Origin of the sequence: Bordetella sp. H567 (assembly GCF_001704295.1) — a bacterium.
Taxonomy (GTDB): Bacteria; Pseudomonadota; Gammaproteobacteria; order Burkholderiales; family Burkholderiaceae_B; genus Bordetella_C.
On the sequence record NZ_CP012334.1, the window covers coordinates 5,307,532 to 5,422,874 of the forward strand.

General features: G+C 67.5%; 94 protein-coding genes (2 of these 94 only partly in view). 56 read left to right on the plus strand and 38 right to left on the minus strand.

The genetic code is table 11. From position 1 onward, the window contains the following. Positions 1-1,035, plus strand: partial view of a CaiB/BaiF CoA transferase family protein gene (locus AKI39_RS23775; RefSeq protein WP_066641559.1) — the 3' portion only. It extends 249 nt beyond the left edge of the window; only the last 1,035 of its 1,284 coding nucleotides appear in the window; the start codon falls outside the window, past its left edge; the stop codon is at positions 1,033-1,035. 12 nt (positions 1,036-1,047) lie between these two features. Next, positions 1,048-2,001: a hydroxymethylglutaryl-CoA lyase gene (locus AKI39_RS23780; protein WP_066641561.1), complete on the plus strand. Its 954-nt coding sequence runs from the start codon at positions 1,048-1,050 to the stop codon at positions 1,999-2,001. Positions 2,002-2,030: 29 nt separating this feature from the next. Here AKI39_RS23780 and AKI39_RS23785 read toward each other — a convergent pair whose 3' ends face one another. Then, positions 2,031-2,819, minus strand: coding sequence for a GntR family transcriptional regulator (locus AKI39_RS23785; protein WP_066641563.1), 789 nt, complete (start codon positions 2,817-2,819; stop codon positions 2,031-2,033). 182 nt (positions 2,820-3,001) lie between these two features. Between AKI39_RS23785 and AKI39_RS23790 the strand changes: the two genes are divergently transcribed. From AKI39_RS23790 to AKI39_RS23830, 9 genes are all read left to right on the plus strand, one after another. Then, the gene (locus tag AKI39_RS23790; protein ID WP_066641564.1) at positions 3,002-3,877 is read left to right on the plus strand and encodes an HpcH/HpaI aldolase/citrate lyase family protein; all 876 of its coding nucleotides are present in this window, start codon (positions 3,002-3,004) and stop codon (positions 3,875-3,877) included. Between the two features lie 38 nt (positions 3,878-3,915). Then, positions 3,916-5,130, plus strand: coding sequence for a CaiB/BaiF CoA transferase family protein (locus AKI39_RS23795; RefSeq protein ID WP_066641566.1), 1,215 nt, complete (start codon positions 3,916-3,918; stop codon positions 5,128-5,130). A 102-nt stretch (positions 5,131-5,232) separates the two neighbouring features. Next, positions 5,233-6,096, plus strand: a complete 864-nt coding sequence (locus AKI39_RS23800; RefSeq protein ID WP_066641567.1) for a branched-chain amino acid ABC transporter permease — start codon at positions 5,233-5,235, stop codon at positions 6,094-6,096. Next, positions 6,093-7,109 carry a branched-chain amino acid ABC transporter permease gene (locus AKI39_RS23805; RefSeq protein ID WP_066641568.1) on the plus strand — a complete coding sequence of 339 codons (1,017 nt, stop codon included), beginning with the start codon at positions 6,093-6,095 and terminating at the stop codon, positions 7,107-7,109. Before AKI39_RS23800 ends, AKI39_RS23805 begins: the two co-directional genes overlap by 4 nt. A 28-nt stretch (positions 7,110-7,137) precedes the next feature. Next, the gene (locus AKI39_RS23810; protein WP_066641575.1) at positions 7,138-7,845 is read left to right on the plus strand and encodes an ABC transporter ATP-binding protein; all 708 of its coding nucleotides are present in this window, start codon (positions 7,138-7,140) and stop codon (positions 7,843-7,845) included. 81 nt (positions 7,846-7,926) lie between these two features. Beyond that, a complete protein-coding gene (locus AKI39_RS23815) occupies positions 7,927-9,168 on the plus strand; it encodes an amino acid ABC transporter substrate-binding protein (RefSeq protein ID WP_066641577.1) in 1,242 nt (413 codons plus the stop codon). Positions 9,169-9,204: 36 nt separating this feature from the next. After that, positions 9,205-9,993 carry an ABC transporter ATP-binding protein gene (locus AKI39_RS23820; RefSeq protein WP_066641579.1) on the plus strand — a complete coding sequence of 263 codons (789 nt, stop codon included), beginning with the start codon at positions 9,205-9,207 and terminating at the stop codon, positions 9,991-9,993. Further along, positions 9,986-11,107, plus strand: a complete 1,122-nt coding sequence (locus AKI39_RS23825; RefSeq protein WP_066641581.1) for an HpcH/HpaI aldolase/citrate lyase family protein — start codon at positions 9,986-9,988, stop codon at positions 11,105-11,107. Before AKI39_RS23820 ends, AKI39_RS23825 begins: the two co-directional genes overlap by 8 nt. Next, on the plus strand, positions 11,104-12,111 hold the full coding sequence (locus AKI39_RS23830; RefSeq protein ID WP_066641583.1) for an HpcH/HpaI aldolase/citrate lyase family protein: 1,008 nt from the start codon (positions 11,104-11,106) through the stop codon (positions 12,109-12,111). Before AKI39_RS23825 ends, AKI39_RS23830 begins: the two co-directional genes overlap by 4 nt. A 72-nt stretch (positions 12,112-12,183) precedes the next feature. On the opposite strand, the gene AKI39_RS23835 is transcribed toward AKI39_RS23830, so the two are convergent. The 6 genes from AKI39_RS23835 to AKI39_RS23860 form a co-directional block, all read right to left on the minus strand. Further along, positions 12,184-17,394 (minus strand): autotransporter outer membrane beta-barrel domain-containing protein, encoded by a 5,211-nt coding sequence (locus tag AKI39_RS23835; protein ID WP_066641585.1) that lies wholly within the window; start codon positions 17,392-17,394, stop codon positions 12,184-12,186. A 448-nt stretch (positions 17,395-17,842) separates the two neighbouring features. Next, the gene (locus AKI39_RS23840) at positions 17,843-18,841 is read right to left on the minus strand and encodes a hypothetical protein (protein ID WP_066641589.1); all 999 of its coding nucleotides are present in this window, start codon (positions 18,839-18,841) and stop codon (positions 17,843-17,845) included. Beyond that, the gene (locus AKI39_RS23845; RefSeq protein WP_145925367.1) at positions 18,838-20,052 is read right to left on the minus strand and encodes a hypothetical protein; all 1,215 of its coding nucleotides are present in this window, start codon (positions 20,050-20,052) and stop codon (positions 18,838-18,840) included. Before AKI39_RS23845 ends, AKI39_RS23840 begins: the two co-directional genes overlap by 4 nt. A 166-nt stretch (positions 20,053-20,218) precedes the next feature. Beyond that, positions 20,219-22,045 (minus strand): GMC family oxidoreductase, encoded by a 1,827-nt coding sequence (locus AKI39_RS23850; protein WP_235610704.1) that lies wholly within the window; start codon positions 22,043-22,045, stop codon positions 20,219-20,221. A 77-nt stretch (positions 22,046-22,122) separates the two neighbouring features. Then, entirely contained in the window at positions 22,123-23,052 is a 930-nt protein-coding gene (gene dapA, locus AKI39_RS23855; protein ID WP_066641592.1) for a 4-hydroxy-tetrahydrodipicolinate synthase, read from the minus strand. A 283-nt stretch (positions 23,053-23,335) separates the two neighbouring features. Beyond that, positions 23,336-23,824, minus strand: a complete 489-nt coding sequence (locus AKI39_RS23860) for a GAF domain-containing protein (protein WP_066641593.1) — start codon at positions 23,822-23,824, stop codon at positions 23,336-23,338. A 281-nt stretch (positions 23,825-24,105) separates the two neighbouring features. Here AKI39_RS23860 and AKI39_RS23865 point away from each other — a divergent pair, with 281 nt between their 5' ends. Together AKI39_RS23865 and ubiA are read left to right on the plus strand one after the other, a co-directional pair. Next, on the plus strand, positions 24,106-25,311 hold the full coding sequence (locus AKI39_RS23865; protein WP_066641594.1) for an aminotransferase-like domain-containing protein: 1,206 nt from the start codon (positions 24,106-24,108) through the stop codon (positions 25,309-25,311). Between the two features lie 10 nt (positions 25,312-25,321). Next, positions 25,322-26,251, plus strand: coding sequence for a 4-hydroxybenzoate octaprenyltransferase (ubiA, locus tag AKI39_RS23870; protein WP_066641595.1), 930 nt, complete (start codon positions 25,322-25,324; stop codon positions 26,249-26,251). A gap of 11 nt (positions 26,252-26,262) precedes the next feature. Here the strand turns inward: ubiA and AKI39_RS23875 are convergent, their stop codons facing one another. After that, positions 26,263-27,672 (minus strand): DUF1254 domain-containing protein, encoded by a 1,410-nt coding sequence (locus AKI39_RS23875; RefSeq protein WP_066641597.1) that lies wholly within the window; start codon positions 27,670-27,672, stop codon positions 26,263-26,265. Positions 27,673-28,039: 367 nt separating this feature from the next. Between AKI39_RS23875 and AKI39_RS23880 the strand changes: the two genes are divergently transcribed. The 7 genes from AKI39_RS23880 (at position 28,040) to panB (ending at position 36,645) form a co-directional block, all read left to right on the plus strand. Further along, positions 28,040-29,215 (plus strand): acyl-CoA dehydrogenase family protein, encoded by a 1,176-nt coding sequence (locus tag AKI39_RS23880; RefSeq protein WP_145925368.1) that lies wholly within the window; start codon positions 28,040-28,042, stop codon positions 29,213-29,215. A 116-nt stretch (positions 29,216-29,331) separates the two neighbouring features. Continuing rightward, positions 29,332-30,360 (plus strand): Bug family tripartite tricarboxylate transporter substrate binding protein, encoded by a 1,029-nt coding sequence (locus tag AKI39_RS23885; protein WP_083229033.1) that lies wholly within the window; start codon positions 29,332-29,334, stop codon positions 30,358-30,360. Between the two features lie 3 nt (positions 30,361-30,363). Then, the gene (locus AKI39_RS23890; RefSeq protein WP_066641599.1) at positions 30,364-31,527 is read left to right on the plus strand and encodes an ATP-grasp domain-containing protein; all 1,164 of its coding nucleotides are present in this window, start codon (positions 30,364-30,366) and stop codon (positions 31,525-31,527) included. After that, positions 31,524-32,420: a succinate--CoA ligase subunit alpha gene (locus tag AKI39_RS23895; RefSeq protein WP_066641601.1), complete on the plus strand. Its 897-nt coding sequence runs from the start codon at positions 31,524-31,526 to the stop codon at positions 32,418-32,420. The genes AKI39_RS23890 and AKI39_RS23895 overlap by 4 nt, the downstream gene beginning before the upstream one ends. 496 nt (positions 32,421-32,916) lie before the next feature. After that, positions 32,917-34,167 (plus strand): IS256 family transposase, encoded by a 1,251-nt coding sequence (locus AKI39_RS23900; RefSeq protein ID WP_066631610.1) that lies wholly within the window; start codon positions 32,917-32,919, stop codon positions 34,165-34,167. Between the two features lie 617 nt (positions 34,168-34,784). Next, a complete protein-coding gene (gene gcvA, locus AKI39_RS23905; protein ID WP_158515210.1) occupies positions 34,785-35,699 on the plus strand; it encodes a transcriptional regulator GcvA in 915 nt (304 codons plus the stop codon). A 103-nt stretch (positions 35,700-35,802) separates the two neighbouring features. Continuing rightward, positions 35,803-36,645 (plus strand): 3-methyl-2-oxobutanoate hydroxymethyltransferase, encoded by an 843-nt coding sequence (panB, locus tag AKI39_RS23910; protein ID WP_066641603.1) that lies wholly within the window; start codon positions 35,803-35,805, stop codon positions 36,643-36,645. Positions 36,646-36,907: 262 nt separating this feature from the next. On the opposite strand, the gene AKI39_RS23920 is transcribed toward panB, so the two are convergent. From AKI39_RS23920 to AKI39_RS23955, 8 genes are all read right to left on the minus strand, one after another. Continuing rightward, positions 36,908-37,687, minus strand: a complete 780-nt coding sequence (locus tag AKI39_RS23920; protein WP_066641616.1) for an SDR family NAD(P)-dependent oxidoreductase — start codon at positions 37,685-37,687, stop codon at positions 36,908-36,910. Between the two features lie 242 nt (positions 37,688-37,929). Further along, entirely contained in the window at positions 37,930-39,003 is a 1,074-nt protein-coding gene (locus AKI39_RS23925) for an ABC transporter substrate-binding protein (RefSeq protein ID WP_066641618.1), read from the minus strand. Next, complete coding sequence (locus tag AKI39_RS23930; protein WP_066643691.1) at positions 39,000-40,172, minus strand: NAD(P)/FAD-dependent oxidoreductase; 1,173 nt, start codon at positions 40,170-40,172, stop codon at positions 39,000-39,002. The genes AKI39_RS23925 and AKI39_RS23930 overlap by 4 nt, the downstream gene beginning before the upstream one ends. Next, positions 40,169-41,620, minus strand: coding sequence for an FAD/NAD(P)-dependent oxidoreductase (locus tag AKI39_RS23935; protein WP_066641620.1), 1,452 nt, complete (start codon positions 41,618-41,620; stop codon positions 40,169-40,171). Before AKI39_RS23935 ends, AKI39_RS23930 begins: the two co-directional genes overlap by 4 nt. A 38-nt stretch (positions 41,621-41,658) precedes the next feature. Further along, positions 41,659-41,976 carry a (2Fe-2S)-binding protein gene (locus AKI39_RS23940; RefSeq protein ID WP_066641622.1) on the minus strand — a complete coding sequence of 106 codons (318 nt, stop codon included), beginning with the start codon at positions 41,974-41,976 and terminating at the stop codon, positions 41,659-41,661. Continuing rightward, positions 41,973-42,767: an ABC transporter permease gene (locus AKI39_RS23945; protein WP_066641624.1), complete on the minus strand. Its 795-nt coding sequence runs from the start codon at positions 42,765-42,767 to the stop codon at positions 41,973-41,975. The genes AKI39_RS23940 and AKI39_RS23945 overlap by 4 nt, the downstream gene beginning before the upstream one ends. Positions 42,768-42,865: 98 nt before the next feature. Next, the gene (locus AKI39_RS23950; RefSeq protein WP_066641626.1) at positions 42,866-43,774 is read right to left on the minus strand and encodes an ABC transporter permease; all 909 of its coding nucleotides are present in this window, start codon (positions 43,772-43,774) and stop codon (positions 42,866-42,868) included. After that, entirely contained in the window at positions 43,771-44,835 is a 1,065-nt protein-coding gene (locus AKI39_RS23955) for an ABC transporter ATP-binding protein (protein WP_066643692.1), read from the minus strand. Before AKI39_RS23955 ends, AKI39_RS23950 begins: the two co-directional genes overlap by 4 nt. Before the next feature lie 201 nt (positions 44,836-45,036). Here AKI39_RS23955 and AKI39_RS23960 point away from each other — a divergent pair, with 201 nt between their 5' ends. Next, positions 45,037-45,882 (plus strand): IclR family transcriptional regulator, encoded by an 846-nt coding sequence (locus tag AKI39_RS23960; protein WP_066641628.1) that lies wholly within the window; start codon positions 45,037-45,039, stop codon positions 45,880-45,882. A gap of 404 nt (positions 45,883-46,286) precedes the next feature. On the opposite strand, the gene AKI39_RS23965 is transcribed toward AKI39_RS23960, so the two are convergent. Both AKI39_RS23965 and AKI39_RS23970 read right to left on the minus strand, forming a co-directional pair. Further along, complete coding sequence (locus AKI39_RS23965) at positions 46,287-47,537, minus strand: IS256 family transposase (protein WP_066631610.1); 1,251 nt, start codon at positions 47,535-47,537, stop codon at positions 46,287-46,289. Positions 47,538-48,604: 1,067 nt separating this feature from the next. Further along, positions 48,605-49,474, minus strand: coding sequence for a LysR substrate-binding domain-containing protein (locus tag AKI39_RS23970; RefSeq protein WP_066641629.1), 870 nt, complete (start codon positions 49,472-49,474; stop codon positions 48,605-48,607). Between the two features lie 143 nt (positions 49,475-49,617). Here AKI39_RS23970 and AKI39_RS23975 point away from each other — a divergent pair, with 143 nt between their 5' ends. The 4 genes from AKI39_RS23975 (at position 49,618) to AKI39_RS23990 (ending at position 54,251) form a co-directional block, all read left to right on the plus strand. Then, positions 49,618-50,619 (plus strand): Bug family tripartite tricarboxylate transporter substrate binding protein, encoded by a 1,002-nt coding sequence (locus tag AKI39_RS23975; RefSeq protein ID WP_066641631.1) that lies wholly within the window; start codon positions 49,618-49,620, stop codon positions 50,617-50,619. Then, positions 50,616-52,082 (plus strand): MmgE/PrpD family protein, encoded by a 1,467-nt coding sequence (locus AKI39_RS23980; protein WP_066641633.1) that lies wholly within the window; start codon positions 50,616-50,618, stop codon positions 52,080-52,082. Before AKI39_RS23975 ends, AKI39_RS23980 begins: the two co-directional genes overlap by 4 nt. Before the next feature lie 229 nt (positions 52,083-52,311). Further along, positions 52,312-53,286: a Bug family tripartite tricarboxylate transporter substrate binding protein gene (locus AKI39_RS23985; protein WP_066641634.1), complete on the plus strand. Its 975-nt coding sequence runs from the start codon at positions 52,312-52,314 to the stop codon at positions 53,284-53,286. 53 nt (positions 53,287-53,339) lie between these two features. Beyond that, the gene (locus AKI39_RS23990; protein ID WP_066641635.1) at positions 53,340-54,251 is read left to right on the plus strand and encodes an NAD(P)-dependent oxidoreductase; all 912 of its coding nucleotides are present in this window, start codon (positions 53,340-53,342) and stop codon (positions 54,249-54,251) included. A gap of 186 nt (positions 54,252-54,437) precedes the next feature. Here the strand turns inward: AKI39_RS23990 and AKI39_RS23995 are convergent, their stop codons facing one another. The 3 genes from AKI39_RS23995 to AKI39_RS24005 all read right to left on the minus strand — a co-directional run bounded on the left by AKI39_RS23995 (position 54,438) and on the right by AKI39_RS24005 (position 56,299). Continuing rightward, positions 54,438-55,379, minus strand: a complete 942-nt coding sequence (locus AKI39_RS23995; protein WP_066641638.1) for a LysR family transcriptional regulator — start codon at positions 55,377-55,379, stop codon at positions 54,438-54,440. A 45-nt stretch (positions 55,380-55,424) separates the two neighbouring features. After that, entirely contained in the window at positions 55,425-55,820 is a 396-nt protein-coding gene (locus tag AKI39_RS24000; protein WP_066641640.1) for a cupin domain-containing protein, read from the minus strand. Between the two features lie 83 nt (positions 55,821-55,903). Then, on the minus strand, positions 55,904-56,299 hold the full coding sequence (locus tag AKI39_RS24005; protein WP_066641642.1) for a carboxymuconolactone decarboxylase family protein: 396 nt from the start codon (positions 56,297-56,299) through the stop codon (positions 55,904-55,906). A gap of 258 nt (positions 56,300-56,557) precedes the next feature. Here AKI39_RS24005 and AKI39_RS24010 point away from each other — a divergent pair, with 258 nt between their 5' ends. From AKI39_RS24010 to AKI39_RS24055, 9 genes are all read left to right on the plus strand, one after another. Beyond that, positions 56,558-57,640 carry a Bug family tripartite tricarboxylate transporter substrate binding protein gene (locus AKI39_RS24010; RefSeq protein ID WP_235610705.1) on the plus strand — a complete coding sequence of 361 codons (1,083 nt, stop codon included), beginning with the start codon at positions 56,558-56,560 and terminating at the stop codon, positions 57,638-57,640. A gap of 75 nt (positions 57,641-57,715) precedes the next feature. Further along, the gene (locus AKI39_RS24015; RefSeq protein WP_066641644.1) at positions 57,716-59,194 is read left to right on the plus strand and encodes an aldehyde dehydrogenase; all 1,479 of its coding nucleotides are present in this window, start codon (positions 57,716-57,718) and stop codon (positions 59,192-59,194) included. A 114-nt stretch (positions 59,195-59,308) separates the two neighbouring features. Continuing rightward, entirely contained in the window at positions 59,309-60,031 is a 723-nt protein-coding gene (locus tag AKI39_RS24020; protein WP_066641645.1) for a GntR family transcriptional regulator, read from the plus strand. 902 nt (positions 60,032-60,933) lie between these two features. Next, positions 60,934-61,677: an SDR family NAD(P)-dependent oxidoreductase gene (locus tag AKI39_RS24025; protein ID WP_066641646.1), complete on the plus strand. Its 744-nt coding sequence runs from the start codon at positions 60,934-60,936 to the stop codon at positions 61,675-61,677. A gap of 117 nt (positions 61,678-61,794) precedes the next feature. Further along, entirely contained in the window at positions 61,795-62,757 is a 963-nt protein-coding gene (locus AKI39_RS24030) for a branched-chain amino acid ABC transporter permease (protein ID WP_201258532.1), read from the plus strand. Beyond that, complete coding sequence (locus AKI39_RS26140; RefSeq protein WP_235610706.1) at positions 62,754-64,805, plus strand: branched-chain amino acid ABC transporter ATP-binding protein/permease; 2,052 nt, start codon at positions 62,754-62,756, stop codon at positions 64,803-64,805. The genes AKI39_RS24030 and AKI39_RS26140 overlap by 4 nt, the downstream gene beginning before the upstream one ends. Continuing rightward, positions 64,798-65,505: an ABC transporter ATP-binding protein gene (locus AKI39_RS24045; RefSeq protein WP_066641650.1), complete on the plus strand. Its 708-nt coding sequence runs from the start codon at positions 64,798-64,800 to the stop codon at positions 65,503-65,505. The genes AKI39_RS26140 and AKI39_RS24045 overlap by 8 nt, the downstream gene beginning before the upstream one ends. A 95-nt stretch (positions 65,506-65,600) precedes the next feature. Then, complete coding sequence (locus AKI39_RS24050; protein WP_066641652.1) at positions 65,601-66,839, plus strand: ABC transporter substrate-binding protein; 1,239 nt, start codon at positions 65,601-65,603, stop codon at positions 66,837-66,839. A gap of 516 nt (positions 66,840-67,355) precedes the next feature. Next, positions 67,356-68,849: a glucosyltransferase domain-containing protein gene (locus AKI39_RS24055; RefSeq protein WP_066641654.1), complete on the plus strand. Its 1,494-nt coding sequence runs from the start codon at positions 67,356-67,358 to the stop codon at positions 68,847-68,849. Between the two features lie 38 nt (positions 68,850-68,887). Here the strand turns inward: AKI39_RS24055 and AKI39_RS24060 are convergent, their stop codons facing one another. The 8 genes from AKI39_RS24060 to AKI39_RS24095 all read right to left on the minus strand — a co-directional run bounded on the left by AKI39_RS24060 (position 68,888) and on the right by AKI39_RS24095 (position 79,327). Next, entirely contained in the window at positions 68,888-69,634 is a 747-nt protein-coding gene (locus AKI39_RS24060) for a MetQ/NlpA family ABC transporter substrate-binding protein (protein ID WP_145925463.1), read from the minus strand. A gap of 159 nt (positions 69,635-69,793) precedes the next feature. Beyond that, positions 69,794-70,468: a methionine ABC transporter permease gene (locus AKI39_RS24065; protein ID WP_066641660.1), complete on the minus strand. Its 675-nt coding sequence runs from the start codon at positions 70,466-70,468 to the stop codon at positions 69,794-69,796. Continuing rightward, entirely contained in the window at positions 70,465-71,484 is a 1,020-nt protein-coding gene (locus AKI39_RS24070; protein ID WP_066641661.1) for a methionine ABC transporter ATP-binding protein, read from the minus strand. The genes AKI39_RS24065 and AKI39_RS24070 overlap by 4 nt, the downstream gene beginning before the upstream one ends. A gap of 70 nt (positions 71,485-71,554) precedes the next feature. Further along, entirely contained in the window at positions 71,555-73,024 is a 1,470-nt protein-coding gene (locus tag AKI39_RS24075; RefSeq protein ID WP_066641663.1) for an NAD-dependent succinate-semialdehyde dehydrogenase, read from the minus strand. 65 nt (positions 73,025-73,089) lie between these two features. After that, positions 73,090-74,325, minus strand: a complete 1,236-nt coding sequence (locus AKI39_RS24080; protein ID WP_066641665.1) for an MFS transporter — start codon at positions 74,323-74,325, stop codon at positions 73,090-73,092. Between the two features lie 4 nt (positions 74,326-74,329). After that, on the minus strand, positions 74,330-74,833 hold the full coding sequence (locus AKI39_RS24085) for a flavin reductase (RefSeq protein WP_066641667.1): 504 nt from the start codon (positions 74,831-74,833) through the stop codon (positions 74,330-74,332). A gap of 97 nt (positions 74,834-74,930) precedes the next feature. Then, positions 74,931-76,298 carry an LLM class flavin-dependent oxidoreductase gene (locus AKI39_RS24090; RefSeq protein ID WP_066641672.1) on the minus strand — a complete coding sequence of 456 codons (1,368 nt, stop codon included), beginning with the start codon at positions 76,296-76,298 and terminating at the stop codon, positions 74,931-74,933. 233 nt (positions 76,299-76,531) lie between these two features. After that, on the minus strand, positions 76,532-79,327 hold the full coding sequence (locus tag AKI39_RS24095) for an autotransporter family protein (RefSeq protein ID WP_066641674.1): 2,796 nt from the start codon (positions 79,325-79,327) through the stop codon (positions 76,532-76,534). Positions 79,328-79,915: 588 nt separating this feature from the next. On the opposite strand from AKI39_RS24095, the gene AKI39_RS24100 reads away from it, so the two are divergent. The 3 genes from AKI39_RS24100 to AKI39_RS24110 all read left to right on the plus strand — a co-directional run bounded on the left by AKI39_RS24100 (position 79,916) and on the right by AKI39_RS24110 (position 82,768). Continuing rightward, complete coding sequence (locus AKI39_RS24100) at positions 79,916-81,073, plus strand: ATPase (protein WP_066641676.1); 1,158 nt, start codon at positions 79,916-79,918, stop codon at positions 81,071-81,073. A 121-nt stretch (positions 81,074-81,194) separates the two neighbouring features. Then, positions 81,195-81,761 carry a helix-turn-helix domain-containing protein gene (locus AKI39_RS24105; RefSeq protein WP_066641681.1) on the plus strand — a complete coding sequence of 189 codons (567 nt, stop codon included), beginning with the start codon at positions 81,195-81,197 and terminating at the stop codon, positions 81,759-81,761. 164 nt (positions 81,762-81,925) lie between these two features. Next, positions 81,926-82,768 carry a MurR/RpiR family transcriptional regulator gene (locus AKI39_RS24110; protein ID WP_235610708.1) on the plus strand — a complete coding sequence of 281 codons (843 nt, stop codon included), beginning with the start codon at positions 81,926-81,928 and terminating at the stop codon, positions 82,766-82,768. Between the two features lie 32 nt (positions 82,769-82,800). On the opposite strand, the gene AKI39_RS24115 is transcribed toward AKI39_RS24110, so the two are convergent. After that, positions 82,801-83,655 (minus strand): HAD-IIA family hydrolase, encoded by an 855-nt coding sequence (locus tag AKI39_RS24115; protein WP_066641687.1) that lies wholly within the window; start codon positions 83,653-83,655, stop codon positions 82,801-82,803. Between the two features lie 228 nt (positions 83,656-83,883). On the opposite strand from AKI39_RS24115, the gene AKI39_RS24120 reads away from it, so the two are divergent. Beyond that, positions 83,884-86,049, plus strand: a complete 2,166-nt coding sequence (locus AKI39_RS24120; protein ID WP_066641689.1) for a phosphocholine-specific phospholipase C — start codon at positions 83,884-83,886, stop codon at positions 86,047-86,049. 229 nt (positions 86,050-86,278) lie between these two features. Here AKI39_RS24120 and AKI39_RS24125 read toward each other — a convergent pair whose 3' ends face one another. Next, positions 86,279-86,743 carry a general secretion pathway protein GspB gene (locus AKI39_RS24125; RefSeq protein WP_235610709.1) on the minus strand — a complete coding sequence of 155 codons (465 nt, stop codon included), beginning with the start codon at positions 86,741-86,743 and terminating at the stop codon, positions 86,279-86,281. 131 nt (positions 86,744-86,874) lie between these two features. Between AKI39_RS24125 and gspG the strand changes: the two genes are divergently transcribed. The 12 genes from gspG (at position 86,875) to AKI39_RS24185 (ending at position 98,300) form a co-directional block, all read left to right on the plus strand. Then, the gene (gene gspG / locus AKI39_RS24130) at positions 86,875-87,330 is read left to right on the plus strand and encodes a type II secretion system major pseudopilin GspG (RefSeq protein WP_083229166.1); all 456 of its coding nucleotides are present in this window, start codon (positions 86,875-86,877) and stop codon (positions 87,328-87,330) included. Beyond that, the gene (gene gspH / locus AKI39_RS24135) at positions 87,299-87,835 is read left to right on the plus strand and encodes a type II secretion system minor pseudopilin GspH (protein WP_158515211.1); all 537 of its coding nucleotides are present in this window, start codon (positions 87,299-87,301) and stop codon (positions 87,833-87,835) included. The genes gspG and gspH overlap by 32 nt, the downstream gene beginning before the upstream one ends. Then, positions 87,832-88,206 carry a type II secretion system minor pseudopilin GspI gene (gene gspI, locus AKI39_RS24140; RefSeq protein WP_066641697.1) on the plus strand — a complete coding sequence of 125 codons (375 nt, stop codon included), beginning with the start codon at positions 87,832-87,834 and terminating at the stop codon, positions 88,204-88,206. Before gspH ends, gspI begins: the two co-directional genes overlap by 4 nt. A 25-nt stretch (positions 88,207-88,231) precedes the next feature. Beyond that, positions 88,232-88,900 carry a PulJ/GspJ family protein gene (locus AKI39_RS24145; protein ID WP_158515212.1) on the plus strand — a complete coding sequence of 223 codons (669 nt, stop codon included), beginning with the start codon at positions 88,232-88,234 and terminating at the stop codon, positions 88,898-88,900. Further along, positions 88,897-89,871 (plus strand): type II secretion system minor pseudopilin GspK, encoded by a 975-nt coding sequence (gene gspK, locus AKI39_RS24150; RefSeq protein WP_076879745.1) that lies wholly within the window; start codon positions 88,897-88,899, stop codon positions 89,869-89,871. The genes AKI39_RS24145 and gspK overlap by 4 nt, the downstream gene beginning before the upstream one ends. Next, positions 89,868-90,917, plus strand: coding sequence for a GspL/Epsl periplasmic domain-containing protein (locus AKI39_RS24155; protein WP_066641701.1), 1,050 nt, complete (start codon positions 89,868-89,870; stop codon positions 90,915-90,917). Before gspK ends, AKI39_RS24155 begins: the two co-directional genes overlap by 4 nt. Further along, positions 90,914-91,516: a type II secretion system protein GspM gene (gspM, locus tag AKI39_RS24160; RefSeq protein WP_083229039.1), complete on the plus strand. Its 603-nt coding sequence runs from the start codon at positions 90,914-90,916 to the stop codon at positions 91,514-91,516. The genes AKI39_RS24155 and gspM overlap by 4 nt, the downstream gene beginning before the upstream one ends. Further along, entirely contained in the window at positions 91,513-92,262 is a 750-nt protein-coding gene (gspN, locus tag AKI39_RS24165; protein ID WP_066641707.1) for a type II secretion system protein N, read from the plus strand. The genes gspM and gspN overlap by 4 nt, the downstream gene beginning before the upstream one ends. A gap of 18 nt (positions 92,263-92,280) precedes the next feature. After that, positions 92,281-95,103, plus strand: coding sequence for a type II secretion system secretin GspD (gene gspD / locus AKI39_RS24170; protein ID WP_083229040.1), 2,823 nt, complete (start codon positions 92,281-92,283; stop codon positions 95,101-95,103). Positions 95,104-95,122: 19 nt separating this feature from the next. Next, a complete protein-coding gene (gene gspE / locus AKI39_RS24175) occupies positions 95,123-96,547 on the plus strand; it encodes a type II secretion system ATPase GspE (protein WP_066641708.1) in 1,425 nt (474 codons plus the stop codon). A gap of 87 nt (positions 96,548-96,634) precedes the next feature. Continuing rightward, positions 96,635-97,846 carry a type II secretion system inner membrane protein GspF gene (gene gspF / locus AKI39_RS24180; RefSeq protein WP_066641709.1) on the plus strand — a complete coding sequence of 404 codons (1,212 nt, stop codon included), beginning with the start codon at positions 96,635-96,637 and terminating at the stop codon, positions 97,844-97,846. Positions 97,847-97,967: 121 nt separating this feature from the next. Beyond that, positions 97,968-98,300, plus strand: a complete 333-nt coding sequence (locus tag AKI39_RS24185) for a four-helix bundle copper-binding protein (protein WP_066641710.1) — start codon at positions 97,968-97,970, stop codon at positions 98,298-98,300. Here AKI39_RS24185 and AKI39_RS24190 read toward each other — a convergent pair. After that, positions 98,297-99,070: an AraC family transcriptional regulator gene (locus AKI39_RS24190; protein WP_066641711.1), complete on the minus strand. Its 774-nt coding sequence runs from the start codon at positions 99,068-99,070 to the stop codon at positions 98,297-98,299. The genes AKI39_RS24185 and AKI39_RS24190 overlap by 4 nt on opposite strands. Before the next feature lie 92 nt (positions 99,071-99,162). Here AKI39_RS24190 and AKI39_RS24195 point away from each other — a divergent pair, with 92 nt between their 5' ends. Both AKI39_RS24195 and AKI39_RS24200 read left to right on the plus strand, forming a co-directional pair. After that, positions 99,163-100,344 (plus strand): MFS transporter, encoded by a 1,182-nt coding sequence (locus tag AKI39_RS24195; RefSeq protein WP_066641712.1) that lies wholly within the window; start codon positions 99,163-99,165, stop codon positions 100,342-100,344. Positions 100,345-100,403: 59 nt separating this feature from the next. Beyond that, positions 100,404-101,669, plus strand: coding sequence for a hypothetical protein (locus AKI39_RS24200; protein WP_145925369.1), 1,266 nt, complete (start codon positions 100,404-100,406; stop codon positions 101,667-101,669). Here AKI39_RS24200 and AKI39_RS24205 read toward each other — a convergent pair. Beyond that, positions 101,622-102,293, minus strand: a complete 672-nt coding sequence (locus tag AKI39_RS24205) for a YrbL family protein (RefSeq protein ID WP_145925370.1) — start codon at positions 102,291-102,293, stop codon at positions 101,622-101,624. The two genes, AKI39_RS24200 and AKI39_RS24205, sit on opposite strands and share 48 nt — an antisense overlap. 289 nt (positions 102,294-102,582) lie before the next feature. On the opposite strand from AKI39_RS24205, the gene AKI39_RS24210 reads away from it, so the two are divergent. Further along, positions 102,583-103,005, plus strand: coding sequence for a GFA family protein (locus AKI39_RS24210; RefSeq protein WP_066641716.1), 423 nt, complete (start codon positions 102,583-102,585; stop codon positions 103,003-103,005). A gap of 86 nt (positions 103,006-103,091) precedes the next feature. Here the strand turns inward: AKI39_RS24210 and dbpA are convergent, their stop codons facing one another. From dbpA to AKI39_RS24230, 4 genes are all read right to left on the minus strand, one after another. Further along, positions 103,092-104,480: an ATP-dependent RNA helicase DbpA gene (gene dbpA / locus AKI39_RS24215; protein WP_066641719.1), complete on the minus strand. Its 1,389-nt coding sequence runs from the start codon at positions 104,478-104,480 to the stop codon at positions 103,092-103,094. Positions 104,481-104,620: 140 nt separating this feature from the next. After that, entirely contained in the window at positions 104,621-106,534 is a 1,914-nt protein-coding gene (locus AKI39_RS24220; RefSeq protein WP_201258533.1) for a B12-binding domain-containing radical SAM protein, read from the minus strand. A 406-nt stretch (positions 106,535-106,940) separates the two neighbouring features. Next, positions 106,941-107,459, minus strand: a complete 519-nt coding sequence (ssb, locus tag AKI39_RS24225) for a single-stranded DNA-binding protein (protein ID WP_066641722.1) — start codon at positions 107,457-107,459, stop codon at positions 106,941-106,943. 322 nt (positions 107,460-107,781) lie between these two features. Continuing rightward, a complete protein-coding gene (locus AKI39_RS24230; protein ID WP_066641724.1) occupies positions 107,782-108,966 on the minus strand; it encodes an MFS transporter in 1,185 nt (394 codons plus the stop codon). A 109-nt stretch (positions 108,967-109,075) separates the two neighbouring features. Here AKI39_RS24230 and uvrA point away from each other — a divergent pair, with 109 nt between their 5' ends. The 3 genes from uvrA to AKI39_RS24245 all read left to right on the plus strand — a co-directional run bounded on the left by uvrA (position 109,076) and on the right by AKI39_RS24245 (position 114,425). Then, complete coding sequence (gene uvrA, locus AKI39_RS24235) at positions 109,076-111,973, plus strand: excinuclease ABC subunit UvrA (RefSeq protein ID WP_066641725.1); 2,898 nt, start codon at positions 109,076-109,078, stop codon at positions 111,971-111,973. 157 nt (positions 111,974-112,130) lie between these two features. After that, positions 112,131-112,796 (plus strand): glutathione S-transferase family protein, encoded by a 666-nt coding sequence (locus AKI39_RS24240; RefSeq protein ID WP_066641726.1) that lies wholly within the window; start codon positions 112,131-112,133, stop codon positions 112,794-112,796. Positions 112,797-112,943: 147 nt separating this feature from the next. Next, on the plus strand, positions 112,944-114,425 hold the full coding sequence (locus tag AKI39_RS24245; protein ID WP_066641727.1) for a DHA2 family efflux MFS transporter permease subunit: 1,482 nt from the start codon (positions 112,944-112,946) through the stop codon (positions 114,423-114,425). Between the two features lie 82 nt (positions 114,426-114,507). Here AKI39_RS24245 and AKI39_RS24250 read toward each other — a convergent pair whose 3' ends face one another. After that, positions 114,508-115,343 carry the 3' portion of a deoxyguanosinetriphosphate triphosphohydrolase gene (locus AKI39_RS24250; protein ID WP_066641728.1) on the minus strand. Its footprint extends 298 nt past the window's final position, so the window shows 836 of its 1,134 coding nt (coding positions 299-1,134); its start codon lies off the right edge, out of view; it ends in the stop codon at positions 114,508-114,510.

Sequence of the window (115,343 nt, forward strand, 5' to 3'; positions counted from 1 at the left end):
GGCGTGGACGCGGTGAAGCGGCTGGCGGCCGATGTGGACATCGTCATCGAGAACTACCGCACCGGGACGCTGGAGAAATGGGGCCTGGGCTACGACACGCTGAAGGAAATCAATCCCGGCCTGATCATGCTGCGCATCACGGGCTTCGGGCAGACCGGGCCTTATCGCGACCGGCCCGGCTTCGGCACGCTGGCCGAGGCCTATGCCGGCTACGCGCAGATCAGCGGCCATCCCGATGGCCCGCCCCTATTGCCGGGGTTCGGGCTGGCGGATTCGACCACCGGCTTGATGGCGGCCTTCCTGGCCATGGTGGCCCTGGCGGAAAAGCGCCGCAGCGGACGCGGCCAGTACGTGGACCTGGCGATCTACGAAACGCTGCTGACGCTCATCGGGCCGCACGTCATCAATTTCGACCAGCTGGGCATCGTGCAGCGGCGCGAAGGCAGCCGCCTGCCCTTCACGGCGCCGCGCAATACCTATCGCACGCGCGACGATAAATGGGTGACGGTGGGCGGCAGCGCGCAGTCGGCCTTCATCAACATTTGCGATACGCTGGGGGTGCCGGAACTGGTCCATGACCCGCGCTTTGCCGATAACCGCCAGCGGCTGCGCCATGTGCAGGCGCTGGACGAGGCGCTGCAGGCGGCGATCGCCCGCTTCGACCTGGACGACCTGCTCGCGCGGTCGGCCGAGCGGCGCTGCACCATGTCGCCGGTGAATGACGTCGCGCAGATCTTCGCCGACCCGCATATCCGCGAACGCGGCAATATCCGCGCCGTGTACGACGATGAACTGGGCTGCGAACTGCGCATGCAGGACGTGGTGGGCAAGCTGTCGGCATCGCCCGGCGCGATCCGCCATGCCGGGCCGCGCCTGGGGCAGCACAACCGGGAGATCCTGGTGGAACGCCTGGGCTATGGCGAAGAGGAGCTCGCGCGGGCGGGCATCCTGCTGGAGGATAGTGATGGCTCGACCGGTGCGGCCGGCATGGCCGATGCGGATCGCGCGGACACGCCCGCCGGCCCGCGGACGTGAGCGGAGGCGGCGATGCGGCTACCGGAACAGATCGATATCGTGGAAGTCGGCCCGCGCGACGGCCTGCAGAGCTTGCGCAAATGGGTGCCGACGGAAGACAAGGTGCGCATGGTGGACCGCCTGTCGCAAGCGGGCTTTCCCGTGATCGAGGTAACAGGCTTCGTTCATCCGCGCGTGATCCCCAACCTGCGGGACGCGGAGGCCGTGTGCGAGCGCATCGCGCGGCGCCCCGGCGTGGTCTACCGGGGACTGGCGCCGAACGCACGCGGGGCGGAGCGGGCGGCGGCGGCGCGTGTGGACGAGGTGGTCGGGCTGACCATCGCCAGCGCGGCCTACCTGAAGAAAAATCAGAACATGACGCCGGAACAGGCCAGCACGCAGGCGACCGAGGCCTTCCGCATCGCCGACGCGAAGGGCCTGCGCTACGTCCTGGCCATCGGCATGGCCCTCTGGTGTCCCTATGAAGGCGTGATTCCGCAGGAGCGCGTGACGGCGATGGTGGGCCGGTTTCGCGACGCGGGCATCCGCCGCATGTACCTGGCCGGCTCCGTCGGCCTGGAAGACCCCCGGCATGTGAACGAGCTTTTCACGCGCCTGCACGACCGCTATCCCGACCTGGAACTGGGATTCCACGTGCACAACCTGGGCGGCATGGCCACGGCCAATATGCTGGCGGCCCTGGACGCCGGCGCGGCATGGCTGGAAGGCGCGATCTGCGGCATCGGCGGCGGCATCGCCATGCCCGAGACCCTGGGCGCGGTGGGGAACTTCCCGAGCGAGGACATGGCGCGCATGATGGCGCTGATGGGCCTGGATACCGGCCTGGACCCGGAAGCCGTGCTGGAGGCGGCGCAGGACATCGCCCGGCTGCTGGAGATACCGCCGCGCAGCCATTCCATGCACGCCAGCACGCGCGAGGCGGTCATGCGGTGGGGACGCGAGCACCCTCACGAGCATCCCGAATGAACGTGCGCGGGCTGGCGGCGCGTGGCGATTCACTCCTCCGCGCTGTGCGCGCGGAACCGCGTGCTCTGGGTATAGCGGCCGCTGGGATAATGGCCGATGCCGACTTCGACGATGACGCCCTGCTTGTCCAGGTAGGACCGCGAGATGCGCAGGGCGGCCTGGCCGGCCTCGGCCCTCAGGGCGTGCGCCATTTCCGGCGTCAATTGCGCGGCGGTGATTTCCTGCAGGACTTCCACGATGCGCACGCCGTACCGTTCCTCCACCAGCGAATAGATGGGACGCTTGATGACGCGCGCCCGCCCGATGGCGCCCGCATACTCGGGACGCAGATAGGCTTGCAGATAGCACAGCGGCGTGGCGCCGCCGGGCACCTTGCGCACGATGTTGGTTTCCGACCAGGCCTGGCCCGGCGCGCAGTGCAGCAGTTCCGCGAAGCCGGCGTCGGCGACGATTTCGCGGCGCGACTTGACGTGCATTTCGGTGGCATCGACGAACTGCAGCAGGTCGGAGATATTGTGGATACCGCTGAAGAAACGCGGCGATTCCGGCCGCGCGCGCACCTTGGTGCCGATACCGGGCCGCGACCACAGCAGCCCGTCTTCCTTGAGCTCGCGCAGCGCCTGCCTCACGGTATGGCGGCTGACGCCGTAGCGCTGCGCCAGTTCGCCCTCGGTGGGCAAGGTGCTGCCGATCGCATAGCGGCCGCCATGGATGTCGCTCGCCAGCGTCTTGGCCAGGGCGACATACAGCGGATTGCGACCGCCGGCGAGCGCGCCGGTGTAGGGAAAGGCATCCGCGGAAGAAGGTGTGGAGTGCATCGGATCGGCAAAAAGGTGGATGGTAAACGCCCCGTGTTGACAGGCGCCAGACCGGCTCGTATTGTACGTACAAACGCACATTAACGACAAACGATGCGGCACAGGATGGAGACGCGGATACCGGCCTTGCACCTGCACCCGGACTCCGTTGCGGTTCCCCGCCCGCACCGAAGGGAATTTGCATGACGGTATTCAGATCGTTCCTGTTCGCGCCCGCCAACCATCCGCGCCGGGTGGAAAAGGCCCTCACGCTGGCGGCCGATGCGGTCATCCTGGACCTGGAAGACGCCTGCGCGATCTCGGAAAAAGTGGCCAGCCGGGCCAAGGTCGGCGAAGCCATGGCGCGGCCGCGCCGCTGCCTGGGATACGTGCGCGTCAATCCGCTTTCCACCGAATTCGCGTATGGCGACCTGACCGAGACCGTGCGGCCCGGCCTGGATGGCGTGGTGCTGCCCAAGGTGGAATCGCCCAGCGACCTGCACACCGCGGATTGGCTGATCCGCCAGATGGAGCGTGAACACGGCATGCCGGACGGCAGCGTCGATCTCATTCCCATCATCGAGACCGCGCGCGGCCTGGCCGCCCTGCCGCGCATCCTGGCGGCCTCGCCGCGGGTCAAGCGCGCGGCCTTCGGCGCGGGCGATTTCACGCTGGACCTGGACCTGACGTGGACGCGCGACGAGGAAGAACTGAACGCCTATCGCGCGCAGGTGGTGCTGCATTCGCGCGCGGCAGGCATCGAAGCGCCCCTGGATACCGTGTGGGTGAACCTGCAAGACCCGGACGGCTGCGCGGCCTCGGCGCGCAAGGCGCGCGAGCTGGGTTTCCAAGGAAAGCTGTGCATCCACCCCGACCAGGTCCCGGTCGTGAACGACGCCTTCTCGCCCACCGCGGCGCAGATCGCCCGCGCGCAGCGCGTGCTGGAGGCGTTCGCGCAGGCCGAAGCGCAGGGCTCTTCGGCGATACAGCTGGATGGGCAGTTCATCGACTACCCCATCGTCTACGCCGCGCAGCGCGTGATGGCATTGGCGGCAAAGACACAACCGGAACGACCATAACGCGGAGCGGATGCCCGCACATCAGGGAGGAGACACCCATGGACAACGCCGCGGCCGCCGTCCGGCCCCTCGATCACCTGAAGGTGATCGATGTATCGAGTTTTCTGGCCGGTCCCTTCTGCTCGACCCAATTGGCGGAATTCGGCGCGGACGTCATCAAGCTGGAATTGCCCGGCGTCGGCGACGCGCTGCGGCGCTTCGGCAGCATCACGCCCTGCGGGGATTCGTTGCCCTGGCTGTCCGAGTGCCGCAACAAGAAATCCGCCACGCTGGACTTGCGCAAGCCGGAAGGCGCCGAACTGCTGAAGGCACTGATCAAGGACGCCGACGTACTGGTGGAAAACTTCCAGCCCGGCACCCTGGAAAAATGGAACCTGGGGTGGGACGTACTGAAGGAAGTCAATCCACGCCTGATCATGGTGCGGATATCGGGCTACGGGCAGACCGGCCCCTACAGCGGACGGCCGGGCTTCGGCCGCATCGGCAATGCCTTCGGCGGGCTGTCCTTCCTGGCGGGCTACCCCGACCGGCCGCCCGTGACGCCCGGATCGGCCACGATCCCGGACTACATGGCCGGCCTGTACGGCGCGCTGGGCGTGCTGCTCGCGCTGCAATCGCTGGCCAAGACCGGCCGCGGCCAGGTGGTGGACATCGGGCTGTACGAGCCGATCTTCCGCATCCTGGACGAACTGGCGCCGGCCTACAAGATGAAGGGTTATGTGCGCCAGCGCATGGGGCCGGGCACGGTCAACGTGGTGCCGCACAGCCACTATCCCACCAAGGACGGCCGCTGGGTGGCGATCGCCTGCACCAGCGACAAGATCTTCGAACGCCTGGCCCAGGCCATGGGCGTGCCGGAATTCGGCGGGACCGGCAAGTGGGGGACCATCACGCAGCGCGAGGCCGAACGCGCGCAGGTGGACGACTACGTCGGCGCCTGGAGCGCGCAGTACACGCGCGACGAGGTGCTGCGGCGCTGCGAGGAACACCAGGTGCCCTGCGGTCCGGTCTACGCCATCGACGAAATCTTCGAGGACCCGCAGTACGCGGCGCGCGACAACATCGTCCACTTCAAGGACGAGCGCGTGGGCGAATACGCGGTACCCAATGTCGTGCCGCGGCTGACCGACACCCCGGGCGGCATCGACCGCCTGGGGCCTGCGCTAGGCGAGCATAACGACGAGGTGTACCGCAACCGGCTGGGCCTGTCGACCGAACGCATCGAAGCGCTGATGCGCGCCGGCGTGATCTGACGGTCCATCGATACGGACGGCGGGGCGCGCGGGGCGGCCCGCCGGCACCGGTCGACACCGAATAAGCGCCACGGCCAGCGGCGCAATGGAGGAGACGTCATCGTGCCTTTCATCGAATTGTTCGTGGCCGGCATCCTGCTGGGCGGGCTGTACGCCCTGATGGCCTGCGGCCTGAACCTGGTGTTCGGCGTCATGCGGGTCATCAATTTCGCCCATGGCGACCTGCTGGCGGTCGGCGCCTTGACCACGGTCTCGCTGGTGGCGGGCATGCACCTGCCCTACGCCGCCGCGCTGGTGCTGGTGCCGCTGCTGACGGCCGCGCTGGGGCTGGCCATGCAATGGATCGTGATCCGCCGCATCGCCGACGGCCCGATGATCATGTCGCTGCTGGCCACCTTCGCCCTGTCCACCATCATCGTCAACATCTCCATCCTGATCTGGGGCGGTGGCTATCGCGGCCTGCCGACGGTATTGGGCGGTTCGGTCCGCATCGCCGGCATGGACATCCCGCTTTCGCGGCTGGTGTCCTTCCTGGTGGCGATGGCCGCGACGCTGGGCGTATGGTGGTTCCTGCAGGCCACGCGCTATGGCAAGGCCATCCGTTCCGTATCGCAGGCGCCGGAACTGGCGGTGATATCGGGCATCTCCATCAACCAGGTGCGCAACGTGACCTTCGCCCTGGGCGCGGCCATGGCCGGCCTGGCGGGCGTGCTGCTGGCACCTACCTTTGCCTCCGATGCCCAGCTGGGCGCGCGCTTCGGCATCAAGGCCTTCGCCGTCATCATCGTCGGCGGCATGGGCAGCTACCCCGGAGCCATGCTGGCCGCGCTGATGATGGGCGTGCTGGAAGTCTTCGCGGGCTACCTGTACGGGCAGGTGCTGGGTGCGGCCACCGTGTTCCTGGCGATGCTGGTGGTGCTGATCTTCCGCCCGCGCGGCATCTTCGGCATGGGGGCGCGCGCATGAAATCCGCCCTGCTGCTTGCCGTCGTCCTGCTGGCGGCCGCGAGCGCGCCGTTCTACGCCGGCTCGTACGCCATGTCCTTCCTGGTGCAGACCTTCATCTTCATGGGTCTGGCGTATTCCTGGAACCTGATCGGCGGCTATGCCGGCTACACGCACTTCGGCCAGGTGACCTTCTTCGGCCTGGGCGCGTATGTCGGCGCCATCGCCATCGGCCACGACATCGCCTGGCCGTGGGCCACCCTGCTGGCGGCGCTGTTCGCATCGCTGTGCGCGGCGCTGCTGGGCGCCATCATGCTGCGCTTGAAGGGGCCGTTCTTCGCCATCGGCATGTTCGGCATCGCCCGCGTGTGCGAATCGCTGGCACTGGGGCTGGACAGCATCACGCAGGGCGGTACGGGGCTGTACATGACCGCCGTGGACCTGGACCTGGTGTACTACGCGGCGGGCGCCGTGCTGCTGATCCTGCTGGCCGCCACCTGGCGCCTGGACAACTCCCGGCTGGGCCTGCAGCTGCTGTCCATCCGCGAGGACGAAACCGCCGCGGCGGCCCTGGGCGTGCGCACCACGCGGCTGAAGGTCGGCACCTTTATCGCGTCGGCCTTCATGCCGGGCGCGCTGGGCAGCCTGTACGCCTGCTACCTGGGCTTCATCGACCCCACCACCGCCTTCGCCCCCATGACCGAACTGACGGTCATCGCCATGGTGCTGCTGGGCGGCATGGGTACCGTGCTGGGCCCGCTGGTCGGCGCGCTGGCACTGTCGGTGGTCAACGAGGTGCTGTGGGCGCGCCTGCCGGAGATCTACCTTTCCCTGGTGGGCGTCATCATCCTGATCGCGGTGCTGTTCATGCCGCGCGGCATCGTCAATTTCGCGCAGCGGCGTGCCTGGTCCTGGGTGCCCGCGGCCCGCGGCCACCTGCGCCGGCTGGCGGACCGGCGCGGCGCCGCCGCCAGCCGGCCGGCGCGCAAGGCCATCGTCGATCCGACGCGCATGCCGCGCAAGGGACTGGGCTAGGGCCTGTTAACGCTGGAAGGAGCCTCGCATGGCGCAGGAAGACATCCTGGTGGTGGAAGAGGTACGCAAGAGCTTCGGCGGCCGGGTGGCGCTGGACGGCGCCAGCCTGCGCATCGCGCGGGGCTCCATCACCGGCGTGATCGGCCCCAATGGGTCGGGCAAGTCCACGCTGTTCAATATCGTGGCCGGCACCCTGCCGCCGGACGCCGGACGCGTGCTGTTCGACGGCAAGGACCTGGCGCACACGTCACCCGCGGAGATATGCCGGCGCGGCCTGGGACGCACCTTCCAGATATCGCGGCTATTCGCGGAGCTGACGGTGCTGGAAAACCTGGTCGCGGTGGCGCACCGCCTGTCCGACGCGCAGGCCGTGCAGCGCGCGCTGGAATTGCTGGATTTCCTGGAGATCGGCGCGCTGCGCGACAAGTGGGGCGCCGAGCTTTCCTACGGCCAGCGCAAGCTGGTGGAAATCGCCCGCGCCCTGATGCTGGGGCCGCGCGTCATGCTGCTGGACGAACCCTTCGCCGGCATCAATCCGCGCCTGCAGAACCGCATCGTCGAACGCCTGCAGGTGCTGCGCGAGCAAGGCCTGACGGTGTTCTTCATCGACCACGAAATGCGCATCGTGCTGGAAATCTGCGACGACCTGTACGTACTGGCCGAAGGCCAGGTCATCGCGCACGGCGATGCTGCAGCCATACGCGCGGACGAACGCGTCAAGGAAGCGTATTTCTGACCGCGCCAGGGCCGGTACCACGGTCCACCCACGCCGCCGGCCCGCATGGGCGGGCTGCCCACCCACCGGAGGAGACACACGATGAAAAAGCAGCTGCTGGATAAATGCCTGGCCCCCGTGCTGCGCCGCCTGGTCGGCCGGCGCGCCGCCAGGGCCGCGGCCACGCTCGCCGTGGCCGCGGCTGCCGCCGGCCTGGCGGGCGGCGCCCTGGCCCAGGATGGCAAGCCGATACGCGTCGGCGTCGCCCTGTCGCAGTCGGGCAACCTGGCCGACAGCGCCAAGCACTATTGGGAAGGCGTGGCGCTGTGGCGCGACCTGGTCAATGCGCGCGGCGGGCTGCTCGGCCGCAAGGTGGAGCTGATCGTCTACGACGATCGCAGCGACCCCGCGACCGCGGCGCGCCTGTACGAAAAGCTGATCACCGACGACAACGTGGACCTGCTGTTCGGCCCATGGGGCTCGGCCTCCGCCGCCACGGCATCGGGGGTGGCCAACCGCCACAAGCGCATTTTCTTCAACTCCGGCGGCGCTTCGGAGCAGATACAGGAACGCGGCTACAAATACGTCTTCCAGACCGCCGCGCCCATCAGCGCCTACGTCGCCAGCGTCGGCCCGCTGGCCGAGCAGCACAACCTGAAGACGGTCGCCTTCTTCGGCCGTGATTATCCTGCCGCGCGCGACATGGAGAAATCCATCAAGGCCATCGCGGAAAAGCGCGAGCTGAAGGTCGTGGCCTCGGAATTCTTTCCCGCCGGCACCACGGACTTTTCGTCGATGATCGCGCAGGCGCGCCAGCTGCAGCCCGATATCTGGGTCTCGGTCGGCTATCCCAACGAAGCCATCGAAATGGTGCGCCAGTTCAAGGCCTCGAACTACCTGCCCAAGGTTTTCGTCCATAACGGCGTCTCCATCGACGATTTCCTGAAGGCCTCCGGCAAGGACGGCGATTACGCCTTCGGCATGTCCCTGTACGAGCCGTCGCTCAAGACCAAGGGCAACGAGGAATTCGTCAAGGCATACCAGCAAACCTACAAGGGCGATCCCGGCTATTACTCCGCGTTCTCCTATGCCGGCGCCACCGTCATGGAAGCCGCCGTCAAGGCCGCCGGATCGCTGGACCAGGAGAAGCTGCGCGACGTGCTCACCACCCTGGAAGTCGATACGGTCATGGGCCATCACAAGGTCGATCCGAAAACCGGCAAGCAGGTCGGCGTCACCGGGCTGCTGGTGCAGGTGCGCGACGGCAAGCGCGAGATCGTCATGCCGCTGGACGTGAAGACGGCCGACGCGGTCGTTCCCATGCCGCCTTGGAACAAGCGTTGATACGGACGGGGACGCAAGTCCCCTGGGGAGCATCGCATGAACGCGCAACCACCCGTCTTCCTGGAAATGCAGGGCGTCACCACGGGCTACGGCGACGTGCCCGTGGTGCGCAACGCCAACCTGCGCTTTCCGCGCGGCGGCATCACGGCCGTGATCGGATCCAACGGCGCCGGCAAATCCACCGCCATCAAGGCGGCGGCCGGCCTGCTGCCCGCATGGAAGGGCCGCGTGCTGATCGGCGACGCCGACGTCACCGCCGAGGCCCCGCACAAGCGCCTGTCGCGCGGCCTGGCCTTCGTTCCGCAGGGCCGCATCGTACTGCCCGACATGACGGTGCGCGAAAACCTGGACATCGGCGCCTACATCCTGGGCAAGGACCGCAAACGCATCGACCAGGCCCTGGAACGCGTCGTCGCCTCCTTTCCCATCATCGGCCAGCGCATGCGGCAACTGGCCGGGACCATGAGCGGCGGCGAACAGCAGATGCTGGCCATCGCACGCGCGCTGATGACCAGCCCCACCGCCATCATCCTGGACGAGCCCTCGCTGGGCCTCTCGCCCAAATTCGTCAATGCCGTCTTCGAAAAACTGGTCGAGCTGGCGGCGTCCGGGCTGACCATCATCATGGTCGAACAAAAAGCCTCGCGCGCCCTGCAGATCGCCGACAGCGGCTACGTCATGCATACCGGCCAGGTCGTTTATGCCGGCCCCGCGCGCGAGCTGCTGGACAATCCGAACGTGCAACGGCTGTTCCTGGGCGAGGTCCCGGAAGAAATCGACCGCCTGGTCGCGGCGGCCCACGACGCGGAGGCCCTGGATGCCTGATCCCCGCCTGCGGCGCACGATGCTCATGACGCCGGGCAACCGCGAAGACCGCCTGCGCAAGGCGGCGGCGTACGGGGCCGACGCCCTGGTCTACGACCTGGAGGACAGCGTACCGCCGGCGGAGAAAGCGCACGCGCGGCGATGCATGGCCGCCGTCCTGGGCGCGCCAGAGGCACCCCCTGCCGCCGGCCTCGATCCCGGACCACATGGTGTCCGCGGCGATCGCGAACCGCCTGCCGGCCGCGATCAGCGCGGACGACATCCCGACGGCCTCGAACGCTGCGTGCGCATCAACGCGCTGGATACGCCCTACGGCGCCGATGACCTGGCCGCCCTGCCCTTCGACCGGATCGATTCCGTCATGGTGCCCAAGGTCGAATCCGCCGACATGCTGCGCGAGGTCGACGCCCGCCTGTCCGCCCTGCACGCCGACCGCGGCCGCGACCGGCCCATCGAATTGATCGCGCTCATCGAAACCCCGCGCGGCGTGCTGCGCGCCCTGGACATCGCCGATGCCGTGCCGCGCACCACCGCGCTGTTTTTCGGTTCGGGCGACTACACCTCCGCCCTGGGGGCGGAGGTGACCGACGCCACGCTGCACTATCCGCGCTCGGTCATCGCGGCGGCCGCCGCCGCCGCGGGCATGCAGGCCATCGACGCCGCCTTCTTCGGCGACGTCAGGAACGCCCAGGCCACCCGCCAGGACGCGCTGGCCGCGCGCGCCATGGGCTACGCCGGCAAGGTCGTCTTCCACCCGAACCAGGTCGACGTCGTCAACGACGTCTTCTCGCCCTCGCCCGCTGAAATCGCGCGGGCCCAGCGCCTGATCGCGGCCTATGAGGCGCAACTGGCGCTCGGGCACGGCACCAGCGCCGTGGACGGCCTGTTCGTGGCCGTCGACCTGGTCGCCCCCGCGCGCCGCCTCTTGCGCCTGGCCGAAACCCTGCGACAGCGTGCCGGCGGCAGGCCGCCAGCTTCCACGGCAGATACCGCGGCATCCCAATCGACCGCTTCAACAGCGGCAGGCACTGCGCAGCCCCAGTCGATCGGTTCCACAACAGCAAGCAGCGCACAGCCCCCGTCAACCGCTCGCCATCCGGGATCTTCATCATGACCGCGCACCCCTACCGCCAAGCCGCCTCGCACACCCACCGGCCGGAACGCCTGCAGCGTTCCGAACTGGCGGTTCCCGCCACCAACCCGCGCTTCTTCGCCAAGGCCGCGGCCAGCGCCGCGGACGTCGTCTTCCTCGACCTGGAAGACGCGGTCGCGCCCGCCGCCAAGGACGCGGCCCGTGCACGCGCCGTGGCCGCGCTCAACGACATCGACTGGGGCAACAAAACGATGGCGGTGCGCGTGAACGGCCTGGACACCCCATGGGCGCACCGCGACATCCTGGATGTGGCCCGCCTGGCCCCCCGGCTGGACCTGATCCTGCTGCCCAAGGCCGGCGCCGCCTTCGACGTGCAGTTCGTCGACCAGCTGCTGACGCTGATCGAACGCGAAACCGGGCGTCCCAAGCGCATCGGCATCGAAGTCCTGATCGAAACCGCGCTGGGCGTGGCCAATGCCGAAGCCATCGCACAATCATCGCCACGATTGGAAGCCATGATCTTCGGCGTCGGCGACTACACGGTGGACATGCGAACCTACGACGAGGTATTCGGAACGCCCAGCGAGCGCTACGCCATCCTGACTAGCGCCGTCGGCGACGCGCCGCGCCAACGCCACTGGAACGACCAGTGGCACTTCGCCATGGCGCGCATCGCCAACGCCTGCCGCGCGCACGGCCTGCGCCCCATCGACGGCCCCTACACCGACTTTCGCGACATCGACGGCTACCGGGCCTCCACGGCCCGCGCCGCCGCGCTGGGATTCGAAGGCAAATGGGCCATCCATCCCACCCAGATCGATCTGGCGAACGTAGCCTTTTCACCCACGCAGGCCCAGCTGGACTGGGCGGCGCGTGTCACCCGGCTCATCGAAGAAACGAATCGTTCCGGCCAAGGCGCGGTGGGTGATGACGGCGTATTGGTGGACATGGCCCACCTGAAGCAGGCCGCGCACTTGCAACACCGCCACTCATTGATCGAGCGCATGGCGGTGCCGAAGGCCTGAGCCGGCAGCGACGCAACCGCTCATCTGTTCCACGATCACGGTGCTATGGCACACGCTGGCCGCCGAATTCCCCTACCAGCTATACCGATACCCGACCTGCCCGAACACGCCCCGCCGTTCCTCCCCGCCCAGGTTCTTCGCCAGCTTCACCGTCGCATACAGCTGCCCGCCCTTGCCCACGACCTCGCTGATCCCGAACCCCACCTCTCCCCACGTCCGACCAAAATCCGACCGCACCGACGTTCCCCCCACCGTCACCGCGCGCGGCGGCACGAAGTCATGCAGCACGTCGAAGGTCAGGTAAGGCGTGCCCGATCCCGCCCCATCCTCCGTCTTGAGGTTGGGCGCGAACAACCGGAACCCCAAGCGTCCGCGCAAGGCATTGCTGCTATTGCCCGACACCCGGGATACGCCATCATCGAAGCTGTCCAGGTTCAGGTACTGGTACACCAATTGCGCCTGCGGCTCGATCGCCAGCTTGGACATCAAGGAGAAGGGCTTGCCTACCTCCTGCGACAACGCGATCCCGAAACCGTCCTGCTTGCCGCTGTTGCCATACACATCGTCGTACTTGTTGCGATAGTGCGTGACCTGCGCCACCGAATCCCAATAGCTGCCGTCGCGCCAGTACTTCGTGTAATAGCCACCCAGGCTTTGCGCCTGTGTCGTCGCGCTGCCCGCCTTGTCCGACAGCGTCGGGTTCAGATCCCGCTTGCCGTCCTTGAAATCGGCGCTGGAGACGCCCAGCGTCGCCGTTACCCCCGCATGCGTGCTGCCGCCCTCGTCCGACTGCGACAGCGTCCAATCCTTGCCGAACTGCATGAAGAACGTGTGCTGGTCCACCGAGAAGCGGCTTCCCGAATCGGCGTTCAGGCCGTCCCCGCCGATGCGCCCCCAGAAGCCGTTCTTGTTGCCCTTCTGGTTCTGCTCGGTGGCATACACATCGCCCACGCGCTCATGCAGCCGACCCAGCATGGAAAACCCATAGTCCAGGTTCAGTGCCGGCATCAGCGCATAGCCCACCACCGCGGGGCGATAGGCCGCGGGACCCGCCGGCGCCGGATCGCCCGGCGAAGCCGGCCCGCCCAGCGACGAGCGCAGGAAGTAATCGTCCGCGCTCGTGCTGCCCCCCCGGTACAGCAGGTATTGATAGGCGCCCGCCTGCACCGGCGCAGCCAATTGGAACGCGCCCGGCGCGGTGGTCCCGCCGCCCGTCACGGCGACCAGACTGATCCCGTCGCCCGTGGTGCGCGCACCCTTCCCGCCGGTGTTGGCGATGCGCAGCCCCGTCGTCCCCGTCGCGCTGCCGCCGTTGATCACCAGGCGATCCGATGGCGCGCCATCGCCGGCCACATACGTATTCAGCGCGATGGTCCCGTTGGCGCCGGTGTAGCTGCTGGCGGTGATCGTCTTGTAGCTGGACGACTGCGTCGGATCCCCGGTCGGTGCCAGGTAGGTAATGGTGCCGGCGTTGGACAAGGCGGCCACCTCCGAACTGGCCGTGACGTTCCATGCGCTGCCGGCGTCGATGCTGACCGCAAGCGGATCGATGCGGCCGGTCAGGGTCGTCCCGTTGCGCAGGGCCACCGACCCGCTACTGGACGCATCCGCGATCAAGTCCCCGTTCAGGGTCACGCCTTGCGTGTCCAGGTTCACCACGCTGGCGTTCGTCAAGTTCAACAGCGTGCCGGATGCCGCCGTGATGACCGTACCCGCACGTACGCTGATGTTGGCCTTCGCGCCGTTCACCTCGATCGCATTGCCGGATGGCGCCGCCAGCGTCCCGCCGGTCACCGTGATCGTCGATACCTTGCCGGTGCCCGCGGTGTCCGTCACCGCGATGGCTGCCGTCCCCCCTTGCACGGTGCTGTTGTTCAGGGCGACCGCGCCGCCGGCGTTGGCCAGCACGCCTGGGCCGGCGGCGCTGTGCAGCAAGGTGCCGCTGACGGTGGCCGCGCCCGTCGGGCCTTCCACCTGCAAGGCCGGGGCGCTCGCGCCCGTGGTGGACACCGACCCGCCCATCAGCGCCGCCGTCGCCCCGCTATCCAGCATGACGCCCGGCGCGAGGTCGCCCGCGGTGACGATGGTCGCGTTCGACAGCTGCAAGGTGCCGACGCTGCTGACATGGATGCCGGCGGCCCCTGCGCCGCGGGTGTCGATGCGCCCGCCCGTGACCAGCACGTCGGCATTGGCCCCTGATGAACTGATGCCGGCGGATCCCGCACCGCTGGTCGCGATGTTCGTGTCCGTCAGCGCGATGACTCCATCGGGGGCCTGGTTGTCCAGCGCCATCCCCGTGCCGTTCACCACGATGCTGCCCGCCGTGCCCACCACGCTGCCGCCGGCGGCCGTCGCATCCAGCAGGATGCCGTCCGCGCTGCCCTGCGCCTGGATCAGCCCGGCGCCGGAGAATGCCACTGACGCACCCGTGCCGGTCAGGTGCACGGCGGCGTTGCCGTCGTCGGCACGGATCACGCCGTTGTTGACCAGGATCGCATTGGCGCCCTGCACCAGCGCCCCGTCGCCGTGCGCCACCTGTATCGTCGAATTGTTCCGCACGGTGCCTTGCGCGCCCACCACCACGCCGATGGACGACCTGCCGGCCAGTGTCACGGCGTTGTTGTTGACCAGCGTGCCCAGATTGCGGGCCACGAAGCCCGTCACGCCATCGGTGGAAGACTGTATCGCCGCATTGTTGTTCAGCGTCGTGGCGACCGCATCGCCCGTGGCCGCGCCCGTCAGGTCGTGGCCCTGACCGTCCACGATACCGGCCGTGGCACCGGCACTGGAGAGCATGATGCGCGTGCCGGCGTCGATGGTGCCCGTCGCCCCGCCTTCATTCACGATGGCCACCGCGCCGCCCGCCGATCCCGCGGCGCCGGTCACGCGCCACGTCGAGCTGTCGGTCGACAGCATGGTGCCCACGCCTGTCGCGACCACGCCGCGCGCATCGGTGCCCGAGACCGTCGTGTCGAAGGCACCGGCCACGGACGCGCCCGTGAAGCTGGCGCCATCGGCCACGCGGAACAAGGTGGCGTGCTCGGTATCCACCGTCATGGTGCTGGCCGACACGTTGATGGTGGACCCCGGACCCGCCGCGAAGAAGCCGATCTGGTCCGTGCCGCCCAGGAAGCGTGGCACCGACCCCGCCGCCACGTTGATCGTGCCGCCGTTCTGCGCGAAAACCCCGATGGCGCCCGTGCCGCCCAGGTTGACCGCGCCGCTGACGGACGCGACACCTTGCGCGCCGTCCACCCAGACGCCGAAATTGCGCGTGCCGCTGGCCGGATCGGCGTTGCCGTTGACGTTGATCGTGCCGGTCGATTCCGCGTTCGCCGCGATGCCCGGATCGGCGTTCACCATCAGACCGATGCCGTTCACGCCATTGACGTCGATGGTGCCGGCGTTGCGCACGATGGCGCCGGTGCCCGCCGCGCCGTTGTCGTCCGCCAGCATGCCGATGTTGGCCATGGGCACACCGCCGGCCGCGCCATTGATCGTGATCGTGCCATTGTTCTGCAACAGGGAATTCAAGGGTGCCGTCGAATACATCGCCACGGCGTTCTGCGCCTGCGACCCGATGACGATCTGGCCGTTGTTGACGGCCGTGTCGCCGGTGTCCAGGATGCGCACGCCATAGGTCGGTCCCGCGAATGCCACATCCGGCACGGCGTCGGTTGCCGCGTACTGCGCGGCGCGCCCGATATAGATCGTGCCGCCCGCGCCGTTCGTGAAGCTGCTGGCGCCGCTGACGTTCACGCCTACCACCTTGGCCGTGTAGCCCGGATTGACACCGACATTCACGATTCCGTTGTTGGTGCCCGCCGCGCCGTTCGCCAGGCCGATCCCGGTGGTGGTGTAGCCGTTGAAGCTCATCCCCGATACATTCACCACGCCGCTGTTCAGCACCGTGGTGCCGGGATCCGTCGCGATGATGCCCGAGCCGGTGTAATAGAACAGATCGTCCGTCGCCGTGTTCGCCTTGTCGCCGGCCAGGTAGCCTGCCGACACCACGCCATTGGCGGCGTTGACGAAATGCGCGCCGCTTTCCACCCGCGCGACCTGCTGGATGACATTGCCGGACAAAATGCCGTGGTTGGTCACGGTGGCCCCGTCAGTGGCCTTCACCGCGCCGGAAGCACGCACCATGTCCAACTGCGCGCCCGCCGCGATCGTCGCGCTGCCGCGCGCGCCGCCGGCCAGGATGGCGTACCGGTCGCCATTGGGCACGCGGGTCAGATCGCCGTCCGACGTGTTGGTCATGTACGTGACCGGCGTATCGACCGTGGTGAAGGCCTGCGCGAAAGCGGTGTCGTACGCCAGCTGCGATGTCAGAAGGCCATTCTTCAGCGCATCGACCAGCACGTTGTTATAGGCCGCCAGCTGCGCCGCGTTGGTCACCGTGTAGTCCACGCCGTTGAAGTGCACCGTGCCGGCGTAGGTCGTCACAGGCACGGTCACCGTCAGGCGGCCGTTGGCGTCCGGCGTAGGCAGCCCGGGATCGATGCCCATATCGATCTGGTTGCGCGAGCGCCAGACGATGCGGCTGTCGGCGTTGCCACTGCCATCCGCGGACGTCAGGTAGGTCTGCTTGGACACCATCAAGATGGAATTGGACGAGGGCGAGCCGGCCGGCGTGGCGCCAAGCTTGACGTTCAGGGTGCCGCCGGTGTTTTCCACCCGGCCCAGCGAGGCCCTGTAGTACATGTCGCCATTCACGTCCTCGAACTGGTTGACCGGCGTGGCCGCGTTCGACGGGCCCGCGAAGGACGCGGAATCGAAGGCATGGAAGACCACGTTGGTGCCGGTCGCCGGATTGCGCGCGCTGACGGCGACGGTCTGCGTACCGATGACCAGCGCACGGGAATCGAAGGTGCCGGACACCACGTTCACCGTATTCGCCGGCACGGTGGTGTTGCCGTTGTAGCCGGTGCCGACCACGGAGGTACCGTGCAAGGTCACGGTCTGCCCGTTGTTCACCACGGCCTCGCCCACGCCGCCGTTGCTGCCCGGCGGGTTGTAGTCCGCGATGGCGCACTGGCCGCCGACGGGCGCGGTTTGGTCCGCCGTGCCGGTCTTGCAGCTGGACGCCGATGCCGGCGCTGCGGCCAGCATGCCCGCCGCCATCAGCGACAGGACGGGCAATGCCGCACGCACGGATAGCGCACGGCGCGCCCGGCTGCAGGAAGTGGATGCCGATTTGCCGCGCCCACGCGCGACTTCCGACGTGACGATGTATTGCTGCCTGGCCGAGTTCCAGACTGTCTTGTGGAACAGATTCATGTTCGGGCCTGCCATTTCAGACGGTGGAGGACCTCCGCTTGGCGTAGTTCGGCGTGAGCGAAGGCGCTGGCCCATGATTCGGGTGAATCGTCTCGTAACCAATTGACGATTCGGTCTACGACGTACAGGCGTCGGCAAGGCGGCTGAGCACGCGCCGCATGAGCCGGGTTGTAGGCAGGGATGAAGGCCGCGCGGACGGCCTCTGGCGGCGGACGGCCGTAAGGCGGCCGCTTAAGCAAATGGTCAGGGCGAACGCCCTAGGACATACGCGAGCGAACATCCGTTCGCCCTACGCGAAGCGGCCGGTGGCGCGTGTGTGGCGCCGGCGTCGCGCCGCGTGCCGCGGCACGATACTCGCGCACCTCGGAGAAACCCGGCCGGTGCCGCGCGGAAGCCTGGCGCGGCGCCGGGTAGCGCGGGCGTGCTTAACGGCGCGGAGAAAAACGACTCAAGCCCGCAAGGCCGGGGTTTCCACCTTGTTCGGATCCGGCGCCGCCACCGACGTGAAAGCGAGCGTGTTGAACACCTTGGACAGCGCTTCTTCGACCTCGGTGGGGTGGTCTCGCAGCCGGTCTTCCAATGGCGACTGGAGAAGTTCGCGCAAGCCGTCGCTGGCGCTACGCCACGCCTGGATCCAGCCATCGCACTGCGCCGCCTCGGGCGTATCAGGCGGCGTCTGTGCACGGATGGCTTCCATGGCGTGAAGCCGGGCCCGCAACTGGTCGCGCGCACGGGATGCCGCCTGCCGCAGCCGGGAGAGTTCCTGGGCCTTGTGCGCTTCTTCCTGTAACTCCTCTTCGCTGATGTCGCCATCATTCACCTGTTCATACAGCGCGGCAGCCGTCAGCAAGCCCGCGCCGATGCGCATCGGCGTCTGGGCTTGCGGGCTGAAGACCGCATCCAGGCGCGTGATGGAAGTGGACGAACGTATCAGCCCATCGATCTGATCGACGCTTAGATCGCAGCGAATCATGCCCGGCAGCAAGGCAAGTACTTCCGCCGGAACATCCGGGTCGGTCAGCCACCGCTGCACCGCCTGTTTCATCGCTCCGTCCAACCAGGGGCGCAGATCCATCCCGGCATCCCAGCCCTGCCAAGCCTGCAAGCGCTCCGGATGGGCGGCATTGGCCTGTACGATCGCACGCGCGCTGGCTTCATCCAGGCCGTTGACAAGCAAGCGGCCTGCCGAATATTGCTGGTTGACCACCAGGCCAGCGGCGTCCCAGCTTTCCACACGCGCCTTGAAAGGCAGTGATGACCACAGCAGCGGACCGTCCGAGGGCGCCGACACCATCCATGCGTTCGCGAAGGGCGCCAACCGCGCCATCCGCACATATGACGCCATCCGGGCCTCGGCCTCGTCGCGCAGCGGATCCAGGCGACCCTTGGTTTCCTCAAGCACGGCGTCTACCCGTGACTTGAGCAGCGGATTGGTCAGTCTGGTCATTGTGTCGTTACGAAGGTCGCCCCGCGCCTGTTCACGGTGTGGTCGGGGTGTGGATTCGCGATCTTGTAGCGCTCCACCATACGGTCCGCCTCGGCTTCGATTTCAGACCAGGCGATCACATTCCCCACCGAAAGAAGCGCCGCGACGTGTGATACCGGTACACCCGCGTTCGCCAGCTTGACCAGTATCTCGGGATCGCGCACTTCCCTGGCATCGGGCACGGCCTGCGCGATCTCTTCACGCAACAGGTATTTCGCGACAAGGCTTCTCTCCTTGACCGGGGGTACGTTGCCATCGGCGCTTCCGGTGTCCAGGCCTACCCATTGCGCCAAACGGGCCGGGGTAAGCTTGCCGGCATCGACCAGCCTCAGGGTCAACGGAGAAAACGCCGCGGCGAAACCCTCCCCAGAGCCAAGCCGCCATCCCAGGTCCCTGTGAGTGGGACCATTCGACTCCCCGCGAGCGTAAGCCTGGTCCCGAAGCCCACGCAATCGATCGATGTCGGCGGTGCTGGTCGAGACCCAATCGCGAAACATGTCGAAGGGGATCAAATCGCCATCAAGCGCGCGCGCCAGGCCGGGCGGGATGGCGATTTCGTTCTCCATCAGGTCGCGTAGCGGCTTGAAGAAGCTTTCCGGCGTTTCCTCCGGGTGGTTGTTCAGATAGGCCTGCGCCACCTTGAGCAGGACCGCAGGCGGCTCACCACGGCTTGGTTGCCAAGCAAGCTTGATGGCACCGTCCTCGGACAGTTGGCCGATGACATGGTCTTGCCAGTGCTCCACCATGGAAGCGTCGGGCGCTCGTGGCGGCAGGGGCCAGACGTTGCACTTCAAGGCCTTCACGCCCATCGCGCCGACCAGGTCAGCCAGCAGATCGAAGGGCGGGTGAAAACCAGGTTTGGCGGGCGGCTCCCTGGTGTCCGGACGGGTGTCTTTCAGCAGCCCGGCCCAGCAAATGCCGATTTGTTCGCGCAGCGCGGCGTCGCCCTGTATGGTTGACTGGCGCAGTATGTTCGGTGCCAGGCCTTCGATCGCCACGCTTTGGGCCGCACCGAACGCGCTTGTCGTTGCCGCGTCGACATACTGGGCCGTGGACTCCAGCAGATCCTGGAGACGTTGTGCGTTCGCAGGATCGGCTTGGATGCCGTCGGGCAGTTGTGGAACCAAAGCATGTGCGGCGCCGGCAGCGGCGGAGGTGTTTGTCTCTAGCATCTCGGAACATGGAATGATTGGCGAAGCCCCCTGAGTACACGAGGCAACGATTACGTTCCGGGACAAAGGTCCGATCCGGATGCGCGGATCGATGGGCCGTGACAAGAAACCGCGCAAGACCGCGGAGCAGCGCAACGCCTTGTCGACCTAGCGCCGTGGCAAGACGCTATGCGGATGCGGCATCGGCGTGTTCGCCTATTGCTTCAGTGGCCAGGTCCCCGCGCCGAAACGCGCGACGATCCTCCAGTACCATCTGCGCGCCCTTCTCGGCGATCATGATCGTCGGCGAATTGGTGTTGCCGGAAGTAATGGTCGGCATGATGGATGCATCGATCACGCGCAAGCCTTCCACGCCATGCACGCGCAGGCGCGCGTCCACCACCGCCCCCGCGTCGGCGCCCATCCTGCACGTTCCGACGGGGTGGAAAATCGTCGTTCCGATATCTCCGGCCAGGCGCGCCAGGTCCTCGTCGCTTTCGAATTCCGGACCAGGACGGTATTCCCGCGGCTGGTATTCGGCAAGCGCGGGCTGCGAGACGATGCGCCGCGTCAGCCGCAGGCTTTGCACGGCCACGCGGCGATCTTCATCGGTGGACAGGTAATTGCACAGGATGTGGGGATGGTCGGCGGCATCCGGGCTGACGATACGAACATGGCCGCGACTGGTGGGCCGTAGATTGCACACCGAGGCCGTGAACGCCGGGAAGGCATGCAGCGGCTCGCCGAATTTCTCCAGCGACAAGGGCTGCACGTGGTATTCCACATTGGCGCGCGCGTGCTCCGGCCCGGAACGCGCGAAGGCGCCCAGCTGCGACGGCGCCATGGTCAGCGGCCCGCGCTTCATGAACAGGTACTGCAGGCCCATCATTCCCTTGCCCCACAAGGTGCCGGCGATGGCGTTCAGCGTCTTCGCGCCGGTCACTTTGTAGATCATGCGCAATTGCAGGTGATCCTGCAGATTGGCGCCGACACCGGGCAGATCATGCAGCACGGATACGCCGTGCGATTGCAGCCAGGGCCCCGGGCCGATGCCGGATACCTGCAGCAGCTGCGGCGAGCCGATGGCACCCGCGCATAGGATCACTTCCGCGCGCGCACGCGCCAGCTGTTCGCCGCCCGCTTCGCCGCGAAAACGCACACCCACGGCACGCCGGCCCTCGAAAGCCAGGCGGGTGACGTGCGCGCCCGTGACGATGCGCAGGTTGGGCCGCTTCAGGATGGGCTTGAGGAAAGCGCTGGCCGCGTTCCACCGGACGCCGCGCCGCTGATTCACGTCGAAGTAATCGCAGCCTTCGTTGTCGCCGCGATTGAAATCATCGATGGACGGAATGCCTGCCTGCGCCGCGGCGCGGCGGAAGGCATCGAGCAGGTCCCACGACAGGCGTTGGCGCTCGACCCGCCATTCACCGCCCTTGCCGTGATAGGGGCCGGCGTCGCCGTGGTAGTCCTCGGTCTGCTTGAACACCGGCAGCACGTCATCCCAGCTCCAGCCGGGATTGCCGGCCGCCGCCCAGCCGTCGTAGTCCTGGCGTTGGCCCCGCATATAGATCATCCCGTTGATGGATGAACTGCCGCCCAGCACCCGCCCACGCGGATAGCCCAGGTCGCGGCCGTTGAGGCCGGCATCCGGCTGGGTGCGGTAGCACCAATCGGTGCGCGGGTTGCCGATGCAGTACAGGTATCCCACGGGGATATGGATCCAGTGCCAGCTGTCCCGCCCGCCGGCTTCCAGCAGCAAGACGCGTGTCTGCGGATCGGCCGACAGGCGATTGGCAAGCAGGCAGCCGGCCGAGCCGGCGCCGACGATGATGTAGTCGAACGCCAGGCGCTCGGGCGAACCCGCGTCCGCGCCGGCGCCTGCCTGGCCGCCCGCTGTCTCGCCGCTTTCCCGGGTAGATGCGCCGCCTGCCGGACCGGCCGTCCGCGCGACCGGCTGCCCTATCGGCTGCCCCATCGGCCGCGCTATCGGTTGCCCGCCTCTCGCCACCTTCATCGCCTGTCTCCCATGCATCCGCTTATGTGCCGTGCCTTTGTGTGCGTGCTTGCCGGTGCGGATCATGTGGTTGTAGATCACTTGCATGCCGGCGGCAAGGCCGCGATGGCGGCCGCAAGCGCGGCGCGCAATTCCGGGCCGGCTGCGGTCATCGGCGCGCGCAGCATGTCCTCGCAATCGTGCAGCGCCGCCAGCACCGCCTTGACCGGTCCCGGATTCGGATGCGCGTACAGCAGGCGGATGACCGGCGCCAGGGCATGGAACAGCGCCCGCGCGCGATCCCAGCTGCCGGCCCGCGCGGCGTCGAACATCGCCACGTGCAGATCCGGGCGCACATGGGCGGACGCGACGATGGCGCCCGCGCCGCCCAGGCCGAGGGTGGCCAGGGCCTGCAAGTCCTCGCCCGCCATGACGGCCAGCCGGCCGTCGGCGATCAGCGCGATGGTCTTGTCCAATGCGCCGCCGCAGTCCTTGATCGCCACGATGTTCGGATGCGAGGCCAGCGCCAGCAGCGTGGACGTTTCCACCGTGGCGCCGGTCCGGTAGGGAATGTCGTACAGCACCAGCGGCACGCGCGAGGCGTCCGCCAGCGTCTCGAACCACAGGCGCAGGCCATCCTGCGCCGGCCGCACGTAAGCCGGCGCGCTGGCCAGCACGCCGGCCAGCGGCCGCTGGCCGAACTCGCGGAGGCGGTCGCGCGCCTGGCCCAGGTGATTGCTCGACAGGCCCATCGCCACCGGCAGGCCATCGGCCGCGGACAGGACGGTATCGAGCACCAGAAGCTGCTCGCCGGCATCCAGCGCGGCGGCTTCCCCGGTACTGCCGCAGGCCACCAGCCCGTGCACCCCGGCGTCGCGGTAGTGGCGCACCAGGCGCCGCAACGCGCCCGGGTCGACTTCGCCGTGGCGAAATGGCGTGACGAGCGGGACCCAGATGCCGCGGAACGCGGGTGCGCGCTGGGCCGCGCTGGGCGGGAGGGGCTGGGTGGCGAGGTTGGGCGTATCCATATCGACTCCTATGCAAGACCGATGGAGGTCCGCTAAAAGCGCGTCGGATACGTATGGAGAAGGACCGGATGAAGAAGGGGGCCCGCCCTGCCGCTGTTCCGTCGCTCTTCTGACGGAACAGCTGCTCCGGTCAGATGAGCGGCTGTTTTTTGGCTTTGACGATCCGCGCGCAGGCGTCCGCCATGCCGGCGGCATGGGCCTGGACAGCAAGGAAAGCGGCGGTCGTCATGGCCGTGATCATACCTGCACAGCGGGAACCCGAACATCCCATCGTCGCGCAGCCTTATGCCGGCAAGCTGGCCAGGAAGACCTCGCACAGCGCTTCCATGCCGGCGCGGTCGTCCTCGTCGAAGCGGCCGGGCAGCGGACTGTCGACGTCCCACACCCCGATCAATTCGCCGCCGCGCACCAGCGGCACCACGATTTCCGACCGCGAGGCGGCATCGCAGGCGATGTGGCCGGGAAATGCGTGTACGTCGGGCACCAGCTGCGTGCGCCGCTGGCTGGCCGCGGCCCCGCAGACCCCGCGATCCAGCGCGATGCGCACGCAGGCGGGCTTGCCCTGGAAAGGACCGACCACCAATTCAGTGCCATCGTAGAAATAGAAGCCGGCCCAATTGAGATCCGGCAGGGACTGGTAGACCAGCGCCGAAAAATTCGCCGCGTTGGCGATGCGATCGTGTTCGCCGGCCAGCAGGCCGCGCGCCTGTTCGATCAGTTCGGCATAGCGGCCGGCCTTGGTGGCGGCGGAGGAGGGAACAGCGGAAAACATGGCGTATGACTCCAGGCGGATGGCGCGCCGGCGCCGCCGGCGGTAATCATAAACGGGGGACGGTCCGCGACCGTCCTGTTTCCGGCGCGCAAGCCGGGCGGCCCCCAGGGCGTGCCGGCAAAAAGTGGGAGAATACCGCTTTGCCGTCCCTCGTTTGCCCCCGCACCTCCCCGTCACTGGTTTCCCGCCCTGGTTTGTTCACGGCCGCGAACCCCGGCACGGCGTTCCGGCGGCCGCGCAACGTGGCCCGTACCTACCCCGTTCTTTGAAGCCTACCCTCCATGGACAAGCCTTTCGAACCCGAATGCACTTTTTCTGAACGCGCCCTGCAGCTGACCAGCTCGGCCATCCGCGAGATCCTCAAGGTCACCGAGCGGCCGGACGTCATCTCCTTCGCGGGCGGCCTGCCGGCTCCCGGCGGTTTCCCGGTGGACGTCGTCCGCCAGGCGTTCGACAAGGTACTGGTTTCGAACGGCCGCGCCGCCCTGCAATACGGTCCGACCGAAGGCTACAGCCCGCTGCGTGCCTGGATCGCCGACGACCTGAACAGCAAGGGCGCCCGCGTCACGCCGGAACAGATCCTGATCGTCTCCGGCTCGCAACAGGCGCTGGACCTGCTGGGCAAGGTGCTCATCGACAAGGACAGCAAGGTCATGGTGGAAACGCCCAGCTACCTGGGCGCGCTGCAATCCTTCAGCCTGTACCAGCCGCGCTACGAATCCGTGGCATCCGACGAAGGCGGCCTGGTGCCGGAAGCCTTGACGCCGGCCACCGCGCAGGGCGCGCGCTTCCTGTACGCCCTGCCCAATTTCCAGAACCCCACCGGCCGTACGCTGGATCGCCAACGCCGCGAAGCGCTGGTGCAGCAGGCCGCCCGCTTGAACCTGCCCGTGGTGGAAGACGACCCCTACGGCGAACTGCGCTACGCCGGCGAGCCGCAGCCCAGCCTGCTCTCGCTGGGCACCGACGTCGGCGCGCACATCATCCGCATGGGTTCGTTTTCGAAGGTGCTGGCCCCGGGCCTGCGCCTGGGCTATATCGTCGCGTCGCGCAAACTGATCGACAAGATGGTGCAGGCCAAGCAGGCCACCGACCTGCACACGTCGACGCTGACGCAAATGGCCGTGTACGAAATCGTCAAGGATGGCTTCCTGGCCCAGCACCTGCCGACCGTGCGCGAGCTCTATCGCAAGCAATGCGGCTACATGCTGGACGCGCTGCAGCGGGAATTTCCCGCCGCCGCGACCTGGACGCGGCCCGAGGGCGGCATGTTCATCTGGGTCACGCTGCCGGAAGGCATCGATACCACGCAGTTGCTGCAACAGGCCATCGCCGAGAACGTCGCCTTCGTGCCGGGCCAGCCGTTCTACGCCAATGCGCCGGCGCCGCGCAACACGCTGCGGCTGAGCTTCGTGACCGTGCCGGAAGAGAAAATCCGCAGCGGCATGGCCACGCTGGGCCGTCTGATCAAGGCGCAACTGGGCTGAGGTCGTCCGCATGTCCACGCAGCAACCCAGCGGCCGCATCGACCTGAACGACATCGAGTTCGACGACTGGGTGGCCCGCTGGCTGCCGCGCTCCTGGGGGCCGTATGCGCGGCTGTGCCGGCTGGACCGCCCCATCGGCACGTGGCTGACGCTCCTGCCGGCAGTGGCCGCGCTGGCCCAGGCGGCCGGCGGCTGGCCCGCGCCCTGGCGGGTGCTGGTGTTTTCGCTGGGCGCGCTGTTGATGCGCGGCATCGGCTGCACCATCAACGACATCTTCGACCGCGACATCGACAAGCATGTCGAACGCACGCGCTACCGGCCGCTGACCAGCGGCCAGCTGACACTGCGGCAGGCGCTGTGGTTCCTGTTCGCGCAGTTGGCGGTATGTGCCTCGCTGCTGCTGCCCATCAACCCCATGAGCCGCTGGCTGGCGCTGGCCTTGCTACCCATCGTGGCCATCTATCCGCTGTGCAAGCGGGTGACCTACTGGCCGCAGGCGGTGCTGGGCGTGTGCTTCAACTGGGGCATGCTGATGGCCTGGTCGGACACGCGCAACGAAGTCCCGCTGGGCGCGGTCGCGGTCTACATCGGCACCATCCTGTGGCAGATTGGCTACGACACCATCTACGCCTATATCGACGTGCGCGACGACCGCAGGCTGGGCCTGCATTCCACCGCCCTGCGCTTCGGCGCCGCGGGCAAGAGCTGGATCGCCGGTTTCTATATCGCCACGCTGGCGCTGTGGGCATGGGGCGGCCATGCCGTCGGCCTGGGCTGGCCCTACGCCGTCGGCATGGTGTTGATCGGCGCGCACCTGGCCTGGCAGCTCGCCAAGCTGGACCTGGATCGTCCCGAGCTGGGCCTGGGATTGTTCCGCGCCAATCTGTGGGTAGGCGTGATGCTGGTGGCCGCGTCGGTGTTCGGCGGCCTGGCGGCCTGAATCATCACCCGCTATTGAATCCGCCGTATCGCCGGCGGCGTCCATAATCCTTCGGCGGCATCCTCGCGCGGCTGGTACAGGCGCAGCATCAGGGTGAAGCGCCCGCTTTGCGGCGCGGGCAGCCAATTCCGCACCTGTTCGCCCGCCGGCTGCGCATACTGCACATAGACGGTCCACGTGCCGTCCGCCGCGGGCGTCAGCGGGTGGCGGGTGCCCACGGCATACAGGTTGATCGGGTTGTCGAACAGCTCACGGCGGTCGTTGTACAGCGTCATCGACCACAGCGCATCGGCGGGCGGCAGCTGGCCGCGGTCGAAGCGCACCTCGTACCGGAAGCTGCCATCCAGCGGCCGGCCATCCGAATCGGCGGACGCGCGCAACACGATCTCGTCTTCCGGCAAGGGCGTGGCAATCTGCACCCGCGCAGTGCGGGCGCGCAAAGGGTAGTCCGTGCCGTAGCTGCCCAGCCGCCGCTGCGGCATGCGCCAGGCATCGCCACCCTGCGGCCGCGGCTGGATGGGGGACCGCACACTGGCCTGCCCGCGCAGCACGCCCGCCTCCACCGCCGCCCGTATGTCGGCGGGCAGGCGCGACAGCTCGAAGTGCTGACCCGGCGCCAGGCCCAGTCGCGCCATGCGCTGCAGCATGGGGCCGTCGCCGTCATGCGGCGGATAGCGGGCGGCCAGTTCGGCGAATGTAGAGAAAAATTCCTGCGGCTTCATTTCCGCAACCTGCTCGACGGCCGGGCGCCGCGACAGCGCCACGTCGAAATGGCCGTCCGCGGGCACCGTCTTCTTGCCCCAGCGCGACAGCGGCGTGGCCTCGACGGCCGTCTGGAATCCCTGCGCGGCGCTCAGGTCCGATATCCCCCGGTACGCCACCCGCAGCCGCAACAGGCCCGCGCTGGTCGGCGCGCGCAGCAGCTCGGCTGGCTTGGGCAGCTTGCCGTGCCAATCGGGCGCCACGATGGCATACACCCGCAGGCCGTCCTGCGCCGTGCGGCTGCCCGGCGCGGCGAAGACGTCCGACCACATATCGGCCAGCGTGAGCGAGTAATAGCGGCCCCGTGCATCGGGCACCTCGACCAGCAGCGGCTCCTTCGATACGTCGAACCACAAAAGCGACCATAGCGTATCGATGTCCGGATAGGGCAGGCCGTGCAGCAGAGGGTCCGCCGCGCGGCTCATGCGCGTGAAGCGGTTGAGCGGCGCGCCGCTGCCGAACGACGTATCGGGCGATTGCACATTCGTCTGCACGCGGCGCGCGACGTCCATCAGCACCAGCGGATAAGCGTAGACATAGGCATCGGCGGCGATGTCGCGGGCCTGGCCGGTATCGAGCGCCGACGCCGCCGTCGCGGGCATGGCCCAAGCGGCGACCAGACAGAGCGCGACCACGACAAGACGGCGACGCAACGGCATGCGGACTTGCCCCCCGGTGCCGCGCGGACATTCCGCGCGGTTCGGGAAAATTCTACTGGGCGAAAGTCTTACAACCCATCCCGGAAAGGATGCATAAAAGGATGACTCCGCCCGGACCAGAACGGGGCGTCACACCGCTTGCCCGCATCGCTTGCGGCGCGACCCGGCCCGCGCACATGCTCCCGAAGGCCTCGGCACCGGCAGGCTCGGTACGCAGGCGCCCCAGTGTGCCCGCGTGGCGGCGCCAGGCCCGCGGCACGCCGCGCCGCAGCACAACAAAACCTTGGGCTAGCCCTCACAAACCGTCCGTTGTGCGGCTCCCTGCCCCTCACTATGATGGCCTGCATCGTCCTTGCAGGAGCCCCGCATGATGGATCCCCAGACCGCCGCGCAGCATCGCCAGATGATCGATACCGTGCGTCAGCTCGCCCAAAGCGAATTCCGGCCGCGCGGCCTGCGCTACATGGACGGCACCTTTCCCTGGGAAAACATCCGGCAGCTCGCGGAGCTGGGCGTGCTGGGCATGTCCGTGCCGGAGGAATACGGCGGCCTGGGCTTGCCCATCTTCGACACCGCGCTGATCCTGGAAGAGATCGCCAAGGTTTGTTACGTGACGGCGATGGCGGTGCTGGGCGAGGCCGGCGTGCAGACGCGCGTCATCGCCAAGTACGCGCCGCCCGCGATCCGCGAACGCATCCTGCCCAAGGTCTGCACCGGCGAATGCATCCTGGCGGTATGCATGACCGAACCGCACGCCGGTACGGACGTCGCCAATTACCGCACCAACACGGTGGTCAAGGGCGAGCGCATCGTGGTCAACGGCACCAAGACCCTGATCAGCCGCGCGCGCGAAGCCGGCATGTTCGTGATCTTTACCCGCATCGACGGCATGCCGGGACGCGAGGGCATAGGCTGCGTGCTGCTGGACGGCGACACGCCGGGCCTGCAGGTGACCGGTACGTACCACACCATGGGCGGCGAAAACCTGCATGAAGTGCAGTTCAACGACTGCGAGGCGCCGCTGGAACACCTGGTCATCCGCAAGGACGGATTTCGCGAACTGCTGACGGCGTTCAACACCCAGCGCTGCCTGAATCCCAGCATTTCGCTGGGGCTGGCGGAGGGGGCATTCGATGAGGCGCTGTCCTACGTCAAGTCGCGGCAGATCTTCGGGCGCGAGCTCGGCGGCTTCCAGGGCATACGCTGGAAGCTGGCCGACATGTATCGGGATATCGAGGCCGCGCGCGGCCTGTTGTACCGCGCCTGCCTGTCGGCCGATCCATTTCCGGATCCCTTCCTGGCCGCGGTGGCGAAGATCACCACCAACGAAATGTCGCTGCGCGTGACCAGTGAAGCGATACAGGTGCATGGCGGCTACGGCTTCACCGACGAGTACCTGGTGTCGCGGCTGTATCGCGGCGCGCGCTACGGCACGCTGGGCGGTGGGGCCACGGAAACACTGAAGGACCTGATCGGCAGGAAGCTGATGGACCATGCCGGGGAGCCGGACGGGATCCTGGGCTTGACGGAGCTGTACGTTTAGACGCGTCGCGGCGAGGCGACATGCGCCGAGCGTGCACATCAGGCAGTACGACCGGCACGCAGATGGCCGGCTAGAAGAACGGTTCGCGATGCATTCCGTCAATATGGAGACAAGGCATGAGAAGAACCTTCCTGACATTCCTGCCTGGCCGGCGCGCCGCATTGGGAAAAGTGCTGCTGCACTTGCTGGGCGGCGCGCTGCTTGCCGCCGGCGCGCCAACGATGGCCCATGCCGCCTATCCCGACAAACCGATCAGGGTGATCGTCGGCTTTCCGCCCGGCGGCCCGAACGACCTGATCGCCCGCATGATTTCCAACAAGCTGGGCGAAAACCTGGGCCAGGCCGTGGTCGTGGAAAACCGGCCCGGCGCCAATGCGGAAGTCGCTGCCGCCTATGTCGCCAAGGCCACGCCCGATGGCTATACCGTGCTGTTCGGCTCCAGCGGCGCGCTGACCATCAGCCCGAACATGAAGGCCGACCTTCCCTACGATCCCGCCAAGGACTTCACCCCGCTGATCGCGGTGGCGGACAACCCGATGCTGCTGGTGGTGGCGGCCACCTCGCCCTACAAGACCACCGCCGACATCGTGAACGCCGCGCGGGCCAAGCCGGGCGGCCTGACCTATGCCTCCGCGGGCACCGGCAGCCCGACGCACCTGGCCGGCGCGCTGTTCGCGTCCATGGCGGGATTGAATATCCTGCACGTCCCCTACAAGGGCGGCGGCCCGGCGATGACGGACCTGATCGGCGGCCAGGTGCAGATGTACTTCGCCGGCATTCCCACCGCCCTGCCCCTGATCCACGGCGGCAAGCTGCGCCCGCTGGCGATCACGGGCCCCGCGTCATCGCCCGTGGCGCCCGGCATACCGCCAGTGGCCGACACGCCGGGCCTGAAAGGCTATGAGGCCTCCATCTGGTATGGCTTCCTGGCCCCCGCCGGCACACCGCCGGAGGTGGTGAAGATTTTCGACAACGCGGTCAGCAAGGTCCTGGCGGATCCGAAAGTCCAGCGGCAGTTCGCCAACGACGGATCGCAGATCACCGACGTGCGCGGCGAGCAGTTCGCCAACATGATGCGCGACGAGAAGGCGAAGTGGGGCGCGATCGTCAAGCAGATCGGCCTGGCCGCCAAACCGGGACAGTAAGCCATGCTATTGCTGGAACACGATGGCAAGCAGTTGCTGGCCGACCGCGGCATCGCCGTGGCGCCGGGTGTGTTGATCGAAGACCCCGCCGCCTGTGCCGCCGCGCAGCTGCCGCCGGGACCGTGGGTGGTGAAGGCGCAGGTGCCGGTGGGCGGCCGCGGCAAGGCCGGCGGCATCCGGATGGCGGATACGCGCGCGCAGGTGGAGGCGCACGCAGGCGCGCTGGCACATGCTTCGATCCGAGGACACGCGGTGCAAGGATGCCGCGTGGAACAACGCATCGCCGGGGGGCGCGAGGTTTACCTGAGCCTGATGGTGGACCCGGCAGGCGCGGGCGTGCGTGTACTGATGTCGGATTCCGGCGGCGTCGATATCGAGTCGCTCGCGGGCCAACCGGATGCCGTGCTTACCGCCGTGGCGGCACCCGAAGCCCGCGCCGTGGCGGAAGCCGCCCGCGCGCTTGCCGACAAAATCGGCGGCGTGAGCGGTGCCGCGCTGCGCGATGCGGCCCAGCCCTTGGCCGCCGCGTTCTTCGACATGGAGGCCTTGCTGCTGGAGATCAACCCCTTGTTCGTACGCGAGGACGGCACGTGGCTGGCAGGCGACGCCAAGATCATCCTGGACGACAACGCACTGGCCCGCCACGATAGCCTGGCCGCGCTGGTCCGCGCGCGTGCGCGCGCCTATCCCGAGACGGCCTTCAAGCTGGAGGAAGATTTCGACTACGTGGAACTGGATCCGCGCGGCGAGGTGGGATTGATCACCACGGGTGCGGGGCTGAGCATGATGCTGGTGGATCAGATGTCCGAGACAGGCCTGAGCGCCTTCAATTTCCTGGACATCCGCACCGGCCAGATGCGTGGTGATCCGCATCGCCTGCTGCGGGTGTTCGACGCGATGCGGCATGGCGCCGGGATCAAGGTGCTGCTGGTGAATATCTTCGCGGGCATCACGCACCTGGGCGAATTCGCGCGCTTGCTGACGCACGCCCTGGCGCAAACGCCGACGCTGAAAGGCTTGCCGGTGGTGGCGCGGCTGGTGGGCAATGGCCAGGAGGAAGCGCGCGCGATCCTGGAAAGCGCGGGGATGGCGATTTTCCTGGAAGAGGACCTGAAAGCGGCGTTGACGCGCACCGCGCAACTGGTGAAGGCGGCGAAGAACCCATGAATGTGCATCCACTCCTGGCGCTGGACGGCGATACGCCGGTACTCGTACAAGGCATCACCGGCCGCGCGGCGCGCAAGCATACCGGCATGATGCGCGCTTACGGCACGCGGATCGTGGCGGGGACCTCGGCGGGCAGGTCGGCGCCGCAGACGGATGTCGATGGCGTACCGGTGTATCCGGACTGCACGGCCGCGGTAAAGGCGACTGGCGCGACAACATCCATTGCGATGGTGCCGCCGCTGGCGGTCAAGGACGCCGTACGCGAAGCGCTGGACGCGGGCATCCGGCTGGTGGTGACCGTTGCGGAAGGCGTTCCGGTGCACGACGCGCTTCACGTCAAGCGCATGGTGGACGCGGCGGGCGCGTGCTGGGTGGGCGCATCGACGCCGGGCCTATGCCTGCCCGGACGCATCAAGCTAGGCTTCCTGCCGGATGTATCGCTGCGTCCGGGGCGGTTGGGTGTGATGTCCAAGAGTGGGACGCTGTCTTATGAAACCTGCTATCGGCTGGCGCGCCGGGGGGTGGGGCAGAGTGCCTGGATAGGGGTCGGCGGCGATCTCGTGAAGGGAACGCGTTTCGCGGACCTGCTGCCGTTCTTTGGGGCGCGTGACGATACGGATGCGGTCCTGGTGATCGGCGAGATCGGTGGGACGGAAGAAGAGGAACTTGCCAAGGCGATCGCGCTTACGGGGTTTGCGAAGCCGGTGTTTGCGTTATTGGCGGGGGCACAGGCGCGGGAAGGCGTGACCATGGGGCATGCGGGGGCCTTGGTACATGGAAACTCCGGGAGCTTGGGGAGTAAGCAGGCGGCTTTGCGAGGGGTGGGGGTTGGGGTGCATACGAGCATCGATGGGGTGGTGGGGGAGGTGGTTCGTTGTTGTTTTCGTGGGTGATTTGGTTTGCGGGGGGTGTTGGCGCGCGTGGGGTGGTGATGCCGTCGGGCGGTGAAGTGCTGATGCCGTCCGTCGGGGGTGAGGCCTGTCGAAGCCGGCCCGATCGTCCGGTCCGGCCCGCGGGGGCCGGACACCGCGTCGCTGTCCTCGTCCGCCGGGCGTTGGGGGGTGGGATTTTTCTTCATGGTGTCCGCGCCTCGGCTCCCTTCGGCACCCGCTCGCTCGGACTCAACGGGCCGGCTTCGACAGGCCTCACCCCCGACGGACTCCGTTGTGCCTTATTCACTGGCCGTTGGGACGGGCGGTGTGCTTGGCACTTCGTGGGTGTGTGCGTTTCGGCAATGGAAGATTTTGCGCTGCCCGCCGTTCATGGCCGCCCAGCGCGGCCATGAACGACTTACGCGCTTAGGTCATGCGGTGGTTGTCGCGTGCGCCGAGGGGAGTGTCATAAATTTTGTGTTTGAGGCCTAACATAGCTGCTCCAGAGGAGCACATTATGGCTACCAAGCAAAAGGCACCTCCGAGGGAATTGCCATCGATTCCTGCAAATCTGATGGATGAGTTCGTCAAAGGTCCGATGACGCCGGAGTCGGTGCAGGACCTTTCGATGGCGTTCAAGAAGGCCCTGATCGAACGGGCGCTGGGCGCGGAAATGGGCCAGCACCTGGGCTATGGCGCCGGCACGGACCCGCCCGAAGGCAGCACTAACCATCGCAACGGCACCAGTGGCAAGACGGTGATAACCGACGATGGGCCGCTACGCGTGGACATTCCCCGGGACCGGCAAGGCAGTTTTGCGCCGATCCTGATTCCCAAGCACAAGCGTCGATTTACGGGATTTGATGACAAGATCATCGCCATGTACGCCCGGGGGATGACGGTGCGCGAGATCCAAGGTTTTCTGCTTGAGCAGTACGGCACGGAAGTCTCGCCCGAGTTCATCAGTTCGGTGACCGACGCGGTTATGGAAGAGGTGATCGCCTGGCAGAACCGCCCTTTGGAGACCATGTATCCGGTGGTGTTCTTCGACGCGTTGCGGGTGAAGATCCGCGAAGATGGCGTGGTACGCAACAAGGCGGTGTACCTGGCGCTGGCGATCCTGCCGGACGGCACTCGTGACATCCTGGGCCTGTGGATCGAGCAGACCGAGGGATCGAAGTTCTGGATGAAGGTGTTCAACGAACTCAAGACTCGGGGCACGCTGGATATCCTGATCGCGGTCACCGACGGCTTAAAGGGAATGGAGCAGGCGCTGAACGCGGTATTTCCAAGCACCACACTGCAAACGTGCATCGTGCATCTGATGCGCAGTAGCGTCGAATATGCGAGCTGGAAGGAGCGCCGGATAGTGGCTGCGGCTCTCAGGCCGATCTACACCGCACCGACCGTGGAGGCTGCGCAAGCGGCGCTGGCAGTGTTCGAGCAAGGCAGTTGGGGCCAAAGATATCCGACCATCGCCCAGACCTGGCATCGCGCCTGGGACCGCGTGATCCCGTTCTTTACGTTTCCCCCGGCGATCCGAAAGATCATCTACACCACCAATGCCATCGAGAGCTTGAATGCGCAATTGCGCCGATCGGTAAAGACCCGTGGACACTTCCCCAGTGACGACGCCGCAACCAAGTTATTGTGGTTAGTCCTGCGCAATATCACGGGCACCTGGGGCTGCGCCACGCACGACTGGAGGTTGGCCATGAACCAGTTTGCCATCATCTATGCAGAACGCTTCACCGACCCATATCACTGAAGTAGCATGAACCTGGAGAGTCAGAAACACGACGACGTTCAAATGCCTCAAACACAAAAATCCTGACAGTCCCGCGCCGAGGGTGCCAATAAGCGGAATCCCCGCATGCCACAACCGCCCACAATATCCACGACACGTCGCGCCACAACGCCGGCTGCATACCGCAGCCGCGTAGGCGCTTCGGGGCCGCGCTGGGCGGTCCCGAAGCGACGGGCAATCCAAGATCTTCCATCGCCGAAACGCACAACCCCACGAAGTGCCAAGCACACAACCCGTTCCAGCGGCGGGTGAATAAGGCACAACGGAGTCCGTCGGGGGTGAGGCCTGTCGGGGCCGGCCCGTTGAGGGCGAACGAGCGGGTACCGAAGGGAGCCGAGGCGCGGACGCCATCAAGAAAAACACCGGCACCGAACGCCCGGCGGACGAGGTCAGCGATGTGGTGTCGGGCGCCCGCGCGCCCGACCGCCCGATCGGGCCGGCCCCGACAGGCCTCACCCCCGACGGACGGCACGAGCACGACACCCACCGCCAGCAAGCTCTCCGGACAACGCCGAATCCACCGCCAAGACGACCTCCAGGATCCCCAAGTCCCGACGATGCACCGCACCAATCCCCCTATGCGAAAATCCATCGTCATGCCACGCCGCATCCCTCCGCTGAATGCCCTGCGGGCGTTCGAGACCGCCGCCCGGCATCGCAGCCTGAGCAAGGCGGCCAGCGAGCTTGCGGTATCGCAAGCTGCCGTCAGCCGCCACGTCAAGTTCCTGGAGGAATACCTGGGCGTGCGGCTGTTCGACCGCCGCCCTTCTTCGTTGCAGCTCACCGCCACTGGCAAAGCCTATTCGCAGCGCCTGACGCGGGCCTTCAACGAGATCGCCTCCGCCACCGACCAGACGGTGGACGCCGCCGGCAAGCAGCGCCTTTCCCTGCGCGCGTATTCCACCTTCATGCTGCGATGGCTGCTGCCCCGCCTGCCGGACTTCCAGCTCAAGCATCCACGCATAGAACTGAACATCACGACGGCCATCGAAGCCCCGGATTTTTCCCGCGACGGTATCGACGTCGCCATCCGCTATGGCAAGGGCGCCTGGCCCGGGCTGTATGCGCAGAAACTGTTCAGCGATGCGCTGCGGCCTTTCTGTACGCCGGGCTACGTCCAGCGCATGGGCGGCATCACGCTGGACAAGCTGCGCGACTGCACGCTGCTGCATCACTCGCGGCGCACCGAAGACTGGCGTGACTGGCTGGACGCCGCTCGGTCACCGCCCCTGGAGCTGGACACCGGCATGTTCTTCGACGACCTGCTGCTGGTGCACGAGGCAGCGCTACGCGGGTTGGGTATCGGCATCACGCAAGAGAAATACATCGAAGCGGAGTTGGCCAACGGTACGCTGGTTTGCCCCTTCGATACCGTACTGTGCCGTGAAGTCGGCTACTACGCCGTTTGCCGTGCCGGGGCCAAGGACCAGCCCGGCATCGAGGAATTCCTGGGATGGCTGGCCGGCGTCTCCGGCCAGGCGCCGCCACCCTGACATCGTGGATGGCGCCCCGGAGGCCGCAGCCGATAGAATGCGCCTTATTGGTGCATCGGCGGGCGATGCGCCGTCCCGTGTTTTCATCACCACAGGCACGCCTATGTATCCCACCGTCGCCGGCGACGCGCAAGCGCCGCGCAAGCCCATCACCTTGGCCACGCTGACCGCCATGCACCAGCGCGGCGAGAAAATCGCCATGCTCACCTGCTATGACGCCAGCTTCGCCTCGCTGCTGGACCAGTGCGGCGTCGACATCCTGCTGATCGGGGATTCGCTGGGCAATGTCGTGCAGGGGCAATCGTCCACCCTGCCCGTCTCGCTTGAACACATGGTCTATCACACCGAATGCGTCGCGCGCGGCAACAAGACTGCGTGGGTGCTGGCCGATCTGCCTTGGGGCAGCTATCACGAATCGCCCGCGCAGGCCTATGCCAGCGCCGCGCGGCTGATGGCGGCCGGTGCGCAGATGGTCAAGGTGGAGGGCATGGACGGCAGGACGCCGTGGATGTCGGACATCGTCGCCTTCCTGACGGAACGCGGCATACCGGTATGTGCGCACATGGGCCTGACGCCGCAATTCGTGCATGCCCTGGGCGGCTATCGGGTGCAGGGCAAGGACGAGGCCGGCGCGGCGCACCTGAAGCAGCAGGCCCGCGTCATGCGCGACGCCGGCGCCAGCATGCTGCTGTACGAGATGGTGCCCGCCGCGCTGGCGGCCGAGATCACGGCGGATGTGAACATTCCCACCATCGGCATCGGCGCGGGCGCGGGATGTTCGGGACAGGTGCTGGTGCTGCACGACATGCTGAATGTATTCCCGGGCCGCAAGGCGCGTTTCGTGCGCAACTTCATGGAAGGCGCGAGCAGCATCCAGGAAGCCGTCCAGGCCTATGTCCGCGCGGTGAAGGACGGCAGTTTCCCGGCGCAGGAACATTCCTATTGAGCGACGGCGGCCCTGATCCGGGAGCCCGCGTGATGGCACGTTGCGAAAGCGCCGCGCCGGATGACCGGGTGGCGGATGGCTTCGCGTCTAAGGGCATCATGGCGCAAGGCCGCGTGCCGGAAGGCGCCGGCGTATCGCCCCGCGCCGGATCGCCCTGGGTTTCATCGCGCCACCGGCGCATATCGTCCGCAGGCCGGCGTGAGGGCGCGAAGACTTGACATCACACGGTGTAATTTCGCGCCAGCCGGCCGCCATCGATACATCACACCGTGTAGTTCAGCGCCAGCCGCCCGCCATCGATATACAGCGTTTCGCCCGTGATATAGCTGGACGCGTCGCTCAGCAGATAAGCGACGGCATCGGCGACTTCGGCGGGTTCGCCCAGGCGGCGCATCGGCGTGCGGCTCATCAAGCGGGCACGCGTGGTTTCGTCGGCCAGCACGGCCTTGCGCGCCAGTTCGGTGGCGATGGTACCTGGGCCCACCGCGTTGACGCGGATGCCGTGGTCGACCAGCGCCAGCGCCATGACGCGCGTCAATTGCGCCAGCCCACCCTTGCTGACGTTGTACGAAGCGATCGTGGGGATGGCCATGACGGCATTCACCGAGCTCATGTGCACGATGGCGCCGCCGCCCTGCTCCACCATGACGCGCGCTACCGCCTGGCCCACCAGGAAGGCGCCCTTCAGGTTGACGTTGAGCACCGCATCCCAATCGTCTTCCGTGATGTCCAGGAAGTTGGATGTACGAACGATGCCCGCGTTGCTGACGAGCTGGTCGATGCGTCCGTAGGCTTGCCGGGTCGCCGCCACGGCGGCTTGCACCGATGCCTTGCTGGCGACATCGCAATGGATATAAGTAACGCGTGCGCCGTCGCGTGACAGCGCGTCGGCCAGGGCCTGGCCCGGCGCGTCGGCAACGTCCCAGATGGCCACGGCGGCGCCGGATTGCGCCAGGCGGCGCACGCAGGCCTCGCCTATACCCTGCGAGCCGCCGGTCACCACCGCGACCTTGCCCTGGAAATCGAATACGGTATTGCTCATCGAGAGTCTCCTGTAGCGGCGCGCGGGCGCCGTTTCACTATCCTGCCATCATCGCGGTCGTGGCGGATCCGCGGCGTGCTGGCGTCCTGGTATCCCGCTATCCCGGTATCCCGGCGCCCCGGCACCCCGGCACCCCCGGCACCCCGACACCCCGACACCGCAGCACCGAGACATCCCGGCATCCCAGCAACCCAGCAACCCGGAGTCACGGCATCCCGGCGTCACCGCTTCATGGCCATGGGTCAACGCTCCACCGTGCGATTCCAGCGCGCGTTGAAGGCGGCGCGCGTGGCGTTGATGGCGTCCCAGTCCAGCACCTTGGCGGTTTCCATATAGGTCTGGAACTGCTTCAGCATATCCTGGTTCGCGGGATCGGCCTGCACCTTGCGGTTGGACGGGAAGTGTCCGCCGTATTTCAGCGCATTGGCCTGCGCCTGCGGCGACAGCAGGTACAGCGCCAGCTTCTGCGCCAGGTCCGGCTCGCTATTGTTCGCGATGACGCATTCGCCCACCATCAGGATGACGGAACCTTCCTTGGGCTGGACGTATTCCACCGGGATATCGCGCTTCTGCAGGCGCGCGATGGCGGTGGGCGTCAGCGGGAAAATCGCCGCCTCGTCGGATTGGATCATTTCCGCGAGCTTGGCGGAATTCGGGATGTACTCCAGCACGTTGGGGCCTATCGTGCTGCTCCATTTGGCGAAGCCGGGATCCGTGTGCTGGTCGTCGCCGCCTTCGATGCGGTTGAACATCAGGAAGGCATGCAGGCCGAACGTACTGTTCGAGGCGGACTGGAAAACCACCTTGCCCTTGTATTTGGGATCGGCCAGATCCATCCACGACGTGGGCGCGGCCCAGCCGTTCTTCTTGAACAGGCGCGTGTTGTAGCCCAGGCCCGTCATGCCCATGTCGATGCCGGCGGCCATGCCGTCCTTCATGACGGCCGTCGGATACAGGTCCTTCAGCACGGGATCGTCGCGCAGCTTTTCGCACAAGCCCATGGACGCCGCGCGCGCCATCACGCCGTCGTCCAGGAACATGACGTGCATCTGCGGGGAACCCTTGTAGGCCTGGGCCTTGGCCAGCACTTCGGTGGAGGTGCCGGGCACCACCACGATCTTGGCGTTGTTGGCCTTTTCGAAATCATGGAAGACGTACTGCGTGAACGCGCGTTCCATATCGCCGCCATTCATGCCCACGTACAGCGTTTTCTGCTGCGCCCAGGCGCTGGCGGGCAGGACCGACAAGGCGGCCAGCAGGGCGGCGCCGGCCAGCCACGGGGCGCGGGATTTGCGATCGGGATTCCGTTTGCTCATGTCGACTCCAGCGGGTGCCCATGGCCATGTTCCGTGTGGTCCGCGGCCGCATGAGCGTCGGCTGCGTAACGGTCGATGCGGAATGCATCAATGGGGATAGCGGTGCGGCCGGTGGCGGCCAGGTCGGCCAGGACCTCGCCCGCGGCGGGGCCGATCTGGAACCCCGCGCCGGAAAAACCGAAGGCATGGAACAGCCCGGGCGTGGTGCGGCTGGGGCCGAGCACCGGGTTGTGGTCCGGCATGCTGCCTTCCACGCCGGACCAGAAGCGGATGATGTGCGCGCCGCGCAGCGCGGGCAGCAGATCGGCCGCCTTCGCGACCAGCGTACCGATCTGCGCGCGGCCCGGCCGGGCGAAATCCGGGTGGACCGATACGCCGCGGCCGCCGCCGATGACGCAATTGCCGCGGTCCACCTGGCGCGCATAGACGCCGCCGCCCTGCACACCCAGACTGACGGTCATGAAGCGCGGCAGCGGTTCGGTCACCATCATGAGTGGATGGATGGAGGCTTCCGGCACGGGTTCGCCGAACGCGGCGGCGAAGCGGCCGGCCCAGGCGCCGGCGCAATTGAGCAGGATGCGGGATCGGACTTCCAGCATATCGGCGGCCCGCAGCACGAAGCGTTGGCCATCATGCGCGGCGCTGTCGATGCGGGTGTGCTCGTGCACGGCGGCGCCCGCGCGGCGCGCGGCCTGCGCGAATGCGGGCGACACCAGCCGCGGATTGGCGTGGCCGTCCTCTGGGCAGAAGGAGCCGCCGACCACGCTGCTGCCCAGCCAGCCGAAGCGGCGATCCAGCGCGGCGCGATCCAGCATCTGCAGCTGCATGCCGAAGCCGCGCGTGCCGGCGCGATAGCGTTCGAGTTCGGCCAGGTCGGCATCGGTATAGGCCAGCTTCAGGTGGCCGGAGCGCTGGTATTCACCGTCGATGCCGATCAGGCCGCGCAGATCGCCCCACAGGGCGTGCGCACGCTGCGTCAGCGGCATCTGGGCCAGGGGCCGGCCCTGGCGCCGCACGCCGCCATAGTTCACGCCGCTGGCCTTGGCGCCGCAGGCGGCGGCGTCCAGCAGCACCACCGGCACGCCGCGCCGCCGCAGGAACAGGGCGGCGCTGGCGCCGACGATGCCGCCGCCGATGATGGCGACCTCGGTTTCCAGGCGTTCCATCAGCGCCTGCCCGGCCCGGACATCCCCATCGCGCCCGCCACGCCGGCGGCTGGCAGCGCAGGCACGTCCGGGGCGTCCATGGAGAACAGCGAGATGGGTATGGGCTTGATGGGGGGCTGGGCACGCAGCCAACCCACCTGCGGCAGCGCCACGCCGCTGGCGCGCGCCAGCACTTCGGCGGCCGCCGCGCCGCACATGCGGCCCTGGCAGCGCCCCATGCCAACGCGGGTCAGCGACTTGCCACGGTTCAGTTCGCGCGCGCCGTCGATCTGCGCCGACGCGCGCAAGGCCCCCACCGTGATTTCCTCGCAGCGGCACAGGATGACGTCGTCGCCCAGCGACGCGGCCCAGTCCACCGGGAAGGGAAACGCCCGTTCCAGCGCATCGCGCACGCGCTCCTGCCGCGCCAGCTTGCGCTGCAGCGCCGCGGCGCGCGCGGTGTCGGTGCGCACGCCGGCGTCTTCCAGCAAGGCCAGCGCGGCGCGCTCGCCGGCCAGTTCCGCCGCGTCCGCGCCCGCGATGCCGGCACCGTCGCCGGCCAGGTACACGCCGGGTACCGATGCGCGGCCGGCGGCGTCGCGACGGGGCAGCCAAGCCCTATCACGTTCGTGATAATCGAAACGGCAACCGGCGACCGCGGCCAGCTGCGTTTCCGCGCGCAGCCCCAGGCCATAGGCGACGGCATCGCACGCAATGCGCAGGGACTTGCCGCCGCCGTCGCCGTGGGCCTGGCGGCACACGACGCCGGACACCTCTTCGTAGCCGATGACGTGATCGGGCCGCACATCGCTGTAGAGGGGAACGCCGTGCAGGCGCAGCCAGCCCAGGGTGTAGAGGCCCTTGGCCACGAGTCCCGGCGTGCGCATCATGCCGGGCAAGGCGGCCAGGCGGTCGGTGCTTGCCGACGTATCGAGCACCGCGGCCACCTCGGCACCAGCCTTGGCGTACTGGTAGGCCACCAGGTACAGCAGCGGGCCGGTGCCCATGAAGGCCACGCGCCGGCCGATGCCGCAGCCCTGGAACTTCAGGGCGACCTGCGCGCCGCCCAGCGTATAGACGCCCGGCAAGGTCCACCCGGGAAAGGGCAGCACGCGGTCCGTGGCGCCGGTGGCCAGGATCAGGTGCGTATAGTCCACCGTCTCGTTCCTGCCGTCGCGCAGCACGTCCAGCACGCCATCCTCGCAATTCCATACCAGCGCGCCGGGCCGGTAGTCGATCGCGGGTATCAGCGCCTGCATGGCGCCGTGCAGCCGCGCCGCCTTGCGGTGTTCGAAGCCGTAGAGCTCGCGTCCGGAACGCTGGAAGCCCGCCGGCGGCTGGCGGTAGATCTGGCCTCCCGCGCGCGGCGCTTCGTCCAGGACGATGGGCCGCAGGCCGGCGGCCACCAGGGCCTGCGCGGCGCGGATGCCGGCCGGCCCGGCGCCGACGATGACGGGGCGCGTGTCACGCATGGCGGACCTCCCGGGGGGCGAACGACAACGGGCGCGTGTCACGCATGGCGGTCCTCCTGGTGCGCGCCGGACACCAGGCGCATGCCGGGCTCGATGAAGGTGGAACAGGCGCGCAGGCGGGTGCCGTCTTCCAGCTGCATCCAGCAATCCTGGCAGGCGCCCATGAGGCAGAAGCCGGCGCGCGGTGCGCCACTGAATTCGGTTTCGCGCAGGCGGCCGGCCTGTGTCAGCACGGCGGTCAGCACCGTGTCGCCCGCCAGCGCGCACGCGGGCCGGCCGTCCAACACGAAATGCACGGGCGCCCGGTCTCGTTCGGAGAGCCGGGTCAGCAGCGATGGCGTCGCGGGCGCGTTCATCGCTGCCCCACCAGGACGCGGTCCAGGCCATACACGCGGTCCAGCAGCAGCATGGCGACGGTGGTCAGCGCGATCACGGTTGCCGAGACCGCAGCCATCATGGGGTCGATGGACTCGGTGGCGTACATGTACATGCGCACGGGCAGCGTCACCGTGGCAGGCGCGGTGATGAACACGGACATGGTGAGTTCGTCGAAGCTGTTGATGAAGGCCAGCAGCCAGCCGCCGAAGACGCCCGGCACGATCAACGGCAGCGTGACGCGGAAGAAAACCGTGGCGCGGTTGGCGCTGAGCGACAGCGCCGCGTGTTCGATGGACCGGTCGAAGCCCGTGAGCGAGCCCACCAGCAGGCGCAGCACGTAGGGCGTGACGATGACGACGTGGCTGGCCACCAGCCAGGCGAAGCTGCCGCTGCTGCCGATCAGCGCGAAAAAGCGCATTAGCGCCACGCCCAGCACCAGGTGCGGAATCATCAGCGGCGACAGCAGCAGGCCATTCAGCACGTCACGCCCGGGAAAGCGATAGCGCGTGATGGCACTGGCGGCCGGCACCGCCAGGCCCACCGCCAGCGTGGCCGACAGCGTGGCCAGTAGCAGGCTGTTGCGGAAGGACTGCATGAAGTCAGCGTGCGCGAAAAGCGCGCGGAACCAGCGCAGGGAAAAATCATGCGTGGGGATGCTCAGCGTGGACGCCGGCGTGAACGCGACCAGGCAGACGACGACGAGCGGCGCCAGCACGAACGCCACCACCAGGGCATTGAAGGCGAGCGCGATGGGGCCGTTCCTAAGCATGCCCGACTCCGGCCGGCGCGCAATCACGGCGCATTTGCACCGCGTCCGGCGTTGAGGTCCATTCTTTCGCGCACATGCTCATTCCCCTGTCGATCGCCTCAGCCCAGGCTGCGGCGATACGATCGCTCGATGACGCGGTTGTAGGCCATCATGATGATGACGTTGGCGGCCAGCAGCAGGATCGCCAGCGTGGCGCCCAGCGGCCAATTCAGCTCGGTCAGGAATTCGTCGTACACGATCGTGGCGACCATCTTCAGGCGGCGTCCGCCCAGCAGCGCCGGGATGGCGAAGGAGCTGGCGCTCAGGCCGAAGACGATCAGGCTGCCCGACAGCACGCCCGGCATGCATTGCGGCAGCACGACGCGCAGCAGGGTCTGCAGGCGCGATGCGTTCAGCGAATAGGCGGCGTGTTCGACGGACGGATCCAGTTTCTGCAGCGAGGTCCACACCGGGATGATCATGAAGGGCAGCATGATGTGCACCAGGCCGATCACGATGGCGGTGGGCGTGTACAGCAGGGATCCCCAGCCCAGTGCCTGGGCGGCCTGTCCCAGCAGCCCGGTGGGCCCCAGCAGCATGCTCCAGCCGAAGGCCCGCACCACCAGCGATATCAGCAGCGGCGACAGCACCGCCAGCAGGAACACCGACCGCCAGGGCGCGCGCATGCGGCTCAGGATATAGGCCTCGGGCACGCCCACGGCCACGCAGATCGCCGTCGTCAGCACGGATATCCATAGCGTGCGCCAGAAGATCCCCAGGAAATACGGGTCGCTCAGCACCGTGGCGTAGTGGTGCAGCGTCAGGCCGGACTGGATGCCGGTGTTGTAGTCGAAAGGCCGGAAGGTCAGGACGAAAGTCAGGCCCAGCGGCGTCAGCACCAGCGCCAGGAACAGCACGCCGATGGGGATGGCGCCCAGCATGGCTGGCAGGCCGTCCAGCCTGCGCCGCGGTGCCGGTGCAACGGCGCCGATCGCGCGCCCTCCGGGCGGCCGGGGAGCGGCGCTCATACCGAAGCCTCCACTCCCGGCAACACCCGCACGACGTCGGGCTGCCAGTCCACGCCGATGCGGTCGCCGTCGCCGTGCGGGGCGCGGCCGTCGTTGGGCGTGAGGACCGTCAGCACGCCCAGCGGCGTATCCAGTTCGTACATCCACTGGCTGCCCAGGAAGTAGCGCACGGTCACCGTGCCGGTCAGCCTGCCCTGCCCGGCGGCGACGGGGCGCAGCTTTTCGGGACGCAGGCAGAGGCGCACGGCTTCGCCCTGGCGCAGCCCCTGGCCGTCCACGTCCATACACAGTTCGCCGCTGCGCACCTCGGCGCGCGCGCCGGCGCGCGTCACGGTGCCGGCCAGGAAGTTGGTCTTGCCGACGAAGCGGGAGATGAATTCGCTGCCGGGATGCTCGTACATCCGGTAGGGCGGATCGACCTGCGTGGCGCGACCTTCCTGCATGACGACGACACGGTCGCTGATCGACAGCGCTTCGGCCTGGTCGTGCGTCACCATCAGCGTGGTGGTGCCGGTCTTGCGCTGGATGGCGCGCAGTTCGAACTGCATGTCCTCGCGCAGCTTGGCATCCAGATTGGAGAGCGGCTCGTCCAGCAGCAGCACCGGCGGGCGTATGACCAGTGCGCGCGCCAGCGCCACCCGCTGCCGCTGGCCGCCGGACAATTCGCGCGGATAGCGGTCGCCATGCTGGTCCAGTTTCACCAGGGCCAGCGCCTCGCGGGTACGTTCGCGGCGTTCCGACCGGCCCACTTTGCGCATCGCCAGGCCGAAGGCGACGTTGTCTTCCACCGTCAGGTGGGGAAAGAGCGCATAGGTCTGGAACACGATGCCCAGCCCGCGCGTGTTCGGGGCCACATGGGTGATGTCGCGGCCGTCCAGCACGACGCGGCCGCGCGTGACGTCGGCGAAGCCGGCGATCATCTGCAGCGTGGTGGTCTTGCCGCAGCCCGAGGGGCCCAGCAGGGAAACGAATTCGCCCTGCTCGACGGACAGGTCGAGATCCCGCACCACGTGCAGATCGCCGTAGTCCTTGGACAGTTTTTCCAGGCGAAGAAATGACATGACCAACCCTGCCGTCTCCATGGTGGGCGGCCGTCCGGCCTGGTCGACCCGCCCATTCAACGCAAGGGCAGTCTAGGAGGCCAATGGAATGCCGGTCAATGGGGTTTTTCCGTACAGCCGATTATTTCTTTATTTCTTTCCATAGAATAGAATTACAACGGGTTCACATGGCTAGATTTATCCGATCCAACGGAATCCAGAATGGCTACTTCCGAACCGCGGGAAAACGATTCGAACGCGCAGGGCGTGCTGCAGCGCGCCTTCACCGTGCTGCGGGCGCTGGCCGACGCCAAGGGCGAACCGCTGCGCCTGACCGAAATCGCCAAGCGCACCGGCCTGGCTCCGGCCACGGCGCACCGGGTGCTGCAGGCGCTGGTCCAGGAAGACGCGGTGGAACAGCCGCCCGGCAGCAAGGCCTATCAGCTCAGCGTGGCGCTTTACGCCCTGGGGTCGGCGGCCGGCAGCCACCGGTCCAATCTGCGGGAGATCTACCGGCCGTCCATGCTGCGGCTGTGCGGCATGCTCAGCGACACGATCTTCATCCTGGTGCGCCAGGGCTTCGACGCCATCTGCCTGGATCGCATCGACGGCCCCTTCCCGGTGCGCTCCCACACCGGCGACATCGGCGGCCGGGTACCCCTGGGCCTGGGCCAGGCGGGGCTGGTCCTGCTGGCAAGCCTGCCGCCCGCCGAGCGCGAGGAAGTCATCCGCTTCAACATCCCGCGTCTGCATCACCTGGGCTTCATCGACGAGATCTCGATGCGGGTAAGGATCAAGCAGTGCCTGGAATCCCGCTACGCCTATAGCGACGGGCCCGGTCTGTATCCCGGCATCGCGGGGTTGTCCGTTCCCATCGAGGATCGCAACGGCGACACGGTGGCGGCACTCAGCGTCGCGGCCCCCCAAGAACGCCTCAGTGGCGAACGGCTGCCGCTGATCGTGGAAATGCTGCACAAGGAGGCGCGCGCGATCGGCGCGCAGATCAATCCCTTCGATCCCGCCCTGCGCCGGCCCAGCCAGTTCCTGGGACGGGGCAATCGGGAATAGCGTCCATAACAACTTCAAGGTTGTTATGGGGAAATACAACCTTCGGGTAGTAGACGTCAAAAAGCTTGTGCAGCAGGCGAATGAGGCGGGTTGACGGCGGGTCTGCTGCTGCGTGATCGGGGCGGTTTGCTGGCGGTCGTTGGATTTCTATTGCCGTCCGTCGGGGGTGAGGCCTGTCAGGGCCGGCCCGATCGGGCGGTCCGGCCCGCGGGGGCCGGACACCGCTGCGCTCACCTCGTTCGGCGGCCGCTCCCTGTTTGGGTTCTTCTTGATGACGTCCGCGGCACGCCTGCCTTCGGTATCCGCTTGCTCGCCCTCAACGGGCCGGCCCGGGACTGTCAGGATTTTTGTGTTTGAGGCATTTGAACGTCGTCGTGTTTCTGACTCTCCAGGTTCATGCTACTTCAGTGATATGGGTCGGTGAAGCGTTCTGCATAGATGATGGCAAACTGGTTCATGGCCAACCTCCAGTCGTGCGTGGCGCAGCCCCAGGTGCCCGTGATATTGCGCAGGACTAACCACAATAACTTGGTTGCGGCGTCGTCACTGGGGAAGTGTCCACGGGTCTTTACCGATCGGCGCAATTGCGCATTCAAGCTCTCGATGGCATTGGTGGTGTAGATGATCTTTCGGATCGCCGGGGGAAACGTAAAGAACGGGATCACGCGGTCCCAGGCGCGATGCCAGGTCTGGGCGATGGTCGGATATCTTTGGCCCCAACTGCCTTGCTCGAACACTGCCAGCGCCGCTTGCGCAGCCTCCACGGTCGGTGCGGTGTAGATCGGCCTGAGAGCCGCAGCCACTATCCGGCGCTCCTTCCAGCTCGCATATTCGACGCTACTGCGCATCAGATGCACGATGCACGTTTGCAGTGTGGTGCTTGGAAATACCGCGTTCAGCGCCTGCTCCATCCCCTTTAAGCCGTCGGTGACCGCGATCAGGATATCCAGCGTGCCCCGAGTCTTGAGTTCGTTGAACACCTTCATCCAGAACTTCGATCCCTCGGTCTGCTCGATCCACAGGCCCAGGATGTCACGAGTGCCGTCCGGCAGGATCGCCAGCGCCAGGTACACCGCCTTGTTGCGTACCACGCCATCTTCGCGGATCTTCACCCGCAACGCGTCGAAGAACACCACCGGATACATGGTCTCCAAAGGGCGGTTCTGCCAGGCGATCACCTCTTCCATAACCGCGTCGGTCACCGAACTGATGAACTCGGGCGAGACTTCCGTGCCGTACTGCTCAAGCAGAAAACCTTGGATCTCGCGCACCGTCATCCCCCGGGCGTACATGGCGATGATCTTGTCATCAAATCCCGTAAATCGACGCTTGTGCTTGGGAATCAGGATCGGCGCAAAACTGCCTTGCCGGTCCCGGGGAATGTCCACGCGTAGCGGCCCATCGTCGGTTATCACCGTCTTGCCACTGGTGCCGTTGCGATGGTTAGTGCTGCCTTCGGGCGGGTCCGTGCCGGCGCCATAGCCCAGGTGCTGGCCCATTTCCGCGCCCAGCGCCCGTTCGATCAGGGCCTTCTTGAACGCCATCGAAAGGTCCTGCACCGACTCCGGCGTCATCGGACCTTTGACGAACTCATCCATCAGATTTGCAGGAATCGATGGCAATTCCCTCGGAGGTGCCTTTTGCTTGGTAGCCATAATGTGCTCCTCTGGAGCAGCTATGTTAGGCCTCAAACACAAAATTTATGACACTCCCGCCGGCCCCGACAGGCCTCACCCCCGACGGACTCCGGCGTCTATTAATCACGTCCGCTGGGACGGGCTGTGTTCTTGCGCTTCGTGGATCCTGGGTTTCGCCGATGGAAGGCTTCGCGGCGCCCGTCGTTCGCGGCCGCCCAGCGCGGCCACGAAGCGACCTACGTGGTGGCGTCATGCTGCGGTGGCTGGCATGCGGGCATCGCCGCGAATAAGTAGATGTCCGTGCGCATGCGTCGGCCGCGAAATTCGAGGGGAAATTCCAAGCCGCCAACAATCGGGCGGTGTACTAATTGGCGGCGCTACAGCCAGTGGAAATCCCTGGAGTTCGCATGCACCCAATGCATGCAGAAACCGCCAGCGTATTCGCGACCCGTCGCCGTATAGCAACCGTTGCATGCTTAAACCGCGTAGGCGCTTCGTGGCCGCGCTGGGCGGCTGCGAAGCGACGGGCATGGCGAGATCTTCCATCGGCAGCAGCGCCACGCATTAGCAAATCACGCGATCTGCGCAGGCATGAAGTTCCACTCATTCGAGCCGATCCCCGCACGCCAGCAACCGCCGCAAACCACTACCGCGTAGGTGATGCACGGCCGCGCAGGGCGGCCGTGCATCACGGGCAAGACCAAATCTTCCAACGGCGGAAGCATGACCCCACGAAGCGCAAGAACGCAGCCCGTGCCAGCGGACAGTGATTAAGGCACAACGGAGTCCGTCGGGGGTGATGCCTGTCGGGGCCGGCCCGTTGAGGGCGAGCAAGCGGATACCGAAGGAAGCCGAGGCGCGGACCCCATCAAGAAAAACACAACACCCCAACGCCCGGCGGACGAGGTGAGCGCAGCGGTGTCCGGCCCCCGCGGGCCGGACCGCCCGATCGGGCCGGCTCCGACAGGCATCACCCCCGACGGACGGCAATAGAAATCCAACCACCGCCAGCCACCGACCCAATCAGCACGAGCAAACTGACCACCCCCAGCCCCCCCCCCAACCCACCAGCAACCCAAAGGCATTCACGCCACCCCCCGCACCCACGCCGCGAACTCCCCGCAAGGCCGTATATCCAGCGTGCCCGGCGCGCTGACCAGGTAGTAGGACTCCCCACTGCGCAAAACCGCCTCCAGCGGATGCACCAGCACCTCACGCGCAACTTCCTCCCGCATATAAGCCTGCTGCGTCAACGCGATACCCGCCCCCTGCACCGCCGCCTGCAGGCACAGCGCCGCGTTCGCCAACGGCACCAGGCGCGCGCCCGCCGGCGACAAGCCCGCCTGCGCCAGCCAAGCCTCCCAACTGACGGGCGCAATCATCGAATGCAGCAGCTTGTGTTCAAGCACATCCCGCGGATGATGGATCGTCGCCGCCATCGACGGCACGCAGGCCAGCGCCAGCACATCGTCGAACAGCGGATCCGCGTGCAGCCCCGGCCACCGACCATGCCCACGCCGCACCACGAAATCCGCATCGCCCAGGCTCACGTCGTCCGCCCGCGTGACCGTGGCCACCTCCAGATCGATATCGCCATGCGCGGCGTAGAAACCGGCCAGGCGCGGCATCAGCCATTTGATCGCGAAGCTGGGAATCACCTTCAACCGCACCCGCCGCGTCCGTCCCAGCGACGTCGCCTCGTGCACCGCCTCCTCCACGCGATCGAACAATTCCGCCACGCGCGTTGCCAATTGCAGCCCGCTGGGCGTCAGTACCGCTTCGCGCCCTTCCTTGCGGCACAGCCGCGTATCGAGCGCCACCTCCAGCGCGCGGATCTGGTGGCTCACCGCGCCGGGCGTAACGTGCAGGCTGTGGGCCGCGCGCGCCACGCCGCCGGCGCGGTTGACCGCGTCCAGTACGCGCAGGGGCCCCAGGATATTGCGCAGCTTATGCATGATGCTTGAATGGTCCTCAACGGTCGCCAAAGAAATTCGCATGACGCCCGCGGGACCGCCTCCTATAGTCGTGGGCAGGAACAACAAGAATTCTCAACATACCGCGCCCGGCGGGGTATCGGGAACATCCAGGAGGAGACATCATGCGGATCGCCATCCTTCGCCGTGCCGCGGCGGCCATAGCGACAGCAGCGGCGCTGTCGCTGGCCGGCGCGCCGGCCCACGCGCGCGACGACTACCCGTCGCGGCCGCTGAAGATGATCGTGCCCTTTGCCGCGGGCAGCGCCGCCGACACGCTCTCGCGCGTCGTGGCCACGCAGCTCGCGGCGCAGCTCGGACAGGCCATCGTCGTGGAAAACAAGGCGGGCGCGGGCGGCACCATAGGAACCATGGACATCGCGCGCGCCGCCCCCGACGGCTACACCATCGGGCTGGCCGCGCAAGGCACCCTGATCACCAACCAGGCCCTGTACGACAAGCCCGGCTATGACTCCGTGAAGGATTTCACGCCGATCGCCGTCCTGGCCGATGTGGCCAATGTGCTCGTGGTCGCGCCCGATTCCCCCTACGCCTCCGTCGCGGCGCTGATGCAGGCCATCAAGGCACATCCCGCCAACAAGCTCAGCTTCTCGTCCAGCGGCGTGGGCACCAGCCACCATATCGCCGGCGTGGTGCTGGGCCAGTCCCTGGGCAAGCCCCTCATGCATGTGGCCTACACCGGCGCGCCGCAAGGCCTGGTCGCCGTCATGAGCAAGGAGGTCGACCTGGGCCTGTACAACATCCCCGCGGCCATCGGCCTGATCCGCGGCGGCAAGCTCAAGCCGCTGGCGGTCACCAGCCTGGGACGATCTCCGCTGATGCCCGACGTGCCCTCGCTGAGCGAGAGCGGGCTGAAGGACTACGAAGTCACGTTGTGGTTCGGCATCATCGCGCCCGCCGGCGTGGCGCCGGATCGCGTCGCGCGATTGCACAAGGAACTGGATGCCGTCATGCGGCAGCCGGCGCTGCGTGCCAAGCTGACCGAGCAGGGTTATGACGTGGCGGCAACGCCCCTGGCCCCGCCCGGCGACTTCTCGGCGCTGATCCGCCGCGACCTGGCGAAATGGCTGCCCGTCATGAAAACCCTGCGCGGGGGTGCGCAATGACGGCCCAGGCGCACAATGGCAACGCCCGCGCGGCCGGCCCGGATACCCCGCGGAACGACGTGGCGAACAAGGACGGCACCGGCCACCCTCCGGACAGCGACACACCGACCATCGCGAGCGTCCTTGCCGCGCACGCGGTACGGACACCGGTCTCCGATATCCCGCCCTTGGCGCTGGAACACGCCAAGATGAGCCTGGCCAGCACCATCGCCAGCGCGTCCATGGGCTATCGCATTCCCTCCGCGGAAATCGTGCGCCGGCTGGCACTCGAGGACGGCGGTGCGCCGCAGGCCACGCTGTGGTTCCATGGCGCGCCGCTGCCCGTCGCGCAAGCCGCGCGCGTCAATGCCGTCGCCAGCGATGCGGCCGCCTCCGACGACAGCGACCTGCGCAGCATCGCCCATATCGGGACCATCGTCGGCACGACGGCGCTCGCCGTCGCCGAATGGTTGAACCGCCCGGGCAGGGACCTGCTCGCCGCCATGGCGCTGGGCTATGAAGTCGCCGGACGCATCGACGAATCGCTCACGCCGGGCCGCATGCAGCGCGGCTTCCACGGCTCCGTCTCCACCGTGTTTGGCGCGGCGGTCGCGGGCGGCCGCCTGCTCGGCCTGGACGTCGCCGCGATGACCCACGCGATCGCGCTGGCCGCGACGTCCATCGGCGGGATGGCGGTGGCGGCCGATACCAGCTGCGCGCGGGAATACCACGCCGGCATGGCCGCGATGGCGGGCATCCAGGCCGCGCTGGCGGCGCGCGCCGGTTTCCAGGGCGACCCCGCCATCCTGGAAGCGCCGCGCGGCTTCCTGCATGCCATGGGCGGGCAGGCCATCGGCGATATCGTGCGCGGCCTGGGGGATTCCTGGGACATCGTGACCGACATGGCGATCAAGCTGATGCCGGGCGCCCATCCCTTTCACGCGGTGGCGGAGGCCGCCGCCACCGCGGCGCGCCAGCACGACGTCGATCCGGCGCGCATCGCACGCATCGTCGTATCGGCCGGCGTGCAGCACACCAGCTTCGGCGGGGCGCCGCATCCCCGCAATCTGGTGGAAGCGGCCCACAGCGTGGCGTACTTCGTGGCCGCCTCCGTCGTCGATCGCGGCTTCGGCTGGGACAACCTGCATCCGGACAAGATGCGCGATCCGCGCATCGCGGCGCTGCAGGACAAGGTGCGATACGCGAGCGAGCCGCCGCCCCTGCCGGACCGCTTCCCGCATCGCCACGGCGGCAGCGTGGCCATCCACATGGACGATGGCCGCATCCATGAAGCGAGCTGCCGCGCGCCCCGCGGCGCGGGATCGCGCGGCATCGCGTGGGCCGACGTGCAAGCCAAGTACCGCGAGCTGGCCCCGCGCGCCGGCCTGGATGCAGGCCAGGTCGCCGATACGTGGTCACTGATCCGCGATCTGGACCATCTGGACGATGTCGCGCAACTGGCGCGCGGCCTCATGCTGCGCTGATCGCGGCGTTATGCCGAAAACGCGCAGTCTGCTATGCCGGGGGCGTGGCGTGTCGCGCCCCGCGCCGTGACTAGTATGGCCTCACACGTGCACGGGTCCGCGACCGCGGCGAGAGGCGCGAAACGGTGGGCAGGTCTCGCTCGGCAAGGCGGGACAAGTCCAACGATAAGGGTGTGGGTCCCTGCCGGGGCTAGGGCAGGCACGCACCGATAACATCCAGGAGACAGACATGTTGCGATTCCTCATCGGCTGTGTCGCCGCCCTGATGCTGGCCGGCCCGGCCGCAGCCGCCGACACCTTTCCTTCCCGTCCCATCGTCATGCTGGTCGCGGTGGCGCCCGGCGGCACGCTGGATACGCTGGCGCGCCAGATCGCCAGCTCGCTGACCACCGAACTGGGCCAATCGGTGGTGGTGGAAAACACCACCGGCGCGGGCGGCCTGATCGGCTACCAGCGCCTGATGAAATCCGATGCCGACGGCTACACCCTGATGTTCAGCAATATGTCGCTGGCCATCATTCCCCTGCTCTATCCGACCGCCCACGTCGATCCGGTGCGCGACCTTTCGCCCATCGGCACGGTGGCGACGGTGCCCATGGTGCTGTCGGTCAGCAACAAGAGCGGTATCACCAGCCTGCCCGACATGCTCAAGCGCATGCGCGCCGAAGGCCCCAAGCTGAACTTCGGTTCCGGCGGTCCCGGCACCACGGCGCACCTGGCCGAGGGCCTGTTCCTGCACATCTCCAAAACGCAGGGCGAGCTGATCCAGTATCGCGGCTCGGGCCCGGCGATCGCCGACCTCATGGCGGGCACCATCGATGCCGTCATCGACCAGACCGTCACCATGATGCCGTTGCACAAGGACAAGCGCATACGGGCCATCGCGGTGTCCGCGCCGCAGCGCCTGCCGCAGATGCCGGACGTTCCCACCTTCGCGGAAGGCGGCCTGCCGGCGTTCAACCTGGCCATCTGGAATGGCGTGGTGGCGCCGCGCAACACCCCCAAGCCGGTCGTCGACAAGCTGGCCGCGGCGCTGTCCAAGGCCATCGACAGCCCGGAATTCAAGAACCGCATCGACCAGCTCGCGGCCGCCGTGCCCAGCCAGGCCGAACGCGGCCCCGCGCCGTTTTCCGCGCTGCTGGCCAAGGACACCCGGGAAGTGGCCTCGTTGGCCAAGCAGATCGGCCTGACGCCGCAGCAGTAGGCGCGCCGGCCGGCGCCCCGGATTTCCTACACGACGCCTTACGAGGAGAGAACATGCAATCGCAGACTTATGGATTCATCGGCCTGGGCAATATGGGCGGCCCCATGGCCGGACGGCTGCTGGACGCCGGCTACGGGCTGGCGGTGTACGACACCAGCGCGGCGGCGGTCCAGGCGCTGGCCGCCAAGGGCGCGGCCGCCTGCGACGGCGCGCGCCAGGTCGCGGACCAGGCCGAGACGATCTTCCTGAGCCTGCCGACGCCGGAGATCGTGCAGCGCGTGGCCACCGATCCCGATGGACTGATGGCGGGCGGCCGCGTCAAGCGCGTGGTGGACCTGTCCACCATCGGCCCGCGCGCCGCGCGCGACGTCAGCCGCGCGCTGGCGGCGCGCAACATCCTGTATGTCGATGCCCCCGTCAGCGGGGGCGTGGGCGGCGCGCGCGCCGGCACGCTGGCGGTCATGGCCGCCTGCCCGCAAGCGGACTATGACGCGCTGCTGCCGGTGCTCAAGCACTTCGGCCCGGTGTTCTACCTGGGCGGCGAAGCCGGCATGGGCCAGAGCATGAAGCTGGCCAACAACCTGATGTCCGCCGCCGCGGTGGCCATCACGTCCGAGGCCATGGCGATGGGCGTGAAGGCCGGGCTGGACCCCAAGACCATGCTGGACGTCATCAATTCCGGTTCCGGACGGAATACCGCCAGCCAGGACAAGTTCCCGCGCGCGGTACTGACCGGCACCTTCGACATCGGCTTCGCCGCGCGGCTGGCCTACAAGGACGTGCGGCTGTGCGTGGACGAGGCCGAAGCCATCGGCGTGCCCATGGTGGTGGGCGCGGCAGTGCGCGAGATGCTGGTCATGACGCACGCCATGTGCGGCGAGGACGCCGACTTCACCCACATCGCCAAGGTGGTGGAAACCTTTGCCGGCGTCGCCATCCGCCAGCGCGGCGGCGGCAAGGCTTGAACCGACGCGACGGCAGCGCCCGCGCCGCGGCATCGCGGGCGGACGGCGCCGTGGCGACGCCAGGTCCGGCAAGCGGACGTCGAGCGAACCGCACCGGGCAATGCCCATCGCGCGACAGCGACGTTGCCATCGCGCGGCGGCGATATCGCCGTCGGGTGATGGCAATATCGCCGCCGGGAACGCGGCTCAGGAAAACACCGCGGGATCGGGCGTCCAGTCGCCGCGGGCGATCATGTCCTGGATCTGCCGCCGCAATATCGTGCGCAGGATGCGCACGGCCTTGGTCGACGGCCGCTGCGTCGACGCCGCGATCAGCAGCGAGCGCCTGATGCCCGGCGGGCCGATGCGCCAGATGCGCATGCGCCCCTGCGCGATCCGCGGCGCCACGCAGGAATAGGACAACACCGCATAGCCCAACCCGCTCTCCACCAACTGCAGCATGGCGTGCATGGCGTCGACTTCCATTTCGACATTGGGCGCCAACCCCAGCGCCGCCAGCGCCTCGTCGACCAGCACGCGCACGCCGTGCGGACGGCCGGGCAGGATCATGGGCAGGCAGCTCAGGCGCGCCGCCTGCACCGGCCCCGCGCCGACGCCGGCCGGATCGCCGCGCGGCCCGAGCAGGAACAGTTCGTCGGTCAGCAGCGACTCCGCGCGCAAGGACGGGATGTTCAATCGCGGCGCGTCGTACAGGATGGAGATGTCGGTCAAGCCGTTGCTCAGCCACTCCAGGACGTGGCCGCTATAGCCTTCCATGAACTTCAGCGATACGCCCGGAACGGCGCGGCGGAAGGCCTGGATCAAGGGCACCGACAGCACGGCCGAAATCGAAGCCGGCATGCCGATCACCACCGGGCCGCCCGGCACGGCGCCGGAGGCGCGCACCGCGCTGACGGCGCTGTGCGTGCTTTCCACGATGCCGCGCGCATACTGCGCCAGCAGGGTGCCGGCCTCCGTCAGCAACACGCCGCGCCCCGTGCGATGAAACAGCGCCACGCCCAGTTCCTGTTCCAGCGCCTTGACGCGCCGGCTCAGGATGGGCTGGCTGATCGACAGGCGCATGGCCGCCCGCGAGTACGCGCCGGCATCGGCGATGCCGATGAACATTTCCAGCTGTCGAAGTTCCATCGCGCCGTCCGCCTTGATGAAGAAATGCCGGCAGCGACGGCGGCGTCAGGCCGCGGCGCGCTGCGTCGGATACTGCGCGTCGGTGACGGCCTCCTGCCAAGTGGCCTTGCCCATCGACGTCGCCATGTGGACCATGTACGTGTCCGAGGCCGCGCCGTGCCAGTGCCGCTCGTTCGGGCCTATCCACACGACATCGCCCTGGCGGATCAGCTGGGGCTCCTGGCCGTCCAGGCAGATCCAGCCCTGTCCCGACGTCACGTGCAGCACCTGCCCGTATTCGTGGGTATGCCAGTGGGTACGCGCGCCCGGAGAGAAGAACACATTGTTGATGCCGACGTTGTCCATCGTGGGCATGACGGGGTCCGCCCATACGACGCCGGTAAATGTCGCGCCGCGCTGTTCCGAAGGAACGCCGGACACCCTGCCGTGAAATACCTTCATTGCCTGCCTCCTGTGCATGGCCTGGTGAAACCGGGTGCCGCCGCGCGAAATCATCGCCGCGCGATGCGCCCGATGTGATGGTTCTAGCCTTTCGCGGCTTCGGCCTCATAGGCCGCGATGGCTTCGCTGGCCACTCGGAACGCGGCCAGCGCCAGCGGCACGCCGCAGTAGATGGCGGCCTGCAGCAGCACGGCGCGTATCTCCTCGCGGCTGCAGCCGTTGCGCAGCGCGCCCTTCACGTGCGAGGCCAGTTCGTGGTGCTGGCTCATCGCGGTCAGCATGCCCAGGTTGAGCAGGCTGCGGGTCTTGAAAGGCAGGGTCTCGTCACCCCAGATCTCGCCCCAGCAGTATTCCGTCACCAGCCTCTGCATCGGCCGGTTGAAATCGTCGGCGGCGTTCCAGGATTTTTCGACATGGGCCGCGCCCAGTACGTCCTTGCGGTTCTGGAATCCTTTCTGGAAGAGCTCGTCGTTTGCCATCGCTGGTTCCTTTTTCGGTCGGCGCGGCGCGCGCCCGCGGCAGCCGCATGCCTGGCGCGGCGGCGTGATGGCCACACGCGACAGGCACGATCATACAATCGTGCAATCATATAGTAAATGTCGAAATGCACGCCAGGCGGCACGCGCTGCCGCGATTCCGCGCTAGGGGTAATTACTAGCCGAGCGCTATCCATTCGATGATACAGTCATACAATCATAATAAGCTTCATGACACGCCGTCGCGCTGGCGAGTGGGGTATGACGCCAGACGATGCGGCCAATATTTCGAACCAGGAGGAGGAGCCCGAGGCCCGCCTGGCCATGGCCCGCAGCAGGCCATCGGCTGCAAGGCGCGCGCCCGCCGGCTGCGCGATCGTCATGAAAAAATCCGTCTCGATATTCGCCGCGCTGCTGTGCGGCCCGCTGTGCGCCACGCTGGCCATGGCCGACTATCCGGAACGTCCGGTGCGCATGGTCGTGCCCTTCGGCGCCGGCGGCGGCGTCGATGCGCTGGCGCGCCCGCTGGCCCGCGAACTCACCCAGATCCTGGGCCAGAGCGTGATCGTCGAAAACAAGCCCAGCACCAACGGCCAGATCGGCATGGCGGAAGTCGCCCGCGCCGCACCGGACGGCTATACCGTCGTCATGAGTTCCGCGGCCTATGCCATCACGCCGGCCTTCTACCATGACCTGCCGTACGACATCCGCAAGGACTACGCGCCGGTCACCATACTCGCCTCCAATCCGCTGGTGCTGGTGGCCTCCACCCACTTCAAGGCGTCCTCCGTGCAGGAAATGATCGCCATGGCGCGCGCCAAGGCCGGCGCTGTCAATTTCGCGGCACCCGGCAACAGCGGCATTCATTTCCTGGCGGGCGAGCTCATGGGAAGCGTGGCCGGCGTCAAATGGACCAGCGTGCCTTACAAGGGCGCCGGGCCGGCCTTCCCGGACCTGATCAGCGGCCAAGTCGATGTGATGTTTGACAATCCCGCGTCCTCGCTGCCCTTCGTGCAGTCCGGCCGGCTCAAGCTCATCGCCACCACGGGCCAGCAGCGGCTGGCCGCGGCGGGCAACGCCCCCACGGTCGCCGAATCGCTGCCCGGCTTCGACGCGGCCAACTGGTTCGTGCTGGCCGCGCCGGCGGGCACGCCACCGGACCGCATCCGGACCTTGTACGAAGCGAGCCAGCGGGCCATGCGGCAGCCGGCGCTTGTCGAATTCATGGACCGCAACGGCATCGCCGCCATCCTCAGCCCACCCGCCGAAGCCGCCCGCTATATCGAGGCCGAAGCCGGCAAATGGGGTGGCGTGGTGCGCGAGAACCGCCTGGCCGTCCAGTAACGCCGCGGCCCCGCGGCCCGCCGCGCAGCGCGCGGTTTTCCCAACTTTCCAGACATGACGCGACACGGAGCAACCATGCAGGATTTCCAGATGCTATGCGACGGCCGGTGGGTGAACGCGCACGACGGCCGATGGATCGACTCCTTCAATCCCTATACCGGCCTGGCCTGGGCCCGCGTGCCGCGCGCCAACGCCGAAGACGTGGACCGCGCCGTGCAGGCCGCCCGCCGCGCCTTCCTCGACCCAACCTGGCGTGATCTCACGCCGACGGCGCGCGGCGCCCTGCTGCGCCGCCTGGGCGACCTGGTCGCGCGCGACGCCGACGAACTGGCCGCCATCGAGACGCGCGACAACGGCAAGCTCATCTCCGAAATGCGCGGCCAGCTGCGCTACATGCCGCAGTGGTACTACTACTTCGGCGGCCTGGCCGACAAGATCGAGGGCCGCGTCATCCCCATCGACAAGCCGGACTGCTTCAACTTCACGCGCGACGAACCGCTGGGCGTCGTCGCCGCCATCACGCCCTGGAACTCGCCGCTCCTGCTGGCCACCTGGAAGCTCGCCCCCGCGCTGGCCGCGGGCAACACGGTGGTCTGGAAGCCTTCCGAACATTCCACCGTATCCGCGCTGGCCTTCGGCCGGCTTTTCGAGGAAGCCGGCTTTCCGCCCGGCGTCGTCAACATCGTCAGCGGCCTGGGCAGCGAAATCGGCGAGGCCCTGGTCACCCATCCCCACGTCGCCAAGGTCGCGTTCACCGGCGGCGACCAGACCGGCCAGCACGTCTACGAAATGGCCGCGCGCGGCATCAAGCCCGTCACACTGGAACTGGGCGGCAAGTCGGCCAACATCGTCTGCGCCGACGCCGACCTGGACAACGCCGTCAAGGGCACCGTATCCGGCATCTTCGCCGCCACCGGGCAGACCTGCATCGCCGGTTCCCGCGCCCTGGTTCATCGCGACGTCCACGATGCCTTCGTCGACAAGCTGGTGGCGTACGCGCGCACCGCGCGCATGGGCGACCCGGCCCAACCCGACACCCAGGTCGGCCCGGTTACCACCCAACAGCAATTGGCAAAAATCCTGGACTACATCGAAATCGCCCGGGCCGGCGGCGCCCGCTGCGTGCTGGGCGGCACCCCGGGCAGCCGCCCCGAATGCGGGCGCGGCTGGTTCGTCGAACCCACCATCTTCTGCGACGTCACGCCCGACATGCGCATCGCCCAGGAGGAAGTCTTCGGCCCGGTGCTGTGCGTCATTCCCTTCGACACCGACGATGAAGCGGTAAGCATCGCCAACGACACCCGCTACGGCCTGGCCGCCGGCCTGTGGACGCGCGACATGGGCCGGGCGTTGAATCTGTCGCGGCGGCTGGAGGCGGGCACCGTCTGGGTCAACACCTACCGCGCCACCAGCTACCTGTCGCCCTTCGGCGGCTACAAGCGCTCCGGCATCGGCCGCGAAAGCGGCCTGTCGGCCATCCGCGAATACCTGCAGGAGAAAAGCATTTGGATCAGCACGGGCGGCGACGTCCCCAATCCCTTCGTGATGCGTTAGGCATTCACGCAACACCATGCATAACGATATTGCGATCCGGCACCCAACGGCGTGGGAGCAGTTAAAATCCCCCCCATCGCCGGCATCCGGCCAGCCACTTTCCAGACCACACGCATGAACGCCGCTGCCGCGCCTCAAAGCGATTTCAAAGTACCGCGCGCCGCTTCCGTACTGCGGCACAGCGTGACCGAAAGCATACGCAACGCCATCCTGGTCGGCCGCTTCCGGCCGGGCGAACGGCTGCCCGAACGCGAACTCTGCGAAATGACCGGGGTCAGCCGCACCCTGGTGCGCGAAGCACTGCGCCAGCTGGAATCCGAAGGCCTCATCCACGTCATCCCGCATCGCGGCCCGGTGGTCGACCGCGTGTCCCCGGAGCAGGCCGAAGGCATCTACCAGGTGCGGGAAGAACTCGAAGGCCTGGCGTGCCAGCTCTTCGCCGAGCACGCCAGCGACGCCCAGCGCAAGGCGCTGCAGGACGCCTTCCAGGCCCTGAAGCGCGCGATGACGCACGGCACCGCGCTCGAACGCCTGACCGCCAAGAACTTCTTCTACCAACAACTCCTCGACGGCGCCGGCAACGAAGCCCTGACCACCACCCTGCGCCTGCTGAACTCGCGCGTCATGCTGCTGCGATCCACGTCCATGCAGGCGCCGGGCCGCTCCCGCAAGAGCGTCGCCGAGCTCGCCGACGTCATGGAAGCCGTGGCCGCCCGCGACGGCAAGGCCGCCCGCCGCGCCGGCAGCCTGCACGTACGCAACGCCGCCAAGGTAGCGATCGAAATCCTGCGCCAAAGCAACGAAGCCGCCGAAGAAGAATCCGCCGCCACCTCCTGACGGCCCCACCCGCATCCACGGCAAGGCACCGCCCGCCCCTGCCGGTCCGATCACGCACGCGACCGCGAATCGCGACACCTACGGCGACGGCGACAAGACAACGACCGTCACCGCGACCACGTAGGCGACTGCGACTGCGACCACGACCGTAAACGGCAACAGAACCACCAACGCAAGCAGCAAGCCCTAAACGCAAGCTGGGAGCCGAAAGCCTCAGCCGCAAATCGCAGCCGCAAGTCACACCCCCCAGCCCCAAACGCAAGCCCAAACGCCAGCCACAACCGCAAGCCACAAACACGTAGGCGCAGAGGGGCCGCGCTGGGCGGCCTCTCTGCGACGTGCACCGCAACATCTTCCATCGGCAAAACACCTCCGCCCACGAAGCGCCAAGCACCCCACCCGCCCCAGCGCCGGTGATTCAGGCACATCGCAGTCCGGCGGGGGCGATGCCTGCCGAGGCCGGCCCGTAGGAGCCGCGCGACGGAATCCGAAGGCAGGACGGCCGGGCAAAAAAGCCGCAAGAACCCCACCGATGTTCGGCCGCCGAACGAGGATGAGGACGCGGCAGTCCGCCGCGAAGGCGGCGGACCGGCTCCTCCGGGCCGGCCTCGGCAGGCATCGCCCCCGCCGGACGGCCATAGCACTCCATCGCCACGCCGCACAACACCCCCGCCAGACCGCGACAGCACCAAGCCGCAAGACATGACCCCGCCACACGGCAACACCACCCCATCGCGACGCCCTACGACCTCCCCCGCCAGACGACAACCGCCACCGAATCGCCGCCAACTCCAGACAAACCCCACCCCCCAATCCGTTGTGAATCCGAGAATGCAATAATACAATCATCCTCTAATACGATAACCATCCAACACCCACCCCAAAGAGACACGGAGCAGACAATGGCCAGACTTCAGGGCAAGGTTGCGATCGTCACAGGCGCCGCAGGGGGAATCGGAAGAGCCATCGCGCAAGCCTATGCGCGCGAAGGCGCCCGCGTCGGCATGCTGGACAACAACGCCGAGCTCCTCACCCGCGCCGCCGCCGAAACACCGGGCGCCGAAGCCCTGGTCTGCAACGTCGCCCACCGCGCCGCCGTCCTGGCTGCCATCGGGGGATACGCGGAACGCATGAAAGGCCTGGACATCCTCGTCAACAACGCGGCCTACTTCCACTACGCCCCCCTGACCGACATGCCCGAAGACATCGTCGACAGGATGATAGACGTCGGCCTGAAAGGCGCCCTCTGGAGCCTGCAGGCCGCCACCCCACATCTCATCGCCCGCGGCGGCGGCGCCGTCATCAACCTCTCTTCCGTCGCCGTCTCCTTCGCCATCAAGCACGCCGCGGTCTACAGCGCCATCAAGGGCGCCCTGGACACCCTCACGCGCCAGCAGGCGGTCGAACTGGGCGGCCACGGCATACGCGTCAACGCCCTCGCTCCCGGCCCTGTCATCACCCCGGGGGCCAGCTCGGTCATCGACGCGCAAGGCTGGGAAACGCGGCGCCAGAAAACGCCGCTCAAACGCCTGCCCACCGGCGAGGACATTGCCGCCGCCGCCGTCTTCCTGGCCTCCGACGAAAGCGCCACCGTCGCGGGCATCACCCTCAAAGTCGACGGCGCGCTCACCATAGGCGGGTATTGACGGCCAGGCGGCGTCCATCGCGCCGCGACCACCGGCCAGGGCACGACGAGGTTGCGGGACTTCGGCGCCACGGCAAGGAACGTGAAGACATAACAACGCGTTGCTCCAGGAGACGCGATGACGGAATTGCAGATACAGCTGGAGGCCTTCCTCCAGGCGCTCGCGGCCGGCGTGCTGGTGGGTGCCCTGTATGGCCTGATGTGCGTCGGCCTGGCCATGATCTTCGGGATCATGCGCGTCATCAACTTCGCCCAGGGCGACTTCATGATGCTGGGCATGTACGTCGCCTACTTCTTCTTCATCGCACTCGGCTCGCATGTGCTGGCCGGCTCCCCGCTGGGCGCCTATCTCTCCATCCTGCTCACCGTTCCCGTCATGTTCGCCGTCGGCTACCTGGCGCACCGGCTGCTGATCTCGCGCGTCACCGGCGGCAGGACTGCGGCACTGGAAGGCGAAGGGCACTACGCGCAGTTGATCCTCACGCTGGGCATCGCGCTGATCCTGCAGAACGGCGGCATGATGGTCTTCGGACCGCAGCTCGTCTCCATACGCACGTCGGTATCCAGCACCGCCTGGGAGATCGGCCCGCTGTGGGGCGACGTCGTCAGCATCTTCGTCAACAAGGGCCGCGGCATCGCCGCCCTCATTTCCGTGGCGACCATCCTGCTGCTGGTCGCCCTGGTCAATCGCACCCGCCTGGGCAAATCGCTGCGCGCCGCCGCCGACAACCCCGTTGCCGCTTCCTACATGGGCATCGACGTCAATCGCGCCTACCGCATCGCCTTCGCGCTGGGCACTTGCGTCACCGCCTTGTCCGGCGGCCTGCTGGCCACCAATTTTCCCTTCCATCCCTTCGTCGGCCTGGAGTTCGTCATCATCATGTATGCCGGCGTCGTGCTGGGCGGCATGGGCAGCATCTCCGGCGCCTTCTGGGGCGGCATGGTCATCGGCCTGGTCCAGCAACTGTCCGCGCTGGTCCTGCCCACGCAGCTGCAGAACGCCGCCATCTTCGTATTCTTCCTGCTGATCGTGACCCTGCGCCCGCAGGGCCTCTTCGGCCGCGTGGCGGAGCGGACATGAACCGGCGCCGCCATACGTGGATCTTGTGCGCCCTGGCCATCGCCTATCCCGCGATCGCCTTGATGGTCGACAACACCTACCACCAGCTGATCTTCACGCTGGTCCTGGTGTGGGCCTGCTTCGGCCTGTCGTGGAACATGCTCAGCGGCTATACCGGGCTGGTGTCCTTCGGCCACGCGGCATTCTTCGGGCTGGGCGCGTACGCGGCGGTACTGGGACAGATTTATCTGAACCTGACGCCATGGCTGATGATTCCCGTCTCGGCCATCATCGGGGCCGCCGCGGGCCTGCTTGTCGGGTTGCCCACCTTCCGCCTGCGCGGGCACTACTTCGCCCTGGCCATGCTCGCCTATCCGCTCGCCTTGCTCTACGTCTTCGAATGGCTGGGCTACCAGGAAGTCACCTTCCCGATGAAGCGCGAGAACGCCGCCGCCTACATGCAGTTTTCCAACCCCGGCATCTATACCGTGGTCGCGATGATCATGCTGGTGCTCTTCGTCGTCCTGACGCGGTATGTGGAACGCACCCGCTTCGGCATGGCGCTGATCGCCATCAAGCAGAACGAGGCGGCGGCCGAGGCGGCGGGCATCGACACGCTGCGCTGGAAGCTCAAGGCCATCGCGCTGAGCGGCGCCATCGCCGGGGCCACGGGCGCGTTCTACGCCGTCGTGCTGCTGGTCGTCACGCCCGGCTCGGTGTTCGGCATGCTGGTATCGGCGCAGGCGCTGACGGTCGCGATGTTTGGCGGCGTGGGCACCGTGTGGGGCCCCATCATCGGCGCCGCCATCCTGGTGCCGCTGGGCGAGATCCTGCACGCCGAACTGGGCGCCCGCTATCCGGGCATACAGGGCGTGATCCTGGGCATCGCCATCATCGCGGTCATCCTGGCGGCGCCGGAGGGCGTGTTCTGGAAAGTGCGAGACCGCCTGCGCCGCGCGGGAGCGCGGGCCATGCCCGCCACGCTTTCCACGTATCCCGGGGGCAATGCGGCGCGCCGCGTCAACGAGGGCAACGCAAACGCGCGCGGCATCCAGGGAAACGCCATCGGCGACGGGCCAGGCATGGAGGGCGATGGCAATCACGGCCGGCGCGCCGGCAACGCCGTGGCCGATCGCCCGGTGTCGTCCACCGAAGCTGCCGCCGGCCACGCCATGTCCGCCGCCCTGCGCGGCATGGCCGACGGCGCGGCCGCCTTCGTGCCCATGGCCTTCGACACGCTTCCGGCCTCCGAAGCCGCCGCCCTTCAAGCGGCTGCCCATTCCACCGCAAGCGGCACCGAAGCACTTGCCGGCGCGCCTTCCACGGCCGGCAGCGCCATCCCCATCCTGGAAGTCCGCAACGTCTCGCGCCGCTTCGGCGGCCTGCAGGCCGTGCGCGACGTCAGCTTCAGCGTGCGGCGCGGCATGATCCTGGGCATCATCGGCCCCAACGGCGCGGGCAAGACCACGCTGTTCAACCTGCTCAACGGCTTCCTGCGGCCGGATACGGGCCAGGTGCGGGTCAACGGCGTGGATATGGCCGGGCGCAAGCCGCACGTGCTGTGCGCGGCCGGCATGGGCCGCACCTTCCAGGTCATGCGCCCTTTCATGCGGCTCACGGTCCTGCAGAACGTGCAGGTGGGTGCCTACGTCAAGGCGCGCAACGAAGCCCATGCCCGCGAACTCGCACACCAGGCCGTCGCCCGCGTCGGCCTGGGCGACTGCGCCGACCAGGTGGCGTGCACCCTGACCACCCGGCAGCTGCGGCTGATGGAGCTGGCGCGTGCCCTGGCCGGGCAGCCCGAACTCCTGCTGCTGGACGAAACCCTGGCCGGCCTGGGCCATGGCGAAGTCGACGACGTCCTGGCCGTCATCCGCGCGCTCTCGCAGGAGGGCGTCACCATCGTCATCATCGAACACACCATGCAGGCCATGGTGCGGCTGGTCGACCAGTTCGTGGTGCTGGACCACGGCGAAGTCCTGGTGGTGGGCGATCCCGCATCCATCACGCGCGACAGCCGCGTCGTCCAGGCCTACCTGGGCAAGAAGTGGAGCGCCAAGGATGCTTGAAATCCGCAACCTCGTCGCCGGCTATGCCGCCCTGCCCGTTTTGCACGACGTCTCCATCCAGGTCGAGGCCGGCGAGTTCGTTTCCATCGTCGGCCCCAACGGCGCGGGCAAAAGCACGCTCTTCAAAACCATCTCCGGCACCGTGGCCGCCATGGCCGGCACCATCCGCTTCGACGGGCACGACCTGCTCGGCGTGGCCCCTGCGCAGCGGCCGCACCTGGGCATCGCCCACGTCCCGGAAGGCCGCCAGGTCTTCGCCTCCATGACCGTCGAGGAGAACCTGGAGATGGGCGCCTATACCGCCGCCGGCCGCCGCGACTGGCAGCGCAACCTGGCACGCATCTACGACTGGTTCCCCGTCCTGCCGCAGCGCGCGCGCCAACTCGCGGGCACCCTGTCCGGCGGCGAACAGCAGATGCTGGCCATCGGCCGCGGCCTGGCATCCTCGCCGCGTTTGCTGATGCTGGACGAACCCTCCATGGGCCTCTCGCCCGCCATCGCCGACTTCATCTTCGAACGCCTCATCGACATCCGCCGCGATGCCGGCCTGACCATCCTGCTGGTGGAACAACGCGTGGCCGAAGCCCTGCAATTCGCCGACCACGCCTACGTACTCGAAACCGGTCGCGTCGCCCTGGCCGGCACCCACGAAACCCTGCAGGCCGACGACCGCGTCCGCCGTGCATACCTGGGAATGTGAACGGACATCCGCGCGCCGCAAGGCGCGGGGACATCCGCCTGGAGCTTGAACCACACCTTGAACAGACCCGCCGACAGGGCTGACAGGAGGAGACCATGAAGACCTTGACCATCACGCGCGCCCTGGGCGCGGCGACGTTGTCCGGCCTGCTGCTCTCGGCCGCCACCCCGGCCCCCGCCCGGGCCGCCGACCCCACGCCCATCAGCGTGGGCCTCATCGCGCCGATGTCCGGCCTCTATGCCCGTCCCGGCCAGGTCATGCGCATGGGCGCCGAAATGGCGGTGAAGGACATCAACGCCCAGGGCGGCATCAAGGCCCTGGGCGGCGCGCCCCTGAAACTGGTGGTGGTCGATTCCGGCGACTCCACCGAAAAATCCAAGAGCGCCGCGCAACGCATGGTGGCCGACTACCCGGACCTGGTCGCCGCCACCGGCGCCTACCTGAGCTCCTTCACGCTGGCCGTCACCGAAGTCACCGAACGCGCCAAGCTTCCCATGCTGACGCTCTCCTACTCCGACCAGATCACGGGACGCGGCTTCAAATACATCTTCCAGACCTCGGCCACCGCCGGCCGCCAAGCCGAAATCGCCCTGCCCATCATCCTGGACCTGGCCGAGAAAGCCTCGGGCAAACGCCCGCGCACCGTCGCCATCCTGACCGACAACACGGCGGCCTCGCTGTCGTCGGTCAAGGCCATGAAGGACGGGCTGCTGCAGAAAAACAATCTGGAACTGGTCGTCGACGAAACCTTCACGCCGCCGCTGTCCGATGCCTCATCACTGATCCAGCGCGTCCGCTCGCGCCGCCCGGACCTGGTCTTCTTCCTGCCCACGGTGATTTCCGACGCGAAGCTGATCCTGGAGAAGATGAACGAAACGAATGTGCGTATCCCCGTCATCTCCTTCGGCATCGCCATCGCGGAGCCGGACGTCCTGAACACCGTCAGCCCGCAACTGCTGAACGGCGTGATGTCGGCGGTCGCGAACTGGGGCGCCAAGGGCCAGGAAGCGCTGATCCAGCGGATGAAGACCGACTACAAGGAACCGTGGATGACGCAGAACGCCATATCGACCTATGGCGATATGTGGATCATCAAGGCCGCCCTGGAAAAAGCCGGCAAGGCCGACCGCGAAGCCGTCGCCCAGGCCATGCGCACCCTGAACGAAGGCCCCACGCCCTACTTCCCGGGCGGCGAACTGAAGTTCGACGACGCCGGCCACCGCATAGGCGCATCGCTCACCATCATCCAATGGCAAAACGGCATACCCGTCACCGTCTTCCCCGAGAACCTCGCCATCGCCCAGCCCATCTGGCCCGGCAAAAGCAGCAAGTGAATCCCACCCCACCACGGCACCAACACCACCGGCACAACCACACCGCGTAGGCGCTTCGGGGCCGCGCTGGGCGGCCCCGAAGCGACGGGCAATCCAAGACCTTCCATCACCGAAACGCACAACCCCACGAAGCGCCAAGCACACAGCCCGTCCCAACGGCCAGTGATTAAGGCACAACGGAGTCCGTCGGGGGTGAGGCCTGTCGGGGCCGGCCCGTTGAGTCCGAGCGAGCGGGCGCCGAAGGGAGCCGAGGCGCGGACACCATCAAGAAAAATCCCACCCCTCAACGCCCGGCGGACGAGGACAGCGACGCGGTGTCCGGCCCCCGCGGGCCGGACCGGACGATCGGGCCGGCCCCGACAGGCCTCACCCCCGACGGACGGCCCCAGCACGCCATCCACCGCCAGCAAAACCATCCCCACGCCAAATCTCACAGCGCCCAAACGCCCGAACTGCTCTAATGCTGCGGATCCATGACAAGTCGCAGACCGCCGCGTCCCCGCTTTCGACATCCCTATGCTCTCCAACGCCTCACCCACCCCATCCCGCAAGCACGTCTTCATTGCCGCATTGCTCCTGTACGCCCTGGTGATGTGGCCCATCCTTCACGCCGACCGCTTCTACATCGACGACCTGGGACGCGCGCTCCACGGCTACCTGGGATGGACCTCGGACGGCAGGCCGCTGGCGAACCTCGTCGTCGAAACCATGAACCTGGGCGCGCCCATCTCCGACCTCTCGCCCCTGCCCCAGCTCCTGGCCTTGCTCCTGCTCGCCTACCTGGCCGTCACCGTCAGCAGCAAGTTCAACATCCCCGGCACCTGGCGCGCCCCGCTCATCGTCGCCCCCCTCGTCGCCAACCCCTTCTTCCTCGAAAACCTCTCGTACAAATTCGACGTCCTCCCCATGACCCTGGCCACCGCCCTATCCTGCATGGCTGTCACCGCCATCCCCAGGACCGGATGGCGCGCCCTGCTGGGGTCCCTCGCGCTGCTGGCCACCCTCTGCCTCTACCAACCCGCGCTCAACGTCTTCCTGGTGTTCGTCATCGCGGAATTCGTCCTCGGCCAGCGCGACCTGCTGCCCATGCGGCAACTGCTCGTTACCCTCGCCGTGCGCGCCGGGCAGCTGGTGCTCGCGCTCCTGGCCTACAAGCTCGTCATCGCCGGCACCGTCAAGGGCCGCTACGCCATCGCGCACGGCGCCATCGCCTCCGCCAACACCTGCGTGGCGGTCTTCCAACGCAACCTGGCCGCCTTCTGGCGCTATGTGCTGGACCAGCTTCCCGGCCTGTGGGCCAAGCCCCTGCTGGTATTCATCGCGGCCGGCGCGCTGGCCGGCGCCTACTGGGGCGTGCGCTACCTGGCGCGAGGCTGGCATGGCGCATCGGCGCCCGGCCGCCTGGTCGCCATCGCCGCCATCGTCCTGATTCCCCTGGCCTTGGTGATCGCGCCCTGGGGCCCCATGCTGCTGCTCGAAGCCCCCGTGTATGCGCCGCGCGTGGCCATCGGCTTCGGCGCGCTGGGCGCCGTCGGCGTGCTGTTCGCCTGGACTGCCCTGGAACGCACCCGCCTGACGGCCGCGTGGCAGACCGCCGTCCTGACCGTGCCCATTTATGGGCTGCTCACCTTCTGCTTCGTCTACGGCGCGTCGCTCAAACAGCAGAAGGAGTTTGAAAACCGGGTCGCCGCGCAGCTCTCCGCCGATCTCGGCCGGATCGGCGCGCAGCGCCCGATCTCCGAATATGTCCTCGTCGGCAGCCTGGGCCATGACGTGCTGGTCCGGCACACCATCCACAAGTACCCGCTCATCGCCACGCTGGTGCCCGTGCACCTCACGCAAGGATGGGGCTGGGCCTACGAAGAAATGCGGCACTTCGGGGTGGATATGAAGGCGGATGTCACCGCGCACCCCCAAGTGCCGCACACGCCTGCCGTGGCCGTATCGCGCGACTACGCCTTATACCTGGACCACGACAAGGCCATCGTGTCGTTCACGCCCGCCTCGTAAGGCGCGGCGACACGGCCACCGCGCAGCGCGCCGGCCGGTCAGAACACCGGCACGATGCTGCCCTTGAAGCGCTCGCGCATGAACTGCGCGGCCTGCGGCGAACGCAGCGCCGCCACCAGCTTCTTCATGGCCGGCGTATCCTTGTCGTCCGGCCGGGCGGCCAGCAGATTCGCATAGGACGACTGTCCGCCTTCCAGGAACAGCGCATCCTTGGTCGGATCCAGCTTCGCTTCCAGCGCGAACGTCGTATTGATCACCGCCAGGTCCACCTCCGGCAGCACGCGCGGCAGCATCGGCGCCTCCAGCTGCTTGATCGAGATATGCCGCGGATTCGCCTTGATGTCCTTCACCGTCGACTTGGTGTTGCGGGGATCGGCCAGCTGAACCACCCCAGCCTGGTCCAGCAGCTGCAGCGCGCGGCCGCCGTTCACCGCATCATTGGGAATGGCCACCACCGCGCCGTCCTTCAGCTGCTTGATGTCCTTGATTTTGCTGGAATAGGCCCCGAACGGCGCCACGAAGATATCGCTCACCGCCACGATGTCCGTGCCGCGGCTGCGGTTGAACTCGTCCATGAAGGGCTTGTGCTGGAAGAAGTTCGCGTCGATGCGCTTTTGCGCGAGCTGCATGTTCGGCTGGATATAGTCGGTGAAGACCACCACCTGCAGGTCCACGCCCTCCTTCGCCAGCATCGGCTTGATGTTCTCCAGTATCTCCGCGTGCGGCGTGGGGCTGGCCCCCACCACGATCTTGTCGGCGGCGCGGGCGGCCGGCTGTAGGGTCATGGCGCATGCCACGGCCAACACTGCAATCAGTTTGTTCACCTTCGTGATCTCCGTCGTTCGTTGGGACAATGCAATGCAGGGGTACAACATTGCCCGGCGCGACAACGCCGGGGTGCGGCGAAACACGGCATGGGCCGGCGCGCGGCCGGCCCATGAAATCTAACGGGTGAAATGCAGCACCAGCCGGTTGCCGATGGTCTGCAGCAACTGGACCAGCAGCAACAGCAGCACGATAGTGATGAACATCACGTCCAGCTGGAAGCGCTGGTAGCCGTAGCGGATCGCCAGGTCGCCCAGGCCGCCGCCGCCCACCACGCCGGCCAGCGCGGAATACGACACCAGCGCGATCGCCGTCACCGTGGCCGCGGCCAGGATGCCCGGCATCGCTTCCGGCAGCAAGGCGCCGAAGACGATTTGCCGGGTATTGGCGCCCATGGCCAGCGAGGCCTCGATGATGCCGCGATCCACTTCGCGCAGCGCCGATTCCACCAGGCGGCCAAAGAAGGGAATGCCTGCCACCACCAGCGCGGGCACCGACCCGGCCACGCCCAGCGACGTCCCGGTCAGTATCTGCGTCAGCGGAATCATCGCGATCAGCAGGATGACAAAGGGCAGCGAACGCAGGATGTTCACGCCCAGCGACACGCCGCCGTAGATACGCGGCGCATCGAGCAGCTGCGTCGGGCTGGTCAGGAACAGCAGCACACCCAGAGGCAGGCCCAGCAGCAGTGTCAGGCTCAGCGACCAGCCCAGCATCGACAGCGTATCGACCGACGCCCAGCCGATGTCGGTCCAATCCACATTGCTGAACCACGTGGCCAGCAATTCGCTCATGCCCGCAGCTCCTCGACCGTGACGCCCGTCGCCGCCAGGCGCAGCAGCGCATTCTTGACCTGCTCGTCCGGCCCTTCCAGCGCCACCGTCATCTGGCCGCAGGTCAGCGACTTGATGCGCTCGATGCGTCCGCCCAGGATCGAAAAATCGACACCGAAGGCGCGCGCGGTCTGGCTCAGGATAGGCTGGTGCACCGTGTCTTCCATAAAGGTCAATCGGCACAGCGTCCGTGCGCCGCTCTGGGCCAGGGCGACGTCGACGTCCTCCTCCTGGATATGTTCGGCCTCCTGCACGAAGCGCCGCGTGGTCTCATGCTGTGGGTGCAGGAACACCGTGCTCACCGGCCCGCTTTCCACGATGGTCCCCGAATCGATCACCGCGACGCGATCGCAGACGGTGCGGATCACGTCCATTTCGTGGGTGATCAGCACGATGGTCAGGCCCAGCTTTTCGTTGATCTGCCGCAGCAGCTGCAGGATGGAGCGGGTGGTCTGCGGGTCCAGGGCGCTGGTGGCCTCGTCGCACAACAGCACCCGGGGATGGTTGGCCAGGGCGCGCGCGATGCCGACACGCTGCTTTTCCCCGCCGGACAGCTGGCGCGGATACTTGTCCTTGTGGCGGCGCAGGCCCACCAGGTCCAGCAGTTCGTCCACGCGCGCGCCGATTTGACGGGCATCGGCCTGCCCCGCGATCCTCAGCGGAAAGGCGACGTTATCGCCGACCGTCTTGGACCCCACCAGGTTGAAGTGCTGGAAGATCATGCCCACGCCCTGGCGGAAGCGCCGCAGCGCCGTGTCGTCCAGCCCCTGCAGGTCCACACCGTCCACATGGACGGTCCCGCCCGTGGGCCGTTCCAGGAAGTTGATCATGCGCAGCAGCGTGGACTTGCCCGCGCCCGAATGGCCGATGATGCCGAATATCTCGCCCGACGCGACGGTCAGGTCGATGTCCTTCAGCGCCACCACGGCCGCTCCCTGCACCGGGTAGCTTTTGTGTATCGATCGCAACTCGATCATGCTCGCGTGTTCCCCTTGCATTGCTGATATCGCTGTTATGTCGGCGCGCGCCTTGTCCCGGGCCGCCGCGTCAAGACGTCAGATGCGAAACGCTTTTTGCGTGTGTATAACACTCCAGGCCCTCGGTGCCACCCTCGCGGCCGTAGCCGCTGTCCTTCACGCCGCCAAACGGCGTTTCCGACACCGCGGAGACGAAGTGGTTGATCGCCAGGTTGCCGACCTCGAGTTCGTCGCTCAGCAGGCGCGCGTTGCGCGCGGATTCGGTGAAGGCGTAGCCGGCCAGGCCGTACGGCAGGCTGTTGGCCAGCGCGATGGCGTCTTCGATGCTGTCGGCCCGCGTGATCAGCGACAAGGGGCCGAAGGGCTCTTCGCGCATCGCCAGGGCGTCGGTGGGAACATCCGCCAATGCCGTGAACGGAAAATGAAAACCGGCGTCCGCGCGCGGCACGCCGCCGCACAGCACCCTGGCGCCGCGCCGTACCGCATCGTCCGTCAGGCGCTGCAGGCTTTGCAACCGGCGCGCATTGGCGACCGGGCCGATATCGCTGTGCGGATCCAGGCCGCTGCCCTGACGCACCGTGCGGCCTATCTGCGCATAGGCCTGGACGAAGGCCTCGTACACCGCCTTGTGGACGATGAAGCGCGTGGGCGCCACGCACACCTGGCCGCCGTTGTTCAGTTTGGCCTGCACGCCGGCGGCCGCGGCCACCTGCGGATCGGCGTCGTCGCACACGATCACGGGTGCGTGGCCGCCCAGTTCCATGATGACGGGCTTCATATGCGTGCCCGCCAGGCCGGCCAATTGCTTGCCCACCACGGTCGATCCCGTGAAGGTGACCAGGCGCACCACGGGATGTGGAATCAGGAAACCGGAAATCGCCGCGGGATCGCCGAAGACCAGGTTCAGCGCGCCCGCCGGCAGGCCCGCGTCGCAAAAGGCCCGCGCCAGGTGCATGGCGCCGGCGGGGGTTTCCTCCGAGGCCTTCAGGATGATCGCGCAGCCCGCGGCCAGTGCGCCGCCGATCTTGCGGGCCGGCGAACTCATCGGGAAGTTCCAGGGCGTGAAGGCGGCCACCACGCCCACCGGCTCGCGCAGCACCGTATGCCGCATGCCCGGCTCCGCGGGGATGACGCGGCCATAGACGCGGCGCGCTTCCGTCGCGTCCCATTCGATCAGGTCGCAGCCGCGCAGCACCTCGGCGCGCGATTGCGCCACCGGCTTGCCCTGTTCCAGGGTGATGTCCATGGCGATGGTCTCGACGCGTTCGCGCACCAGCTGGACGGCGCGCAGCATGATGCGCGCGCGCTCGGCCGGCGCGGTACGGCGCCACACGGCGAAGCCCCGTGCCGCGGCAGCCGCGGCGCTTTCAAGATGGCCGGGCGTCGCGTGCGGCACGGTGCCGATGGCGTCGCCCGTGGCGGGATCGAGGATGGGCGCGCCGGGCGCCTTGATCCATTCGCCGCCTATCAACATGCGAATGACGGGATAGCCGCCCGTCCGGGGTGCTGCGGTGGCCTGCTCTTCGAGTGTCGCGCTCATGGTGTTTCCCCTGTCGTTGGTTAACGCCTGTGATGCCGTGATGCCTCTGCCCCGTCCGCCTCCTGTTACCGCTTGCCGTTCGCCAGCCGGCGCGATGCCGGGTCCCCCCGCAGCCGCAGCATCATCACGCAGCCGAACAGCGGCCCCAAGGCCAGCATGCCGAACGCGCCCGGCCAGCCCCATGCATGCTGCACGGGCGGCACCAGGTGGATGCTGACCAGCGTCAGCAGGAAGCCCGCGCAGGTCTGCGCCGTCAGCAAGGTACCGATGGAATCCGGCGCGCCGAGTTCGGCAATGCTGGCCGAGAACTGCGCGGAATCCGCGATCACCGTGATTCCCCAGGCCACCGCCACCGCGCCCACGATCAGCGGCGGCGCATCGGCCAGCCAGCCCATGGCCAGCGCGCAGGCGCCGCTGGCCGCCATCGCGGCCACGGTCACGGCGGTGCGACCGTAGCGGTCGGCGAACCAGCCGCCCGCCCACGCGCCGACCGCACCCGCGCCCAGCGCGGCGAACGCCACGCTTTCCGCGGCGCGGCCCGGCGCGGCCACGCCGCGCAAGGTAAAGCTTTCGTGCAGGAACACCGCCAGCCACGCCCACATGGCATACAGCTCCCACATATGCCCCAGGTATCCCAGGTTGGCCAGCCGCAGCGGGCGATGACGCCAGGCCTGCGCCACAGCCGCCGGATTCAGACGCGCTGCCCGCCGCATGGCCGGGCCGACGCCGCACAGGTTGATCGCCAGCCCGGCGGCGGCGGCCAACGCCGCGGCGGCCAGGTAGATCTGCGGCCACTGCATCCCGCCGAAGGCCGCCAGCAGATGCGGGCTGGCGGAGCCCAGCGTCAAGGCCCCCACCAGCAGGCCGATCAACAGGCCCAGGTCGCGGTCCGCCCAGGTGGCGGCCAGGCGCATCCCAACCGGATAGACGCCGGCCATGCACATACCCGTAATGAAGCGCAGCCCATACACCGCCGGTCCGGCGGGCGCGCAGGCCAGCAGCGCCAGCGTCGCCAGCGCGGCGGTCAGCGCCGAGGCCATGAAGAGCCGGCGCGGGTCGAAGCGGTCCGCCAGCCCCAGCACGGCGCTGGCGATGGTGCCGGCCACGAAGCCCGCCTGCACCGAACTGGTCAGCAGCGATTCCTGCCAGGAAGTTAGCGCGACCGCCTGCTTGATGCTGGCCACCGCCGCCGACGAGGCGAACCACACGGACATCGCGCAGACCTGGCACAGCAGCAGGATGCCCAGCGATACCGCCTTGCCGGTCCGCGGCGCCGTTGCGCCCAGCGCGGGTTCGGCCATGGTCTCAGGCGCCCAAGGTCTGCGACAGGCGGCCGACGCGATGGAAGCCCCGGCCGAAATAGATCAAGGCTTCGCTGTCGTGCTGCGTCGCCGCCGCGCGCACCGCACAATAGAACACCGTATGGGTGCCCACCTCTGCGGTGAAGGTGATGTCGCAGTCCAGCGACACCACCGCGCCGCGCAGCACCGGCGATCCGGTTTCCAGCACGTGCCACTCGCCGGCGCTGAAGCGGTCCTCCACGGCCAGGTCCTTGGAGGAGAAGCGCATCGCCAGGGCCTGCTGGCCCGCGTCCAGCACGTTCACGCACAGGCGCGCGTTTTCCTTGAAGGCCGCGTTGTTGCGGCTGCTGCGGTTGATGCACACCAGCAGCATGGGCGGCTGGTCGGTCACCCCGCACACCGCGGACGCCGTGCAGCCGCAGCGCCCGGCCGGGCCGTCGCTGGTCACCACATTCACCGCCGCGCCCAGGTGGGCCATCGCATCGCGGTACGCCGCCTTGTCGATCATTTCCGCCTCGCTCGCATCCTTGGATTCCGCTGCCTGTTCGCCGTGCGCTGTACGTTGGCGGTCATGGGATAGGTATCCCGGAACCGCGGGTGCCCGCCTATCTTCCCGAGCCCACACGGTGAGTCGCCGCGGTATGGGTGGCAGGCAGACGCGCGCGCCCGAACAGCTTTTCCCGATAGACGCCGTCGCTATACGCCGTCTTGTACGCGCCGCGCTCCTGCAGCACCGGCACCACCAGCTCGATGAAGTCCTCGAAGCATTCCGGCGTGACCGTGCGCGACAGATTGAAGCCATCCACGCCGGCCTGCTCGCTCCACGCGATCAGTTGGTCGGCGATCTGCTCGGCCGATCCCACCATGGGCTGCTGGCGGCTGCCCAGCACCATCTGGTCGATGAGCTTGCGCTTGGTCCAGGTCGGCCCGGCGCTGCGCGTCATCGCCTCCACGTTCGAGACGATGGCCTGGGTCTTCTCCGTCTGCACCGGTTCGTCCATGTCGTACTTCGCGAAATCGATGCCCATGGAGGCGGACGCATGGGCCAGCGCGGCCTCCACGTCGACGTGCTGCTTGTAGTCCTCGAACTTCTCGCGCGCCTCGGCTTCCGTGCGGCCGGTGACGACCGTCGCGCCCATGAAGATCTTCACATCCTCCGCCTGCCGGCCGTATTTGACGGCCAGCGCGCGAATGTCGTCAACGATGGCCTTGACGCCGTTCATGCTCTGCCCGTTCACGAACACGCATTCCGCGTGCGTCGCGGCGAACTGGCGGCCGCGCGTGGAGGCACCGGCCTGGTACAGCACCGGCGTACGCTGCGGCGAAGGCTCGCACAAGTGCAGGGCATCCACCTTGTACTGGCGGCCGTCATGCACCACGCGATGCACCTTCGCGGGATCCGCGTACACGCGGGCGGCGCGGTCTTCCCGCACGGCGCCGTCTTCCCAGCTGCCTTCCCAGAACTTGTAGACCAGCGACATGTATTCGTCCGCCAGGTCGTAGCGGTCGTCGTGCGCCATCTGTCCCGACAGGCCGGTGGCCCGCGCGGCGCTGTCCAGGTAGCCCGTGACGATGTTCCAGCCGATGCGGCCACGGGTCAGGTGGTCCAGCGTCGACATGCGGCGCGCGAAGGAAAACGGGGGCTCGTAGGTCAGGTTGCAGGTCACGCCGAAGCCCAGGTGCCGGGTGGCGGCCGCCATGGCGGGAATGATCAGGCTGGGATCGTTCACCGGCAGCTGCACGGCGCCGCGCAGCGTCGCATCGACGCCGCCGCCGTACACGTCGTAGGCGCCCAGCACGTCGGCGAAGAACACGCCGTCGAACAGCCCGGCCTCCAGCGTCTGCGCCAGCCCGGTCCAGTAATGGATATCCGTATAGCGCGTCGACTGGTCGCGCGGATGCGTCCACAGGCCCTGCTGGATGTGCCCCACACAGTTCATGTCGAAGGCGTTGAGACGGATTTCGCGCGGCATGGGTGGGTCGTCCTTGTGCGGGATAGCTGCCTGGAATAGCCTGCGGCGCGCTGGAACGGCGCCGCGGGCTGTAGCCGTTTCGTCCACTATAGTGGACATGCAAGCCCCGAACAATGCGGCAAACACGTACTTCCGGGTTTGTCCCTATGCCGCCCGGCCGGCGCGCCCGCGCCGGAATGGGGGCCATGGCGTGGATACGCCGCCGTGGGTCCCCGAAATCCGGCGCGGCCGCGCTAGAACCGCATGGCGACCCGGAGCAGCCCGGAATGCTGCCGGTTGCCGCCGCCGAACTGCCCGTCGTAGCTGATGCCGGCGGTCGTGTTGCGGGCAATGGTCATCTCGGCGCCCAGCCCAAGCACGGCGGCGTCGCGCGCGATCGGGACGCCCGTCACCGAGAACGCGGCGCCGCCGTCGAAGGCCAGGTCCTGGCTGGGCCGCACATCGCCCATCGCGTGGCGCCAGCCCAGCGATGCGGTCAGGCGGTTGGGGGCGCGATCGGAGCCGAACTGCCATGCGCCGCGCAGTCCCAGTGTGGTGGTGGTTACGTCGTCGGAACGCCCCGTGCCGTGCAGCGCGGCGGTGCCGCCGGATTCCGCGAAGTCCCGCGTGCGCAGCTGGTTCCACGCCACACCGGCGAAGGGTTCGATGGTGTAGCTGTCGCCCAGCGGCAGGTTGTAGCCCAGTTCGGAGAACACTTGCGTCGACGAGGCGTGATAGGAAGATTCCAGCTGCTGGTTCAGGCTGCCCACCGCCACGCTGCGCTTCGTGTCGATATCGTGCCAGGTGTAGGCCGCGCCGGCCGTGAAACGGAAATGCCCCGGCCCGGCGTAGAAATTCCGTCCGCCGAACAACGTGGCCGTATAGCTATCGACGTCCGTGCGCGACGAGGTATCGGCGATCGAGCTGTGGCTGTCGGTGTAGCCGAACGCGCCGCCCAAGCGCCAGCCGCCGCCCACCGCGCCGTCGCCGCCGATGAAGATGCCGCCGTCGGATTGACTCACGCGCGACGCGTTACCGTCGCTGGCGAACGTGCGCCAGTTGCCGAAGACCTGCGCCCAGACCGGATGCGCGCCACTTTGCGGCAGCGCGTCGGCGGACGGCGGGCCCCATTGGGCCGTGGGGCGTCCGGCAAGCGCGGGGCCGTCCAGGTTGCGGCGCAGGGGCGCCATCGGCAGCGTCCGCACGGTATCCGCCTGGCTCTGCAGCACACTGGCGGTGCTGGCATACGCTTCGCCGGAAAGCATGTTCAACGCCGCGCGCGCCTCGCCCGGCGTCATGGAAAGCAGCGCCTCGGTCACCTGACTGGCGGCAGTGCCACTGATGGGCGCGATAGCAGCTGCGGCTGCGGCCGAGGCCGGGGCCGCGGCCGGCGGCGATCCGCTTCCCGTGGCGGACTGCGATCCGCTTCCGGTCACGGGCGGCGCTTCGTTGTCCAAGGCGCCGCCGACGCTGCTCTGGTTGCCTGTGCCGCCGACGCTGCCGATGGGCACATCGTTGCGCGTGAGCGTCATGAACGCATTCTTCGTGTCGTAGCTAAGCGTGGGCGTCAGGAATGCATAGGCGCTGGAGGCCCCGGTGAATCGCCCCTGTATGCCGCCGTCGGCCGTCAGGATGGTATAGGTGGCGCGCGGCGCATAGTTGCCGTCGGGTCCGACATGCGCAACCGTGCCGTCCAGGTAGGCAACGCCGGTGACATGGATGCGGTCGCTCGCGGTGCTGGCGGGATCGGCATGCACGCGATAAATGGTGTCCTGGCCGAAGGTAAGGTTGCCATTGATCGTAAGCGTGCCAATGGGCGAACCGTCATTGCCTGGCGAGATCACCGCGGTCGGGTAAAGCGTGGTGGTGCCCACCTGCCCGACCCCGGCCAGCACGACTTCGCGGCCGATATCGATGGGGCCGTTCAACTTCCCGTCGATTTCCAGCGCGCCGTCGGCGATCAGGATGGGGCCCGTCAGGCCGCTGCTGTCGGCGGTCAGGATCACCGATCCCGGGCCGGTCTTGACGAAGCCGTTCGTGCCCTGCAGGGGATTGTCGATAGTGTCGACGAATTGGCCAGAGGCATAGGTGCCATCACCGACAACGATGGCCGGCGGATTGCCGCCATTGGGAAGCAGCGTGATGGGCGCGCCTTGCAGGCGATATCGGTCCGTGGCGAACTGGATGCCCGACACGCGCACCGGCCCGGCGCTGCCATCGACGTTCACCACGCCGGCCGCGCCGGTGAAAATGGCGTACGCGCCATCGGGCAGCGCGCCCGTGGCATTGCTCGGGCTATTCCAGTTCGTGCTGGCGGCGGTCCAGGTGCCGCCGCCACCGCCCGCGCGAGTGGCGGACGCCAGGCCGTTGCCGTTCCACAAATTGGTCGTGCTCGGGCCAAGGATCAGGTTGATCTGCTTGTCGCCCGTCAGCGACTGAATGGTGGCCGCGGGCAGGGAGTCGCCGGTGATCGTACCCAACGACAGGCCGTTGCCGCTCAGCGTGCCGCCGTATGACAGGATCCGGTAGTAGCCGGCGTTGACGCCCAGCGTATTCACCGAGACGTTCAGTGTCGTGTTGTTGAGCGCGACGTTGCCCCCGACGGTGATGTTGTCGCCGGTACCGGGCTGCGTAATCGGCAGCCCTGCATAGCCGGTCTCGAAGTCGAACACGGCATTGCTCATCGACAGGTTGCCGTTGACGACGAGGTTGCCGTTGGAGACACCGGTCGGCGTGCCGACGGCGTATCCCGGCGCGACGCGTGAGTTGCTCGTCACGCTGAGATCGCCATTGATGGCGCCGAAGCCCGCTATGGTGGCGTTCGAAGTGGCATTGACGTTTCCATCGATGGTGACGCCCGCGCCACCACCGTTGCCGCCGATCACCAGCGTGCCGCCGTTGACGTCGACTCCACCCGGGAAGCCGGCCGAACTGTCGAACACGCGGGTATCGCCCGACGAAACGCTCAAGTCCGCGGCAGCAACGCTACCGCAGTAGGACGCGCTCAACGCGAGCGCCGCCTTCAGCAACTTCTTCGTCCGATGCATCAATGTGGATCTCCCCTATATCGGTCAGCGGTTGGATATCCGGGCATTGCTGGACTGCTGCCTTAGCATTGCTCGCGGAAGCTCATGCCCCACGAAGGGATGAGCTGGCGAAAAAAAACGCACTGTATATCGCTTGTTTTGCTAGTACCAAGCACTATGTAGCTGGATACCATCCATACCGCTGCGTTTCACTATTTAGTCGCATACAAAGGTATTAAAAGCGCGCATGCGGATACCATCCAACACCGCGACGCATGCGTCGGGAAGAAAATTGCACACGTGCGAACAACGAAGACCATGCTCGACATACGCGAAGGCGCGCACCCTCGGATAGCCTGTCCTTCGTGTATCCCCGAACGGGTATGCCTTCGTGAGGTCACGGCCGCCAACCGGAATTCGCCTGCGCGATAAGCTGCGGCTCGGTGGGCGTCCGTGATGAATGCCGAGGTCGCCACCATCGCTACAGTGGCCGTATGGCTTTCTGAAGGCTCGCAAGCAAGGAGGAGCCATATAGACAAAAATCGCCCGGTTTACGGGGTTTTATCCAAATAATGATAAATTATCGCAATTGCGATAATTTTCGATAGTTCCATGTTCCACTACCCTCGCCCCGGGCTCGCGTCAGAGCTGGTGCAGTCGCTACGCGGCCAAACCCTATTCGGGGATGCGCCCAACGGTGTCTTCCTGGCCGCGCCGAGGCGAACCGGTAAATCCACCTTTCTCCAGGTCGACCTTACCCCCGCACTACAGGCGGCTGGCGTGGTAGTGACCTATGTAGACCTGTGGTCCGACCCACAGCGCGATCCGGCGCTGCTGATCGCCCGGGCCATCGGCAAGACGCTCGCCGCCCAAGGCAATATCGTCGGCCGGGCCGCCAAAAAAGCCGGCCTGGCCAGCATCACACTGGCGGGCGTCAAATTCGATCTGGAAAAACTGGGCACGCTGGAGGGAGCGCCGCTGCCGGATGCGCTGCGAGCGCTGCATGAAGCCACGCAGGCGCCCGTGGCGCTGATCGTCGACGAAGCCCAGCATGCCCTGACAAGCGAGGCAGGCGAAGCCGTCATGGCCGCGCTGAAATCGGCCCGCGACCAGCTGAACCGGCCTTGGGAGGTCAACCTCATGCTGGTCATGTCGGGCTCCGACCGGGACAAGCTGCTGCGGCTGGTCAATACCAACGGCGCTCCTTTTTACGGCTCGCAGATCACCCGCATGCCGCTGTTGGACAGCGGTTTCACCGACTTTATCGCCGAGCGCATCGAGGCGCAGCGCGCCGACCTGGGTCCAGTCGATCGCCGCGTGTTGTTCGAAGCGTTCCAGGTCTTCGGCCATCGGCCGCAATTTTTCCTGCGCGCGCTGGAGCAGGCGCTCAGCCCCGTGGCGATGTTCGCGGGGCGCTTCGAGGACGCGGTATCGGCGGCGGCTAACCAGCAGCGCTTGGACGATGTCGCGCAGATGGAATCCGAATTCCTGGCGCTGAAGCCCTTGGAACAGGCGGTGCTATGGCGCATGCTGGAGCAAGGCGAACATTTCCGGCCGTATGACAGCGCCGCCTTGAAGTTCTACCGCGAGCAAAGCCACGACAAAGTCACGGCTGCCGCCGCACAGCGCGCGCTGGAATCCCTGCGGGCGCGTACGCCCGCGCTGGTATGGAAATCGGCGCGAGGGGAATATGCGGTCGATGATGCGGCAATGCATGCGTGGTATCGGCAACGCATCCAGGACGGCGCCTGGCCGCCGACGCTTCCTTAGATGTGCCGGCACCACTCGCCGGCAACACCGCCGCCCTGCATCAAGCCACGGCACGCGCGGCGAATCCTATAATTGCCCGCTCGCATCGCACTCACGGACGGGCTCGCGGCCCGCGCCTGCCATGACTTCCAGCTTCTACGACCCTTCCGCCGCCATTGCCCAGCGCATCAAGCAGGAGCGCGATACGCGCGGCTGGTCGCTCGCGGAACTGGCTGAAAGGTCCGGGGTTTCCAAGGCGATGATCAGCAAGATCGAGCGTGGCGAGGCCAGTCCCACGGCGACCATCCTGGGACGGCTATCGGGCGCGTTCGGCCAGCAGTTGTCGACGCTGTTGACGCTGGCCGAGCAATCCAGCGACCGCCTGCTGCGTGCGGAAGACCAGCCGGTCTGGACCGACCCCGAAACGGGGTATGTGCGCCGCCGGCTGTCGCCGCCGAACGGCGGCGTGCTGGAGCTCCTTCGCATCGATCTGCCGCCCAACGCCCGCGTTTCCTATCCGCCGGATGCGTTCACCTTCCAGCATCAGCAGATGTGGGTGCTGGAAGGCGTGCTGGTCTTCCAGGAAGGCGACGAAACGCACACACTGAAAGCGGGCGATTGCCTGCAGCTGGGGCGGCCGTCGGCGTGCACCTTTTCCAATCCGGGCAAGAACCCTTGCGCTTACCTGATCGCACTGGCGAAGCGGTAGGCGATCGGCAGCACGCGCGCGCGAGATGATCGCGCCGCTACAATTTGCCCCACGCCCTTCGCCCCGCCTACGGATTTTCCACCGAACATCGCTCCATGCCCCGCACTCGCAAAGCTACTCGGCCTGCCGCTCACGACGCCGTTTCCGCGCCGGCCACGGTATCAGTGCCGACCACACGGGCACGCATCCAGAACCTGCTGCCCGCGATGGGCCCCGCGGCGCAGCGCATCGCCGAATTCGTCATCGACCATCCCGACGAAGTCGTGCATATGTCGGTCAGCGAAGTCGCCGAACGCACGGAGTCCAGCGAAGGCAGCGTGGTGGGCTTCTGCAAGGCGGTGGGGGCCAAGGGCTTCCAGCAGCTGAAGATACTGCTGGCGCAGGAAATCGTGCAGCCGGTGCAGTACATCCACGAAGACCTGTCGCCGCGCGACGATGCGCCGGCGGTCATCGCGAAGATCTTCAACAGCAATATCCAGACGCTGCAGGCAACGGCTTCCGTGCTCGACGCGGATGCCCTGGCGCGCGCGGTCAAGCTGATCAAGCGCGCCAAGCGCATCGAGATCTACGGCATCGGCAGCTCGGCCACCATCGCCGAAGACGTCTACTACCGTATGCTGCGCATCGGCCTGAATGCCGTGGCGGTGACCGACTCGCATATCCAGGCGATCAGTGCCTCGCGCACCGGTCCGGACGTCGCCACGCTGACGATCTCCCATTCCGGCAGCACCTACGAAACCGTCCTGGCCACGCGCCTGGCCAAGGAGGCCGGCGCCCACACGATCTGCGTGACCAACTTCGGCAAGTCGCCGATCCAGGCCTTCGCCGACGTGCTGCTGTACACCATGGCGCAGGAAACACGCTTCCGCACCGAAGCCATGACGAGCCGGCTGGCACAGTTGGCCATCATCGATACGCTGATCGCCTGCCTGGCGCTGGCGGACTACGACACGTCGGTGGACGTGCTCAAGAGCACCTGCGACGTGCTTTCGCTGAAGCGGTATTGAAGCCCCTCGACGCTTGCTTGGGATAACACCCGCTATCCGACGCTAGCCAGCCTGCTCATCTCCGGCAAGGCCGCATGCGCGGGCACCGCGCACGCCATCAAGTCCGCCAGCGTCGCCGCATCCGCATGCTGCCCGTCGCCCACCAGCAGATAGCGCAGCCCGGCGCGCACCGCGCCCAGTGCATCGGTGTCCGGGTTATCGCCGATCACCAGCACGTCCTCGCGCCGCCGCCCCAGGCGGCGCAGTCCCTCTTCGAACATGGCCGGGCCCGGCTTGCCCACCACATGCGAGGGCTGGCAGCCGGAACTGATCATCACGGCCTGCATGAGCGCGCCCGTTTCCGGCACCACCCAGCCGTCCGGGCCAGGATGGCTGGCGTCCGCGTTGCTGACCAGCAGCCGCGCGCCGCGCTTGAGTTGCCGCGTGACCCTTTCCAGCGCGGCATAGTTGAAGCGCTTGTCCAGCATCAGCACGACGATGTCGGCCGCGTCGTTCACGAGATGGCATCCGCTTTGGACGGCGTAGCGCCTGAGCCCCACCGAGGCGCACAACAGCACGCGCGCGTCGGGATGCCGCGCGCGCAGGTAGCGGATCGTCATTTCCCCCGCCAGCACCAGCCTGTCGGCATCGATGGACAGGCCGACTGAACGCAATCGCCGCGCCATCTGCCCCGCGGTATGCGTGGAATTGTTGGACACCACGACATAGCGGTCATGGTAGGCGCGCAGCAGGTCGGCCGCGCCTGCCACGGGTTCGCGCTCGCGCATCAAGGTGCCGTCCAGGTCCAGGATCAGGGCGGGACGCCCCGCTGTCCATGGCGGGTCGACCGGTATTGCCGGACTGGCCGGCCGGCCATCGAGCCGGGGGCGGAAAGCGGAAATCGTCATGGCGAATGCATCGCTCGCAGGTAATCGTCAAGGAACAGGAAGGCGCGCCCCGCAGCGCGCATCCGATGCGGCATTCTATTTGAGAAATGTTCAGTGTCACAAACATTTTGTCTGAAATATGTTCATTAGCTTGTCACGTTGGCGCACCACACTTGCCCACGACTCCCATCCCGTCGAGCGAGGCAGGCGGGCAGCGGGCTTCCCCCCACCAACAACTCTCTGAAGGCCATGAACAAGCTCAATCGACGCACATTCCTGACGGGCACGGCGAAGTCGGCCGGTGCCGCCCTGGCGCTGAACATGCTGCCCCCCAGCATTGCCCGCGCCCTTTCCATCGACGCCAAGGTAGAAACCGGCACCATCCAGGACATCAAGCACATCGTCATCCTGATGCTGGAAAACCGCGGCTTCGACCACTACTTCGGCACGCTGCGCGGCGTGCGCGGCTACGGCGACCGCTTCCCGACGCCGCTGCCCAGCGGCAAGGACGTCTGGTTCCAGCAGGACGCCACGGGCCTGGAAATCCCGCCGTACCACATGGACAGCACGAAGGTGAAGGCGCTGCAATCGCCCGGCACGCCGCACAGCTTCTCGGACATGCAGGCCGCCTGGGGCCAGGGCCGCTCGGGCTACTGGCCGCAGTTCAAGACCAAGTACACGATGGGCTATCTGGGCCGCAGCGACATCCCCTTCCACTTCGCGCTGGCCGAAGCCTTCACGATCTGCGACGGCTATCACTGCTCGGTCACCAGCGGCACCGACCCCAACCGCGTGGTGTTCTTCTCGGGCTCGGGCTTCGACCCCAGCCTGGCGAAGATGGGCATCAACAGCGACGACCGCACCTCCGAACCCAACAACAACCGCTGCTGGATCACGGGCACGATGCCCTCGCCGGGATACAAGTACCCCGACAACGCGCTGACCTGGCACAGCCTGCCCAAGGTGCTGGAAGACGCCGGCGTGGACTGGAAGATCTACCAGGACCCCAACGACAACTGGACCGGCGCCATGCACGGCGGCCTGGCCTTCGCCGACTTCCGCAATGCCAAGCCCGGCGACCCGCTGTACGAAAAGGGCCTGAAGCTGTACACCATCGCGGACCTGAAGCAGGACGTGGAGGCAGATCGCTTGCCCCAGGTGTCCTGGCTGCTGTGCACCGCCGCCAATTCGGAGCATTCCGGCAACAGCGACCCCGCCATCGGCGCCAACTACACGGCCCAGGTGCTGGACGCCCTGACCGCCAATCCCGAAGTCTGGGCCAAGACCGCGTTCTTCCTGACCTACGACGAGAACGACGGCCTCTTCGATCACGTGCCCCCGCCCGCGCCGCCTTCGTACAACGCCGATGGCACCCTGGCCGGCAAGGCGACCTTCCCGCTGGACGGCGAGTATTTCTCTGACCCGACCAGCAAGTACCGCAACAAGCTGGACACCATCGGCGGCAGCCTGCGCCCCTGGGGCCTGAGCGCGCGCGTACCGATGTATGTGATTTCGCCGTGGAGCAAGGGCGGATGGGTGAATTCGCAGGTGTTCGACCACACCTCGATCAGCCTCTTCCTGGAAAAGCGCTTCAACCTCACGGTCGATGCCGTCAGCCCGTGGCATCGCGCGGTGTGCGGCGACCTGACCACCTGCTTCGATTTCCAATCGCCCAACGATCCGACGTTCCCGGCGCTGCCCGACACCAGCAACTACAAGGCCGTGCTGGCCGCGCAGAACAAGCTGCCCACGGCCAATCCGCCCGCCACGCCCGAGGCGCTATACCAGGAAAAGGGCGTGCGTCCCTCGCGCGCGCTGCCGTATGAGCTGAACACGTACGCCCAGGTGCAGGATGACGGTCGCACCGTGACCCTGACGTTCGAGAACACCGGCACGCAGGCCGCCGTGTTCCATGTCTATGATCGCAACCACCTGGACCGCATCCCGCGCCGCTACACGGTCGAAGCGGGCAAGTCGCTGCAGGACGCGTGGGACACAAGCGCGGACGCCGGCAAGTACAACCTGTGGGTCTACAGCACCAACGGTTTCGTGCGCACCTTCGCGGGCAACGCCAGCGCCTACCAGGATGCCGGCTTCCAGCCGGAAGTCATCCGCATCCATTACCAGGCGAAGGCCGGCCGCATGAACATAAAGCTGAGGAACATGGGCAAGCCCGGCGGCAAGGGCAACAAGGAAAACGACACGTTGACCGTGACGGCCAATGCCTACCGCACCGACGGCCCCTGGGTTGTCAAGGTCACCGAGGAAGGTACGCTGGAGTGGGACCTGAGCGACACCGGCAACTGGTACGACTTCACCGTCACGGGCGCGGACGGCTTCGAGCGGCGCTTCGCGGGCCGCATGGAAACGGGCCGCGATAGCGTCTCCGATCCGGCGATGGCGGTGCACCTGTAGGACGGTAGAGGGGCGAGCGCGCAAGCGCTCGCATGCACCGCGGCGTATTGGCATCTTGCCGATACGCCGCGGCCTGTATCCAGCCTTCGTATCGACGAACCGGCGAGCGAGGCGGTCGATAAGCGCGGTGGCCGCGTCTGCTAAGCCAGCCCTTGTTGCTGTCGATGATCCAGCCGGTGTTGCTGTCGATGATCCAGCGGTGTTGCGGCCGACGATCCGCCCGCTATTCCTACCGGTGAACCGGCACGAAGCCCGGCGAGACCAACGGCGGTTCGGCGGGCGCCGCCACGCGGATGCTTTGTCCGCCCTGGTCCAGTACCACGCCGGCGCGTTCGACGCGGGCCAGCGTGACGCCATCGACGATGGCCTGGCCCACGCGATAAGCACGCGGCTCGCCGCCGTCTATCGCCAGGATGGCCGCGCCATGCGCGCCGGCCGCGATCAACCCCAGCACGCTGACTTTTACCGGCGCGGCCGACGTGCCGAACCAGCCCGCCACGGCGGCCGTGTCGCCCGTGGCCACGCGTGGCGCGTCCAGCATGGGCGGCAGGGTGTCGGCGCGCGGCGCCAGCAGGATCGCGCCCCAGATGCCTGCGCCGGCGGCCAGGGCGAGCACCGCCACCCCGCGCGCCAACCGGGCGGGGTCTATACGTTGCGGCATGTAACGATGGGCGGAGCCGAGGATCATGGACATATCACTGTCATTCGAACCCACGATGATAGGGCCCGCATATGACAGAACTCCGAACTTGTTGTGACAGCGAAACGCAAGGCGCCCCGCGTCCCGGCCGGCCCGCAACAGGACTGGAAACGAGGATGAATCACATGAAACCATGCGGCGCGAAATACATGGGCCGGCGCACCGGCCGGCACGCCCAGCGCGGCTTTTCCCTGATCGAGATCATGGTCGTGGTCGTGATCATGGGCATTCTGGCCGGGCTGGTCGTTCCCAACCTGCTGCGGCGCCCCGACCAGGCCCGCGCCGTGGCGGCACGCCAGGACATCTCCAGCCTCCTGCAGGCGCTCAAGCTCTATCGCCTGGATAACGGCCACTATCCCAACGCCACGCAGGGATTGCAGGCGCTGGTGCAGCAGCCCGCCGACGAAAAGCTGCCGGGTTGGCACAGCTATCTGGACCGCCTGCCGAACGACCCCTGGGGCCACCCCTACCAGTATCTGAATCCCGGCGTGAAAGGCGAAATCGATGTGTTTTCCCTGGGCGCGGACAACAAACCCGGCGGAGAAGACAGTGACGCGGACATCGGCTCCTGGAACGTGTAGGGCGGCCGCGTCTTGCGGCAGCAGTGGACGGCAAGCCGGCTTCACCCTCATCGAGATGATGGTGGTGGTCGCGATCATCGCCATCGTCACCACCGCCGTGGGCCTGTCCTTCCCCAAGCGGGACGACCAGCCGCTGGCGCGCGACGCGCAGCGCCTGTCGCGCCTGTTTGCGCTGGCGCAGACCGAGGCGCGCGCGGGCGGACGCGCCATTACCTGGCGGGCCGACGGCCAGGGCTACCGCTTCACGCGCCGTCCGGTGTGGACTCCCGGCAACGCCGCGGCCACCGTCAGGCAGGCCCCGCCGCCCGACGACTTTCGCGACGACGAGAGCCTGCGGCCGCGCCGCTGGGAAGCGGCCAATGTCCGCGTGCAGGCGGACTCCGACCAGGCCGGTGTTTTCCCGCCGGAATGGATCGCCCCGCCCATGCGGGTGGAACTGAGCGATGACTTCCAACGCATCGCGATCGTGCGGGACGCCGCCGGACGCTATGCGCTGCAACCATGAATCCGCACGGCAACCAGAAGGGCTTTTCGCTGCTGGAGGTGCTGGTGGCGCTGGCCATCATCGCCATCGCGCTCGCCGCCTGCGTGCGCGCGGCGGGGCAGATCGCGACCGGCCAGGCGCAACTGCGCGACCGCGCGCTGGCGCTGGTGGCGGCGGAAAATACGCTGGCCGAGCTGCGCGCGCAGCGGGCATTCCCGCCGCCGGGCGATCTGCGCACGCCCTGCCCGCAGGGTCCCCTGGCGCTTGTCTGTACCAGCCATGTCGAGAACACGTCGTACAAGGACATGCGCCAGGTGACGGTGCGTGTCACGGCCGGCGGCCAGGGACCCCAACTGGCGCAGCTGCGCGGCCTATTGAGCGCGCGTCCATGAGCGCCGGCGACAGGTGGGTACACCAGTGACCGCGAATACGCCCGTCCCGCCGCGATGCACCGGCCGGCACCATGGACCGTCCGCGTGCCAGGCCGGCCAGCGCGGGTTCACGCTGATCGAAGTGCTGGTCGCGGTGGCGCTGCTGGCCATCGTCAGCGTGCTGTCTTGGCGGGGACTGGATAGCGTGGTGCGCACGCGCGATCACGTGCAACGCGATGCGGATCGCGACGACGCGCTGCTGCGCGTGCTGGGCCAGCTGCAGCTGGACATGCAGATGCGCGCGCCCGACACCGTGCTGGACGGCGGTGCCGCGGAATCGGTGGTGAAGCGAACGCTGCCCGCGGCGCTGCGTATCGATCCCACGCCCGGCGGCCCGGCGCTGGACATCGTGCGCGGCCCCGCGCCAGGCGGCCGCTGGCAGCGCGTGCGGTGGTGGCGCGACGGACATGCCTTGCGGCGCGCCGCGGCAGCCGGCGGCGATGCCTTCCCCCTGCCGCAACCCGGCGCCGGCGCGGACCTGCTGGACGGCGTCGTCGGCTTCGGCATTCAAGCCTGGATACCCGAGCGCGGCTGGACTGCGCTGCCCGAGGACGACGCCGGATCCGCGGCGACCGGCCTGGCCATCGTGCTGAGCATGGCCAGCCCGGCGGCAGGGCCGCCGCAGGTCTACCGACGCGTGGTGGCCCTGCCATGAGGCAAGCCCCGCAACGCCGGTATCAGCGTGCCCGTCAGCGCCAACGCGGCATGGCCGTGATCGCCGCCCTGCTGGTGGTTGCCGCCGCGGCCATCATCGCCAGCAGCATGCTGGGCGGCCAGAGCGAACGCGCGCAACTCGTGCAAAGCGAGCGATTCCGCATACAGGCGCGCTGGCTGCTGGTGGGCGGCGTGGACTGGGCCAGGCAGATCCTGCGCGACGATGCGCGCCACAGCCCGATCACGCGCGCCGACCAGCCCTGGGCCCTTCCTATCGTCGACCTTCGCCTGGACGAGCCGGGAGAGCCGGAACCGGCCCTGTTGTCGGGCCGCATCGAAGACGAGCAAGGCAAGTTCAACCTGCAGAACCTGGCCTTCGAAGGCCAGGTCGATCCGCGCCAGCTGATCGCCTTCGAGCGCCTGCTCCAGGCCTTGAACCTGCGCCCTTCGGCCGCGCCCGACATCGCGCGGCGCATCGCCGCCGGCCAGCCCCTGGCTGTCGGCGGCGCCGGGAATGCGGGAGACAACGGCCCCGCCAGCAAGGCGATGCGGCCGCCGCGCGCGCCGGGCCTGCAAGCGCTGGCGGAACTGCGCGGCATTGCCGGCCTGGACGACCAGGCGATAGAGCGCCTGGACTGCTGCGTGACCATCCTGCCCGACCACACCGCGGTCAACGTCAACACGGCGCCCCCCGAAGTGCTATATGCGGTCGTGACGCAACTGCCCTTGGGCCAGGCCGGGGCCCTGGTGGCGGAGCGCGAGCGCGGGCGCTACTTCAACGACACCGCCGATTTCGCCAATCGCCTGGCGAATCCACAAATCAAGCTGGACAAGGACAGCGTCTCCACCGACAGCCAGTGGTTCAGCCTGGCGGGCGTCGTACGCCTGGGCCATGCCACGGCGGCCATGCGTGCGCTGCTGGAGCGGGAAGACCAGTCCACGAGCATCGCCTGGATGAAGGAAATGAATTGAAGACCGTCCTGCGCCTGGCCTTGCCGCCCTTGCGCGCGCTGACCCCCGACCTGGAAATCCCTTTCGTCCTGCTGGATCGCGATCGGCGCATCCTGCGCAGTGGCCAGCTTGCGCTGTGCGAGATGGCGGCGGTACCGGCCGCGCGCGTCGAAGCCATCCTGCATCCGCAAGACACCGTCGATACGCGCATCGCCTTGCCGCCTTTGCGCGGCGATCGCCTGCACAGCGCCGCGGTCGCGCTGGTCGAACCCCTGACCCTGTCGCCCACCGACGACCTCGCCATTGCCTTCGGACCGCGCGACGCCGACGGCCTGGCGCCGGTCGCATGGTGTTCCCGTGCCGAGCTGGCGCGCGGATGGACGATGCTCGCGCAGGCGGGACTGGCCATCGCGGCGCTTTACCCCACCCATGCGGTACTGCCCCGGCAGGCAGGCGGCGCCGGCGAACCGCTGTCGCTGCCCGCCGATGCACGGTGGCAGCATCCCAGCCCGGCGTGGTCGCTCGCGCTGGCCGACCTGCGTCCGGTCGCGCAGGGCCGGTCGCGTTGGCGCGCGCCCTTGGCCTGGTCGGCGGCCGCCCTGGCCGTCTGGGTGGCAGGGCTGAACATCCACGCCGCGCAGCTGGCCGCCGAGGGCCAGGCGTTGCAGCAGTCGCTGCACGACCGCGTGGCCGCCGCCTTTCCGGAGTTGCCGCTGATCATGGATCCGCAAAAGCAGGCGCAACAGCGCGTCGACGCGTTGCGCGCCGCCCGCAGCGTCGCGAGCGACAGCGACTTCATGCCGCTGGCGCAGGCGGCCGCGAAGATGCTGCCCCCCGGCAGTTTCGAGCTTTCCGCCCTGGCCTACCAGGACGGCGTGCTGGCCATCGACCGGGCCGACCGCGCGCCGAGCGGCGTGCCGCGCGCGGAACCCGCGCCCCGACAGGGAGGCACGGCGGGATTGGTCCTGGCGCCCAGCGACACGGGCTGGAAGATCGCGCCGGCGCGGCTGGCCGATCGCGTCAATGCGGCCGATCGCGCGCGTATCGCGGCGGGACCGACACCATGAGGCCGTCCACGCATCGCGCCCCGCGCCCGCTCTTGCCGCCCGCCTGGATCGCCGGCTGGCACAAGGCTCGCGAACAGGCATCGCAGTACTGGAAGCAGCGCGCGCCGCGCGAACGGCGCCTGCTGCGCGCGATGGGCGCCGTCCTGATCGCCGCCGCGCTTTTCACGATCGGGCTGCGTCCGGCCTGGCGCACGATCGAACGATGGCAGGATGAATTGCCGCGTCTGCGGGCCCAGGCTGCCACGGTCGATGCCCTGATCCAGGAAGCCCAGGCCTTGAAGCGCGAACAGGGACACCGCATCCCCGCGAGCGACATGGAAGAGGCCTTGCGCGCCAGCCTGGCCCGCGCCGCGCTGGGTGGCACCCAGCATGTCGAAAAGACGGAAGACGGCAAGGGCTGGCGCGTGACCTTCGACGATGCATCGCCGGCCGCCTTGTTCGACTGGCTGGCGCATGCGCCGGCGCCGCTGCACCTGCGCATCGCCCAGGCGCGCATCGCGCGTCCGAGCGACTCGTTGGGACGCCTCATCCCCGCGCGCGCTTCCGGCACGCTGCAGCTGCGCAACGCCGACGACGCCGCCGACGGGAACCGTCCATGAAAGCGCGTCGCTGGCTGCTGCCCCTGGCGGCCCTGCTGCTTGCCATGGCCACGGCCGTGGCCACCCTGCCCGCCCGCTGGCTGCTGCTCGCCGTGCCCGCCGATGCCCCGGTGGTGCCGGTGGATGCATCAGGCACGCTCTGGAACGGCCAGGCCCGCTTGGCCATCGGCCCGCCCGGCATGCGCCGCACCGTGCCGCAACCCGTGGCCTGGCGCTGGCATTGGCTGGCGGGCGTCGGCCCGGCCGCCCGCGTGGTTCATCCCTGGCTGGCGGCGCCGCTGGAGATCGCACCGGGCCTGGGCGGCACGCGTCTGGGCCAGGGCACCTTGACCTTGCCCGCCGAGGCGCTGGCCGCCGCCGGGGCGCCGCTGAACACGATAGGACCGGGCGGCCAACTGGCGCTGGCCTGGTCCGCGCTCAACCTCGCGGACCCGCCATCCAAGGGGACGCTGCTGCAGCTGACGTGGTCGAACGCCTCGTCGGCGCGGGTGCGCGTGCAGCCGCTGGGCGATTACCAGGCGGTCCTGGCCGCGGACGGCCCGGACGGCCTGGACCTGAACGTGCACACCTTGCGTGGCGCCCTGCGCGTCGAAGGCCACGGCCAAGGCCGCAACGGCCGCTGGCGATTCGATGGCCAGGCGCTGCCCGCACCCGATACCGACGCCGCCACCCGTGACGCGCTGGAGCCGCTGCTAAGCACGCTGGGCACGTACCGGAACGGCATTTCACAACTGCGATTTCCGTGATCACCGAGTAAAGCTTCAATGAATGCAGCACGCGCTTCGCGCATCCCTACCGCCGTCCAGCCTGGACGGCGCACTGTTCCCGGGGTCCAAGGGGCAGCGGTCCACCGCCTCATCCCGACCACGCTCGCCGCCCTGCTGTTCCTCGGCGGATGCGTGGCGCCCGACCCGCATCCCGCGCGCGCGCCCGTGCCGGACAACCCCTTGATCAGCGCGGGCGCCAGCCTATCCGATCCCTCTGTCGCACGGGCCCAGCACACCGACACGCAGCCCGCCGCCGCGCCGCGCGATCTCGGTCCGCTGCACGTACGCGTCAAGGTCAACAACCGCGACGTGGACCCGGCCGACGCCAACCGCGCGGCCGCCGTCGACGCCACGGGCGGCGCGGCGAACGCGACCGACAACGTGAACCTGAATTTCGTCGACGCGGACCTGCCCTCCGTCGTGCGCGCGCTGGCCCGCTACACCGGCCGCAACTTCGTCGTGGATCCGCGCGTCAAGGGCAAGCTCACCCTGGTGTCAGAAAAGCCCGTGGCGCCGGACACCGCCTATGACATGCTGCTGGGCGCGCTGCGCATGCAGGGCGTGGCGGTGGTCGACGTCAATGGCGTCAGCCGCGTCGTACCGGAAGCGGACGCGAAACTGCAGGGTTCCCCGGTCAGCGACGGCGGCGGCAGCACCACGGCGGGCGGCCTGGTCACGCGTGTCTTCCACTTGCAGTACGAGAACGCCACCAACCTGCTGCCGGTGCTGCGCCCGATGATCGCGCCGAACAACCCGATCAACGCCTATTCAAACAACAACACGCTGGTCGTCACCGACTATGCCGACAACATGGCGCGCATCGCCAAGGTGATCGCCGAAATCGACACCCCGGATTCGCTGTCGGCCGACGTCATCCCCATCCGCTACGGCATCGCCAGCGACATCGCGCCCGTGGTCGGCGGCATGATGGACACGCGCGGCGCCAACGATCCCAGCCAGCAGGTCACCGTCGCGGCCGATCCGCGCAGCAACAGCGTGCTGGTGCGCGCCTCCAACCCGGCGCGCGCGCAGCTGGCGCGCGAACTGATCATGCGCCTGGACAATCCGCAGACATCCGCCGGCAATCTGCATGTGGTCTATCTGCGCAACGCCCAGGCCGTCAAGCTGGCGGGCGTGCTGCGCGGCGCGCTCACCGGGCAACCCGACAATCGCGGCGGCTCCAGCGGCACTGGCAGCGGCGGCAATGGCGCGACGGGCGGCGACTACAGCGGCAATCCCTTCCGCGGCGGCACGTCCACCCAGAACACCTCGCAATCGGCGCCCACGCAGAACGCGATGGGCGGCGGCATGACGGGCGCGGCTGCCTCGCAGCGCTTCGGCCAGGGCGGCGAGAACACCGAGCGCGACGGGCAGGGCAACGCCTTTTCCGCCAACGGCGCCACCGTCACGGCCGATCCCACCACCAACACGCTGATCATCTCGGCACCCGAACCGCTGTACCGCAGCCTGCGCGAGGTCATCGACGAGCTGGACCAGCGGCGGGCGCAGGTGCTCGTCGAAAGCCTGATCGTCGAAGTCTCCAGCGACGACGCCGCCCAGTTCGGCATCCAGTGGATGTTCGGCGGCAATGGCTTGAACGGCAACGGCACCACGGTCTTCGGCGGCACCAACCTGAACGGCAGCGGCCTGAACCTGAACAGCAGCACCACCACTTCGCTGGACGCGCTGGGCACCGGGTTCAACCTGGGTATCGTCAAGGGCACGGTCGATGCGCTGGGCCACCAGATCATCAACCTGGGCGCGCTGGCGCGCGCGATGCAGGGCGTACAGGGCACCAACATCCTGTCCACGCCCAACCTGCTGACGCTGGACAACGAACAGGCCAGCATCATCGTGGGCCAGACCGTGCCTTTCGTCACGGGCTCGTATGTGACCAACTCCGGCGACGGCTCCAGCAATCCCTTCCAGACGATCGAACGCGAGGACGTCGGCCTGACGCTGAAGCTGCGGCCGCAGATATCCGAGGGCGGCACGGTCAAGCTGGACCTGTACCAGGAAGTCAGCAGCATCGACGATACGGCCACCAGCACGGCCGGCATCATCACACGCAAGCGCGCGCTGGATACCAGCGTGCTGGTCGACGACGGGCAGATCATCGTGCTGGGCGGCCTGCTGGAGGATTCCGGCACCAACGGCACGCAGTCGGTGCCCATACTGGGCGACCTTCCCCTCATCGGCTCGCTGTTCCGCTATACCAGCCGCCATCGCACGAAGACCAACCTGATGATCTTCCTGCGTCCGCACATCGTGCGCACCAACCAGGACAGCCGGCGCCTGACCCTGGACCGCTACGACTACATGCGGCGCGTGCAGGACAACGCGCGGCCGCCGCACAGCTGGCCGCTGCCGGACGTCGATTCGCCTCATCTGCCACCGCTGGGCACGGACGCCCAGCCCCTGTCGTCGCGGCCCGTGGACCTGCGCCCCAGCAGCGCGGACCAGACGCTGCGCCAGGACCCGCCGCCGACGGTCACCGATACGCGCATCTACCCGGCGGCGCCGCGCCTGCCGGAGCCCGCCGCATCCCGGGAAGGGGTGCCCGCGGCCGCCAGCCAGGCCGGCAAGGGCGACGGCGGCGGTCAGGCCCTGGTGCTGCAGATCGCCCGGGCGGACTCCCAGGCGCAGGCCCAGCAGATCGTGCAGCGCGTCGCCGGCTCCGGCCTGCGGGCCTACACGCAAGTCGCGCCGGGCGGCGCAGGCGTGCTGGTGCGCGCGCGCGTCGCCCGGGATCCAGCCACGGCCGGCGCCGCGGCCGAGCTCCTGACCAAGCTGGGCTACCAGCCGGAGACGGTGCGGTAACCGGCATGGGAGACACGCCATGACACCCCTGCCCTACGCCTGGGCGCGCGCGCAGCGCGCCCTGCTGACGATCCGCCCGGAAGGCCCGCAGCTGACCTTCAGCCCGCGCACGCCGGACTGGGCGCGCGCCGAGGCACGACGCCATCATCCGCAGGCGCAGGAGCGCGAGATTCCGGATGACGAACTCGAAACCCTGCTGGCCGCCGCGTACGCCCAGGCGGGCGATGCCGCCAGCGTCGTCGCCGCCTCGGAAAACGAAATCGACCTGGATCGCCTGATGCAGGACATCCCGGAGATCGAGGACCTGCTCGATACCCAGGACGATGCGCCCGTGATCCGCATGATCAACGCCTTGTTCACCCAGGCCGCGCGCGACGGGGCCAGCGATATCCATATCGAAGCCTTCGAAACGCATTCCATGGTGCGCTACCGCGTCGACGGCACGCTGCGCGATGTGGTCAGCCCGCGGCGCGCCCTGCACCATGCCTTGATCTCGCGCATCAAGATCATGGCCCAGCTGGACATCGCCGAAAAACGCCTGCCCCAGGACGGACGCATCGCCTTGCGCGTCGGAGGCCGGCCCATCGACGTGCGCGTGTCCACCCTGCCCACCGGCCACGGCGAGCGCGCCGTGCTGCGCCTGCTGGACAAGGAGGCCGGACGCCTGCGCCTGGAAGGCCTGGGCATGGCGCCCGGGGTGCTGGCGCGCCTGGACCGCCTGATACACCAGCCGCACGGCATCGTCCTGGTCACCGGCCCGACCGGCAGCGGCAAGACCACCACGCTGTACGCCTCGCTGGCACGCCTGGATGCGGCCACCACCAACATCCTGACGGTGGAAGACCCCATCGAATACGACCTGCCCGGCATCGGCCAGACGCAGGTGAATTCACGCATCGACCTGAGCTTCGCCACCGCCCTGCGCGCCATCCTGCGCCAGGACCCGGACGTCGTCATGATCGGCGAGATCCGCGACCTGGAGACCGCGCAGATCGCCGTGCAGGCGTCGCTCACCGGCCACCTGGTGCTGGCCACGCTGCACACCAACGATTCCGTATCGGCAATCACGCGCCTGACCGACATGGGCGTCGAACCCTTCCTGCTTTCATCGTCCCTGCTGGGCGTATTGGCGCAACGGCTGGTGCGCCGCCTGTGCGCGCATTGCAGGCAGCCGGCGCCGTCCGCGGAGGGGCAGCCCGCCTGGCGCGCCGTCGGCTGCCCGGCGTGCAGCCACACCGGCTACAGCGGTCGCACCGGCATTCACGAACTGTTCGTCATCGACGACGAGATACGCGGATTGATGCACAGCGGCGCCGGCGAACAGGCGATGCGCCGCGCGGCCGAGGCCGCGGGCATGCGCAATATGCGCCATGACGGCCAGCGCTGGATCGCAACGGGGGCAACCTCGCCGGAAGAGATCCTGCGCGTCACGCGCGACGATTGAGCGCTCACGACCGCCGGTGCCACGCCGGACGATCGACGCCGATACCCGCAACCGTAAATCCAACGCCAGCCGCGAGCACGAAACGCCATGCCTTCCTATACCTTCGAAGCCGCCGATGCCAAGGGCCGCCTGGAGCGCGGCATGATCGATGCCGACTCCCCGCGCGGCGCGCGCAATGCCCTGCGCGCGCGCGGCCTCACGCCGTTGAACCTGCGCGACGCCGGCGGCGGCCACCGCGCAGGATCGGCGCGCTGGCTGGGCAAGCACCTGAGCGACGTCGAACTGGCGTGGCTGACGCGCCAGATCGCCAGCCTGCTGGCGGCGCGCCTGCCCCTGGAGGCGGCATTGACCGCGACGCTGGAGCAGGCCGAAAAACGCCACGTCGCGCAGGCCTTGTCGGCGGTACGCGCCGACGTGCGTGCGGGCCACCGCCTGGCCGACGCGCTGGCCTCGCGTCCCAGGGACTTCCCGGACATCTACCGGGCACTGGTCGCCGCGGGCGAGGAATCGGGCGACCTTTCCCTGGTGATGGAGCGCCTGGCCACCTACGTGGAACAGCGCAATGCGCTGCGCGGCAAGGTAATGACGGCCTTCATCTACCCGGCCATCGTCGGCATCGTGTCGGTGGGCATCATATTTTTCCTGCTCGGCTTCGTGGTGCCCCAGGTCATCGGCGCCTTCAATCAGACGCACCAGCAGCTGCCCCTGATCACCCGCATCATGGTGGCGCTGAGCGACCTTGTCCGCGACTGGGGCGCGATCGGCGTGGCCGCCGGCATCGCCGCCTTTGCCGCCTGGCGCTGGCGCCTGCGCGCACCGCCCGCGCGGCTGCGCTGGCATGCGCGCGCGCTGCGACTGCCCATGGCCGGCCGCTTCATCCTTGAAATGAACGCTGCCCGCTTCGCCTCCACGCTGGCCATCCTGTCGGGCAGCGGCGTGTCGCTGCTGCGGGCCTTGCAAGCCGCCGCGCAGACCCTGACCAACGAACGCCTGCGCGCCGCGGTCGCCGACGCCACCGACCGCGTGCGCCAGGGCGCGGCCCTGGCGGCTTCGCTGCAGACCCAGAAAGCCTTCCCGCCGCTGTTGATACACCTGATCGCCAGCGGCGAACGCACGGGCGAACTGGCCCCCATGCTGGACCGCGCGGCCACCACCCTGTCCGCCGACCTCGAACGCCGCGCCATGGCCATGACCGCCTTGCTGGAACCGCTGATGATCCTGGTCATGGGCGGCGTGGTGCTGGTCATCGTCCTGGCGGTGATGATGCCGATCATCGAGATCAACCAGATGGTGCAGTAGCAAGACAGACCTCGGGCCGATCCCGCGGGTGCCGCGTCGCGCGCCGGCGATATCGCGGCACAGGAGTTGCGTTCCTGCGCACCAGCTCGCGATATCGCAATCGTCTGAAGGAGTCCCGGCCATGAAACCCATCCCCCCCGAAATGCAGCTGTGCATCGACGAATGCCTGCGCTGCTACCAGAGCTGCACCGCGATGGCCATGAATCACTGCCTGGAAGAGGGCGGCCCGCACGTGGAGCCCAACCACTTCCGCCTGATGATGGCTTGCGCGGAAATGTGCCGCACCGCCGCGCATTTCATGCTGATCGGCGTGCCGCATCACCGGCATACCTGCGCGGACTGCGCCTCGATCTGCCGGCAATGCGCCGACAGTTGCGACGAACTGGACGGCATGGACGAGTGCGCCACGATGTGCCGCCGCTGCGCCGACGCCTGCGAGCGGATCGCCGGCTAGCGGGAGCGTTTCAGATATGCCCTGGGCGTTTCACCCAGCATCTTCCGAAAGAATGCAATGAACACGCTGTCGCTAGAAAACCGCAGCTCGGCCGCCACATACGAGATGCCGTGGCCCACGGCCAGCAGTTCGATCGCCCGCATCAGGCGCCACTGCTGGCGCCACTGCTGGTAGCTCATGCCGGTCTGCTGGCGAAAGATGCGCGTGATGGTTCTACCGCTGGCGCCCACGTCGGCCTCCAGGCCCTTCAGTTCCGGCGGCAGGCGATCGAGCCTCGCGAGCAGCCGGGACAGCCGGCGGTCATGCGGTAGCGGCAGCAGCATCGGTTCGCAGGGCGCGCTGCGAATCTCGTCCAGGCACAGGCCCAGCAGGTGCGCGTGCCTGCCCTCCTGCCAGCCTTGATCGAAGCTGGCCAGCGCGATGGGTTCGAGCACGGCCTGCAAGAGCGGGCTGACATCGATCACCCGCACTTCCGCCGGCAGCAGCGCGGCCACGTCCTGGCGAAAGTACAGGGATCGATAGTCGACGATATTGCGCATCACCGCCCGGTGCACCGTCCCGCCGGGAATCCAGGCCGCGCGGGACGGCGGCAGCATGCACAGGCGGTCCGCCAGCGTAATGCGGATGCATCCCTGGCGCGCATACAGCAGCTGCCCCCGTTCGTGGGCGTGCCGGCCGGAATCATGGTTGCCCAGGCTGGCGGCCAGCCCCAGCACTTCCGCCGGATAGGGATCGGGATCGAAGGAAACGGTCTGCGCCAGCCATGCCATGCGTGGATTGTCCGATTTTGCACATACTCTGTCCAATTGCCTGTAGTCGGACATCGGGGGATCCGGACAATGACCGTTTTGCCGGAGACCCCATGCAGCGCCGCCTACGCTTGCCGCTGGCCATCAGCCTGCTGATGTTCCCCCAGTTCGCTCAGACCCTGTACAGCCCCGCGCTGGCCGATTTCGCGCGGGTATTCGCGGTGCCGCCCGAGGCCGCGTCGCAAGCCGTCACGGTGTACTTCCTGGCCTTCGCCTTCGGGGTGGTCGGCTGGGGACGCGCCTGCGACCAGATCGGCAGGCGTGCCGCCATGCTCTGCGGGCTGGCGCTGTATGCCGTGGCGTCCGCGCTGGCGCTGGCGGTCACCACGTTCGAAGGCTTGCTGGCTACCCAGGCTCTCGCGGCGGTGGGCGCCGCGGCCGGTTCCGTCGTCACGCAGACCCTCTTGCGGGACCGGTTTGCGGGGGCCGAGCTGGCCAAGGTCTTCTCCATCGTTGGCATGATGCTGGCGGCCAGCCCCGCCGTGGGCTTGTTCGCCGGCGCGGGCGTGGTCCAGGCCTACGGCTATCACGGTGCGGTGCTTTGCCTGTTGCTGCTGGCGCTCGGCCTGCTCGGCTGGACCGCCGCCAGCCTGCCGGAAACGCGGCCGGCCAAGCTGGCCCCCGCGCCGCTGCGCCAGGTCTGCGCGGCCATGGTCCGTGACACGGCGATCTGGCGCGACGCCTTGCTGGTGGCGGTCTTCAACATCGCGCTGTACAGCTATTACGCGCTGGGCCCATTCCTGTTCGAACGGCTGCACGCGGGTCCGCAGCTGTACGGCTACAGCGGCGTGGTGCTCGCGGCCGGTTCGTCGGCCGGGGCATGGCTGAACAAGCGCCTGCTCAAGCGAGGCGTGGCGGCGGACCGCCTGACGGCCTTCGCCGCCCTGCTCATGCTGGCCGCCGGCATCGCGCTGCAATTCCTCCAGCACACCCTGTGGCTGCTCGCGCCCATGCTGCTGGTGGTGCTCGGTTTCGGCATCGCCATTCCCAATGTGCTGGGACGCGCCCTGGCGTCATACCGGGCGCAGCTGGGCACCGCGGGCGCGCTGTTCGGGCTGGCTTACTATCTGATGATCGGCACGGGAATGTTGCTGGTGGGCTGGTCGCAGGCGCCGGGCGCGACCGTCATCGTGTGCGGAGGGCTGGCGACGGCGGCCTGCGCGGCACCATACAATTTCATGAAAATTCGACGACAGACGGCCGACACTGCGGCGCACCCACCTACCCACGCATAACCGACATGCCTCGTACGCCCGCCGCGCCCGCTTCGGCGCCTGTTCAAGGGCGACACCCGATGGATACACCTGCCCGTCCGCATTCGCCCGATTGCGCTCAAGCCTTGGGCGCTTTCATCGAATTGGGCCGGACCGGCCGCATCCCCTGCGTCATGCTGCGGCCCCGCGACATCCACGGCGATGGGATATTCCAGGGCGATTTCGATTTCCTCATCGACGAGGCGCGTTTCGACGAGATATTGAAGGCAGTGTTCTCGGTTTGCCAGGCAGCCGGGGTCAGCTTCATCCTGCGCCAGTCGGCGCCGTTCAAACGACAGGTCGAACTACTGGATGAGCATGCCCGCCGCGTGACGCTGGAATTCTGGCCGCACGCCGAGCTGCGCACGCGCAGCGCCGGCGGCCGCCTGAGCCGCGCGGGCGTGGCTTATGGCGCCTACGAACACCTGGACGCCGCGGGCCGCGAAGAACTCCTGGCGGCCCTGTTCCTGCTGCACCTGCACCACAAACGCAAGGACCTGCGGGCACCGCTCGTCCGGGAGCGCCTGGCGTACTTCGCGGAACGCACCGCGGGCGTTGCGGGACTGCACGATGCCTTGAACGGACTGCTGGCGGGCACGCTGGCCCTGGATGACGGGCACGAGGCCGCCAGCGCTTTCCTGCGCACGCGCGGCATAGCCCTTATTCCCCCCATGGCCATCGCGCTCAAGCGCCTGGCATGGCGGGCGCGCCGCGCCCTGCATTGGCCCGCGGGGCGCACCACCGCCGTGGTCGGCCCGGACGGCAGCGGCAAGACCGCGCTGATCGACGGCATCGAGTCAGGCCCCCAGGGCAAGCGCTTCCGCTTCAGGCGCTTCAAGCGCCTGTTCCGCAAGCCGCTCTTCTACTGGGGCCGCGAACCGCGCAACGTGCGGGATGAAAAGCGCCTCTGGCTGATCCTGCCGGTGGCATGGACGGCGTTTTCGCTGTTGCAGCTGTTCACGGGCTGGCGCAAGCCGCTGATCCTGGACCGCTATTTCTACGACTATTTCGTACGCAACGTCCGTCTGAACAGCCCCGAACCTTTCCGCCGCATCGCGACGTACGGCCTGTGCAGTGCATTGGCGCCGCGCCCGCGTCAACTGATCGTCGCATCGTGTCCGCCGGCGATCATCCACCAGCGCAAGCAGGAAATGTCGCAGGAGGCCATCGTGGCCTTGTACGAGATGTACCTGGACCAGGTTCGGCGCGGCCGCATCCCTGCGACCCTGTTCTGCTATACGGGCGCACGGCCCGAAGTGTCAGGCCGCCAGGTGCTGTTGTTTCTTGGGGACCCAGAGCCGGCTTGACCGGTCTCGCAGCATGGCCAGGGTCTTGTCGCGGAAAGCCAGGGCCTTCTGCCTTGCCGTCCACTGTTCCAGCGGCGTGAACGTACAGCGCGCCCAGTACTTGAAGTCGAAGTGCCGCGTCCCCAGCCCGTCGACAAAGACCAGGTAGGCGCGACCCGCCACGGATGACTGGCGAATCAGGAAGTTGTCCAGCCCGTAATCGGCCAGGATGACGCCGTTGCGCGTCAGCCATTCACAGGCTTCGTAGATCAGCCCGACTGCTTCCATCTCGGTGATCGTCCCGCTGCGCACGGCCTGGGACAAGGTGGGACAGGGCGTGCCGTCGGCCCGCTGGACCAGATCCACCACCAGGCCGCGGCCACGGTTGGTCCGCACCCAGCCATGCACGCGCGGCACGTGCGGACCCGCCACACCCAGGCGTTCCAGATGCGCGCTGTAGTGCAGGTCGATGTCGTTCTGCGCCCGTTCCTGCTCCGGCTTGGCGACCTTCACGCCCAGCGCCCGATTCAACGGGTGCCGCCAGACCTCGCGGTCATTGCCCGAGCCGATCTTCTCGGTAAGAACAAGTACGACATCCTGCAGGGGGGCCCCGTCGACCGAACGCCCCAGAGGAAGTGTGCTCATGGAATTTTTGTCGAATGTTTTGGTTATTTTGACGTCGATGCGTGCAATATGACAATCGTCTTTCAGTATGCCGTCGCGCGAGGGCAACGCGCTTACCCAAAAAACGTTGCAAACCAATGACTTGTCGGAACATCACCTTTCGACACAATCGGTTCAACGTAATTTCGACGCGATATCTGGTAGACAGGCGGTTAAAACGCCGCGCCTCACTGCTTCAGCTCATCCGATGGATCTGGCTGGAGACGTAGTCCTCCCACGTGGGCGGCGAAACGCACTCAAGGGATTCCACATGCCCGAACGCGGACAGGGTGACCGCCTCAGCGGCAGCTGCCTTTGCGGTCAGGTGCGATACACCGTCGAAGACCGCTTCGAATACGCCATGAACTGCCATTGTTCGCAGTGCCGGCGCGCCACCGGGTCCGCCTTCAAGGCGTTCGCGGGCATTGCGCTGGGCCGTCTGGCGCTGGTGCCCGGTACCGCCCGGACGATGATTCATGGGGACCCGACGGCCACGCACGATGTCCACTGCGGCACATGCGGATCGCTGCTCTATTCGGTCGTGCGCGATGGCGCGTATGCCCACGTCGCCATGGGGACGCTGGTCGACACGCCATCGATCCGTCCCTCAATGCATATCTTCGTAGGTTCGAAAGCCGGCTGGTACGAAATCACGGACGGTCTTCCGCAGCACGAAGGCCTGCCGTCCGATTGACCCGCCCCGCTTTCATCCGCATCCCCGGCCCTCCGGCGCTGCGGGATATGGGCCCACCCTGTTGAAAAGGCGGGAGTAGCAAGCGATCAGATGTCTTCCAGGAAGCGCATGCGAAACCGGCGTCCCTTGATAGGGCTGTTCGAGATGCGCGCAAAGGCCTGCTTGGCGATCTGGCGGTCCAGCGCCACATACGCGTTGAACTCGGTGATGTGGATCTTGCCGACCTGTTCGAAAGCCAGGCCGCCATCACCGGTCAGGGCCCCCAGCAGATCGCCGGGACGCAGCTTGTCCTTTTTGCCGCCCTGGATGCACAGGGTGACCATGGGCGCGCGCAAGGGCCGATCGGCCTTGGCCCGCAGCGACTTCAGGTCGCTCCACGTCAGCGGGGCACCCTGGTATTGCTCGATCAGGGTGGCCCAGCGCATTTCCTCGGGGGAACACAGGCTCAGCGCCAGTCCCTTCTGCTCGCCGCGGCCGCTACGGCCTATGCGATGGACATGGACCTCGGTGTCCTTGGTCACGTCCACGTTAATGACGGCGCCCAGGTTCTGGATATCCAGCCCGCGGGCGGCCACGTCGGTGGCCACCAGCACCGCGCAGCTCTGGTTGGCGAACTGGATCAGGATCTCATCGCGGTCGCGCTGTTCCAGATCGCCATTGAGCGCCTGCGCGCTGATCCCTTCGGATTGCAGGCGCTCCACCAGATCGTGGCTGCGGATCTTGGTATTGCAGAACGCCAGCGTGGACGCGGGCCGGAAGTGCGCCAGCAACGTGGCCACCGCATCCAGCCTTGCCACTTCGTCCACTTCGTAGAAGATCTGCTCGATGCGGCTGGCATCGTGCTGCGCCTCCACCTTGATCTCGGCCGGGTTGCGCAGGAAGCGGGCGCTCAGCTTGCGGATGTTCTCGGGGTAGGTGGCGGAGAACAATAGGGTCTGGCGCTGGGGTGGACAGTGCGCGGCGATCGCGACGATGTCATCGTAAAAGCCCATGTCCACCATGCGATCGGCTTCGTCCAGCACCAGCGTCGCCAGCGCGGACAGGTCCAGGCTGCCACGCGCCAGATGGTCCTGGATGCGGCCCGGCGTGCCCACCACCAGATGGGCGCCCCGGGCCAGCGATTCCACCTGCGGACGCGCGGCAGCGCCGCCGCACAGTGTCAGCACCTTGACGTTGGGGATCAGGCGCGCCAGCCGGCGTAGCTCCTGAGCGACCTGGTCGGCGAGTTCACGGGTAGGGCAAACCATCAACCCCTGCGGGACCAGGCGGTTGACGTCCAGGCGCTGCAGCACGCCCAGGCCGAACGCCGCGGTCTTGCCACTGCCCGTCTTGGCTTGCGCGATCAGGTCGCGGCCTTCCAGGATAAGCGGCAGGCTCTGCGCCTGGATAGGTGTCATCTGTGTGAAGCCCAGGCCTTGAAGATTGTCCAGCAAGGCCGGCAGCAGGGGCAATGACGAGAAGGGAGCGTTGGTCACGATGGGGCAAGGCGCGGAAACCGCGTAAGGCTGGATTGACCGACAGTGTATGCCTTTGCGTCGTGTCGGCGCGTCCGTCGGCCCGGCGCCCCCTTGCGCGGACACATCGCGCCGCACATCGACAGCATGCGCGGGGCGCGCTACCCGCGTTGGCGCAAGGCCCGCTGTATGCGATCGCGCGCCACCGTCGTGCGCGGCACCTTGAAAGGAAACCAGCCGCGCACGTCCTCGTCCAGGCCGATGCCGTGCATGTAGTTGTAGATGGCCTTCTTCAGCCCTTTGCCCAGGCTGTCGTGATCCACGCCCGTGGGATCGTGAAAACCGATATCGTTCTTGGCAAAGGAAACCGGCGGCAAGGGCTGCAAGCTCACCCCGTATTCCTCGGGATTCTTCCCCACCGGCGAATGCACCGTACAGGCGAATCGGTGGAAAAAGCCGCTCTGGATGCAGTCGTTCTCGAACAATTGCCGCACATACTCCAGCGCATCGACCGTGTCCTGCACTGTTTGCGTCGGGAAACCGTACATCAGGTAGGCATGCACCAGGATGCCGGCATCGGTGAAGGCGCGCGTCACCCGGGCCACCTGGTCCACCGAAACGCCCTTCTTCATCAGATTCAGCAGCCGGTCGGACGCCACCTCCAGGCCGCCCGACACGGCGATACAGCCGCTATCGGCCAGCAGCTCGCACAATTCGGGCGTGAACGTCTTTTCGAAACGGATGTTTCCCCACCACGAAATACCGCTGTTGCGCTCGATCAGTTCGGTCGCCAGGGCCTTCAGCGATTTGGGCGGCGCGGCCTCATCGACGAAATGGAATCCGGTCTGCCCCGTCTCGCGCACGATGGCTTCGATGCGATCCGCCAGCACCGTGGCGGATGCGCCTTCATAGCGGCCGATATAGTCCAGGCTGACATCGCAGAAACTGCATTTCTTCCAGTAGCAGCCATGCGCCACGGTCAGCTTGTTCCAGCGCCCGTCGCTCCACAGCCGGTGCATCGGGTTCAGCATGTCCAGCAGCGACAGATAGCGATCCAGGGGCAGGCCGTCCCAGGTGGGCGTGCCCACCTCCGCGAACGCAATATCGGGCTCGACCATGTTCACGTACCGTACCGCGCCTGTTTCGGCATCGCGCAGGAAGGTGCGCACCAGGCGCTGGCGCGAACGCTTGCCCTGCACGTGCTCCAGCAAGGCCAGCAAGGGCCGCTCGCCGGCATCCAGGGTGACATAGTCGAAGTAGTCGAACACCCGCGGGTCTTTCAGCTCGCGCAGTTCGGTATTGACGAAACCGCCGCCCAGCACGGTGACGATGCCCGGATCCCGCGCCTTGATGGCCTGCGCGATGCGGAAAGCCGCATAGACCGCCCCGGGAAACGGCACCGACAGCAGCACCATGGTCGGCGCATGGCGCGCCAGCGCTTCCTCGGTCAGCTCGCGCAGGGTGTCGTCCACCAGATTCGTGGGCGCAGCCAGGGCCTGGGCCAAGGGGTCGAAGGTAGGCTGGCTGCCGGCCAGCGATTCGGCATAGCGCACGAACTCGAAGCGGGAATCGACGGCGTCGCGCACCACGTCGGCCAAATCGTTCAGATACAAGGTAGCCAGGTGCTTGGCGCGATCATGCAAGCCCAGCGCGCCGAATGCCCAACCCAAGGGATCGCCGCCTTCTTCGTCCACGTAGACGTCCAGCGAACTGAAACGGGGCCCTTCGGGCAGGTAATTGCGGCCCACGATACGGTGGGCCAGGGTCGAATCGCGGCCCTGCAGAAACGCGATCACCGGGCCTATCGTGGCCAGGTAGCGCGCCTGCTGCGCCACGAAGGCCTGGACGGCGCGACTATGTTCCTGTGCCGGCAGCGCCTCGACCCGAGCCGCCACCGCGCGCAAACCGTCGCGCGACAACAATCGCAGGACCAGCGCAAGCGCCAGGTCTTCCTGGAACGAGGCCACCCCGCGCGACCGTAGAAAACCGGTCAGGTAGGCAGTGGAGGGATAAGGCGTATTCAACTGCGTCATCGGCGGGATGACGGACAGCACGCGCAAGGGCAGAGCAGACATGAGGCGCGGCAGGATTGCCGCCGATAGAGGCCGAGTGGCGATTATAGGGGCGCGCCATTCGACTTCTTTCCCTCGCCAATGCAAGCGCGGACTGGAAAAGCCGTCCGGATCGCGTCGACGTCGTGCACCAGGGCTACGCCCCCGATCGAAGTAACCCGTCGTGCACATTCGGCGATAGCCCGATCCATGCCGTCACATGGATGAAGGGGTAGTCGACGACGACGGATCGCACTGTAGCGTCGCAAGTTTCGCGGGTCACGATGGCCGGGACCGTCGGCCACGATGCCGGAATCGGCGATGACCGCCTCGCTCCTGGCCTAGCGGCCATCATCGCCGGAATATGCAAAAGGCCCGCGCTCCCTGGGAAGCGCGGGCCTCGACCGACGAAGAAGTTTATTTTTCCGACTCAGAACGGAATGTCGTCATCCATATCCGTCAAGTTCGCCGCGCCGCCACCGCCACCCGCGGGCTGGCTGGCCGGGCGCTGGGGCGCCGGACGCTGCGCCTGGGGGCGCGGTTGGCGCTGCTGCGGCGCGTCTTCATAACCGCCGCCGCCACCACCGTAGCTGCCGCCTTCACCGCCGCCTTCGCGGCCGCCCAGCATCTGCATCTGGTCGGCGACGACTTCGGTGCTGTAGCGGTCCGCGCCGGTGTCCTTGTCCTGCCATTTGCGCGTCTTCAGGCGCCCTTCGATGTAAACGGAACGGCCTTTCTTCAGGTATTCCCCGGCAATTTCCGCCAGGCGGTTGTACATGACGACGCGGTGCCATTCGGTCTCTTCCCGCTTCTCGCCGGAAGCCTTGTCCTTCCACTGCGACGTGGTGGCGACGGACAGGTTGCAGATGGCGCTGCCTTCGGGGCTGTAGCGCACTTCGGGATCGCGCCCGAGGTTGCCGACGAGGATGACTTTGTTGACAGATGCCATGTGCTGATTTCCCTAAGTTGCCGGGACTCGGATTGGTCCCTGGGCAAGATGACTTCGTTTTGAATGCGCGTGGCGCCGGTTCGGATCCAAACCGCCCCACGCCGTGCCTTGGCAGGCCAGGATCGAAACGTCAAGGAAGACGTGCTGTCCGGCCTTGGCTGCGATACGGCAAGCTTACCGCAGCTCCAACCCGGAAGTTTAACGGGGGCTGACAAAAACGACGCGCCCCTGCTTTCAGAGCCATCAGCCCCATGCGCCGCCGGCCCCGGCGCCCATCGATGGCGGCTGCTCTGGCATGGCGGCAAGCCGGCGCCGCCCGTGCTCAGGCCAGCGGCTTCAATCCCCAGGTAACCGCCAGCCAGACCATCGACAATCCGGCCACCGTCAGGAAGACCGCGCCCGGCCCGGCATGGGCCGCCAGTATCCCGCCCAACGCCCCGCCGCAGAACAGGCCCGCGGCCTGCGAGGTGTTGTAGAACCCCAGCGCCAGGCCCTTGTACGCGGCCGGTGCCACGCGCGACACCAGCGACGGCTGCAGCGCTTCCAGCACGTTGAACATCACGAAGAACAAGGTCAACAGCGCCAGCATGGCATGGAAACTACCCCTGCCCCAGTTCATCAGCCCCAGCACCACGATCAATCCGGCCACCGCGCCCATCAGGGCGCCCCGGTGCGCCCGGTACCTTTCGGCCAGGAACACCACCGGCACCATGAGCACGAAGGACACCAGGATGACCGGCAGATAGACTTCCCACAGATCGTGCACATCCAGCCCGTCCAGCTTGGCCAGCAGCGACGGCACCACCACGAACAGCGAAACCTGGATCAGGTGCAGGCAGAAAACGCCGAAATTCAGCCGCAGCAGATCGCCGTGCAGCAGCACCTGGGACGGCTTGGCCCCGCGCATGGCACGGTTGCCGCTCAGGGGCACCACCGGCACCCACCAGCGCGCCACGGCGAAGCTGATCACGCCCAGGCAGGTGATGGTCCAGAACAGCCCCGGCAGCCCCCACCAGCCCACCAGCAGCGGCGCGGCCACCAGCGAGACGGCGAAGGACACGCCTATGGACGCGCCCACCATCGCCATGGCCCGGGTGCGTACCTCGTCGCGGGTGGCGTCCGCGATCCAGGCGGTGATCGCGGCGGAAATCGCGCCGGCGCCCTGCACCGCGCGGCCGATGGTGATCCAGAAAACATCCGGGGACAGGGCACAGATCACGCTGCCCACGACGAACAGCACCAATCCCAGCAGCACCACGGGGCGACGGCCCCAGCGGTCGGATGCCAGGCCGAAGGGAATCTGCAAAACAGCCTGCGTCAGCCCATATATGCCCATCGCCAGGCCGACCTTGGCCGGATCGGTCCCCCCGGGCAACCCGCGGGCGGCGACGGCGAACACGGGCAAAAGCAGGAACAGCCCCAACATGCGACAGGCGAAGAGGCCTGCCAGGGCAATGCTGGTGCGTCGTTCAGGGAGGGTCAGCTGAAGTCGGGGACGTGGCGGCATTCGTGGTGTCGTGGGATGGCGGGGTTCGCCATGGCCTGGCACGACCCCGAACAAGGACGAGTTCGGCGCGCTATAGTACCAAGTTGGCCTTTGAAACTGCTTAAACCCGATGGAAGCGATACGCATTCGGGGTGCGCGCACCCACAATCTGAAGAATGTCTCGCTGGATCTGCCACGGCAGAAACTGGTGGTGATGACGGGTCTGTCCGGTTCGGGCAAGTCTTCGCTCGCGTTCGACACACTCTACGCCGAGGGCCAGCGGCGATACGTTGAAAGCCTTTCGGCCTATGCGCGCCAGTTCCTGCAACTGATGGACAAGCCGGATGTCGATCTGATCGAGGGCCTGTCCCCGGCGATCTCCATCGAACAAAAGGCGGCGGGCCACAACCCGCGATCGACGGTCGGCACCATCACCGAGATCCACGATTACCTGCGCCTGCTGTACGCCCGCGTGGGCACGCCGTACTGTCCCGACCACGGCCTGCCGCTGCAGGCGCAAAGCGTCAGCCAGATGGTCGACACGGTGCTGGGCTGGCAGGCCGATACGCGCCTGGCGATCCTCGCGCCGGTGGCGCGCGCCCGCAAGGGCAGCTTCGAGGACGAGATCGCCAGCCTGCAGGCACAGGGCTACGTACGCCTGCGCGTGGATGGGCAGATGGCCGAAATCGACAGCATGCCGGCGCTGAAGAAAACCGAAAAACACGACATCGACGTGGTCATCGACCGCCTGCGCGTGCGTGCCGAAAGCGGCCAACGCCTGGCGGAAAGCTTCGAGACCGCGCTGGCGCTGGCCGACGGCCGCGTGGTGGCGCTGAACATGGACAGCGAGCGCGAACAGGTGTTTTCCAGCCGCTACGCCTGCCCGGTGTGCAGCCACAGCCTGCCCGAGCTGGAGCCGCGCCTGTTCAGCTTCAACAACCCCATGGGCGCCTGCCCGAGCTGCGACGGCATCGGCCAGGTCGGCTTCTTCGATCCGAAGCGCGTGGTGGCGTTTCCGGAATTGAGCCTGGCGGCGGGCGCGATCCGCGGCTGGGACCGCCGCAATGCCTTCACCCATACGCTGCTGACCAGCCTGGCGGCGCACTATGAATTCGACATCGAGGCGCCTTTCGAAAGCCTGCCGGACGCCGTGCGCGACAAGGTGCTGTACGGGTCGGGCGAAGAGGAAATCGCCTTCGTCTACCTGAACGAAAAAGGCCGCAGTACGGTCAGGCGGCATGTGTTCGAGGGCGTGATCCCCAATCTTGAGCGGCGCTGGAAGGAAACCGATTCGGCCACGGTGCGCGAAGAGCTGGGCAAGTACCGCAACATCAAGGTATGCCCGGACTGCCATGGCTCGCGCCTGCGCGCCGAAGCGCGGCACGTCCTGATCGGCGCGGAAAAGCGCGATGACAGCGAACGGCACGGCCTGGCGATCTACGAAGTCGAAGGCATGCCGCTGTCGGACTGCCTGCGCTGGTTCCAGGAACTCGCGCTGACCGGGGCCAAGCAGGAGATCGCGCAGCGCATCGTGCGCGAGATCGAAGCGCGGCTCAGCTTCCTGAACAATGTGGGCCTGAACTACCTGTCGCTGGACCGCAGCGCGGACACGATATCGGGGGGCGAGGCGCAGCGCATCCGGCTGGCCAGCCAGATCGGCTCCGGCCTGACGGGCGTCATGTATGTGCTGGACGAGCCCTCCATCGGGCTGCACCAGCGCGACAACGACCGCCTGATCGGCACGCTGCAGCATCTGCGCGACCTGGGCAACAGCGTCATCGTCGTCGAGCACGACGAAGACATGATCCGGTCCGCCGATTGGGTGGTGGACATGGGCCCGGGCGCCGGCGAGCACGGCGGCCAGGTGGTGGCGCAGGGCACGCCCGCGCAGGTGCAGGACGACGCGCAATCGCTGACGGGGCAATACCTGAGCGGCCGCCGCGCCATCCAGGTGCCCGAGCGCCGTCCGGTGGACGACGAACTGCCCTGGCTGGTGGTGGCCGGCGCCAGCGGCAACAACCTGAAGAACGTGGATCTGCGCGTGCCCGCCGGGCGCCTGGTGTGCGTCACGGGCGTGTCGGGCTCCGGCAAATCCACGCTGATCAACGACACGCTGGCGGTCGCGGTGTCGCGCCAGCTGCATCATGCGCAGGCCGAGCCCGCCCCCTTCGTGTCGCTGGATGGCCTGGAGCATTTCGACAAGATCATCAGCGTCGACCAGAGCCCCATCGGCCGCACGCCGCGCAGCAATCCCGCCACCTACACGGGCCTGTTCACGCCCATCCGCGAACTGTTCGCCGGCGTGCCGGAAGCCCGCGCGCGCGGCTACGATCCCGGCCGCTTCAGCTTCAACGTCAAGGGCGGCCGCTGCGAGGCCTGCCAGGGCGACGGCGTGGTCAAGGTGGAAATGCATTTCCTGCCGGACATGTACGTGCCCTGCGACGTCTGCCAGGGCAAGCGCTACAACCGCGAAACCCTGGAGATCCGCTACCGCGGGCGCAACATCAGCGAAGTCCTGGACCTGACGGTGGAACAGGCGCTGGAATACTTCGATTCGGTACCGGCCATCTCGCGCAAGCTGCATACGCTGATGGACGTCGGCCTGTCCTACCTGCGCCTGGGCCAGAGCGCGACTACCCTGTCGGGCGGCGAGGCGCAGCGCGTCAAGCTCTCGCAGGAACTGTCGCGGCGCAGCACCGGCCGCACGCTGTACATCCTGGACGAGCCCACGACGGGGCTGCATTTCCATGACATCGAACTGCTGCTGAAGGTATTGAACCAGCTGGTCGACGCCGGCAATACGGTGCTGGTCATCGAGCACAACCTGGACGTCATCAAGACCGCGGACTGGATCATCGATATGGGTCCGGAAGGGGGGGACGGCGGCGGCCGCGTGGTGGCGCAGGGCACGCCGGAAGCCGTGGCCGAAACGCCGGAAAGCCATACGGGCCACTATCTCCAGCGCGTGCTGGATGTCGCCCGGGCAACGCCGGCGGCGACGACACCGCTGCGCAGGAAAGCCAAGTAGACTTCCATCTGCTTGAGCAGCAGATGGATCACCCGCATGGCCGCCCGCCCGACGCGCGCCGCAACGGCATCGCGCGTCGCGCGTCCGGGGGGTTTCCCGACGCCACCGTATGGGCGGACACGTCACCGCAAACACGCCGGACCCGCCTGGAGCCTCTATGTACACCCTTCTGATCGGCAATAAAAACTATTCGTCGTGGTCGCTGCGGCCGTGGCTGGCGCTCAGCGTGGCGGGGATTCCGTTCAAGGAAGAAAAACTGACGCTGTTCACGCCGGAATTCTCGGCACGCCTGGCCCCCATCACCCCGGCCGGCACGGTGCCCGTGCTGCTGGACGGCGACTTCGCCATCTGGGATTCGCTGGCCATCTGCGAATACGTGGCCGAACGCCACCCGCAGGCCCGGCTGTGGCCCGCCGAGCCGAAAGCACGGGCGCGCGCGCGGACGCTCGCCGCCCACATGCACAGCGGCTTCAGCGACTTGCGCAACGTCCTGCCGATGAATGTGGAAGCGCTGCTGCCGGGCGTCGATATCACGCCGGCGGCACGGCAGGATATCTCTCGCGTGCAAGCCATCTGGCAGGACACCCGCGCGGAATACGGCCAGGGGGGCCCTTTCCTGTTCGGCGCCTTCAGCATCGCGGACGCCTTCTTCGCGCCCGTCGTCTCGCGCTTCATCACCTACGGCGTGACGGCCGCCGCCGGACCGGTGCGCGAGTACATGGACGCCATGCTGTCGCTGCCCGCCATGCAGGCATGGATACGCGACGCGAAAGCGGAAGGGATCTTCCTGCCACCGGACGAGCCCTACCGTACGCACCGGTAGACGGGCCGCGGCGCATCCGCCGGCAATGTCGAAATTCCCCGGCCCCACTCGTCGTCATGGGAGCGCGCCGGCTTTGCCGCGCGGCGCTTCCCGCCATCAAGCCACCGCGCCGGGCTCGCACCCATGGCGCGGCACAGGAGAAGACATATGACACACGGCATCGAAGGCCGTAAACGCTGGTACGCCCTGACGGTACTCTGCCTGGGCGTGCTGATGATCGTGCTGGACACCACCATCGTGAACGTGGCGCTTCCCTCCATCCGCGCCGACCTGGATTTCACCGAAACCTCGCTGGTATGGGTGGTCAACGCCTACATGCTTACCTTCGGCGGTTTCCTGCTGCTGGGCGGGCGCCTGGGCGACCTGTACGGGCATCGGCGCATGTTCCTGGCCGGCCTGGCGTTTTTCACGGTGGCCTCGCTGGCCTGCGGCATGGCGCATACGCGCGAATTCCTGGTGGGCGCGCGCGCGGTGCAGGGCCTGGGCGGCGCGGTGGTGTCCGCGGTTTCGCTGTCGCTGGTGATGAATCTGTTCACGGAACCGGCCGAGCGCGCCAAGGCCATGGGGATCTACGGCTTCGTCTGCGCCGGCGGCGGCAGCATCGGCGTGCTGCTGGGCGGCCTGCTGACGTCCACCCTCAGCTGGCATTGGATCTTTCTGGTCAACCTGCCCATCGGCGTGGCGGTGTATGGGCTGTGCCTGGCGCTGATTCCACGCGGCCGCGGGCTGGCCGCGGACGGCCCCCTGGACATCGGCGGCGCGGTCACCATCACGGCGGCCCTGATGCTGGCCGTCTACGCGGTCGTCAACGGCAACGAGGCGGGCTGGGGCTCCACCCAATCGGTCGCCATGCTGACGGCAGCCGTGGTCCTGCTCGCCCTGTTCCTGGCCATCGAATCGCGCGTGCGCGCGCCGCTGGTGCCGCTGCGCCTGTTCCGCCTGCGCAACCTGGCTATTTCCAATATCGTCGGCGTGCTATGGGCGGCCGCGATGTTTGCCTGGTTCTTCATTTCGGCGCTGTACCTGCAGCTGGTCCTGGGCTACGACCCCATGCAGATCGGGCTGTCCTTCCTGCCGGCCAATGTGATCATGGCGGCGTTTTCCCTGGGCTTGTCGGCGAAGCTGGTCATGCGCTTCGGCATCCGCCTGCCGTTGAGCGCGGGCCTGCTGATCGCCGCCGCCGGCTTGCTTCTGTTCGCCTACGCGCCGGCCAACGGCAGCTTCGCGCTGCACGTGCTGCCCGGGATGCTGTTGCTGGGCCTGGGCGCCGGCATCGCGTTCAATCCGGTGCTGCTGGCGGCGATGAGCGACGTCCAGCCCAGCGAATCCGGGCTGGCCTCCGGCATCGTCAATACGTCCTTCATGATGGGCGGTTCCTTGGGGCTGGCGGTACTGGCCAGCCTGGCCGCGGCGCGCGCCGGCGCGTCCGCCGCCGCGGGGGCGGCCCCGGCCATCGCACTGAACGACGGCTATCGGCTGGCGTTCCTGTGCGGCGCGGCATTCGCGCTGCTCGCCGCGATCCTCGGCTTGTGGCTGCGCACCCGCCTGCAGTCGGCGCAGGGCGGACACGAGGGCCAGCAGGCCCACGAGGCCTCCGCGCGGCACGCGGGACAAAGCGTGCAGGGCTAGCCCGTTAACGCGGGAAGAAACCTCGCATTGGCCGAGTCCGGGGCGGCAGACCAGGCGCGGGCGACGCGACGGCGGTGCGCGCTCAGGACATATCGAACAATCGTTTGTGCTCGCGCATCGCGTAGCGGTCCGTCATGCCCGCGATGTAGTCGGAGATCGCCCGCGCCTGCCCTTCACGCCGCTGGTAGTCCGGCGGCAGCAGCCGCGGATCCGAAAGAAACGCCGTGAACAGGTCCCGCACGATGCGCCGCGCCTTGGACGTCATGCGCATCACGCGGAAATGCCGGTACAGGTTCTCGAACAGGAAGCGCTTGAGCTCGTCCGCCTCCGCCCGGGTCTCTTCCGAAAAGCCGACCAGCGGCGGCGCCTCGCGCACATCCTCCACGCTTTCGGGCCGGTGCTGCGCGATGCGCCCCGCGGTGGTGGTGGTCAGGTCGACGATCAGCGTATTGATCATGCGCCGGATGGTCTCGGCGATCATGCGGCGCTGTGACACATCCGGATATTGCGCCACCACCGCGTCGTAGTGGCGGGCAAAGAAACACACCTGCCGCATTTGCTCCACCGTCACCAGGCCCGAGCGCAGGCCGTCGTCGATGTCATGGTTGTTGTAGGCCACTTCGTCCGCCAGGTTGGCCAGCTGTGCTTCCAGCGACGGGCGGCGGCGGCGGATGAAGCGTTCGCCCACCGCGCCCAGCTGCCGCGCATGCGCCAGCGAACAGTGCTTCAGTATGCCTTCGCGCGTTTCGAAGCACAGGTTCAGGCCATTGAACGCCGCATACCGCTCTTCCAGTTCGTCGACGACGCGCAGGCTCTGCAGGTTGTGTTCGAAGCCGCCGGCACCCGGTGCGAGTTCATGCATGCAGGCATTCAGTTCATCCTGGCCGGCGTGCCCGAAAGGCGTGTGGCCCAGGTCGT

Excerpts from the sequence above, each read along its gene's own strand:
- gspG (WP_083229166.1), top strand. The coding sequence starts at position 86,875 with ATGAAACCATGCGGCGCGAAATACATGGGCCGGCGCACCGGCCGGCAC.
- panB (WP_066641603.1), top strand. The coding sequence starts at position 35,803 with ATGTATCCCACCGTCGCCGGCGACGCGCAAGCGCCGCGCAAGCCCATC.
- AKI39_RS24000 (WP_066641640.1), bottom strand. The coding sequence starts at position 55,820 with ATGAAGGTATTTCACGGCAGGGTGTCCGGCGTTCCTTCGGAACAGCGC.
- AKI39_RS23790 (WP_066641564.1), top strand. The coding sequence starts at position 3,002 with ATGACGGTATTCAGATCGTTCCTGTTCGCGCCCGCCAACCATCCGCGC.
- AKI39_RS23985 (WP_066641634.1), top strand. The coding sequence starts at position 52,312 with ATGTTGCGATTCCTCATCGGCTGTGTCGCCGCCCTGATGCTGGCCGGC.
- AKI39_RS23895 (WP_066641601.1), top strand. The coding sequence starts at position 31,524 with ATGAATGTGCATCCACTCCTGGCGCTGGACGGCGATACGCCGGTACTC.
- AKI39_RS23785 (WP_066641563.1), bottom strand. The coding sequence starts at position 2,819 with ATGCACTCCACACCTTCTTCCGCGGATGCCTTTCCCTACACCGGCGCG.
- AKI39_RS26140 (WP_235610706.1), top strand. The coding sequence starts at position 62,754 with ATGAACCGGCGCCGCCATACGTGGATCTTGTGCGCCCTGGCCATCGCC.
- gspM (WP_083229039.1), top strand. The coding sequence starts at position 90,914 with ATGAGGCCGTCCACGCATCGCGCCCCGCGCCCGCTCTTGCCGCCCGCC.
- gspK (WP_076879745.1), top strand. The coding sequence starts at position 88,897 with ATGAGGCAAGCCCCGCAACGCCGGTATCAGCGTGCCCGTCAGCGCCAA.
- AKI39_RS24015 (WP_066641644.1), top strand. The coding sequence starts at position 57,716 with ATGCAGGATTTCCAGATGCTATGCGACGGCCGGTGGGTGAACGCGCAC.
- AKI39_RS23900 (WP_066631610.1), top strand. The coding sequence starts at position 32,917 with ATGGCTACCAAGCAAAAGGCACCTCCGAGGGAATTGCCATCGATTCCT.
- AKI39_RS24030 (WP_201258532.1), top strand. The coding sequence starts at position 61,795 with ATGACGGAATTGCAGATACAGCTGGAGGCCTTCCTCCAGGCGCTCGCG.
- AKI39_RS24060 (WP_145925463.1), bottom strand. The coding sequence starts at position 69,634 with ATGACCCTACAGCCGGCCGCCCGCGCCGCCGACAAGATCGTGGTGGGG.
- AKI39_RS23840 (WP_066641589.1), bottom strand. The coding sequence starts at position 18,841 with ATGACCAGACTGACCAATCCGCTGCTCAAGTCACGGGTAGACGCCGTG.
- AKI39_RS23830 (WP_066641583.1), top strand. The coding sequence starts at position 11,104 with ATGACCGCGCACCCCTACCGCCAAGCCGCCTCGCACACCCACCGGCCG.
- AKI39_RS23825 (WP_066641581.1), top strand. The coding sequence starts at position 9,986 with ATGCCTGATCCCCGCCTGCGGCGCACGATGCTCATGACGCCGGGCAAC.
- AKI39_RS23890 (WP_066641599.1), top strand. The coding sequence starts at position 30,364 with ATGCTATTGCTGGAACACGATGGCAAGCAGTTGCTGGCCGACCGCGGC.
- AKI39_RS23940 (WP_066641622.1), bottom strand. The coding sequence starts at position 41,976 with ATGAACGCGCCCGCGACGCCATCGCTGCTGACCCGGCTCTCCGAACGA.
- AKI39_RS24010 (WP_235610705.1), top strand. The coding sequence starts at position 56,558 with ATGACGCCAGACGATGCGGCCAATATTTCGAACCAGGAGGAGGAGCCC.
- AKI39_RS23865 (WP_066641594.1), top strand. The coding sequence starts at position 24,106 with ATGGACAAGCCTTTCGAACCCGAATGCACTTTTTCTGAACGCGCCCTG.
- AKI39_RS23935 (WP_066641620.1), bottom strand. The coding sequence starts at position 41,620 with ATGCGTGACACGCGCCCCGTCATCGTCGGCGCCGGGCCGGCCGGCATC.
- AKI39_RS23860 (WP_066641593.1), bottom strand. The coding sequence starts at position 23,824 with ATGTTTTCCGCTGTTCCCTCCTCCGCCGCCACCAAGGCCGGCCGCTAT.
- AKI39_RS23990 (WP_066641635.1), top strand. The coding sequence starts at position 53,340 with ATGCAATCGCAGACTTATGGATTCATCGGCCTGGGCAATATGGGCGGC.
- AKI39_RS24020 (WP_066641645.1), top strand. The coding sequence starts at position 59,309 with ATGAACGCCGCTGCCGCGCCTCAAAGCGATTTCAAAGTACCGCGCGCC.
- AKI39_RS24120 (WP_066641689.1), top strand. The coding sequence starts at position 83,884 with ATGAACAAGCTCAATCGACGCACATTCCTGACGGGCACGGCGAAGTCG.
- AKI39_RS23780 (WP_066641561.1), top strand. The coding sequence starts at position 1,048 with ATGCGGCTACCGGAACAGATCGATATCGTGGAAGTCGGCCCGCGCGAC.
- AKI39_RS24195 (WP_066641712.1), top strand. The coding sequence starts at position 99,163 with ATGCAGCGCCGCCTACGCTTGCCGCTGGCCATCAGCCTGCTGATGTTC.
- gcvA (WP_158515210.1), top strand. The coding sequence starts at position 34,785 with ATGCGAAAATCCATCGTCATGCCACGCCGCATCCCTCCGCTGAATGCC.
- AKI39_RS23960 (WP_066641628.1), top strand. The coding sequence starts at position 45,037 with ATGGCTACTTCCGAACCGCGGGAAAACGATTCGAACGCGCAGGGCGTG.
- AKI39_RS24210 (WP_066641716.1), top strand. The coding sequence starts at position 102,583 with ATGCCCGAACGCGGACAGGGTGACCGCCTCAGCGGCAGCTGCCTTTGC.
- AKI39_RS24045 (WP_066641650.1), top strand. The coding sequence starts at position 64,798 with ATGCTTGAAATCCGCAACCTCGTCGCCGGCTATGCCGCCCTGCCCGTT.
- AKI39_RS24245 (WP_066641727.1), top strand. The coding sequence starts at position 112,944 with ATGACACACGGCATCGAAGGCCGTAAACGCTGGTACGCCCTGACGGTA.
- AKI39_RS24185 (WP_066641710.1), top strand. The coding sequence starts at position 97,968 with ATGAAACCCATCCCCCCCGAAATGCAGCTGTGCATCGACGAATGCCTG.
- AKI39_RS23980 (WP_066641633.1), top strand. The coding sequence starts at position 50,616 with ATGACGGCCCAGGCGCACAATGGCAACGCCCGCGCGGCCGGCCCGGAT.
- AKI39_RS24075 (WP_066641663.1), bottom strand. The coding sequence starts at position 73,024 with ATGAGCGCGACACTCGAAGAGCAGGCCACCGCAGCACCCCGGACGGGC.
- AKI39_RS24105 (WP_066641681.1), top strand. The coding sequence starts at position 81,195 with ATGACTTCCAGCTTCTACGACCCTTCCGCCGCCATTGCCCAGCGCATC.
- AKI39_RS23850 (WP_235610704.1), bottom strand. The coding sequence starts at position 22,045 with ATGAAGGTGGCGAGAGGCGGGCAACCGATAGCGCGGCCGATGGGGCAG.
- ubiA (WP_066641595.1), top strand. The coding sequence starts at position 25,322 with ATGTCCACGCAGCAACCCAGCGGCCGCATCGACCTGAACGACATCGAG.
- AKI39_RS23835 (WP_066641585.1), bottom strand. The coding sequence starts at position 17,394 with ATGAATCTGTTCCACAAGACAGTCTGGAACTCGGCCAGGCAGCAATAC.
- AKI39_RS23925 (WP_066641618.1), bottom strand. The coding sequence starts at position 39,003 with ATGAGCAAACGGAATCCCGATCGCAAATCCCGCGCCCCGTGGCTGGCC.
- AKI39_RS23880 (WP_145925368.1), top strand. The coding sequence starts at position 28,040 with ATGATGGATCCCCAGACCGCCGCGCAGCATCGCCAGATGATCGATACC.
- AKI39_RS24065 (WP_066641660.1), bottom strand. The coding sequence starts at position 70,468 with ATGAGCGAATTGCTGGCCACGTGGTTCAGCAATGTGGATTGGACCGAC.
- AKI39_RS24220 (WP_201258533.1), bottom strand. The coding sequence starts at position 106,534 with ATGTCTGCTCTGCCCTTGCGCGTGCTGTCCGTCATCCCGCCGATGACG.
- AKI39_RS24070 (WP_066641661.1), bottom strand. The coding sequence starts at position 71,484 with ATGATCGAGTTGCGATCGATACACAAAAGCTACCCGGTGCAGGGAGCG.
- AKI39_RS23815 (WP_066641577.1), top strand. The coding sequence starts at position 7,927 with ATGAAAAAGCAGCTGCTGGATAAATGCCTGGCCCCCGTGCTGCGCCGC.
- gspF (WP_066641709.1), top strand. The coding sequence starts at position 96,635 with ATGCCTTCCTATACCTTCGAAGCCGCCGATGCCAAGGGCCGCCTGGAG.
- gspN (WP_066641707.1), top strand. The coding sequence starts at position 91,513 with ATGAAAGCGCGTCGCTGGCTGCTGCCCCTGGCGGCCCTGCTGCTTGCC.
- AKI39_RS23995 (WP_066641638.1), bottom strand. The coding sequence starts at position 55,379 with ATGGAACTTCGACAGCTGGAAATGTTCATCGGCATCGCCGATGCCGGC.
- AKI39_RS23975 (WP_066641631.1), top strand. The coding sequence starts at position 49,618 with ATGCGGATCGCCATCCTTCGCCGTGCCGCGGCGGCCATAGCGACAGCA.
- AKI39_RS24230 (WP_066641724.1), bottom strand. The coding sequence starts at position 108,966 with ATGCCGCCACGTCCCCGACTTCAGCTGACCCTCCCTGAACGACGCACC.
- AKI39_RS24100 (WP_066641676.1), top strand. The coding sequence starts at position 79,916 with ATGTTCCACTACCCTCGCCCCGGGCTCGCGTCAGAGCTGGTGCAGTCG.
- AKI39_RS23970 (WP_066641629.1), bottom strand. The coding sequence starts at position 49,474 with ATGCATAAGCTGCGCAATATCCTGGGGCCCCTGCGCGTACTGGACGCG.
- AKI39_RS23795 (WP_066641566.1), top strand. The coding sequence starts at position 3,916 with ATGGACAACGCCGCGGCCGCCGTCCGGCCCCTCGATCACCTGAAGGTG.
- AKI39_RS24200 (WP_145925369.1), top strand. The coding sequence starts at position 100,404 with ATGGATACACCTGCCCGTCCGCATTCGCCCGATTGCGCTCAAGCCTTG.
- ssb (WP_066641722.1), bottom strand. The coding sequence starts at position 107,459 with ATGGCATCTGTCAACAAAGTCATCCTCGTCGGCAACCTCGGGCGCGAT.
- AKI39_RS24080 (WP_066641665.1), bottom strand. The coding sequence starts at position 74,325 with ATGGCCGAACCCGCGCTGGGCGCAACGGCGCCGCGGACCGGCAAGGCG.
- AKI39_RS24050 (WP_066641652.1), top strand. The coding sequence starts at position 65,601 with ATGAAGACCTTGACCATCACGCGCGCCCTGGGCGCGGCGACGTTGTCC.
- AKI39_RS23965 (WP_066631610.1), bottom strand. The coding sequence starts at position 47,537 with ATGGCTACCAAGCAAAAGGCACCTCCGAGGGAATTGCCATCGATTCCT.
- AKI39_RS24115 (WP_066641687.1), bottom strand. The coding sequence starts at position 83,655 with ATGACGATTTCCGCTTTCCGCCCCCGGCTCGATGGCCGGCCGGCCAGT.
- AKI39_RS24190 (WP_066641711.1), bottom strand. The coding sequence starts at position 99,070 with ATGGCATGGCTGGCGCAGACCGTTTCCTTCGATCCCGATCCCTATCCG.
- AKI39_RS23805 (WP_066641568.1), top strand. The coding sequence starts at position 6,093 with ATGAAATCCGCCCTGCTGCTTGCCGTCGTCCTGCTGGCGGCCGCGAGC.
- AKI39_RS23920 (WP_066641616.1), bottom strand. The coding sequence starts at position 37,687 with ATGAGCAATACCGTATTCGATTTCCAGGGCAAGGTCGCGGTGGTGACC.
- AKI39_RS23845 (WP_145925367.1), bottom strand. The coding sequence starts at position 20,052 with ATGCTAGAGACAAACACCTCCGCCGCTGCCGGCGCCGCACATGCTTTG.
- AKI39_RS24125 (WP_235610709.1), bottom strand. The coding sequence starts at position 86,743 with ATGTCCATGATCCTCGGCTCCGCCCATCGTTACATGCCGCAACGTATA.
- AKI39_RS23885 (WP_083229033.1), top strand. The coding sequence starts at position 29,332 with ATGAGAAGAACCTTCCTGACATTCCTGCCTGGCCGGCGCGCCGCATTG.
- AKI39_RS23950 (WP_066641626.1), bottom strand. The coding sequence starts at position 43,774 with ATGAGCGCCGCTCCCCGGCCGCCCGGAGGGCGCGCGATCGGCGCCGTT.
- AKI39_RS24025 (WP_066641646.1), top strand. The coding sequence starts at position 60,934 with ATGGCCAGACTTCAGGGCAAGGTTGCGATCGTCACAGGCGCCGCAGGG.
- AKI39_RS24240 (WP_066641726.1), top strand. The coding sequence starts at position 112,131 with ATGTACACCCTTCTGATCGGCAATAAAAACTATTCGTCGTGGTCGCTG.
- AKI39_RS23955 (WP_066643692.1), bottom strand. The coding sequence starts at position 44,835 with ATGTCATTTCTTCGCCTGGAAAAACTGTCCAAGGACTACGGCGATCTG.
- AKI39_RS24005 (WP_066641642.1), bottom strand. The coding sequence starts at position 56,299 with ATGGCAAACGACGAGCTCTTCCAGAAAGGATTCCAGAACCGCAAGGAC.
- AKI39_RS23820 (WP_066641579.1), top strand. The coding sequence starts at position 9,205 with ATGAACGCGCAACCACCCGTCTTCCTGGAAATGCAGGGCGTCACCACG.
- gspE (WP_066641708.1), top strand. The coding sequence starts at position 95,123 with ATGACACCCCTGCCCTACGCCTGGGCGCGCGCGCAGCGCGCCCTGCTG.
- AKI39_RS24055 (WP_066641654.1), top strand. The coding sequence starts at position 67,356 with ATGCTCTCCAACGCCTCACCCACCCCATCCCGCAAGCACGTCTTCATT.
- AKI39_RS24085 (WP_066641667.1), bottom strand. The coding sequence starts at position 74,833 with ATGATCGACAAGGCGGCGTACCGCGATGCGATGGCCCACCTGGGCGCG.
- AKI39_RS23875 (WP_066641597.1), bottom strand. The coding sequence starts at position 27,672 with ATGCCGTTGCGTCGCCGTCTTGTCGTGGTCGCGCTCTGTCTGGTCGCC.
- AKI39_RS23945 (WP_066641624.1), bottom strand. The coding sequence starts at position 42,767 with ATGCTTAGGAACGGCCCCATCGCGCTCGCCTTCAATGCCCTGGTGGTG.
- uvrA (WP_066641725.1), top strand. The coding sequence starts at position 109,076 with ATGGAAGCGATACGCATTCGGGGTGCGCGCACCCACAATCTGAAGAAT.
- gspI (WP_066641697.1), top strand. The coding sequence starts at position 87,832 with ATGAATCCGCACGGCAACCAGAAGGGCTTTTCGCTGCTGGAGGTGCTG.
- AKI39_RS24205 (WP_145925370.1), bottom strand. The coding sequence starts at position 102,293 with ATGAGCACACTTCCTCTGGGGCGTTCGGTCGACGGGGCCCCCCTGCAG.
- gspD (WP_083229040.1), top strand. The coding sequence starts at position 92,281 with ATGAATGCAGCACGCGCTTCGCGCATCCCTACCGCCGTCCAGCCTGGA.
- AKI39_RS23810 (WP_066641575.1), top strand. The coding sequence starts at position 7,138 with ATGGCGCAGGAAGACATCCTGGTGGTGGAAGAGGTACGCAAGAGCTTC.
- AKI39_RS24090 (WP_066641672.1), bottom strand. The coding sequence starts at position 76,298 with ATGCCGCGCGAAATCCGTCTCAACGCCTTCGACATGAACTGTGTGGGG.
- dapA (WP_066641592.1), bottom strand. The coding sequence starts at position 23,052 with ATGGATACGCCCAACCTCGCCACCCAGCCCCTCCCGCCCAGCGCGGCC.